Here is a 98,755-nt window from a genome sequence, read left to right on the forward strand (position 1 = left end):
AGCCCTGTGTGCCTAAAAGCCAGCCAGCCGCCAACGCGCCGCTAGCGTTTACACAAAGCGTACCCCAGGGGAATTGCTGTCCATACTTTTTGGCGAGCAGGTTTGCAATTGCAAAACGCCCCATGCCGCCAAGCGCGCCGCCTAACGCCACTAATAAAAAACTCATCATGCCAAGCCCCTGCTGACGTCATCGGGTGCGCCCAATGGCTGGGTTTTAAGCTAAAAGCGCCAAAGTGTATCACGCCATTCTATGGAGGTAGGAAGAGGCGCTAATGGCGATATGAGTAGACAGAATCCCCAGAAAGAACTAATACACAGGTAAGAGTCAATAAAAATTAGCGCCCCTTGCTAGTCGATCACTCCACCTAAACGAGGAATAGGTCATCAGCGCAGTGTCTGCACTCACTTGAAGAGGTCGCTTATGTCTGACTACGTTTTAGCCGCTATTGATCGCTCCCCGTTTGCAGAAGGTGTTTGCCAATATGCCGCATGGGCAGCAAAGGCGCTGGATGCTTCACTCACGTTTATCCATGTGGTCGAGCATGACGCTCAGACGGTGAGTCCTGACCTGACCGGTCATCTGGGTTTGGGGACCCGTGAGCATTTACTAGAAGAGCTAGCTAACGTTGATAAGCAGCGCGCTAAAATTGCTCGCGAACAGGGTCGCTTATTGCTTGAGGCAGCGACGACGTGTGCCGAAAAGGCGGGTATTGCAGAGTTTGAAAGCGTGCAGCGTCATGGAACGCTGATCGAAACCCTCACCGACCAGGAGCAAGCGTTACATTTGCTGGTTCTCGGGAAGCGTGGGGAAACAACCCATCTGGCAAACGGCCATGTAGGCGCCAACCTTGAACGCGTTGTCCGAGAAATGCAGCGTCCCATTCTGATGGTGCCCAGGGAGTTTATCCCGCCTCATAAAGTCATGATGGCTTTTGATGGCAGTGTGACGGCACGTAAGAGTATTAAGATGGTGGCGAAAAGCCCGCTGCTTAAGGGGCTTGAGTGCCATGTGGTGCTGGTGGGTACAGAAACCGCCGAAAACCGTCTACAGCTGGCCTGGGCATTAAAAGCGTTGCGCGATGAGCAGCATAGCGTTAAAGGCGCGATACATGCAGGCGATGTAGAAGAAACGCTGCGCCATTATCAGCAGGACCATAAGATCGATATGCTGGTGATGGGCGCCTATGGACACTCGCGCATTCGTCGTTTATTACTGGGCAGCACGACCACTACAATGCTGCGAAAAACCCAGGTGCCGGTACTGATTTTGCGCTAACGGTACTTCCGGCACGTCTGTCATACGCGAAAACAACCCTTGGCAAACGGCTACAGATGTAGCTTTTCATCGGCTTGCCAAGGGCGTAACTGCATAGACCTTAAATATTAGGCCTTAAACATTAGACCGTAAGCGCGCTTTCGGACGACTGCTGAGCGCTCTTATCGGCGTTTTGCGCCGCTAAATTGATCCCTGAAATCAGTGCTTTCAATGAAGCACTCACGGTATCGCTATCTTCAGCAAAGGCACAGATCCGCTGGCCGTCTATGTTGAGCTGCACAAAGGCAATGGCATTGGCTTCGCTGTCGCCGCCTAGTGAGTGTTCGCTGTAATCTATAATGCCGATACTGGTAGCGGAATGTTTCTGCCAGGCGTCGGTAAACGCGGACATAGCGCCATTACCTGAACCCGCTAAACGCAGCGTTTCACTGCCTTGCCAAAGGGTAACTTCAAGCCCTTCGCGCTGGCCCTTGGAGAGCTGGTAATCCGCCAGCGAAAGCGGTGTGTCCTGAGTGAAGTTGTCGCACATCACTTGGCGAACCATCTCGCTTGAAAGCTCGCTGGCGCGATCTTCACTCTCTTTTTGCACATAGGGGGCGAGTGCCAGCATCATCCAACGTGGCAGATTGATGCCGTAGTCACGCTCCAACAAGAAGGCCATGCCGCCCTTGCCGGATTGGCTGTTAACCCGAATCACCGCTTGATAATCGCGGCCAATATCGTGAGGGTCAATCGGCAAATAGGCCACTTGCCACGGCTCATCAGTCTTCTGGTGTTTCAATGATTTGCGAATCGCATCCTGGTGGCTGCCCGAGAATGCGGTATACACCATTTCGCCTACCCACGGGTGGCGTGGATGCATGGCAATCCCGGTGCACTCGTTGACCACCTGGATGATTTCATCGGGGTTGGAAAGATCAAGCTTGGGATCAATGCCCTGGCTATAAAGATTCATGGCCAGCGTCACGATATCCATGTTGCCGGTACGCTCGCCGTTGCCCAGCAAAGTGCCTTCTACCCGGTCGGCCCCTGCCAATAAAGCAAGCTCTGCTGAGGCCACGGCACCGCCCCGGTCGTTATGGGTATGTACCGAGATAATCACGCTGTCGCGACGGCTAATGTGCTGGCAGAAGTATTCGATCTGGTCGGCATGGTGATGGGGGCCGGCCACTTCGACGGTCGTCGGCAGGTTGAGAATACATTTGTTCTCAGGGGTTGGCTGCCAGACGTCCATGACTGCTTCGCAGATAGCCAGTGAGAAGTCGATTTCGGTGCTGGAAAAGCTTTCCGGGGAGTACTGGAAACGCCAGGCGACATCAGGATAGCGTTCGGCATGCTGCTTGACCCAGGTAGCGCCCTGTACGGCAATATCAGTAATACCGTCGCGGTCCATTTCAAAAACGCGCTCGCGCTGGATGGTCGAGGTCGAATTATACAGGTGGATAATGGCACGCTTTGCACCTACCAACGAATCAAAGGTCTTTTCAATCAGGTGCTCGCGACACTGCACCAGCACAGCAATGGTGACATCGTCCGGAATCTGGTTTTCTTCAATTAGCCAGCGGACAAAATCAAAATCGGGCTGGCTGGCGGAAGGAAACCCCACCATGACTTCTTTAATGCCCACCTTGACGATCTGATGCCAGAAGCGTTTTTTCTGCTCAACGGTCATCGGCTCCAGCAGCGCCTGGTTACCGTCACGTAGGTCTTCACTTACCCAGATCGGCGCGCGATCAAGATCTCGGTCAGGCCATTGGCGGTTAAACGCAGGAACGCGCGGTGCTGGGCGATATTTACGATGATCGAAAGCAGACATGGTGAAATTCCTAAGGGTTAATGACTTGGAAAACTGGCCGCTTGTGGTGTAGGCCTTGGTGCATTAAAACACGCTCATCGGTGCAGACTCATGATGCAGATTATTGATACAGAGCATGCACGCAACTGTTAACTGCTTTTGGCAGTGTGGATAGTGTAACGGGTTTGTGGCGCTAGGTTGTTGCTAAAAATAGATAAAAATGGCATTAATTGGCAGTATGTTTTAATAAATTGAAATTTATTAGCAGGAGCTGCTTATTATGTCGATAACGCCATTGACGCTGGATCGCTTTGATCGCCAGATTTTGGCTATCCTGCAGCAGGAAGGGCGGATCAGCAACCAGGAGCTTGCCGACCGAATTGGCCTTTCGGCGTCGCCCTGCTTACGCCGGGTCCGCGCGCTGGAAGAGCACGGCTTGATTATGCAATATCGCGCCGAGGTAGATGCCCGCCAGCTGGGTTATCAACTGATGGTGCTGCTGCACATTGCGATGGATCAACATACCTCTGAGCGATTTGAGAACTTTGAACACCATATCCGACAGATTCCCAACGTCATTGAGTGTTTGATTATTACCGGGCAGGCTGCCGATTTTCAGTTAAAAATTTTGGTGCGCGATATGGATGACTACCAGCATTTGCTGCTGCACGTGATCAACCGTATTGAAGGGGTCACCGGTGCACATACAAGCTTTGTGCTTCGCCGGGTTTTCGAGCACCGACCCGTGCCCAGCGAACGCTGAGCACGAAAGCATGGTCAGCGATTAGATAGCCGTTTACACTGCCTTTTTACCCATATGCAGTGGAGTCTTCTATGTCTATCAAGCGTCACGATACCAAAGCCCGTATGAGCCGCGCCGTTATTCATCAGGGCGTTGCCTATTTATGTGGCCAGGTGGCCGGGCCTGAAGCGCGCAATGGCGATATTACCGCGCAGACACAAAGCATGCTGGCCCGCGTCGATGCACTGTTAAAAGAGATTGGTTCCAGCCGCGAGGAGCTGCTCAGTGCCACGATTTATCTCAAGGATGGCAGCGATTTCGCCGCCATGAATGACGTTTGGGACGCCTGGGTACCCGAAGGCTATGCGCCGGCTCGTACCTGCGTGTGTGCTCCGATGCCTGCCGACGAATTAAAAGTAGAAGTTAGCGTAACGACGGCTGTTTCGGCCTAACGATTATTGGCTGGACGAATCAAGCGGAAAGCGGGTATCACGCAGGCTATCTTTGATTTTCTTAAGGTGCGGCAGGAAATCCTCGCCGCGCCGCAGCGTGACCCCGGTGGCTAGCGCGTCAATCAGTGTGAGCTGAATTACCCTGGAGGTCATCGGCATATAGTGGTCGGTATCTTCTGGTGTCGCCACATCCAGGGTGGCGCTGCACTCTGCACTCAGCGGTGAGTCTGGCGCAGTAATACCCAGCACCACCGCTCCGGCTTCACGCGCCACGCGCGCGATGTCGACCAGCTCACGGGTACGCCCGGTGTAGGAGATAATCACCACCACATCACCGGTATGGCAGGCTGCTGCCACCATGCGCTGCATCAGGACGTCGACGTACGCCATCACCGGCAGGTTGAAGCGGAAAAACTTATGCTGGGCATCCTGAGCGACAGCCCCTGACGCGCCCAAGCCAAAAAAATGGATCTGTTTCGCCTGGGTTAGATAATCAACCATGCGCTCGACGGCTGAGATATCGATGTCACGCTGTGCTTCATCCAGTGCGGCAATCGTTGCGCCAAAAATTTTGTGTGTGTATTGGGCGGCCGTATCACCAGGCTCTACCGCGCGAGTGACATACGGGGTTCCGCCTGCCAGGCTTTGGGCCAGTTTGATTTTAAAATCTGGATAGCCCTTGGCGCCAAAGTTGCGGCAAAACCGATTAACAGTAGGCTCACTGACGCTGGCCGCCTGGGCGAGGCTTGCGATGCTTAAGCTGGTTGCCGCGGCCGGATCTTCTAAAATCACATTAGCGACTTTGCGCTCGGAGCGATTTAAATCTTCTAAGCGTTCGCGTAAGCGATTAAGCAAATCATGCGCCATTAAACAAGCTCCGTGTCGTGAGTGGCATAGGCTGTGGAGCCCAATTATTACACCAGGCAACAAAGTCATCGGCAGGTAATGGGCGGGCATAATAAAAGCCTTGCGCAGCTTCACAACCGATAGAGCGCAGGTATGCCGCCTGTGAGGCGGTCTCAATACCTTCTGCTACTACATCGCAGCCCACCGCATGTGCCAACTGGGTAATCATAACGGCAAGCTGACGATCCACGGCATTTTTTTCAAGATCCATCACAAACGCACGGTCGATCTTTAGCGTAGAGAAGGGCAGCGTTTTTACATAAGCAAGCGATGAGTGGCCAGTGCCAAAGTCATCAATAGCCACGGCCACGTTCATTCTGGCGAGCTGAGCCAGCTGCACGCGGGCATTTTGCATATCGCTCATTAAGCCTGACTCGGTCACTTCCAGCGCTAGAAAACGTTCAGGAATGTCATACGCTGCCAGTCGATCCAGCAGTTTTTGGGCGAAGTCTTTACGCGTTAACTGGCGCGCAGCCACATTGACCGCGATATGAAAATGCTCGTTGAGCAGCCCCTGCTTTCGCCAAGTTACTATTTGCTGCATGGTTTCTTCGAGCACCCATTCGCCAATCGCCAGAATATCCCCGCTGGCTTCTGCCAAAGGAATAAAGTCTGCAGGCGAAATATGCCCAAGTTCTGGGTGGTGCCAGCGCAGCAAGGCTTCTGCACCAATAATCTGTTGAGTCGCCAAAGAGATTTTAGGCTGAAAGGCCAGCGACATCTCGCCACGCTGAGGGGCGCCGCGGATGGCTTGTTGAAGGTTGAGCCGGTGGCGCTGCTGTACTTCCAGCGTTTCCTGATAGCGTTGAATGCGCAGGTTGCCGCCCCTATGCGGCAGCGCCAGCGCCGCCATATGTACCAGCCGTTCGATTTCAAAGCGCCCACTTGCCCAGCTAATTCCAATGCGCGCATCCAGTGGCAAAAGCAAATCACCCAGCGCCTGATCCTGTTCAAAGGTGCTGAGCAACCGCGTGGCTAATTGTTCAAGCTCATATTGGTCGCTGACCGGGGTGATGACCAGGAGTTCGCTTCCGCCCCACAAGCCCAGCAGACCAATATTATCCAAATGTGCAGAGAGCTGCTGACTCGTATGTGCAATCAACTGATCAGCGATGCTATAGCCGTGCAGCCGAACCACATTATCCAAATCATCCAGAGCGATAAATAAAAGCCCTGTGCCTGAGGCTGACAATGCAGCTTCTCGAAGTGCCTGCATTAAGCCGCGTCGATTGGGTAATTGGGTTATGGAGTCGGTGCGCGATTGGCGATTCAGCTCTTGGGTACGCTTGGCCACCATGCGCTCAAGCGTTTCGGCTTGTTGGTCGCGTACCTGATAGCGATGCTCAAGGCTAAGCGCATTGCGAATGCGCTGAAGTACCTCATCATGATTGAAGGGTTTGGTAATAAAGTCGCGTGCGCCCATATTGAGTGCGCGGTAACGAGTTTCATCGTCAATTTGTGCGGTAAGCACAATAATTGGCGGCATTTGATGGGAAAATTGTTTTTGCAGCAGGGAAATCAGTGCATAGCCATCCAGGACAGGCATCCGAATATCCAGCAGTATTAAGTCTGGCTTTTGTAGCTGACAATGAGCAAGAACATGGCTTGGGTCGCTAATTCCATGTACCTGAGTAAAGCCGTTGTCGTCTAGCAGATCCAGTAGCAGCTCAACGTTGATAGGGTTGTCATCCACTACTAGCACATGTTTACTGGCTAGGTTCATGGCTCCTTCCCTGGGGCTAGGCTAATAAACTTGGTAAGCGTGGTGGCGAGTCTATCAATATCTAAAGGTTTGGTAAGATAGGCGTCAAAGCCTGCGGCAAGACCGTGCTTGATATCCCGTTCCATTGCGTTAGCCGATAACGCAATAATATGAATACCGCGTAACTGCTCATCTTTTTGGATTACATCCAACGCCTGAAAGCCGTTCATACCTGGTAGGTGTATGTCCATTAATACAATGTCCGGCGGCGATTGACGCATCAACTCTAAACCAATTTCGGCACTTGGCGCCATCACTAGCTGAAGTTCCTCAATATCCTCAATGATGTCTTCCATTAGCCGTTGGTTGGTCGGGTTATCTTCGATATAGAGCAGCTTATAAGCACGCAGGTTATTAATCGGGAAGCTAGTAATACCTGACGTATGGCGCGCAGGGTTGAGCGTCGATGGGTCGGCTATGGGTAAGGTAAACCAGAATGTGGCACCGTTGCCCAACTCGCTTTCCACGCCCACCTGTCCATTCATGCGCTCAATTAATTGGCGTGTGATCGCAAGGCCTATACCGGTACCCTCAATGGCCCCATATTCAGCATCCAGACGGTTAAAAGGTTCGAACAACTCATGATGGCGTTTCGGCGAAATTCCAAACCCAGTGTCGGTGATGTTAATACGTATGCTGTCGTCACATTGTTCGACAGCAATAGTAATTGTGCCTGCTTCACAGTTGTACTTAATGGCATTGGATAACAGATTTAAAAGGACCTGTTTGGCGCGTGTATAGTCTGCAACGACCTGGCAAGGAACCGAAAGAGGCGATCGTATCAAGGTGATATCAGCCGCTTCCATCGTCGCTTCTAAAGTAGAGCAGGCATCATCTATAACGTTTTCAATCAGAATTGGCTCAATCGAAAGGGCCATTTGGCCCGCTTCGATTCTTGCTAAGTCGAGTACTTCATTGATCAGGTTTAATAGGTGTTGACCACTTTTTTCGATCTGATTGATTTGGCGCTGTTGTTTACTGCTTAGCGGGTCGCGGCGGCCTTTGCCCAAAAGTTGGGAAAATCCGATAATAGCGTTGAGCGGGGTGCGTAACTCGTGGCTCATCGAAGATAGAAATTCGCTTTTACTTTTATTGGCTTTTTCAGCCTGATCACGGGCGGCGGCCAGGTCATGCATTACCTGTTCGCGCTCTGCCATTTGGCCATAAAGATTAATTAACAGGGCGCAGGTATCGGTAAACGGCTGTAGCCAGTCGAGCAGCCCCTGATTGAGTGGTTGCTTGCTGTTGGCAATCGCGTACATGCCAATAAGCTCTTCACCGTTAAAAATCGGCACACCCAGGTAGTTGGATAACGTCGGATGCCCAAGTGGAAAACCGCCGCGCTGGATGTGGGTATAAACGTCATTGGTCATGACGACTTCGCCAAAGGCAAATACACGACCCAGTAGCGAATTAGGGTTGGTCAGCATCATATCGCCACTGCGCAGGCTCTCCATCAACTGACGTGACTCAGCGTTCCAGGAAAGATCGGTAATGGCATGAATTTTAAGTGCATTGGTGGTATCGGTAGGTAACACCTCGCCAATCAGCGCATAGTCGCTGTCGGTTAGCTCGCGCAATGCTTCCATAAGAAACGTCCATAAGCGCTCGCCCGACATCAGCGCCTGGTAGTCGGTTATCCCTTGGTGAAGCACTTTTAGCAGGCTCTGCTCTTTATTAGTGCGCTGGTTGGCGGCGTGTATATCGCTTAAGTCGGTCAAAATACCCAAAAATTCAACGACTTCTCCCTGATCGTTGGGGATAGTGTTGACCGCTAGATGAACGGGTATGACATGGCCATCTTTGTGCTGGGCGTAGACTTCTCGGCCACGGCCAATAATTTTAGGCTCACCGCCAGAAAGGTAGCGGGCAATAAAACCGTCGTGGTGTGAGGCGATATCGGGCGGTGTTAGAATAGCTACGTTTTTGCCAATCAACTCGTCTTCGGTATAACCAAGTAACTGCACGGCAAAAGGGTTAACGGCAATCATATTGCCGGATCGATCAATGCGCACTTTGCCGGTAGCGCTTTTGGTAAAAAGTGCCTCAAATCGGCGCGCCGTACTGGTTAGTGCTTCGCTCAGTGTGCGCTGATTCAGTAGCTCTTCAACCTGTTGGGCAAGACCTTTCAAAATGTTTTGTTCACGCGCTGAAAAGCTTCTGGGCTTTCGGTCAATCAGGCAAAGAGTGCCCACGGGTAGGCCGCCGTTTGGGCGTAGGGGGTAGCCTGCATAAAAGCGGATAAACGGGGCATCACTGACCAGGTCATTATCATTAAAGCGTAGATCGTTGTATGCATCTTCCACCACCAGAAAGGCATCCTGGGCGATAGCGTGAGCGCAAAATGAAACGCGGCGCTCTGTCTCGCAGGCATCAATGCCTTGGCGTGATTTAAACCACTGACGATCTTTGTCAACCAGAGAAACCAGCGCAATAGGAACATCAAAGATTTCCCTGGCCAATTGAGTGATACGGTCAAAAGATGCTTCAAGGGGGGTGTCGAGAATATTCAGAGCCTGCAATGCCGCGAGGCGTTGTGCTTCGTTATGGGGCGTATCGGCGGCTTGCATAAGGTTCCTAAATGAAAAAAATATGTAAAGTAATGTATGTCTATTATCGGTCGCTGATTAATAAACTTTAACCAAGCCGAAGTAAGTTTATTAGCCAGCGCCGGTAGGGAGGATGTAAAAATCGGCTTGTAGCACGCTTTGCCTGATGAAATACACTACGTAAATGGCTAAAGCGATCGAATCCACTACGCCCGTGATACGCACCCATGCCGCTTTCGCCCACGCCGCCAAACGGCAGAGTGGGAACGGCGTGATGCAGCAGCGTTTCATTAAAGACCAGGGCGCCGGAACGCGTGGTCTTTAACAGCCGCGATTGTAGCGTTTTATCGTTGGTAAAGGCATAGAGGGCAAGTGCATGCGGGCGCGCGTTAATGAATGTAAGCGCGGCGTCGATGCTTTTGACGCTAATGACAGGCAAGCCGCGGCCAAAAATCTCCTCGCGCATAATGCGAAGATCCTGGGTCGGGTCTATGACCAGCGCGGGCGCGTAGTCACCATGATCAATGACACGGCAGCCATGGTTACGCGCTTGTGCCAACATTGCTTCAATGCGCTGTTGATGCGCTTCATTGATGGGCTGTGTTACCTCGCGGCTATCCGGGCGCTGATGCACAATGGCGCGGCTTAAGGCGCTTATCAGCGCATCTAAATGACGGCTTTCCACCAGTACATAGTCCGGCGCGAGGCACGTTTGGCCACCGTTAAACGCTTTGCCGAAGATAATCGCAGAGGCGGTTTTATCCATGTCAGCATCGCCTGCCACCAGCACAGGCGATTTGCCGCCCAGCTCCAGGGTGACCGGGGTAAGGTTTGCCGCCGCGGCACTGGCTACTTGGCGCCCAACGCTGGTCGAGCCGGTAAATACCAGATGATCAAAGGGCAGCGCACTAAATTCCTGCGCGATTAAGGCGTCGCCCTGGATTACCGAGAGTTCGTCCTGAGTAAAATATTGCGCGACCAGACGTGCAAGCAGAGCGCTGGTGTGCGGGGACAGCTCACTAGGCTTCAGCATCACCACGTTGCCTGCCGCAAAGGCGTCAATGACGGGCATTAATGCCAAACTCCACGGGTAGTTCCAAGGCGAGATAACCCCCACGATGCCTAACGGCTGGGGTGAGATGCGCGCTCGGGCGGGCAGTAAACGCCAAGGCATGCTAGCGCGCCAAGCTCGCATCCAGTGCCAAAGGTGGCGGCGCGTATAGCTAATAGCCTGTATCACGCTGTTAATTTCTGCCAGGCGGATTTCGACGGCACTACGCTGACCGAAGTCCGCCTGAATGGCGCGAACAATGTCGTGCTGATGCCGCTTGGTCATTTGCGCTAAACGCGCCAGGCGCTTGCGCCTCACACTTAACGTTGGGAAAGGGGTCTGATTAACAGCATGCCGCTGGGCGTTAAAAATGCCTTTTAAATCGTGCGTCATAGCCTCTCCTTATTTCTCGCCTGATTGTTCGTACCTGAATGTCATGGGCGAAATAGCTGTCGCGATAAGCGCCAGGTTAACTGAGTTAAGCGTCAACCGGGGTTAATGATAAAGTAACGCCAGATGACAAGAGGCGACCACCTCGCATTTCGGGAGATACCATGCCTACATGTCCGCTAAAGCTCTCTAGTTTATCTGCCATGAGCGATATTAAAGCAAGCCAGTGGGACGCCTTGGCTGGCGATCAGCCGTTTTTGCGCCATGCCTTTTTAAATGCACTGGAACTCAGCGGCTCGGTAAGCCGTGAGACAGGGTGGGAGCCATGCCATGCCTGCGTTTGGCAGGGCGACCAGCTGGTCGGCGCACTGCCAATGTACCGTAAGCATCATTCGTACGGTGAATACGTATTCGATTGGGGGTGGGCTGAAGCTTTTGAAAAAGCGGGTGGAGACTACTACCCCAAGATACTCAGCGCCATTCCATTTACTCCCGTTCCAGGCGTGCGCACGTTGCTGGCCAAAACGCTTGATGCAGGTGCGGTTCGCGCGCTGCTGGCCTCCGCTTGGCAGTCACTGTGTGAGCAACAGTCGCTCTCCAGCTGGCACTTACTGTTTGCCGATGAAAACGACGTGGCGGCCTGGCAGGCCCAGTTCCCTGAGCTGATCGCCCGTGAAGGCGTGCAGTTTCAGTGGCGGGATGCAGGCTTTGGCGACTTTGATGGCTTTTTGGCAAGCCTCACCTCCAAACGCCGCAAAATGATCAAGCGTGAGCGACGTCTGGTCGCCGAGCAGGGGCTCACGCTGGCTCGCCTGGAAGGCGAGAACATTTCGCCGGAGGCGATGACTCACTTCTATCGCTGTTATTCGATGACATACCTGGAGCGGGGCCGCTCCCCTTATCTGAACAAGGAATTTTTTGAGCAGTTGCGCCAAACCATGCCTGAAGCGCTGATGCTGGTGCAGGCGCGTCTGGATGGCCAGCCGGTCGCGTCGGCCCTTTACTTTCGTAGTGAACAAACGCTTTATGGCCGCTATTGGGGCAGTGAGGTGGTTGCCGACTGCCTGCATTTTGAAGCCTGTTACTATCAAGGCATTGAATACTGCTTACAGCGGGGGTTGACGCTTTTTGATCCCGGTACCCAAGGCGAGCATAAGTTAATACGCGGTTTTGCGCCCCAACGCATACGCTCGCTGCACTATTTGGCTCATCCTGGTCTGGCGGCCGGCGTTGCCCAGTTCTGTCAGCAGGAAGGTGCGCATATCAACGCGTACCGGGAAGCGGCTTATAAAGCCTTGCCATTCAAATAATGTGCGGCTCGCTGATGGTTCAGCATAATGGCATAATGCGCGCCGTTACCGTGGATGGCTGTAGCTTCTTTAATTCTTATATCATTTAGTCTTTATGTCAGGAGATCGGTGATGCACAAATGGCTGGTGGTTGCGCTACTTGCCGTGCTGGGCTTGCTCCAATATACGCTTTGGTTGGGCAATGGTGGCTTACGTGATCTGCAAGTAGTGGAACAGCGCGTTGCGATGCAAGAGGCCGATAACCTGCCCATGCGTGAACGTAACGCCCGTCTGGCGGCCGAGGTCACCGATCTCAAAAACGGCTTGGATGCTATCGAAGAGCGTGCCCGAAGCGATATGGGCATGGTGCGCAGCGATGAGCAATTTTTCTGGGTACCCGGGGTGGCGATCGCGACCGAGCTGATAGGCATTAACGCAGGCTTGGTGACCCAGCCTCGGCTGAACCGAGAGTAATCTGCACAGTGAATGCATTTGCGATGAGTCAGCACGGGATGAGTAAGCTCGGAGAGTGGCGGTGAGCAGGGCATTGTGGTTAGTGGTGCCCGCTGCGGGCCAAGGGCGGCGCATGGGCGCCGATAAGCCCAAACAGTATTTGATGCTGGATGAGCAACCCATCCTGGCGCGCACCCTGGCGCGGCTTTATCAGGCGTTTCCGCACGCCACGCTGGTGCTGTGCCTGGATGCCGACGACCGCTGGTTTCAGCCTGACTGGGTGCCCTTTGCCCACTGGCAGCGCGTGCCCGGCGGTACGGAGCGTATGGACAGCGTATTGAATGCGCTGCATGCCATGCAGGCACGCGACAATGACATTGTGATGGTGCACGACGTGGCGCGCCCGTGTATTACCCCGGGGGATCTGCGGGCGCTTTATCAGGCCGCATCAACTCACGCAGGCGGTGCGCTATTGGCGATGCCCGTGGCCGATACCATGAAGCGGGCCAATGCCGAGCAACTGAGCACCCATACCGAACCCCGCGATGGGCTTTGGCATGCTCTGACGCCTCAGGGGTTTTCCTACGTGCTGCTGCGTCAGGCGCTCGAGAGCGCCCGGCATCAAAAGCGTGTAGTGACCGATGAAGCCTCGGCGGTCGAAGCGCTGGGCCATCAGCCACGCTTAGTCAGCGGGCGGCGGGACAATTTAAAAGTCACCCATCCTGATGATCTTGCCCTTGCCGCCGCTATTTTAGCAGCACAAACAGACCCGCTTATTTAGGAGCGCCTAATGCGTATTGGCCATGGATTTGACGTTCACCGCTTCGGCCCCGGCGACCATTTAATGATCGGTGGCGTTAAACTGCCGTTTTCGCAGGGCTTTGTAGCCCACTCCGATGGTGATGTATTGCTGCATGCGATTAGCGACGCGCTTTTAGGCGCCTGCGCGCTAGGCGATATCGGTCACCACTTCCCTGATACGGACGCCGAATGGGAAGGCGCGGACAGCCGAGCGCTGCTGCGTCATGTCATGGTTCTGGTTCAGGCTGAAGGTTTTGGCATTGTTAACCTGGACGCCACGCTGATGGCTCAGGCGCCGAAAATGGCACCGCATATTGAAATAATGCGCCAAACCATCGCTGATACGCTGGGCGTTTCGCTTGGTCAGGTGAACGTTAAGGCGACTACGACTGAGCAGTTAGGATTTACCGGGCGTGGGGAAGGAATTGCCGCTGAAACCGTGGTATTGCTCGGCCGGCTTGAGGAACCCAATGAGTAAGCTTCCTAGCTGGCAGCGCCGTTTGGATGACACGTTTGGGCCGCCCAGGCCCGGCCAGTATCGTGCCCAGCCTGAAGATTTTCTGGTTGATGAACACTTGGACTTCACCCCGGAAGCGCACGGAGAACACCTTTGGCTGCGGCTTGAGAAACGCAATCAGACCACGCTGGATGTGGTGAAAAGCTTAAGCCGACTGTGTGGCGTTACCCAGCGGGATATTGGCTATTCGGGCATGAAGGATCGGATTGCCGTCACGCGCCAGTGGCTAAGCGTGCATTTGCCTGGGCGCGAAGCGCCTGACGATCTGGCTGCCTCGCTTGCGGCGCTAGGGATTAAGGTGTTGGAGCAGGCCCGCCACCCGCGCAAGTTAAAGCGCGGCGTTCATCGCACAAATGGTTTTACTCTGCGCTTAACGGGCGAGGCCATCCAGGCCGATGATTTTGAAAACCGTTGGCAGGCGCTATGCAGGCAGGGCGTACCCAACTATTTTGGTCCCCAGCGCTTTGGCCCTGAAGGGCGCAATTTACACCGCGCCGAGGCACTGCTGGCGCGCGGTTGGCGTAAGCGCGATGATCGACAAGGGATGCTGCTTTCCACCGCGCGAAGCTTTCTGTTTAACGAACTGTTAAGCACCCGGCTGTCGGACGGCACCTGGAACCAGCCTGTCGCGGGCGATACGCTGATGTTAGACGGCACGCAAAGCGTGTTTAACGTCGATTCAGTGGATGAAAGCCTGATATCCCGCGCCGCTGAGCTGGACGTGCATCCAACCGGCGTGCTGTGGGGCGTGGGTGACAAAGCCTCTGAAGATGCAGCGAGCTATGAAACGCAGCTATCCCAGCAGTACCCTGCGCTGTGTGCCGGTTTAGAACAAAGCGGTGTGAAGCGGTCGCGCAGAGCCTTGCGCATGCGATTAACCGCGCCCCAGCTCACCTGGGAATCCGATGCCGTGCTACTCTCGTTTGCGTTACCACGAGGCAGCTTTGCTACTGCCGTCATCGGTGAGTTGATTCACCACCCCGATATGGCGTGATAGACACGGCTACGCTTGATAAACAAGGAGACTTCCATGCGGCGACTGCTGCTTTCCAATGACGACGGCGTCCATGCCCCTGGGCTTAAAGCGCTGCATGACGCGCTGCAGGCGCATGCCAATCTGCGTGTTGTGGCACCGGATCGCGATCGTAGCGGGGCAAGTAACTCCTTGACGTTATCGCGGCCGCTCTCGTTGACGGCGCTAGATAATGGTTTTTATAGCGTTGACGGCACGCCCGCTGACTGCGTTTATTTAGGTGTTAACGGCGTATGGGACGAGCATCCCGATCTGGTGATATCCGGCATTAATCATGGCAGTAATCTAGGGGATGATGTGCTTTACTCAGGTACCGTCGCCGCTGCCATGGAAGGGCGTAATCTGGGCATGACCGCAATTGCCATGTCGCTATGCGGTGAGCGCTACTTTGATACCGCCGGTAAAGTGGCTGCCAGCCTGATCGGCGCGGCCGACAGGCTCTCCTTGCCCCCCAGAACGCTGTTGAACGTTAACGTACCGGATGTGCCCTGGTCGTCCATCAAGGGCGTCAAGGTGACGCGTCTTGGGTATAGAGGGCCTGCTGAAAAGCCGCTGCCCGTTGAAGACCCACGCGGACGTACGCGCTACTGGATTGCGCCGGTGGCTGCTAATGCCGACGATGGCGAAGATACCGACTTTGCGGCTATTGAAGCCGGTTTCGTGTCGATTACCCCGTTGCAAACCGATTTAACGCGCCATCCAGCGCGCCGTGATGTGCAGGACTGGTTGGATGCCTTTGCCTGAGCTTTCACTCATTGAGCGTCTGGGACGAGGGATGACCTCCCAGCGCACACGAGACCGTATGGTTGATCGCCTGATTGAGCAGGGGATCCGCCACCCAAAGGTGTTGGACGTGATGGCCAGCGAACCTCGCCATCTGTTTGTCGATGAGGCCCTGGCTCATCGCGCCTATGAGGACACTGCGCTACCAATCGGGTTTGGGCAGACGCTCTCCCAGCCGCTTACGGTTGCCCGTATGACCGAGCTGGTGGTGAAAGCCGAGCCGCGTCGCGTGCTGGAAGTCGGCACAGGCTCTGGCTATCAAACGCTGATTTTATCGCGCCTGGTGAAAGAGCTTTACTCGATTGAGCGTATTTATGCCCTGCACGAGCGGGCAAGCGAGCGTTTGTGGCGGCTGGGGGCCGAGGCCAGATTGACCGTGGCTGACGGCGGTGAAGGGTGGTCCGCGGCGGCACCCTTTGATGTTATTTTGTTGACCGCCTGTGCTCAGACGCTGCCAGAATTGTTGCTTGAGCAGCTCAGCCGTGATGGGGTATTAATTGCCCCGCTTGAGGAACCTGACGGCAGCCAATGGCTTACTCAAATAAAGCGCATTGGCGGTGCCTTTGAAAAGCGGCGGCTTGAGCCCGTTCGCTTTGTACCCCTATTGCAAGGAGTGGTGGATTGAAGCGTAAAGCCTTGGGAATCTTTTTAAAAGGCGCCGGAATGGGCGCCGCTGATGCCGTACCCGGGGTGTCTGGTGGCACAATTGCCTTTGTGACCGGTATTTATGAAGAACTGATCAATACCATCAAGCAGTTTAGCCCCCGTGCGTTGGGGGTGTGGCATCGCAACGGCTGGCGCGCTTTATTCCAGTATTTGAACCTGGCTTTCTTGATTCCTCTGCTGACGGGTGTCGGGATCAGTCTGGTGAGCGTGGCGCACCTGGCGTTATGGCTAATGGAGGCGCACCCGCTATTGCTCGACGGGTTTTTCTTTGGTTTGGTCGCCGCTTCCTCGCTTGTCGTGGGGCAAGCCGGGAGGCGCTGGCGGTTCTGGTTTGTGATTCCACTGTTAGCAGGCCTGGTGCTGGCCAGCATGTTGCCGAGTTTAATGCCGCTGGTACTATTGATCGGCAATGAAGCGCTCGTTGTCATGGTGGCCGGCTGTATCGCGATTAGCGCCATGCTGTTGCCTGGCGTGTCAGGCAGCTTTTTGTTGCTCACGATGGGACTCTACGGCACGATTATGGGGGCTATCCGCAGCTTCGATATCACGATCATTGTGCTGTTTGGTATGGGGTGTGTGATTGGCTTGGCATCGTTTTCACGCCTATTATCTTGGCTGTTAAAACGCCACCATGACTTTACCATGCAGCTACTTTTAGGGTTTATTATCGGCTCATTGCCGGTTCTCTGGCCGTGGCGTGAGCTGTTACGCTATCAAATAGGCCCTAGCGGGCAAATGATTCCATTGGATTATCGTTATTTGCTGCCGAGTGATTATGCGATGTTGACCGGCACTTCAGCGCAGGTCATTGGTGTGGTGGCGCTAATGGCTATTGGCGCACTGCTGGTCGTATTGTTAAATCGTCAGGCAGGACAGGCGGCCACGTCTGATTCAAAAATACCGCGCAGCGCTGAAAAGGAGTAGGGTTTGCATGCGTAAAATCTTCATGATGTCAGCGTTAGTATTGGCGATTAGCGGGTGTGCCAATCAGCAGCATGGCGCCCCGCAGGTGCGTGATTTAAGCGAAGCGCGCAGTGCCGTGGAAAATTCGCCTCAATATACTGTAAAGCCCGGCGATACCCTGTATGGCATTGCCTGGCAGCATAATCTGGATTATCGGCAGTTGGCCGCGATGAACAATATTGAGGCACCCTATCAGATTCGTCCTGGGCAGATGATTGCCTTGCGTGATGGGGGCTCACGCGCTAATAATTCACCGTCCAATAATGCTCAGCCTAATAACCAGCCGCAAAATGCCCGCAGTGAATCGCGTGGCGTAGTGGCGACGGGGTTAAATCCCCCGACGACGGCGGTAGCCAGTAACGACCAGGAACTCGATTGGCTGTTGCCTGACGAGTCGGCGATTGAGCGTAATCAACGTTTAAACGCTGAGGGTCAGGCACAAGAGCGTACTAATCGTCAGGCCGTTGAGAGCGCTGAACAGGTAGCCGCTAGCAGCAATACGCCGCGTGAAGAGCCGGCCAAGCCAGAGGTCGTGGCAGCGGCTGAAGTAGAAGAGCCAAAACCTGAACCAGAGCCGGCGGCAGCTCCTGCACGCGAACCGGCGGAACAGCCCGTTGCCCAATCCGCGGCACCTGCTGCCACGCCTCCGGCACGTACAGATCGTTCATCGCGCACTTTCACGCCTGCAGAGACGATAAACTGGCAGTGGCCGACCGATGGACAGGTCACCGGCAAGTTTGGTGAAGGGGACTCGATTACCGCCGGGATTGATATCGACGGACAAAAGGGGCAACCTGTCAAAGCGGCTGGTCCTGGAATTGTCGTTTATGCAGGCAGCGGCGTACGTGGATACGGCAATCTCATCCTTCTTAAACACAATGATCAGTTCTTGAGTGCCTACGCGCACAACGACAGTTTAAGCGTTAAAGAGAATGATGTAGTGGAAGCGGGCGAGGTAATTGCCACCATGGGTAATAGCGATGCAGGAAGTGTCAGGCTGCATTTTGAGGTGCGTCGCGATGGACAGCCTCAGGACCCATTGGACTTTCTCCCCTCACGTTAACCACGGCCTGCAGCTAGGCAGGTGGATAATGGCAAGCTCTATGAATCAGCGCTAAGCCGCTGATTCAGCATAATAACAATAACGGTATTGCGCACCGACAGTGCGACTACCCTTTAATTTTTGGAAAAGGCGGGCGGGCGATACTACGGGGGTAAGACCATGAGTATGCTGGAGAAGGATCTACAGGAGGTTGACCTGGATGCTGCCGAAGAAGCGTTGGATAACGCTGACGATGATGTCGCAGCGGAAGAGGATGCCTTTGAAAAAGCATTAGGGCGCGAGGATCGGCAGTCAACTCAAAGCTTAGATGCTACGCAAATCTACCTCAATGAAATAGGGTTTTCGCCGCTATTAACGCCAGAAGAAGAGGTCTATTACGGCCGCTTGGCGCGTAAGGGAGATGCACTGGGTCGTTCACGAATGATCGAGTCCAACCTGCGGCTGGTGGTTAAAATTGCCCGGCGCTACCTCAACCGGGGGCTAACGCTGCTTGACCTGATCGAAGAAGGTAATTTAGGCCTTATTCGTGCGGTTGAAAAATTTGACCCTGAACGTGGGTTTCGCTTTTCAACGTATGCAACGTGGTGGATTCGCCAGACTATCGAACGTGCGCTGATGAACCAGACGCGGACGATTCGTTTGCCGATTCACGTTGTTAAAGAGCTTAATATTTATCTGCGCGCAGCACGTGAACTGACCCAAAAGCTTGACCATGAAGCAACCGCAGAAGAGATTGCTGAACATCTCGATAAGCCGGTTGATACGGTTAAGAAAATGCTGGGCCTCAACGAGCGTGTCTCCTCGGTCGACTACCCCATGGGTGGCGAGAGCGATAAACCGCTGATCGATACCCTGGCTGATGACGATGTACAAGGCCCCGAAGGCAGTCTGGTCGATGGTGATGTGCGTGAACACGTGGATCACTGGCTGGATGAGCTAAGTGATAAACAGCGCGAGGTCGTTGTGCGCCGTTTCGGTTTACGCGGCCATGAAGCGGCCACTCTTGAGGAAGTGGGCGCGGAAATTGGCCTGACCCGTGAGCGTGTTCGACAAATTCAGGTGGAGGCGTTAAAGAAACTGCGCCGCTCACTTGAGAAGCAGGGCCTTTCATTAGAAGCTATTTTCGAAAGCTAGTTGATACGACCCATTCAGTAGGCACTGCCTTGACGCACCGAGTTTATGCTCGGTGCGTTGCCGTTAGGGCGATGGTTTATTGGGAACTTATTATGTATAAGCGAGATACGTGATGCGCCCGCTCGTGGCCCATATTGATCTAGACGCGCTGCGTCACAACTATCAGTTAGCATGCCGCTGTGCGCCGCAAAGCCGCTCTGTGGCGGTTATCAAGGCCGATGCTTATGGGCATGGTGCCGTGGCGTGCGCTCACGCACTCGAAAGCCTGGTGCCGGCGTTTGCGGTCGCGTGTATCGAAGAAGCCATTGCCTTGCGTCAAGGCGGTATCAATAAGCCCATCGTGTTATTGGAAGGCATTTTTAGTGCTGATGAGCTGCCGCTGGTAGACCGCTATGGGCTATGGACGGCTGTGCATAGCGCGTGGCAGGTTGAAGCGCTGACGGCATTTTCACCCAGCCAGCCGATTCCCGTTTGGTTAAAAGTTGACTCGGGTATGCATCGGCTAGGCTTTGATGTGCATGAAGCTCAGACTATCTGGCAGCGTCTGGTCGATGCGCCACAAGTGACCGCGCTGCACTTGATGAGTCATTTCGCGACGGCGGACGCGAGCGACGGGGGCTATTTCAATCAGCAGATACAGCGCGTACAGGCGCTGGCAAAAGCGCTTGATGCACCCCTGTGCCTGGCTAATTCACCCGCCACGCTTGCCTGGCCTGCCGCGCATGGCGACTGGAACCGCCCTGGCATTATGCTGTACGGCAGCGACCCGCTGGAAGTTGCCAACGACACTACCCGGCAGTTACGCCCGGTGATGAGTTTGCGTTCGGAAATTATTGCCCTGCGTGAGCTGGATGAAGGCGAACCGGTAGGTTATGCGGGACGCTGGCGCGCCAAGCGTCGTTCGCGTATTGCCGTGGTCGCGGCAGGCTATGGCGATGGCTATGACCGTCACGCGATGGATGGTACGCCGGTGCTGGTCAATGGCCAGCGCTGCGCTATCGCCGGTAAGGTGTCGATGGACATGCTGACCATTGACGTTACCGATTTGAAAGCGGCTGATATTGGCAGTGAGGTGGTGCTCTGGGGTGCCGCAAGCACAGGTGAAGTGCTGCCAGTCGATGAGGTCGCAGGCTACTGCGATACGATAAGTTATACCTTGCTGACCGGGGTGTTGCCACGCGTACCCAGACGTTATCAAGAGTCCTTAGTTTAGGTGGTACGTATGTCGAAAAAAGAATACCCACGCTCGTTTGCCCATCCGCGCTACTGGGGCACCTGGCTTGCTATCGGGGCAATGTACGTCGCCGCCTGGTTGCCCTGGGGCATAAAGCTTTGGGTGGGAAAGGTCATCGGGTTGCTCGCGTGGCGCTTTGCCAAGCGTCGGCGCGATATTACGGCCACCAATCTGGCGCTGTGCTTTCCAGAAAAAAGCGCCGATGAGCAGCGCAAGCTAGTCAAAGATACCTTTATTGCCAACGGTATTGGCCTGGTCGAAACGGCCACCGGCTGGTGTCGCGAAGCAGAAGGGTTTCGTCATCGGGTGGCCTATCATGGCCAGGAGCATCTGGCGCATGCCAAGGCTCAGGGAAAGGGTGTGCTGGTAGTCGGCATCCACTTCTCTACGCTGGATTTGGGTGGGGCACTACATTCGCTATTCTTCCCTGCGGATGTGGTTTATCGGCCGCACAATAATCCCCTTTTTGAGCGCTTCATGACCCGCGCGCGGTCACGCATTTTTGGTCAGGCGATTGACCGGCACGATTTGCGCGGCGTGGTGCGGCGTATTAAGGCCGGGCATATTGTCTGGTACTCACCGGATCAGGATTTCGGTCGCGATGTCAGCGTGTTTGCACCGCTATTTGGTCAGCAGGCGGCCACCATCCGCCTGACATCAAAAATCGCCCGGATGACCGGGGCGCCGGTAGTGCCACTGATGTTTCACCGCAATCCCGATAATCGCACCTATACCATCGAGTGCTTGCCGGCGTTCGAGAACTTCCCAAGTAGGGATGAAGTGCTGGACGCCACTCGGGTGAATCAGTTTATCGAGCGGGCGATTCGCAAGCATCCTGAGCAGTACCTGTGGCTGCACCGGCGTTTCAAGACCCGTCCTGAAGGGGAAGAGGGATTTTATTAACCCTTTGTATGAAGCCTCTCACTAATCGAGAGGCGGCCTTGAGCAACTCTACGCGGGGGCGCTATTAATACCTCCTTGTACGCTACTTTCGCCATCTGACCGCCATGGATGGCGGAAATGCCGGAAATGTCAGGAACTGTTTTCCGGCCTTGGCGAAAGACCCCCGCTACGGGTTACTCAGGACCACGCTACCTGTGGCAGGTACTATCAGCAAAAAGCCGACTCGCGTCGGCTTTTTTTCGTCTACTCGGCGATTAGTCGAGGTTGCGCGAGTAGAAGATTTCCAGCATCTCTTTACGCAGACGGCTCTCGATATCGCGGGCCTCTTCAAAGGTAATATCGCGACGCGAAGTGCCGAACAGGTAGTTATCGAGTTCGAAATCCTTGAGCAGCATCTTGGTATGGAACATGTTGTCTTGATACACGTTCACATCCATCATTTGATACGCTTGTTTGGTATCTTCTGCCAGGTAGTCCTGGATCGAAGCAATATCGTGATCGATAAACAGCTTCTTACCGTCTACATCGCGTGTGAAGCCACGAACACGGTAGTCCATGGTCACGATGTCGGAGTCAAAGCTGTGGATCAGATAGTTGAGCGCTTTCAGCGGGCTGATATGGCCACACGTTGAAACATCGATATCCAGACGGAACGTGCTGATGCCGTTATCGGGATGCGACTCCGGGTAGCTATGCACGGTGACATGGCTTTTATCCAGATGAGCAACCACGGTTTCAGGCAGAGGGCCTGGGCCTGGTTCTGTTTTCTCTGGATTGGCCTCATCAAGCTCATGCTCAGCAATGAGAATGGTGACGCTCGCTCCGTGAGGTTCATAATCCTGACGGGCGATATTTAGCACATGCGCGCCGATAATATTGGTGACATCCTTCAATATCTGCGTCAACCGTTCGGCATTGTAAAGCTCATCGATATAGTCGATATAAGCTGCACGCTGCTCTTCGGTTTTGGCATAACAGATGTCGTAAATATTAAAGCTCAGCGAGCTTGTCAGGTTATTAAACCCGTGGAGTCGGAGATTATCTGTCATGTCCGAACCTCCCTATGGCAGATGAAAATACCCCGACGAGCCAGCGCCGGAACCGAAAAGTACCTATTGCTACCCTCGCAACACCGCTTATATAAACGCGTAGGTAAGACAGTAGGGGGTAATACAAGCCGGCGTATTATGCCCGGCCCTGACGCGCTATGCATCCGACGGATGCATTTTTTTAACTTATCAGGCGTGACGGGCCGTAAGGGCAGGCGCTGGACGCTGCTCGCGTGCCTCAAGCTTCTTTGGTCTCAAACGAATGAGTGATCTCAACACCGCCTTTAACCAGCATGATGGAAGCGCTGCAGTATTTTTCTGCGGAAAGCTCTACCGCGCGTGCAACCTGCTTCTCTTTTAGCGCCCGACCAGTGACCACGAAATGCACATGAATTTTGGTAAATACCGCAGGCACTTCGTCAGCGCGCTCAGCGTCGAGTTCGGCAACGCAGTCGGTGACATCCGCGCGCGCTTTATCCAGAATATTCAGGATATCAAACGCGGTGCAGCTACCCATGCCCATCAGCAGCATTTCCATAGGGCGCGGGCCCGTATTGCGGCCGCCGTGATCGGGTGGGCCGTCAATAATAACGCTGTGTCCGCTACCTGACTCGGCGACAAACTGACGACCATCTGTCCATTTTACCTTTGCTTTCACGTAGCTCTCCTCATCTAGGCAACGACAGGTAAGTCGCGCAGCATAACATTTCTATGCCAGGGCGCACTGTTTGAATCCCCGCCCCGGCGTTCTTTGATCGGTGATGGTTATAGGCTTAAAAAGTGCTCCAGAGCGGCAAGGCGCTCTGGTGTGCCTATATCCACCCAGTGCCCGGTGAAATGCTCGCCGCTAACGCGCTGTTCGTTCATGGCGTGTTTAAACAGCGGTGCCAACGCAAATGCCCCGGGGGGGTGGCCTGCCAGTAAAGCAGGATGAATAATGCTCACTCCTGCGTATGTGTAGCGCGGCGTGCCGTGAGTTAACGCGCGGCCATGCTCAAGGGCAAAGTCGCCATCTACATGATGTGCAGGGTTATCTACCAGCACGAGGTGCGCCAGGTCGTCGCCTTTGAGCATGGCCTGGGCAGGCAGGTAGTCGCACCAGATATCACCGTTGACCAGTAAAAATGGTGCGTCGCCCAGCAGCGGTAGGGCGTTTTGAATACCCCCGCCTGTTTCAAGCGGCGTAGATTCCTGGCTCCAGTGAATGCGTAGGCCGTAAGTTTGCCCATCGCCCAGCGCTTGAATGATCTGCTCTGCGTGGTAGCTAACGTTGATCACTACCTCGTTAAAGCCTGCCTGCTGAAGCCGCTCAAGGTGGTGAACAATCAGCGGCTTACCTGCCACAGGCAGTAACGGTTTTGGGCAGTGATCGGTTAAAGGGCGCATCCGCTTGCCTAGCCCGGCCGCTAAAATCATGGCTTTCATTGTGTGCTTTCCGCCAGGCGTTGGGTAATCGCGGGGCGCAGGGTGTTATTAACCCACTCGGCAAACGCTGTGTGCTCGGGCAGCGCGGCTAGGCTGTCTTCCAGGTGATCTAGAAAGTGCGGCAGGCGTTCCAGGTAGCCCTGTTTATGATCGCGTATCGTAAGGCGGCAAAAGATCCCCAGTACCTTGAGCGAGCGCTGAGCCGCCATAGCGTGGCACTGGGTTATAAACGTAGCCGCTGTCAGCGAGCCGGGAAGGCGGCCGTCGCGGCGCGCCTGAGCATAAAAAGTGTTGGCTAACTGGGTAAATTGAGGCTTGGTAAATCGCCAGTAGCGGCCGCACAATAACGAAATGACGTCATAGCTGATCGGGCCCGCCACGGCGTCCTGAAAATCAATCATATACAGGCGGTCGTGACTGACCATAATGTTCATGGCGTCAAAGTCGCGGTGTACACTCACGAAGGGCTGCACAAGCGCTTGCTCAATAAGCGCCGAGCGCAGTGGCTCCCAGCTGGGCGGAGTGGGTAGCTTCAGCCAGCTGCCCAGGCACCATTCGGGAAAAAGATCGAGCTCGCGGGCGAGTAGCGGTGCATCATAGGCAGGCAGTGCGCTGGGGCCGGCCCGATTCTGCAGCTCGGCAATCAGTGCCAGCGCTTTTTCGTGGTAATTAAGCACGCTATTTTCATCGCTAAACAGGTCTTGCATGGGCGTGCTGCCCAAGTCGTCCAGCAGTAAAAAACCGTCATCTAGATTGGCGGCATGAATTTTGGGCACGGGCAGCCCTGCTGCATACCAGCGGTTGCCAATGGCTACAAAAGAGGAAGAATCCTCTTGAGCAGGGGGCGCATCCATCACAATCTGTGTGTCGCCACCAGGAAGCGTTAGACGAAAATAACGCCGGAAACTGGCGTCGCCACCCGCCGGTGATAGAGTAATAGTGGCCTGATTCAGGCTATTTTGTTCAGCGGCCCATCGGGTGAGGGCATTTATCCGGGAAGAGGACATGCAAGCTCCTTGCTGGTCGGGCATCATGCGGGCTGTATAATACCTATTCTGGATGCCAAGGATAACGAACATGGGCAAGCGATTTTCGCGCACTTTACCGGTTGCGCATACGCTGATGGGCAGTTTGCTCGCGGGCGCCTCGTTTTCGGCGGTGGCGCAGGATCAGACGCTGCCCGCCGAAGCGCTCGACTGGCAGGCCTGGGGGCAAGGTGAAGCGTCACAACAATTATGCCGTGGGCGCTATGTGATGCCCGGCTACCGGTTGCCCGCTGAGCAAGACCCGGCGACACTGTCGGTTGAAACACAAGAAGCGGATTACGCCTCTGACGGCGAAGCACTGCTACGCGGTGATGTCGTGTTACGGCGCGCTAACACCGAGCTTGAAGCCGACCGCATTTTTCTACCCGCCAACCGCGAGCAGGTAGATGCCGAGGGAAATCTGGCGCTGCGCGATGGTCAGGCCCTGCTGCGTGGCGATAGTGCGACCCTGATGCTCAACGAGGACCGGGGCACTATAAACAATAGCCACTATGTGCTGTATGAAGCGCATATGCGTGGTCAGGCAAGCCAGCTTGAGCAGACGGGCGAATCCCAGTATCGCCTGCATGATGCTTCCTTCACAGCGTGTGATCCCGGTGCTAATACCTGGCAGCTGGTGAGCAGTGATATCCGGCTGGATCAGGCCAAAGGGTTTGGCACCGCGCGACATGCACGCCTGGAAGTCAAAGATGTGCCTATCTTTTACTGGCCGTGGCTGCGCTTTCCAATTGATGACAAGCGCCATACAGGCCTGCTGTCACCGGCTATCGGGTTTTCCTCGGATGGCTTTGATTACGCCCAGCCGTTTTACTGGAACATTGCCCCTAACCACGATGCTACCATCACGCCGCGCTGGATGACCGATCGTGGTTTGCTGCTTAACGGTGAATACCGCTACCTGTTCTCCGAGAGTGCAGGCACCGTCGAGGGCGGTTACTTAAGTAGTGATGACGGCGGTACCAACGGCGATAATCGCTTTGACGGCCAGGATCGCTGGTATATCGATGCGCAGCATGCCGGGCGTATCAATAACCGCAGCAATTACCAGTTACGCTATGGTGCGGCCAGCGACGGTCGCTATTTTGACGATTTCGGTGGCCAGTTCGGTGATAGCGACCGGGTCAGTATGGAACGGCTTGCCCAAGTCGACTATCAAGGCGAACGCTGGCAACTGGATGCCCGTGCACAGGGTTTTCAGCGTCTTGAAGATCCGCTTAGCGATACCGATAAGCCGTTTTATCGTCTGCCCAGCTTAACCGCCAATTCCAATTGGCAGCTGGGTCACGGGCTCTATAGCGAATGGCGCTCCAATGTCACTTACTTCTGGCGGGATGTGGATGAGCGCCGCGTGCCCGAGCAGGAAGCCGCGACCGGTAGCCGTTTGCACCTGACGCCCGCCGTCGGTTGGCGCGCCGAGAACTCTTGGGGGTATGTGGAGCCACGCACCGAGCTATGGCATACGGCCTATGACCTGGATTATGGCGAGCGGGAAACCGATCGGGGGACAACCCCTAGTCGCAGCATAGCAATTACCTCGGTGGATAGCGGTTTGGTATTTGAGCGTGAACTCGAGCTGGGTAGCCGTGATTATCGGCAGACCCTGGAGCCGCGCCTCAACTACGCCTATGTGCCGCGTACCAACCAGACCCAGCTGCCTGATTTCGACAGCCGTGAGCGTGCGTTCTCCTGGGATCAGCTGTGGTCACCTCATCGGTTTTCCGGGGCCGACCGGGTAGGCGATCTGAATCGCGTATCATTGGGCGTGCAGTCACGTCTGATTGAAGACAGTAGTGGTCGGGACCGCTTGACGTTTGGGGTGGGGCAAAGCGTCTATTTTGCCGAGCGTCGCATCGATAGTGAAGGGGACCCGGATACACTGCCTGCGCGGCCGGAAGAGGATCCTAATGTCAATCCGCAGCGCTACTATCAAGCCACACGTGACCGTTCACCACTGGTAACCCGACTGGACTGGCAGATCAATGACCGCTGGAGTACGGGCTACGAGTGGCTTTACGATGACCATCGTGAGCAGACCGAGCGCTCAAGCGTTGATGTGAATTATCGTCATCCGGCAGGCCATGTAGTGAACCTTGGGTACCGTTGGGAGATCGAAGGCTTCGATCCAGATTCGGTGCCCGGCGATGATGGCTTTCGCAATTACAACCGCGAGGAGTGGGATCTGTCGTTCGCCTGGAAAGCCAACACCAGGATTGATTTGATTGGCCGCTACCTTCACGATCAAACCAACGACCGTGCGCTTGAACAAATGGCCGGCGTACAGTGGAACGACTGCTGCTATGGTGTGCAGCTTGTCTGGCGTGAGTGGGTAGATGATAACGATACGGCACGCGTTGAAGATGACTTTAACGATCGCGGGCTATTTTTACGCTTTGTATTCCGTGGCTTAGGTGGCGTTGGCCAGCAGGCCGATAGCTATTTTGAACGGACCATTCCGGGTTACCGTCCTACGCCTTTGTAATGACGTTCTTGAATGGCGACTGAAAGAGACCTTTTATGAAGACCAGAAATACGCTGCTAGCCCATGCAAAAATCGTATCGGCCACGGGTGTCATGGCCCTTTGCATTGGTGCCGGTGCGCTCGTTACGCCGCTTGTATCGCAGGCGCAAGATTTTGCGTCTACCCAGCGCCAGCCGATCGATAGCGTCGTCGCCGTGGTAAACGAGGGCGTTATCATGCGTAGCGAGCTTGATGGCCGGGTTGCCCAAATACAGCAGCAGGCCCAGGCGCAGGGCGGCTCGCTTCCGGCGCGCTCAGCGCTTGAAGCCCAAGTGCTTGAGCGGATGATCATGGATGAAATCCAGATGCAGCTAGCCCGCCGCAGCAACTTGAGCGTTGATGATACTGAGCTTAACCGTCAGCTACGCACGATTGCTGAATCCAACGATATGACCTTGGAGCAGTTTGCTGACGAAGTGGAATCTGAAGGCATGACGCTTGCCGACGTACGTGAAGATATCCGCCGTGAAATGCTGATGCGCCAAGTGCAGCAACGTCAGGTAGGTCAGCGCGTATCGGTAAGCGACCGCGATGTGCAGCGTGTGCTGGAACAGCAGGGCAGCCAGGCGAGCGATCAGGCATTTGTCGAAGAAATCCGTGCGCGCCACATTCTGATAGAGCTGACGCCGACGCGCAGCGAAGATCAGGCCCGCGCGCGTGCCCAAGAAGCTCGCCAGCGTCTACAGCAAGGCGCTGATTTTGCGTCAGTGGCGCGTGAGTTTAGCGATGATCGCGGCAGCGCCCTCAACGGCGGCGAACTTGGCTGGGTACGGCCTGGTCAAACCGTTCCAGCGTTTGAGCAGGCGATGCAGTCACTGAACGTTAACCAGATTTCTGAGCCCGTGCGTTCTCAGTTTGGTTATCACGTTATCGAAGTAGAAGAGCGTCGTCGTCAAAACGTCACCGAGGAGAGTCGTCGCGAGCAGATTCGCCAGGCGATTTTCCAGCGCCGTGCCAACGAAGAACTGCAAACCTGGCAGCAGGAAATTCGCTCGGAAGCCTTTGTGGATATTCGTCTCTAATGACTCAAAACGCTGGCCTGCCGCTGCTGATCACTACCGGCGAACCCGCGGGCGTCGGGCCTGAACTGGTGCTGATGTTAGCGTCGCAGGGCAACCTGCCTGAACAGACCGTGGCGATCGGCGATGTAGATATGCTGCGCCAGCGTGCGGCTGAGCTTGCGCTTGATGTAACGCTGGTGGAAGCCCGTCCCGGTGAGCCGGTCAAGGCATCGGCTGGCAAGCTTCCGGTATGGCCGGTCGCACTCAAGGAGCCTGCGATGCCGGGAGTACTTAATCCGGCTAACGCCGAGTACGTGCTGGCAACGCTCGAACTGGCTGTTAACGCATGTATGGCCGGTCAGGCGGCGGCTATCGTTACGGCGCCGCTGCATAAGGGTGTAATTATCGAGGGCGGCTATCCAGACTTTACCGGGCATACGGAGTGGCTGCGCGATGCCTGTGGCGTCGATGAGGTGGTCATGATGTTGGCAACCGATGCGGCACTTCATGCACAGGCACCTGATTGGCAGGGCAGCGGTGATTTGCGCGTTGCCTTGGTGACTACGCACCTGCCGCTGCGCCACGTCGCCGATGCGATTACCTTTGATCGGGTGACGCGTATTAGCCGTCTGCTGGCGGCCGACCTGAAACGCCAGTTTGGTATCGCATCGCCACGTATTGCAGTGTGCGGTTTAAACCCCCATGCGGGCGAGGACGGTCATCTTGGTCGTGAAGAGCTGGACACTATTATTCCAGCGCTTGAAGCCCTGCGTGCGGATGGACTTAAGATCGAAGGGCCACTGCCCGCTGATACCCTGTTTACCCCACGCCATTTGGCGGGTGTGGACGCCGTGCTTGCGATGTATCATGACCAGGGCTTGGCAGTACTTAAATACGCTGGTTTTGGCCAGGCGGCCAATATTACCCTGGGCTTGCCGTTAGTGCGCACTTCGGTAGATCATGGCACGGCGCTTGATCTGGCCGGTAAAGGTGTGGCCGACCCCGGTAGTCTGCGTATCGCGCTTTCGCTTGCACGACGCCTTGCCACTCAGCGGGCCAATGCTGCCTGCTAGTCTTATGCTTCACGTTTGAAAAACCTCCAAGGAACTCTGTTAGATGTCTCAAGTGCCCCAGCAGCACCGTGCTCGCAAACGCTTCGGTCAAAACTTTCTACGTGACCTGGGTATCATCTCGCGTATTGTGCGCTCTATTGGGCCGCGGGAAGGCGACCGGCTGGTTGAAATTGGGCCAGGGCAGGGCGCGTTAACCGCCCCTTTGCTTGAGGCCGCCGGGGGGCTTGAGGTGATTGAGCTGGACCGTGATTTGATTCCCGGTCTGCGGGTGCAGTTTTTCAACTATCCCGACTTTATTATTCATGAAGGCGACGCGCTGAAATTTGATTTTGCCGCGCTTAAAGGCGATGGCCCGGCCCTGCGCGTGGTCGGCAACCTGCCCTATAACATTTCAACGCCGTTGATTGTGCATTTGCTAACTGCCGGTAATGCCATCGCCGATATGCACTTCATGCTGCAAAAAGAAGTTGTCGAACGGCTCGCCGCTGAACCGGGCGGTACCGATTGGGGACGGCTTTCGGTGATGGCGCAGTACTACTGCCAGGTGGATCAGCTGTTTATCGTCCCGCCCGAGGCCTTTGTTCCGCGTCCGAAAGTCGACTCAGCCATTGTGCGCCTCACGCCCCACGCTGCCTTACCGCATGTTGCCGATGACCCGGCGCTACTTTTTGAGCTGGTAAAGCTTGCATTTGGTCAACGGCGCAAGACCCTGCGCAATAATTTCAAAGGCCGCGTTAGCCCGGAAACCCTGGAAGAACTAGGGATTGATCCGGTGCGTCGTCCGCAAACGCTAACCGTGGCCGAATATGTGGCCATTGCCAACCGCGTCGCGGCGGATGACGCGCTAAACGCTGGCGGGAGTGATATCGGGTGAGTGGTTTAGCCATTGAGGTCAGCGTGACGCCGGAATACTGTGCGGCGGAGTCTAGCGATGTTGAAACGCGCTACGTCTTCAGCTACACCGTTACCGTACATAATCAAAGCCCACACAGCGTACAGCTGATGGCCCGCTACTGGAAAATCACCCAAGGCGGTGGCGATAGCCAGGAAGTGCGCGGCAAAGGCGTGGTAGGCCAGCAGCCGCTTATCGGCCCCGGTCAGCGCTTTCGCTATACCAGCCGCGCCATTCTACAAACGCCGGTTGGGGTGATGGAAGGCGCCTACACGCTGCTCAATACCTATAGCCAGCGTGCGTTTGAAGTGTCGATCGCTCCCTTTCGTCTGGCCGTGCCGCGCCAGTTGCACTGAACGCGGCTTTAACGCTGAGTGTTATGCCTGAGTTAAGCGCTGGTCCAAGTGATCGCATAAGCGAAGGGCAAGCTGAACCAGCGTCAGGGTCGGGTTGGCGTGCCCGGCGCTGGCAAACACGCTGGAACCTGCCACGTACATATTATCCTGGGCAAACAATCGGCAATCGGCGTTGACGATGCCTTGCTCAGGGTGATGGCTCATGCGCGTACCGCCCATATGATGGCGACCCGCGAGCTCGCCATCGGTGGGCAGCGTGACAGGCAGTGCAGCAAGCCAGTCCGCCAGCTGTACCCGGCCAATATCCGTGTCCAGCAGGTACTCGCCCAGCAACAGCAAGCTTTCGCGAATAGTGTGCCGGTCAAGCGCGGACTGTTGCCATACCAGTCGGCTACGCGGAATACCCAGTGTATCAAGCTCATCGGAAAGCTCGATGCGGTTTTCAAAGCGTGGCTCCTGCTCCCAGGCGGCTCTTAACATCGCACCATGCAGTACACGGCCTTGGGCTTGCCACTCGACAATACGCTCCCCCAGTGAAGGCGCCTGCAGGCTAAGCTCATCGATTAGCGCCTGTGTCGCCTCAGGATTCATGCGGTGCAAACGCAGGCCGCAGTTGAGTATCTCCCGGTTTGCGAGTGCCTGCTCATTGGGGGATAGAAAAACGTTATAGGCCTCATCCAGCCCTAACGCCTCCGGCTCAAAGATAAGCGCCTGGCCGACCGTTGCGTGAGGATGCTCCATCCAGTAGCGCCCCAACGTCTGGGCCTGAGGAATCAACTGGCCGCTCGCCTGTTGATTGCACCAGAGCAGTAAGCGGGCATTATCAATGCCCCCACAGGCCAGAATGAAGTAGCGGGCGCGCACCTGATGCTGCTCGCCCTGGTAGTTAGCAAACGTCGCGCTGGCAACTCGGCCGTCGGTCGTTTCCAGTGCGACGAGATTGGCGTTTAAGCAGCACAGCAGATTTTCTGACTCACTCAGCGTATCGGCGTACTTCAGCTGTACGCGAGTGGGGCCTCCCAGCGAGAAGTAGATACGGCTAAGCGCGGACGACTCAATGGGCTCATCCGCTGGGATAGGGTCTAAATCAAGCAGATCAGCCGCGGCGCTAAAGTAGGGCGTAAGCTCCGTATGGCTAATCGGCCAGGCGGTCTCGGGAGCGGCGGTTTTGGCGGTGAAATCATACGGATCAAGCGGGCGACAAACGCCACCCCAATGATTCGTCGAGCCACCCAGCTGACGCAGTCGGCTGGCTTCAAGCGGAAGATACGCATCACCGACGACCTCGCCACGGTAGCTATCCTGGGAGCGTTCGCTAAATACTTCATCGCCCCCTTCGCACATCAGAATGCGGTGCCCCTGGCGGGCAAGCGTCACGCCAATCGATACGCCGGCGGCCCCGCTACAATAATGCACACATCCACTGTATCGCCCAGCTCAGCGAGCTTTTCGAAAGGCAGGTACATTAGCGGTCACTCGCGCGTAGCAGCCAGCCGTTAACCATTATGCTGTCTGGGGTATGGCGTGAGGTTGGAGCGGGCGGTTGGCTCTGTGCGCTGGCAGCCGGGAGCAGAGCGCTAACCGGCACGAGCACTACACTCATGCCGGCAAGCGTTGCAGCTTTTAATAGCCGACGCCGTGTATAAGTAGGCAGCATAATCGTTATATTGTCCCTGGCCTTGGATGGTTTACTTTGCAAGGTGTTATAAGCGTTATGAAAAGCAGTATTCTGAAAAGTAACCGCGCCTACATTACCGACGCTTAATTTATATTGATGCAAATTTGCCCATCCCACCAGAGCAAATTTGCGAATAAAGCTAACGTACAATAAGCAGTACGTTTGGATGAGCAGTACGTTTGGATGAGTAGTAGGTTTTGATGAGTAGCACGTTTGGGTTAGTGCGATATCGGTTATTTTCATGCTCGTTATTTTTCAACACTCTTTATTTTCAATAGTGTTTTGCAGCACTCTTTTTTTATTCAACATAAGGCCCCGCGCATGAGTACCTACGCGATTGGCGATCTGCATGGCTGCTACGCCGAGTTTGTGGCGTTGCTTGAGAAGCTCAATTTTAATTCCACCCAAGATACCCTGTGGCTGGTGGGGGATGTGATTAACCGTGGCCCCGGCTCGCTTGAGTGCCTGCGTGAAGCACAGGCGCTAGGCGGCGCAGTACGCTGCGTGCTGGGTAATCACGATTTTCACCTGTTAGTGGTGGCGCGTGGCGGAGGCAAGCAGAAAAGACACGATACGTTAAGCGAGATTTTAGCCGCGCCCGATCGCGAGCCAATGCTTGACTGGCTGCAAGGCCAGCCACTCGCCGTATCTCAGGGCAATACCTTGATGACCCACGCCGGATTATTGCCCCAGTGGAGTGTCGAACAGGCGGTGGCGTATAGCCGTGAAGTCGAGCAGGCTTTGGCCGGTGAGCAGTCAGGGCGTTTTTTAACCGAGCTGTTTGGTAATCAGCCTGATCGTTGGCGTGAAGACCTTGAAGGGATGGACCGGCTGCGCTTTATCGTTAATGTCATGGCACGCATGCGCTTTATTGACGCGCAGGGGCAACTGGATTTTGCAGCGAAAGAAGGCTTGGAAAGCGCCCCGGCAGGGTTTGCACCATGGTTTCAGTACCCACGTGACGATGACCCGCATCTACTGTTTGGCCATTGGGCGGCTCTTGAGGGCAAAACGCCTGGCGCCAAGGTGCGTGTAGAAGCGTTGGATACCGGCTGCGTATGGGGAGGGTCGCTAACCGCGCTTAACCTGGATACCGGCGAGCGGGTCAGCGTACCCAGTCAGCAGCAAGGAGAGCGCTAGTGGCTGCGAATCCCAACGATCCGTGTATTGCCGGGCTGGATGTGTACCGCGTGGGTGGCGCCGTGCGTGACGCGCTTTTAGGCTGGCCTGTCTATGATAATGACTGGGTCGTGGTCGGCGCGACGCCAGAGGCCATGCGCCAGCGGGGCTTCAAGCCGGTGGGCCGCGATTTCCCGGTATTTCTGCATCCTGAAACCGCCGAGGAGTATGCTCTGGCGCGTACCGAGCGCAAGTCCGGCTACGGGTATTCAGGCTTTGAAGTGCACGCAAGCCCTGATGTCACCCTGGAAGAGGACTTGCTGCGTCGCGATCTTACCGTTAATGCGATTGCTCAGCGGGTAGATGGGCCGCTCATTGATCCCTTTAACGGTCAGCGCGATATCGAAAAGCGCGTGCTGCGGCATGTTTCCCCGGCATTTAGCGAGGACCCGCTGCGTGTACTGCGCACGGCGCGCTTTTTAGCCCGCTATAAGCCGCTGGGGTTTTGTATCGCCGATGAAACGCTGGCGCTGATGACGCAGGTGAGCCGTAGCGGTGAACTTGAACATCTGGCGGCTGAGCGAGTGTGGGTGGAAACCGAGAAGGCGCTTGGCGAGCCGGACCCACAGGCCTACTTTACGACGCTAGCACAGTGCGAAGCGCTGTCGGTATGGTGGCCGGCATTGGCTGACGGCAGGCTTGAACAGGGGCTGGCAGCAATGCAGAGCGCTCCAGACGATAGCCAGACGTCGCGCGCCCACTGGCGCTACGCGTTACTCGTCAGCGTGCTGGAGGATACTGAGCGCGAGGCTGTGGCCAAGCGGTTACGTTTACCCAACGCCGTGGCTCAGCTGGCACGCTATGTAGCCTTGAGTCTGCATCTGCTAAAAGCGCCTTTGGAACCAGCCGCCGTACTTCACTGGCTGGAGCGCCTGGACGGTTGGCGCAAGCCTGAGCAGGTCGAAACCCAGCTTCAGCTAGTGGGGGGCGTTGCCAAGGCAAGCGTGGCGCCATTAAGCGCTGCCTGGGAAGCTGCGCGTAACGTAAGCCCGCAGGCATTGATAGCTCAGGGTTTCAAAGGGGCGGCGTTGGGCGAGGCGTTGCGTGAACAGCGCCAGCAGGCGGTGATGAATGCACTGGGATAGGCTGTCAATTGGTCTGGCTTATCTTCCCAACGCCTTTTGCGGCATGGTGTCTGCATGGGATATCCAGGCACCGCCCCAGGTGAAGTCAATCGGCCAAAGGCGTTGGCTGCCCAGTGTGAAGTTATGCCAAAGCGCCGCGTAAGGCGTATCGCAAGCGGGGTGTCGTTCATCGGGGAGTAGCTCAGCCAGGGGCTGTAGCACAAAGGCGTTATAGGTGATTTCGTCGCGGGGCAGGGAAATGCCATTCACAACGCCACACAGGCTGCCGACGGTTAACAGGTCGATATCCAGCACCTTGGCGCTATATTTGGTCATGCCGGGCTTGCGGCCGTGAAGGATCTCGACGCTTTTAGCCCACGCCTGTAGCTGGCGCGGTGACCAGTCGCTTTCAAACGCAACGACCAGGTTATAAAAGTTGTGTTTATCGCTAAACCCCACGGGCTCACTTTCAAACACGCGCGAGACCTGTAAAGGGCCAAAAGTGTCAAACAGGGCGTCAAGGCACGAGCGTATATGGCGCACGGGGTTAACATTACTGCCTAAACTAACGGTAACCAGGCTCATAGGGTAACGTCCTTGGTGACCTCCGGTAGCTCACCGCGGGTAATCTCAAGGCCTACGCTGGTGGCCTGAGGGACTGCGCCGGGTTTGCGCACTCTTAAGCGTAACCATGAAATTGAAAACTCGCTGCGCAAACATTCCGCCAGACGCTCTGCAAAGGTTTCGACCAAGGCAAACTGGTGGGCGTCGGCAAAGCGCTGGATCCGCTGGCAAATGGCGGCATAATCCAACGTCAGGCTTAGATCATCGGTGGCAGCAGCCGGGCGAATGTCAGTCGCCAGCGTTAAATCCAGGCTCAGCGACTGTTGAATGGTGCGCTCCCAATCGTACACACCGATCACGGTGTCTACTTTTAACGCTTCGATCAAAATGCGATCCACGAGCTTTTCCTCAGCGGCAACAAGCCGGCGATTGTACGTTAGGATGAGACGAAACGACAGTAAGACGGGAACGGCGCCATGACATGGATAGTAATCGGCTATTTAAGCGGTAGCTGGCTGGCAGCGATCAGCGTTTGCCGGCTGGCTGGCGTGCGTGACCCGCGTCGCTGTGGTTCTGGTAATCCTGGGTTTTCAAACGTCCTGCGCCTTTACGGGCCGCGGTTGGCTGGCGCTACGCTGTTTCTTGATGCGCTGAAAGGCATGCCTGTGGTGCTGGCAAGTAAAATGCTGGCATTGCCGGTCAGTTGGCAGGGGTTTATCGGGTTGTCCGTGCTCGTCGGGCATAGCTATCCCGTGTGGTACGGTTTTCGCGGCGGTAAGGCCGTGGCCTGTGCGTTTGGCGTTCTGCTGGTGCTAGTGCCGGGTGTGGCCCTGCTGAGTGCCATGACGTGGGGTTTGCTGGCCTGGCGGTTAAAAACCGCCGCAATAGCTTCATTAGCCAGTGCTCTAGTGGCGCCCCTTGCGTGTGTCTGGCTGGCGCCTGCCTATATAAGCGTGGTGGGTGGCTTAAGCCTGTTAGTGATTTTACGCCACGGGCTTAATATTCGCAGGCTAAGGCGCGGCGAGGAGCCGCGCCTGCGAAAGCCTTAATCGTTAAGAGGTGCCTTGGGTGGCGCTAGGCGATCCAGGGGCCAGCGCGGCGTGGCCTGCATGATGCCATCGCTATCCTGTTCGTCGGCGGCCAGTCGTTGTGCGCCGACATAGGCAATCATGGCGCCATTGTCCGTACAGAATCGGCCACGCGGATAATAGGCTTTTGCCTGACGTTTTTGGCATTCAAGCGCCAGGCGTTCGCGCAGCCGATGATTGGCGCTGACGCCACCCGCCACCACCAGACGCTTAAGCCCCGTTTGATCCAGCGCGCGGCGGCACTTAATGACCAGCGTATCGACCACGGCTTCTTCAAAAGCGCGGGCCACGTCAGCGCGCGCCTGTTCATCAAGCTCATCGGCGTTTTCCAACTGGCGGATCGCGGTTAACGTATGCGTCTTTAGGCCTGAAAAGCTGAAGTCCAGCCCGGGGCGGTCGGTCATTGGGCGCGGGAAGCGAAACCGTTTGGGATCTCCCTGCTCGGCAAGTTTGGCGACCAGGGGGCCGCCGGGGTAAGCAAGCCTCAGCATCTTGGCGGCTTTATCAAACGCTTCGCCCGCGGCATCGTCCACGGATTCGCCCAAAAGCTCATAGAGGCCAAGCCCCTGAACTTCCACCAGCTGGGTATGGCCGCCGGATACCAGTAGCGCCACAAAGGGAAACTCAGGTGCGTCATCTTCAAGCATCGGCGCGAGCAGATGGCCTTCCATATGATGGACACCCAGCACGGGGATATCTAACGCCCGCGCCATGCCGTGAGCTGTGCTTGCGCCCACCATCAGGGCGCCGACCAAGCCAGGACCTGCGGTGTAGGCGATGCCATCCAGGTCACGTCGGGTCAGCTGGGCATCTTTTAATACCTGCTCAATGAGCGGTAGCAGCTTGCGCGTATGGTCTCTTGACGCCAGTTCGGGTACTACGCCGCCGTACTCTGCATGCATGGCAATTTGGCTATACAGCGCGTCGGCCAACAGGCCATCGCCGCCTGAACGGGAAGTGTCATACACAGCGACGCCGGTCTCATCGCAAGACGTTTCAATGCCCAATACGCGCATAACAGGAAAACTCTTTGGGAAAAAATGGTAGAGCGCCCAAGTCTAACACTGTCCCTCTTGGAGGGCGTAAGCATTTGCAAAGATAGCTATTCACGACTAAACTATCGTGCGCTGTAAAACTGGGTCGTACACTGTAGCCGCAATAATGCGTTTATGCTGTACGTACTTTCGAACTCAAGACTCCTTAAGGTAGGTGAGTGCTTAATGCCTTCTGTAAAAGTACGTGATAACGAGCCGTTTGACGTCGCCCTGCGTCGCTTCAAGCGTTCTTGCGAAAAAGCCGGTGTTCTTTCCGAAGTACGCCGCCGCGAGCACTATGAGAAGCCGACTGCTGAGCGTAAACGCAAAGCGGCAGCTGCCGTAAAACGCCACGCCAAGAAAGTTCAGCGTGAGCAAAAGCGTTTCGAACGGCTCTATTGATCCGTACCTGGGGAGAACCAGAGTAGTTAGCTGGTTGTCTCAAGAGGGATGCCAAACGGCCGCCACTAGGTGGCCGTTTGTTTTTCAGGTTTTTGCGCTGTTTAAGGTGATTAGGTAAAGCGCCTGATGACGTTAAACACGCGCTTAGCGCACTGCGCGAGGATGCTCGTCTTTCATGGCAGGCCAGATTCCACAGCGTTTTATTGACGATCTTCTGGGCCGCGTTGACGTGGTGGAAGTGGTTGGTGAGCGCGTGCAGCTTAAAAAAGCTGGCCGGAATTACTCGGGTCTTTGTCCTTTTCATCAGGAGAAAACGCCGTCTTTCACCGTGAGTGCCGACAAGCAGTTCTATCACTGCTTTGGCTGTGGAGTACACGGGAATGCGCTACGCTTTCTGATGGAGTATGACAAGCTGCCTTTTCCTGAGGCAGTCGAGCAGTTGGCGGGGCGTTTAGGGCTTGATGTACCGCGTGAAGGCGCCGATGACCCGCGTGCCCAGCAGCGAGAAAAAAAGCGCAAAGAGGGCGTTAACCTGCTCGAACTTGCCGCTAGTTTTTATCGCGAGCGGCTAAAGATGCGTGACGGGCAGAATGCCCAGCGCTATCTGGAGAATCGCGGGCTTTCTGCTGAGGTGATTCAAACTTACGGCATAGGCTATGCGCCGGGCGGTTGGGAGGCGCTTAAACAGCATCTGAGCGAGCGTGAAATTTCAGAGCCTGTTCAGGTGGAGTATGGCCTGCTGATCCATCGCGAAGATACCGGGCGTACCTACGACCGCTTTCGTGACCGGGTGATGTTCCCGATTCGTGATTTACGTGGGCGGACTATCGCGTTTGGCGGTCGAGTGATGGGCGATGAGCAGCCTAAGTACCTCAATTCGCCGGAAACGCCGGTGTTCCATAAAGGGCGTGAACTTTATGGCCTTTATGAAGCGCGCCAAGCGTCAAGCAAGCTTGAGCAATTGGTTATGGTCGAAGGCTATATGGATGTCGTTGCGCTAGCGCAGTACGGCATCCATAACGCCGTTGCTACCTTGGGGACCGCGACGACCGAGGATCATCTGAGCCGCCTGTTTCGCCTGGTTAGTCGGGTGGTGTTCTGTTTCGACGGTGACCGGGCTGGCCGTCAGGCTGCGAGCCGGGCGCTTGAAACCGCGCTGCCGTTGATGATTGATGGCCGCGAGGCGCGTTTTCTGTTTCTGCCGGAAGGCGATGACCCCGATACACTGGTACGCCGTGAGGGAAGCGAGGCTTTTAAAGACCGCGTAACCTGTGCGATGCCGCTTTCGGAGTTTTTGTTTGAGCAGGCCGCGCAAGGGCGTGACCTGAATACGGTGGAAGGGCGCGAACGTTTTGCGAGCCAGGTACTCGAAGCATTGAATAAAGTGCCCGACGGGATGCTCAAATCATTGCTGCTTGAAGCCTTGGCTAAGCGCAGTGGTTTGGCGCAACAACAGCTTCAAGTGTTGTTGGAAAAGCGCGCAGCGCCACCCAAAGAGCAGGCATATTGGGAGCCCGTCGCGGAACCCGAGGTTGAAGAGGATATAGGTCAAGCAACTCCTCAGCCGCCGAAGCCGCGGACGCGTAGCCAAGTGCTTACTCCGGTGGGGCGCATTGTACAGCTGCTGCTTCATGAACCGAGCGTTGTGTCAGCCGTGCCCGAGAGCTTGGATTGGCTGCCTGAAGATGACGACGCGCCGCTATGTCGTGATTTAATTACGCTCTTGCAAGCTGGGCGTTATCGCAGTCCGCAGGTGGTATTGGCGCATTTTCAGGGCAGCTCGCAAGGCCAGGTATTAGCAGCGTTTGCCAAGCGCGAGTTGTTGATTCCCAAGGTAGCACGGGAAGCAGAGTTAACGGGGTTGATTGAGCATTTACAGCAGAAGCAGCGTAAGCGTTCGCCCCAGGAAGAGTACGAAGCGCTGTTGGCTCAGGAGCGTGCCGGACAGAAGCTTGATAAGCAGCAGCGTCAGCGCTTGGCCAGTTTGGTAGTTGAATTGGCTCAGCGATTTTAACCGGTGTTGGAAGAGGGGTTGAATTTTGCCCTTACCAGCACCAGATATAGGGTCAGTCACCAAGTGCTGGCCTAACCGAACAACCTAACACACCTGAATGACCGCGCAAATACGTTTCGCTGGAAAAAATACAGCAATTTACGCTATACTGTTCGGCTTGTTGAGTTTAATCGATTCAGCGCTCTAGGTGTTTCATTCTTCTTCGTCGAGATAGGGTTTCTATGGCTGGAAATGCGCAGCAGCAGTCACGTCTGAAGGAGTTGATCGCGCGCGGCAAAGAGCAGGGTTACCTGACTTATGCCGAGGTCAACGACCATCTACCCGAGGATATCGCCGACCCGGATCAAGTGGAAGACATCATTGGCATGATCAACGACATGGGTATCCGTGTTGCTGAAGAAGCGCCTGATGAAGACACTTTGATGATGTCGGATCACTCCACGGATGAGTCCGCTGCGGAAGAGGCCGTTGCGGCACTCGCCGCCGTGGAAAGCGACGTGGGTCGCACCACAGACCCTGTACGCATGTATATGCGTGAAATGGGTACAGTAGAACTCTTGACCCGTGAAGGCGAAATCGAAATTGCCAAGCGGATCGAAGAGGGCACCCGTGAAGTGATGTCGGCGCTGGCCTACCTGCCAGGTGCCGTCGCCTCAATTCTGGATGCTTACGACGCCACTCAGGATGAGGAAGCTCCTGGTCGTTTGTCGGATCTCTTCTCAGGGTTTATCGACCCGGATGAAGGTATTCCCGGCGTTGCCGAAGCGGATGTGCCTGAACCTGAGGTAGACACCGACTTAAGCGACGACGAAGACGGTGACGACGATGGCGATGAGGATGACGAAGACTCCAACGCCAGCGAAGGTGGCCCGGACCCGGAAGAGGCGCGGGCACGCTTTGAGCAAATTCGTGAGCAAAACGCGTTAGCCCAGGCGGCGCTTGCTAAGCATGGGCGTGGTAGCGCTGAGCTAAAAGCCGAGCAGACACGTCTTGCTGAGCTTTTCTCGCCGATCAAGCTGGTGCCGAAACACTTTGAGCGCCTGGTAGGTCAGGTACGTATTAGTGTTGAGCAAGTGCGTGCCCAGGAAAAAGCGGTCATGCAGCTTTGCGTTAAAAAAGCCAAAGTGCCGCGCAAGACGTTTATCAAGTCGTTCCCGGGTAGCGAATCTAACCCCAAATGGTTGGATGCTTTTCAGGAAGCGCAGCCCAAGTACGCTGATCGTCTTGAGCCACTACGTTCTGATATCGCCCGTTCGCAGCGTAAAATTGCTTTCGAAGAAGACATGGTGCAGCTCACCGTGGCGGATTTGAAAGAGGTGAATCGCAAACTGTCGATTGGTGAGGCGAAAGCACGTCGCGCCAAGAAAGAGATGGTTGAGGCTAACCTGCGTCTGGTTATCTCGATTGCCAAGAAGTACACCAACCGTGGCCTGCAGTTCCTGGATCTGATTCAGGAAGGCAATATCGGGTTGATGAAGGCCGTGGATAAGTTCGAATACCGTCGGGGTTATAAGTTCTCTACTTATGCTACCTGGTGGATTCGTCAGGCGATCACCCGCTCGATTGCGGATCAGGCGCGGACTATTCGTATTCCGGTGCATATGATCGAGACGATCAACAAGCTTAACCGCGTGTCGCGCCAGATGCTGCAAGAAATGGGCCGCGAGCCGACACCGGAAGAGCTGGGCGAACGTCTGGAAATGCCGGAAGACAAAGTACGCAAGGTGCTTAAAATTGCCAAAGAGCCGATCTCCATGGAGACGCCGATTGGTGATGATGACGACTCGCATCTGGGAGACTTTATCGAGGACGGCACGATGCTGCTGCCCATTGATATGGCCACCGGCGAAGGTCTTATCGAAGCGACTCGCAACGTACTTGGCGGCTTGACAGCGCGTGAAGCTAAAGTACTGCGCATGCGGTTCGGTATTGATATGAATACCGATCATACGCTGGAAGAAGTTGGCAAGCAGTTTGATGTAACCCGTGAACGGATTCGTCAGATTGAGGCCAAAGCCCTGCGTAAGCTTCGCCATCCGTCGCGTTCTGAGCCGCTGCGCTCGTTCCTGGATGAGTAGTGACGCGTGAGTGGTAAATAGTAAGTAGTGAGTCGTGGAAAGCAAAAGCCCGCCGTTCTTTGAACGGCGGGCTTTTTCGTGCAGTTGGCTTTTTATAGCGTGTAGTAGGTGGCGGCCCCCGGGCCGACCGGTAGCCCAAACACGAACACCCAGATGAAAAACAAAATGCTCCAGCCCACCAGCATGAACAAGGTATAGGGCAGCATCAGCGCGACCAGGGTGCCGATGCCCATGTCGTTGCGGTAGCGAGTGGCAACGGCCAGAATCAAGCCAAAGTAGCTCATCATCGGAGTGATCAGGTTGGTGACCGAGTCACCGATACGATAAGCGGCCTGGATAACTTCCGGGGCGTAGCCCATCAGCATCAGCATGGGTACAAAGATGGGCGCTGTCACTGCCCACTGGGCCGACGCGCTTCCGAGCGAAAGGTTAACGAAGGCGCACATAAGAATAAACAGGGCAAACAAGCCGGGGCCGCGTAAGCCAAGAGACTCAAGCAAGTCGGCGCCCGCAACGGCGGTGACGGTACCAAAGTTGCTCCAGTTAAACAGCGCCACAAACTGAGCGGCAAAGAAAACCAGCACGATATACAGTCCAAGGCTGCTCATGCTTTTGGCCATGGCGTTTACCACGTCACGATCATTATGCATCGTGCCTGCTAAGCGCCCGTAGGTGAAGCCCAGCAACGTGAAGGCAACCGCTACGATAACCACGATACCGCGTAAAAAAGGTGATCCACTCACTAAGCCGGTTTCTGGGTTACGCAGAATACCGCCTTCGGGAACCACCATAACGGCGATGATGGAAGCCAGAACAAGGGCTGCTAAACCAGTGCCTTTTAAGGCACGCTTTTCGCCATCAGTTAGGCCTTCCATACGCTGCTGGTCAATGCTGCTATCGGCATAAGAGGCGTCAAATTTACCTAGCTTGGGTTCCACGATGCGCTCGGTGACCAAGCCACCGATTAAGGTCACAAAGAACGTGCTGGCAAACATGAAGAACCAGTTTGCTTCAGCGCCCACTATGTAGGTTGGGTCCAATAACCGCGCGGCCTCTTGGGTAATACCTGAAAGCAGAGGATCGACGGTGCCAATCAAAAGATTCGCGCTGTAGCCCCCGGATACCCCACAAAAAGCCGCAGCAAGACCCGCTAATGGATGGCGGCCCAGCGAATGAAAGATCATCGCCGCGAGAGGAATGAGCACAACGTAACCAAGCTCGGCCGCCATATTGGACATGATGCCCGCAAACACGACGGCGTAGGTAACGATGCGCGGCGAGCGGTTAAGCACTAGAGCGCGCATGCTGGCAGACAGTAGCCCTGAGTGTTCGGCCACGCCAACGCCCAGCATGGCGACCAACACGGTACCTAGTGGCGCAAAGCCTGTGAAGTTCGTCACCATCTCGGTCACTAAGCGACGTAAGCCTTCCGCGTTTAGCAGCGAGTTAACCGCGATCCATTCGCCCTCGTTGGCGGGGCGCGGATCAGCCACCGATACACCTAAAGCCCCGGCGATACCGCTGGCAACCACCACAAGCACACATAAAATGGCAAACAGAGTAACGGGATGCGGAAGCAGGTTGCCTAGCCATTCCACACTATCAAGAAAGCGGGTAAAGGCACCGCGCTTTAGATGTTCTTCGCTATTTTTGGAGTTTGTCATAAGTTTTATGTCGTCAGTGAGTGGTTTTTTAGTAAAAAACGCCCAAAGGGGCCTAGTGGCCGACACTACGTTGAAGCATCAGGCGGCGCAAACGGCTTTGCGTATAGCGGGATTTAAAAAATGAAACGCCGCCTGAATAGGCTTCAGGCGGCGTTTATCCACAGACGGGATGAATTAGCGGGTTTTGCTAGACGCTATGCGCTTTGCGGATACGTAAGGCGAGAAGTAGAAGCTCGATAATGGCAAATAGAATCAGACTATAGCCTAAAAGCTCTATCACCTCTTCAGCGACATCTTTAAAAATGCGCACGTAGTTGTCTTCAAGCACGGCACGCCAAAAAATCTGGCGTCCATAAAGGCGCGAGAAGATGTAGGTCGTCAGCACGCCGCCCGCAAACAGTCCGAACGAAAAGGTGTTGCTGTAGTGGGCAAACTCAGCGATAAAGCGTCGACGTTGATATACCACCCAGCCAATAGAGGGCAAAATGATTAATGCAACAAGGACCTTCCAGCTATTATCCGCCACAAACTCATCGAAAAAGTAATCCTGCTCGCGGATTAGCGAGGCTGCAACAAAGGCCAGCATAAGCAGAGTGACATTGGGCCATACCTTGAGCACCTGACGAATATAGATCAATAGCCCGCAGCAGCTGGCAAGCGTGAGCGTTTGGGAAAATTCAGTAAAACCCAGCTCGGTAAAGCGTACCGAAGGTAAATACACAGCTTCCAAATAAGCGCCTTGAGCGATGCCGCCAATAAACAGCACATAAAGAGTGGCCCGCAGTAGCGTAATGCGAAAATCAATAGGCCAGTTAGGTGGGGGAAGTTGCATACCTTATCCTTAAGGGTCGAGGGTCACGGTTTTACTGACAGAAACATTCAATTCTGCATGTTCATTATATCGTCACCTTTGTGTGCTAGCACACTACCCTTGTTAATAATCTTTCGACGAATGGACTATAGCGCTGCGCCATCAGCGATAAATGAGAAGTCAGCGCTAAAACCGTTAATTCGTTTGAGTGTTTGGCAACACCTGGGCAATATTAGCCACCAGGTAATCGACCAGCTGGCGAATTTTGGGGGAAAGATGCCGGTGTCGGGGGTAAACCGCCCAAACCGCCGTATCATAATGTTGAAAAGGTTCCAGCACTGCCACCAGCTCACCGCTTGCCAGATGGGGCGCCACGTAATAATCGGGCAGTTGGGCCAAACCTAATCCTTTAAGCGCTGCATCCAGCAGGGCGGGCCCAGAGTTACCGGTCCAGCAGCCTTCTACCCGTACTTCACGGCGCTGGCCGTTTACATCAAACAGCCAGCTTGGCCGTGAACCTACCAGACAGCGATGCTGGCTAAGCTCGGCCAGCGTATGCGGTGGCGGTGTTTGGCGAAAGTAGGCCTGCGAACCCACGACATATTCGCGCCGCTCGCACAGGCGTCGGGCAATTAAGCTAGAGTCCTTTAAAACCCCCATTCTAATAGCGATATCAAAGCCTTCCTCAATTAACTCAACCGGTCGATTAGTAAAATGCATATGCACGTCAAGCTCCGGGTGCAGGCATTGAAAGTTATTAACCAGCGGCGCTATGTAGCGTTCGCCAAACGTTGTTGCAGAAGTGAGCCTTAGCATGCCGCGCGGTTTGGCCTGTAGCTCACTAATGGCTTGTTCTGCATCTTTCAAGCCATCAAACAGGTGTTGGCAGTGCTCAATATATAATGCTCCAGCATCCGTTAAGCGGATCTGGCGCGTGGTACGGTATAAAAGTTGAATGCCCAGCTGGTTCTCAAGCTGGCTTACTAAACGGCTAATATGTGAAGTGGATACTTTAAGATGGCTGGCTGCGGCTGAGAATGTGCCCAGGCGAACCACTTCAATAAAAGCTTCGACGCGATCCCAACGCTGCATGGTTACCCTGTTGTCGGTAAATTGTTGCTCAGTGGCAATAATATTATGAGTATATCCCGCTTTTTCCCTAGCCCCTAGCTGTCTTACACTGGCAGTACCACGGCTATTTAGCTATTCGTTTAGGCGGCTTGACGCCGTTGCTGTATTGAGGAGTCAACTGATGAAATCACGTGCTGCCGTTGCATTAGAAGCGGGTAAACCTCTAGAGCTGGTTGAAATTGATGTAGAGGGTCCGAAAGCGGGTGAAGTGCTGGTTAAAATGGCGGCTACCAGCGTTTGTCACACCGATGCGTACACGCTTTCAGGCGCTGACCCCGAAGGGCTCTTCCCCTCGGTGCTGGGTCACGAAGGCGCCGGTGTGGTTCAAGAAGTTGGCGAAGGAGTGACCAGTCTTAAGCCCGGTGACCACGTTATTCCGCTGTATACCGCTGAGTGTGGCAAATGTAAGTTCTGTCTTTCCGGCAAAACCAACTTGTGTGGCAGCGTACGCGCGACCCAGGGGAAAGGCGTCATGCCTGACGGCACCTCGCGCTTCTCGCTCGACGGAAAAATGCTCCATCATTATATGGGCACGTCGACATTCAGCGAATACACCGTTCTGCCGGAAGTCTCCCTGGCCGTGGTTTCCAAAGAAGCTCCGATGGATAAAATCTGCCTACTGGGTTGCGGCGTCACCACCGGTATCGGTGCGGTACTCAACACAGCGAAAGTAGAGCCAGGCGCCACCGTCGCTGTATTCGGTTTAGGTGCGATTGGTTTGGCGGTTATCCAGGGCGCAGTGATGGCTAAAGCTGGCCGTATTATTGCGATTGATGTCAACGCGGATAAATTTGAGTTGGCCAAGCAGTTTGGCGCGACCGACTTTGTAAACCCCAAGGATTACAGCGACTCAATTCAGCAAGTCATTGTCGATTTGACCGACGGCGGCGTGGATTACTCGTTTGAATGTATCGGTAACGTTAATGTCATGCGCTCAGCGCTCGAGTGCTGTCATAAAGGCTGGGGCGAATCGATCGTTATCGGCGTTGCCGGTGCGGGCGAAGAAATTTCCACACGTCCCTTCCAGTTAGTGACCGGACGCGTCTGGAAAGGCTCTGCATTTGGCGGCGTTAAGGGACGTAGCGAGCTCCCAGGTTATGTTGAACGTTATATGAACGGTGAAATCAATATTGATGATTTTATTACTCACGATATGCCGTTTGAGAAAATCAACGAAGCGTTTGAGCTGCTGCATGCCGGTAAGAGTATTCGTACCGTCCTGCATTTCTGAGTACTATCTTTTTATAGATCAGCGTTTATAGATTTGCGTTTATAAATTAGTACTTACAGATCAGCGCTGATTGAACATCGCGAATAGTACGTTATTGCTAATCGTATGTTTGTGCTAATCGTATGTTAAAGCGCGGCAGGCAGCTCTGCCGCGCTTCTCTTTTCGCAAGGAGCCTGCCCCATGAGCATGAGTGAAACCTTAGAACTGGTGTCTGCCAACCGTAGTTTTGGTGGCTGGCACAAGCGCTACCGCCACTACTCCCGGGCGCTGGATTGCGATATGGAGTTTGCGGTTTATCTACCGCCTCAAGCCGAGAGCGAACGGGTACCGCTTTTATGGTGGCTGTCCGGGCTTACCTGTAACGACGAAAACTTTATGCAGAAAGCCGGCGCGCAGCGGGTAGCCGCAGAGCTGGGTATTGCCATTGTTTGCCCTGATACCAGCCCGCGTGGCACGGATTTACCGGGTGAACACGATAGCTACGACTTGGGATCGGGGGCAGGGTTTTACGTTAATGCGACCCAGGCTCCCTGGAAGTCGAACTACCGGATGTACGATTATATTATCGAAGAGCTGCCGTCGGTGGTGCGCCAGCATTTTCCGGTTAACGGCCGCGAGTCGATTAGCGGCCATTCGATGGGCGGCCATGGCGCATTGATTCTTGCCTTGCGCCATCCGGGGCGTTTTAGCTCGGTCTCGGCTTTTTCACCGATCGTGAATCCGATGAACTGCCCCTGGGGGCAGAAAGCCTTTACCAGCTATCTGGGGGATGACCCGTCAAGCTGGCGCCAGTATGACGCCTGCGAACTGGTCGCCAACGGCGCATCGCGTCAGCGGCTATTTATCGACCAGGGCGAAGCGGATCAGTTTTTGGAAGAGCAGCTCAAGCCCGAGCGGTTAGAGGCGGTATGTGAAGAACATGATCATCCGCTAACGCTGCGCCGTCAGCCGGGTTACGACCATAGTTACTTCTTTATTGCCTCGTTCATTGAGGACCATCTGCGTTATCATGCGGAACATCTCATGAAGCGTTAAGGATACCGAAATGCTCAATCGCGCGCTGCGCCGCTTTCTTCGTCAGGTATGGCGTCTTGTGTGGCGCGGCGCGCTATTGTTTGCGCTTCTTTCTGTAGCGCTGGTTTTGCTATTTCGTGTTGTTCCACCGCCCGGGTCAATGGTAATGGTGGAGCGCAAAATACAAAGCTGGATCACTAGCGAACCGATTACGATACAACGCCAATGGCGTAGCTGGGACAACCTCTCCAGCAGTGCCAAACTTGCCGTTATTGCTGCGGAAGATCAGCGTTTTCCAGTACACCGTGGCTTTGATCTTGTTGAGCTGCGGCGTGCCTGGCAGGCAAGCCAAGACGGCGGTCGCCTACGTGGGGCGAGTACGCTGAGTCAGCAAACCGCCAAAAACGTTTTCCTATGGAGTGGGCGCAGTTGGACACGAAAAGGCCTAGAGGCCTGGTTTACCCTGCTGGTTGAAACGCTCTGGAGCAAGCAGCGCATTCTTGAGGTCTACCTTAACGTGGCTGAGTGGGATCGCGGGGTGTTTGGCTTGGAAGCCGCCTCACAACACTACTTCGGAGTGTCGGCAAGTGCGCTGTCTGAGCGTCAGGCCAGCCTTTTAGCCGCTATTTTGCCCAGTCCGCGAACCCGTAGCGCCTCGCGTCCAGATGCCCAGGTAGAGCGGCGCAGCCAGTGGATTCGTCAGCAAATGCGTAACCTGGGCGGCGTCGACTATTTAGAACGGATTTAGGTTAATCTGCCGGGGCGGTTTTTTTGGTGCTGCGCACCACTATCAACACGCCCGCCAGTGCAATCACCATACCCGCTATGCCTATCAGAGGAAGTCGCTCATCAAACAGCCACCAGGCTTGAAGAGCGGTAACTGGAGGCACTAGGTAGAAAAGACTGGCGACGCGCGATGCTTCGCCTTTTTTGATTAATGCCATGAGCAGTAAAATGGCCGCAATTGATAACACCAGCACCAGCCAGCCCAGGGTAATAATAAACGTGCTGCTCCACTCAATCTGGCGCGTTTCAAATAACATTGCGCCTCCGCCCAGCAGCACGCTTGCTCCAATATATTGAATAATTGTCCCTGAAAGTAACGGCATATGGGTGCAGTAACGCTTTTGATAAAGTGTTCCCAGCGAGATACCCAGTAGGGCCGCGAAGACACAAAGCAGCGCTTGACCGCCAAATCCCGCAAACAGGGCGTCGCCTATCTCAAGCTTGCTGCCCAGCACCAGGCAGATACCGACCAAGCCAAGCACTAAGCCAAGCCATTGGCGTTTGGATAAATGCTCGCCCAATAAGGGCCCCGCACAGGCTGCCGTTAATAGCGGTTGCAGGCCAACAAGCAACGCGGCGAGCCCTGCGGGCATGCCCAGGTAAATGCCGTAAAACACGCCGCCTAAATAGATCCCATGTACCAATATGCCTGAAAGCGCGATATGGCCCCATAACGCAAGCGGCGATGGCCACGGGATTCGCATAACAAGTACCAAGGGCACTAATAGCAATAGAGTGAGCGTAAAACGAATGGATAAAAAGCTAAAAGGTTCGGCGTAGGGTAGACCAAATTTTGCGCCGATAAACCCAGTACTCCATAAAAGTACAAAAATTCCTGGCATTGCTGCTCGGCCTGCCGAAAATCCATCCATTTTTTTATCTCACTGATATTTATTAATAATTATAGTTCTTAGACAGCTAGTGTAAGTCGTAAAAATTAGCGTTATTGAATTTTTTACATTCTTTTACTTAAAAAATTTGAACCTGTTTTGAATCATCGCGTCACACTTCACACATTCACAACGCGTCAATGAGGTTTCTTTATATGCAACGTTTAACTGCTTTGTTCTCAGCTGCCCTGCTCGCCACTGGTTTAATGGCAACTACTGCCAATGCCCAGCAAACGCAGGATCCGGCTCAAGATCCAATGGCCACCCAGCAAGCTGCACCGGCCCAGGATTTTTCTGACGAACAGCTGCAGCAGTTTGCCGATGCTTCCCAAGAAATCGCCGTGATCTCGCAAGAGTTCACACAGCGTCTGCAGGAAGCAGAAGATGAAGCTGCACAACAGGAAGTTCGTGAAGAGGCTAACGACCGCATGATTCAAGTGGTTGAAGACAGCGGCCTTGATGTCGATACCTTTAATGCTATCGGCCAGTCCATTCAGCAAGATCCGGAAATGATGCAACGTGTTCAAGAAATGGCAAGCGAGTCCTAATTTATTAGGTGCGCGGTTATCAAAACTTGGCTTATCAAGTCCAGGCTCATCAACAGGACTGCTAGACCCGCCTATCGATACTGTCAGTTATCTTAGACCTGCATAGTGGTTGAAAGATATCATGCAAATGGCGGATAACCGCTCGAAGCCCGGCACATTATGTGTCGGGCTTTTTATCGTCTGCAGGGTTTACGGTGGCAATGAACCCATCCAAACTCTACTAACTTGCTTACCGAGTTCATCTTAGGAGATCGCATGGACGTTGAGCTACTTGAAATACGCCAATTTATGGGCCAGTTTCCTCCCTTTGATGGGCTCTCTGACGAGCTGCTTGATGCTATTGCCGAGCGGGTAGAGGTCAGCTACTTTAAAACCGGCAGCTATATTCTGGTGGTCAACGATGCCATTAATGAATTGTGCTTTATAAGAAGCGGCGCCGTTGAAGTTTATCGTCGCAAGGGCGAGCTTTATAACCGGCTGGGGGAGGGCGATATTTTTGGTCACTTCAGCTTGCTGCGTAACCATAAAGTGCGCTTCCCGGCGCAGGCGATTGAAGACACGCTCATCTACTTTATTCCTAAGGATGTGTTTCAACGGCTATGCGAAGAGGACGATGACTTTGCGGATTTTGTAGAGTTAGAACGCCCACGTCTCGAAACGGCTGCCGAACAGCAAAAAAAATCCAATGACATGATGGTCACGCGAATTCGCAAGTTGGTGACCCGCTATCCGGTCATGGTCGAGGCGACCACCAGCCTTCAGCAGGCAGCCCAGCAGGTCAGCGACGCTCAGGCGTCAGCGGCGATTGTAATTAAGCAGTATGCCGGTAATCCACGTTACAGTTTTCAGGATAGCGAAGGCAAAACGTGGCATATGGTGGGGATTTTTACCGATAGCGACTTTAGAACGCGTGTCGTGGCGGAAGGGCTCTCTCCGCAAACGCCGATTGGCGATGTGGCTTCGCCACACCTGATTACTGTCCAGTCGGATGCCTCGGTATATGAGGCGATGCTCACCATGCTACGCAATAACGTGCACCATTTACCGGTGCTTTATCGCCAACGCCCTGTCGGGGTTGTGCACCTTTCCGATATTATCCGTTATGAAACGCATAGTGGACTTTACCTGGTCAGCAATATTTTTAACCAATCCAGCGTTCAAGGGCTCGCTCGCCTGGCACCAGACGTACGTGCGTCGTTTGTCAGGATGGTGCAGGAAGACGCTAATTCGCAAATGGTGGGTAGTGCGCTTTCAACCATAGGGCGCAGCTTTACCCGGCGCTTATTGGAACTTGCCGAGGCAGAGCTTGGCCCTCCGCCCGTGCCTTACAGCTTTATGGTCAATGGCTCCATGGCGCGCAATGAGCAGAGCATTGTAACTGACCAGGATAATGCGCTCATTTTATCGGATGACTTTGTACCCGAAGAGCATGACGCTTATTTTTATGCGCTCGCCAAGTTTGTCAGTGATGGGTTAAATGCCTGTGGCTATACCTACTGCAAGGGCGACATTATGGCTACCAATATACAGTGGCGTCAGCCGCTGAGCGTATGGAAAGACTATTTTGAAGACTGGATTTCCAATCCCACGCCTAAAAAGCTGCTGCAAAGTTCGATCTTTTTTGATTTAGACAGTACCTATGGAGAGGATCATTTTGTCGAAACCTTGCAGGATTTAATTGCGAGTCGCGCGGCAGAATCTCCGCTGTTTTTGGCGGCAATGGCGCGTAATGCGCTGGGCCGTACGCCACCGCTCGGGTTTTTTCGCACCTTTGTGATGGAAAAAGATGGCAAGCATAATAACTCGATTAACTTGAAGCGGCGGGGCACCGCGCCGATGGTGGACTTGGTTCGCATTCATGCCTTGGCCAGCGGTTCGAAAGCTCAAAATACGTTTCAGCGCTTAAATGACATCAATCATACGCAACTGTTGGCAACCGGGGTCAGCGATAAGTTGAGCTATGCGTTTGAATTTATGTGCATGTCACGTTTACGTCATCAAATGATTGATATTCAGGAAGATCGCACACCGGATAATAATATCGAGCCTGAAAACGTAGATGATAGCGAACGGCATACGCTAAAAGACGCTTTTCAGGTGCTAAGCAACGCTCAGAAGTTTTTGAAATTCCGCTATCCTATGCCTGCACAGCGGCAGAGGACGTAATATGCGAGGTATTCGTCCACGTCAAAAAGTGACCCAGGCCGACTGGACCGGTTATATGGCGCAGCGCGCGGGCAGTGCAAAAGACGCTGACATCAAGCGATTTTTCTCAACGCCTCTGCCTGAGCCCGATACGCCCATCGCCGACGTGCCCATGGTGGCGCTGGATGTAGAAACCACCGGTTTGGATGAGCGCCGCCATGCGATTGTAAGTATTGGAGTGGTGCCGTTTACGCTTAATCGTATAAAGCTTGCGGAGCGGCGTTACTGGGTGGTTAATCCATCTCGTCCGCTGGCAGAAACCTCCATTACCTTTCACCATATTACCCACTCTGAAGTCGCTGAAGCGCCCGACCTGGATGCCGTTCTCAATGAGTTACTGGAAATGCTGGCAGGCCATTTGGTCGTCGTCCACTTTCGCAATATCGAGCGACCTTTTCTAGACGCCGCTATAAAAGCTCGGCGTGGGGAGGGGGTGATGTTTCCGATGATTGATACGATGTCACTTGAAGCAAGAATGCATCGTCAAACACTATGGGCGCGATTTCGACGCTGGGTGGGGCGACCGCCTGTTTCAATACGCTTAAACGCGAGCCGTGAGCGCTATGGTTTACCCAGCTATCAGGGTCATCATGCCCTGACTGATGCGCTAGCGACGGCAGAGCTACTGCAGGCGCAGATTGCAACCCATTACCGGCCAGATACGCCCCTGAAGGATATATGGTGTTAATACCTCACTAGCCAACGCAAAACGGGCAGCCTAAAGGCTGCCCGTTTTAGTCGTACGCGTAGATATATCACACCGCTTTGGGTTCGCTCATCAACCCTTTGATGATCGCGTAGCACGCCACCAGCAAGATAATGGTGAACGGGAACCCGGTGGAAACCGCCATGGTTTGCAGGGCCGTGAGTCCGCCACCCAGCAGCAATGCAATGGCAATGGCGCCTTCGATAATTGCCCAGAACACGCGCTGTGGCGTTGGCGCATCCACTTTGCCGCCCGCCGTGATCGAGTCAATAACGAGAGAGCCTGAGTCGGATGAGGTCACAAAGAACACAATGACCAACAGGATTGCGATGAAGGAAGTGATTTGTGACAGCGGTAACTGCTCCAGCATGATAAACAGCTGAAGGTCAACGCCCGCGTCACGTACTGCGCTAATACCCTGGCTCACATATTGATCAATTGCCGTGCCGCCAAACGTGGTCATCCAAAGTACCGATACCACTGACGGTATGATAAGTACGGAAATCAAAAACTCTCGAACCGTGCGACCACGTGATACGCGAGCGATAAACATACCAACGTACGGTGACCAGGAAATCCACCAGGCCCAGTAGAAGGCTGTCCAACCTTGGCTAAAGTTAGCATCTTCACGGCCAAAAGGATTTGAGAGCGCAGTGAAATTAGCCGCATAGCTCCATAGATTTTCAAAGAAGCCCGTTGCAATGAACAGGGTCGGGCCTACAGCAATCACAAAGAACAGCAGCAGCGCCGCCATGGCGATGTTGATTTTGGAGAGCAGCTGCACGCCCTTATCGACGCCGGCCACGATGGAGGCGATAGCCACTAACGTAATACCGACAATCAACAGGATCATTGTGATGTCGCCTTCCGGCGCACCAAACAGATAGGTTAGACCCGCGGCCGCTTGGCTAGCACCAAGACCCAAGGAGGTGGCCAAGCCAAAGAGTGAAGCAAATACCGCTAGAATATCAATTACGTGGCCTGGCCATCCCCAAACGCGCTCGCCCAAAATGGGGTAGAACACCGAGCGCATGGAAAGTGGCAAACCCTTATTAAACGAGAACAGAGCCAGCGAAAGCGCCACGATTGCGTAAATAGCCCAAGGATGAAGGCCCCAGTGGTAAATCGTTGCTGCCATGGCAAGCGACGTCGCAGCTGCAGCATCACCCTCAGCGCCTCCTAACGGTGCCCAGTTGCCACCGTCGAGCGAGGTCCCGAAGTGAGTTAGTGGCTCATTCACACCAAAGAACATCAAGCCAATGCCCATACCCGCAGCAAACAGCATTGAGAACCAACCCATATAGGTATAGTCGGGTTTTGCGTCGGCTCCCCCCAGACGTATTTTACCCAATGGGGAGAAAATCAAACCAATACATAGAATAACGAATATGTTAGCCGCCGCGATAAAGAACCACGATAGGTTGCCGGTCAAGAAGCTGAAAATGGCATCATATATCGGCGAGATAGTGTCTTGCAGCGCCAGAGTTAACACCACGAAGAGCAGCACTATCGCCGCTGAGATACTGAACACCTTGCCATGTAGGTCAAGGTCAAAGCCCATTTTATTGGTCGTGATATTATCCTGACCAATCACGTAATCGGTATCGATCAGGTTTGCCGCCCCTTCGGGGGCAGGTATGCCCTCTGAGACTTGTGGCTCCTCTGGGGAGCGATTGGGCTCTTTTTTATCCACGAGTGCCTCTCCGTTTTGATTAGAAAACACGCGCGTATGCGTCGTGTAGCTTTGCTTAACTATATATTAACAAACGTTGTATTGCTGTTTTACTGGGCTTGTTTTTCGTAGCACTTTTCCTAGAACAAGCGTGCCGGTCACAGCACCTGCTGGGACCGGCACACGCTAGAGGAGCGGTTAGCTATCTAGCCATTGCTCCACGACATTCTGATTATCTTCAACCCATTGCTTGGCATTTTCGTATGGGTCGCTGCCATCTTCCTGATTCATAAGCATGACTTCGCCCATTTGTTCCGGGGTCCATTCAAAGGCATCAAGAATTGCGTAAGCTTCCGGCATATCCTCTGCTAGGCCATTGCGCACAATAGTGTGGATCTGTTCCGCACCGCCAAACACGTTTTCAGGATCTTCAAGGTACTTAAGATCCCAACGCGCGAACATCCAGTGCGGTGTCCAACTGGTGATTACAATGTCTTCTTCGTTATTAATGGCATTGCTAAGTGCGGCCACCATGGTGGCGTCACTGCCGCTACGTAAACGAAGATCAAGATCATAGGTATTTACGACTTCTTCAGTCAGCCCCATCAAGCCTGCACCGGGATCGATACCGATAATCTCGCTGTTAAATATATCTGCATTGTCATTTAGCTCAGCGATCGAATCGACCTCTGTATAGGAGGGGACGACAAGGCCAAGCTTTGTGCCGTCAAGGTTGGCGCCTAAATCCTCAACCTTATCGCCAATACGCTCCATGTATTCAGCATGGGTCGTGGGCAGCCAAGCCGCCACAATGGCATCGGCATCGCTGGTGGAAAGTGCTTGGAACATGGCTGCCGCTGAGAGCGAGGTTAGCTCCACGTTATAGCCTGCCTGTTCAAGCACGGCGGCTATTACGTTAGTGGAGGCTACTTCTGACGACCACTCTACATAGGCAAGATTAATCGTTTCCTGATCTTGCGCCTGGGCAACGCCACCGATGGTCAGTCCAGTACCGGCAATCAGCATTGCCGAGGCTAGGCGGATACGACGATTCAACATTTGGGTTTTCATTCACTTGCTCCCTTTTATAGTAAGTGCCTTTGCAAAAGGCGGTTTCAGCATGGTCGTGAAAATCTAGCTAATCAAGTTATCTGTGTTAACGCATCCTTCAGCCAATCTGCATCGCGGACTATGGGTTGTCTAGATTACTTAGACGATCTGCGTAGTGACTGAGTTAAACGATCCAACAGCATGGCCAGAATAACGACGGCAATACCTGCTTCAAAACCATCGCCTGGGCGCAGTCGCTGAATGGCGCGCCATACTTCGCTACCCAAGCCGTCCGCCCCGATCATCGCTGCAATAACCACCATGGAAAGCGCCAGCATAATCGTCTGGTTGATGCCTGCCATCACGGTGGGTAGCGAGAGCGGCAGCTGCACTTTAAAGAGCTTTTGGCTGCGGGTGGCGCCATACGCATCGGCGGCTTCAATAAGCTCGACAGGCACCTGGCGGATCCCGAGAGTTGTAAAGCGGATGGCCGGCGGCATGGAAAATATGACCGTGGCAAAAATCGCCGAGACAGAACCGATTCCGAAAAAGGGAATCGCCGGGATCAGGTAAACAAACGCAGGCATTGTCTGCATAAAATCAAGCAGCGGCATGATCACCCGATAAAGCCGCTCTGACAAGGCCGCCGCAATACCGACCGGCATCGCAATGACGACGGCAACGAGGGTTGCGATCACCACCAGCGTCAGGGTTTCGATCATGGGGTTCCAGAGGCCCAGGTTCCAGATCAGCGCGAGACCTGCGGCGGCACCAATAGCTAAACGAGGGCCGGCGAGCTTCCAGCAAATCAGGGCGATAATCGCCAGTAACGCCCACTCGGGCAGCCACATTAAACCGTCGTTAAGACTGTTGATGCCGGTTTGTGTAAAGCGTGAAATACCGCGGGTAACCACGGAGTATTCGCTTGTCAGCCAGGTCAGGCCGCCTTCAATCCAACTGCCCAGCGGGATACGAGGAATGTCCATTACTGCTCTCCTGCTCGTGCCAATTCATCCAATACCGCACCTTTCACCACAACGCCTAGCAAGCGTTGTTCTTCATCTACCACGGCGATCGGGAAGCTTTTTTCACTAAACATGGCAAACAGATTCTGCAGCGGCTCCTCGGGGGAGACTTTGCGGAAGTCTTGAGTCAGGTGGCCGGTGATTTTCTCAGCCCCTTCTTTAATCGCGACATTGGCGGCGTCGGCTTCAAGCAAGCCAAGCAAACGACGGTCTCGATCAGCGACATAGATAGAGTCGATGGCGTGTTCGCGCATGCGGTGTAGCGCTGTGCGTGGGCCGTCGCTCTCGCGGGCAGTGGTGCGCAGTGGGCGCATGGCACTTGCAGCGGTTAAAATCCGTGCGCGGTCGACTCCTTCAATAAAGCGGCGCACATAGTCGTTGGCAGGTTGTGTCAGGATTTCTTCAGGGGTTCCTATTTGAACCACTTCACCGTCTTTAAGCAGTACGATCCGGTCGCCAATATTGAGCGCTTCATCTAAATCATGGGTGATAAAGACCGTCGTTTTCTGCATTTTGGTTTGGAGCTGCAAAAGCTCTTGCTGCATATCTTTGCGGATCAATGGGTCAAGGGCTGAAAACGCCTCATCCATCAACAGCACGCTGGCATCATTCGCTAGTGCACGTGCCAGGCCGACACGCTGCTGCATACCGCCCGATAATTGGTTGGGGTAGGCATTTTTCCAGCCTTCCAGGCCCACTTGTTTAAGCGCACTATGGGCGATTTTTTGGCGTTCAGTCTTATCAATACCGCGGATTTCCAGTCCAAACTCCGCATTCTGGCGAACGGTCCGGTGAGGAAAAAGCGCAAAATTCTGAAAGACCATGGAAAAATGACGACGACGGCACTCTAGTAAGGCCTTTTCTCCCAATGTTGGGATGTTTTCGCCATCAATAACTATTTCACCTTCCGTCGTATCAATCAGGCGGTTAAGGCAGCGAATCAAGGTCGATTTTCCAGACCCTGACAGGCCCATGATGACGAGTAGCTCGCCCTCATAAACATCAAAAGATATGTTGGAAAGGCCTAATGTCTGGCCGGTTTTTTCCAAAATGTCAGAGCGTTTAAGGCCTTGATCGCGTAGCTCTAAGGCTTTATTAGGTTGTTTACCAAATACCTTGCTTAGACCGCGTACTTTAATTTTGACAGGACGTTGTTCATCCATCGTGATCCCTTTTATTGGTATGAGGCGCTTTGTCTTGGTGCTCTCGTTCAAGGCAGCTTGTTCCTCAGATAAAGCAGCTACACAAAGCAGTTATAAGAAAAAAAGAGAATATATTTAGTTATTTATTAAAAATTATTATACATAAATGGGGTGATTGTGTCACAACGCCCCTTTCAACGCGGCTATAAATTGCCACATGTGCCATTTTGTACCCAGTCACACTCTTGCTTCAAGAGGCGAATTTTTTTATAAGTTACTGATATTTTGTGTTTTTTTTATTTAATTATATAGTTGGCCTGCTAGATGCAATACTTAGGTAGAAGCAAAGCAGAGCAAAATAGAAGGCGATGTTTTGCACAAGTATTAATGGAGGCAGATTCTATGGATAGCCCAGTCAAAGTAAAAATGAAACGTCCGCACATTATGACATTGTGCATGGCAGCCACGGCGGCAAGTGTTCTACTCCTGGCTGGTTGTGGTGACAATGAAGAAGAGATGCCTCCGGCTCAGCAGCCTGAATCTATGGAGCAAGGCGCTCTTGCCCCTGAGCAGGATGCAGCCGTTACTCAAGAGCCTACCGAGTCTTCTCCTATTGAGCAGTCATCAGACGAGGCAAGTTCAGATTCAGCAATGTCTGGCACAGCTACATCAGGTTCGGCAATGGATGAGGAGCCGGTTGTGCCTCAGGAATCCATGCAACCAGAAGATGAAGCGCGTACACAAGACATGCAAGAGGATCCTGGTTTTGGTGAAGGTACTGACCCCATGCCCGGTGCTAATGAAGAAAACGACGATGAGTTAACCAATAGTCAGTAAGTAGTAAGTGTAATGAGTTAGTAAGTAGTTACCGTTCCCTACGATGATAAGCCGCTTCAGCTGTTCGTTCCCTGCGGCTGCTCCACACGGTTTATCATCCTTCCCCCCGCGCCCGCGGGGGTTTTTTTATCTTTGATTTAATGCTCGTTTAATATCGTCGATAGGCTTGCATCGTCGATAGGCTTGGCTATGTTGATAGGGCGAGTATGGGTTTTGGTTTATATCCTCAGGACTTATATCCACTGTGATATGCAAAGGAGAGCGACATGGTGACAATGAATAAACGTAGTAGGGATAAACACCGCATAAAAGCGCTGCTATTAGCGGCTATTGTTGCGTTAAGCACGCTGGGATTGGCTGGTTGTGGCGCTGATGATCCCCCTAATGAAAATGCCCAGCCCGAGCCTGAAGAGCCGCTAAACCAGGGGCCAATGGCCAACGATGATGCAAACGGTTTACCACCTACTGAAGATGGCACCTGATCCATTAACCTGGTCCATTAAGATAAAGGCCAAATTAGCGGTAGCTAATTTGGCCTCCTAGATAAAAAAGTTCTTACTCTTCCGTATCTTCAAGACGGCGATACAGCGTTCGTCGCGCAATCCCCAGAAGCTCTGCTGTGCGGCGTTTATTGCCGCCAGTTGCTTCCAATACTTTGCGTATATAGCGCTTTTCTACTTCCTCAAGGCTTGGCCAGCGGGTAGGTGAGGGGGCCGGTAGTTGTGTGCCTGGGAGTATTTCACCGCTCAACGTAGGGGTGATTTCCACACTGGTTTCTTGGGATGCGTGTTCGCGCAGTCTTTCAGGTAGGTCTTGATGCTGCAGAATGCCGTCTTCGCTAAGTGTGACAGCGCGCATTACCGCGTTTTCCAACTCGCGCACGTTACCTGGGTAGGTGTAGTTCAGAAGGCTATTTAAAGCATCGGGTTCAATCTGTTCAATCTGCTTGTTCTGCGCTTCTGAATGCTTATCAATAAGCGCAAAAATCAGATGTTCAATATCGGTGCCCCGCTCACGCAGGGGCGGAATCCGCAGCGAAAAGGTTTCCAGTCGATAAAATAAATCGCTACGAAAGCTCTCCTGCTCGATTTCTTTATCCAGGTTACGGTGTGTGGCGGCAATGATGCGCACATCCACCGGCTCTTCGCGCTCGCCGCCCACCGGGCGTACGGTTTTTTCCTGAAGCGCACGGAGCAGTTTAGCCTGTAGGTTAATCGGCATTTCACCGATCTCATCCAAAAACAAGCTGCCGCCCTGAGCGGTATGAAACAGTCCTTTCCGTGCTTCATTGGCACCGGTGAAGGCACCTTTTACATGACCAAAAAACTCGCTTTCCATTAGATCAGCAGGAATGCTGGCACAGTTGACGGCTATAAAGGGGGCATCATGGCGTGGACTTTCTTGATGGATCGCACGCGCCAGCAGCTCCTTGCCGGTGCCGCTTTCGCCCAGAATCAGAATAGGGGCATTGCTTTTAGCCAAGCGTGAGGCGTCATGGAAAAGCGACTGCATCACATGGCTTTTACCCACAATGCCATGAAAATGGCTGAGCTCCGTATCATGGGAGAGCGACAGGCGCTGACGCTCCAGCACCCGAAAGACGGCTTCACGAATAGCGTCCAGATCAAGCGGCTTGGTTAAAAAATCATCCGCTCCCAGCTTGAGTGCTTCTACCGCCTGGTCAATCGTGCCAAAGGCGGTAATCACAATAATCCCCAGCTCACTGCCACTTTGGCGAAGCTGCTGAAGAAGCTGAATGCCGGTCATTCCGGGCAGACGTACATCGGTAATCATCATGGCCACTGGCGTATGGCTTAATAGGGCGATTGCCTCTTCAGCGCTAGGCACGCCAAGCGTCTGATAGCCCGCATCGTTCAACTCTTCCTCTAACAGCTCTCGTATCGCGGGGTCATCTTCCACTACCAACAACGGTAAAGGGTGTTCCTGATGGGTCACAAATGTTGTCCTCAAGCGGATGCGGTTTCACTAAGGGGTAGCGTGATTTCAAACCCAGCACCGCCAAGAGTACTGTTAAATACGCCAATCGTACCGCCGTGATCATTAATAATACGGTGCACCATAGAAAGTCCTAAGCCGCTGCCTTGGCCCACCGGCTTGGTGGTAAAAAAGGGATCAAAAACGTGCTGATGATTTGCGACGGGGATCCCGGGCCCGTTGTCTTCCACCCAGAGCGTTAGTTCATGTTCATTCTTGCGCGCTCGAACGCGAACATGAGAAACCCCAGGCGCCTGCGCGGCATTGCGCAATAAGTTGGTAAGCACCTGAACGATTTGCTGACCATTTGCTAATAAATGGGGGGTGGGCAACGGAAGATCAACGTCCAGCCGTATATTTCTTGGCTCCAGCTCCTCTTCCACTAACTCGCTGGCATTTTGGATAAGTTGATCTAATGCCAGTTCGCCTTTTTCGACATTATGCTGGCGACCTAATTCCATCAGCTGGCGCACGATTTCAACAATGCGCTCTACTTCATTACGAATACGCCCTAATTTTGCGCGTTCATCATCACCAATTACGTCACGGCGCGCTAAACGCTGGGCCTGGCCATTAATAACCGTCAGCGGCGCCCCGATTTCGTGGGCAACCCCTGCGGCTAAAACGCCTAGTTCGGCTAATTTTTTAGATTTGCGCAGGCGTTTTTCAAGCTCGATCTCCCTGTGCTGACGCACTTCAATATCGCGATCTTTTTCTGCCATAGCGTCGAGCATACCGTTTAAGCCCGAGGCCAGCCGACGATACTCAGTGGGGCCGTCTACGGTAGCACGCTGGCTCCGATCGCCATCTTCCACCAAAAGCATAACGTGCAATAAGCGGTTTAGCGGGCGCTCTATATAGCGCCTGAACCCCCACCAGATGCTGAACACGATGCCGGCCGCGCCAATCACAAATACAAGGACCGCCACGATACTGATGAACCCGGTGTAGTTCTCGATACCGGTATTCAAACGGTTTACCTGAAGTACGCCGTGTACCGTGCCGTCCTGGGTGCGCAACGGTGTGATGGCTGAATAGTAAGTCCAGCCCTCTTGCTGGCGGTAATTGCTGTAAAGGTCGTCACGTTCGATAACCTGGCGGATCTCCTCGGGTGTGAAGAGATCTTTGCCTAACCCCAGCCCGTAAACTTCACGCCCCTGCAGATCAAAAACATAGGCCCCATAGATACGGTGAAAAGAGAACGCTGACTGTAGCGCCTCTTCCAAAGGGGCCGGGCTTTCTCGTGTAACGGCATAGCTTAAAGAGGTGCTCAGCGCCCGAGTAATAATTTCAACTTCGGTTTGCAGTTTGGAGCGAACATTGTCTTCCAGCGATTTGATGGCGACGATGCTAAATACCACCAATACAACAAACAGCGGTACGATAACGGTTAAGATAATTAAATTACGAAGTCGCATGCTGCTTCCGTATGGGTATCAAGCCTTTCATCAATGAAAAGCACAGTGTTTTAAGGTTGCTCTGTGGGCAGAAGACGGTAAAGGCTGCCTTGGGTCTCGTCAGTTAGCAAGTAAATTGCGCCATCGGGGCCTTGGCGAACATCGCGAATACGCCCGATCTGGCCATCCAGAAGGCGCTCGTTTTCCGTCACTTCCTCGCCGTCAAGGCGCAGGCGCAGCAGTTGCTCGCTACTCAAACCGCCAGCGAGTAAATCACCTTCCCAGTCGCTAAAGCGCTCGCCACTGACTTCTGCCAAACCTGAAGGCGCAAAGCGGCCTTCAAAAGCATAGTGAGGATCGACCATGCCGGGGAGTGAGTCTGCCCCTAGCGGCTCATTGGTAGCGTAATCGTTGCCCAGCGTGACTTCCGGCCAGCCATAGTTAAGGCCTGCCTGAATATGATTCAGCTCATCGCCGGTAAGCGGGCCATGTTCTGTTACCCATGCCTCACCGTTGCTGCGTACGATCATGCCTTGAATATTGCGATTCCCCATGGAGTAAATCTCATCCAGGGTATTGGTATTGTCCACAAACGGGTTATCGTCTGGCACATCGCCGTTTTCCGTCAGGCGCAGCGTAGAGCCCGCATGATCGTCGCTTGCCTGGGCTCTAGATGGGTCGGAGCCACGATCGCCAACGCTCATTAAAAGCGTGCCATCGGTTAACCAGGCAATACGTGAACCGTAATGGCGGCCGGGGCCGGATGCGCGATCCTGTTCAAACAGGTGTTCCACATCGCCCAGCGCATCACCCTGCCATTTTACCCGGGAGAGCGCACTGCGGCTGCCATTGTCATCTGGCTTGCTCCAGGTAAAGTAAATCCAGTCATGCTCGCCGCTGGCATCACCAAACTCAGGGTGGAGTACAACATCCAGCAGCCCGCCCTGACCGTGATGGTTGACGCGCGGCATGCCCTCAAGCGCTCTTGAGTGGCCTTCTTCATCAACCAGATTCAACTGGCCGTTACGCTCACTGACCAGAAAACGGCCATCCGGTAAAAACGCCACCGCCCAGGGATGTTCAAAATCTCCGGCTATCCGCTCAATCGTAAAATCAAGATACTCGGTCTGGACCACCTCACCCACGGTTTCTGCATGAGCGCTACTTAAGCTTGCGGCCAGACAGAGTGTGGTAAACCCAGGCGCTAGCCAGCGCGGCAACGCATAAGCCTTGTTTGCATCGTGCATAAAGAGCTCTCCGATGGTGAAGTGACCGTACTGTAACCGTTATTGAAATCATCGTTGTAACTGGCATTGTAGCGGTAGCTGCCAAGCTTCCAGTTTAGCAGTGACGCTTTGCCTTTGGGCAGGGCTCTACCAAGCTACATCAATAGGGCTAATAGAACAGGAAGATAAAATAGTGCTAATAGCGTAGAGCAAAATACCAAACTCGCTACATACGCAGGTTCACGCTGGGCGCGCTGGGCAAACAAGTAGTTGAATACAGCCACTGGCATGCACATTTGCACCACCAAAATACTTTGCGCGAGCGGCGGAAGCCCCAGCCAACCGGCAATCAGCCAAGCGGCACCAGCCGCCAAGGGGATACGCACCAGGCTAAACCCAAGCCCTGAACGTAGATTTTTGACCTGAATACTTGCCAGAGAAACACCTAGGGTAATCAGCATCAACGGTACGGTAAAACCAGACATGAGACCCACCGTGTTGGCGAGCCAAGGCGGTAATGAGGTATTGGTCAGCAGCAGCACCATAGAAATTAATATGGCATACACCGTGGGCGTTTTGATGAGGGTTTTAAGCGGATTGCCTCGGCTGTTGAGGGCTGCTCCCAACGTGAACTGAAACAGCGATACGGTAATCATCGCCGTGATGCCATAAGCAAAGCCAGCGCTACCAAACGCATAGAGCACCACGGGGAGGCCCATGTTGCCGGTATTGGGATACATCATGGGCGCCAAGAGTACCCGCCAATCACGGCGCAGCAGCTTGGCAACACCGAAGGTTGCTATTCCCATCGTAATGATCACCAGTGCTGTGGCAAGCATGGTGCGGCCAAAGGTATTGGCATCGATATCGGCACCCGCTAATGAAGCGAGCACGAGCGAAGGGGTGCCGATGTTAAAAACCAGGCGGGTCACGAAATCGACAGGGTATGGATGCCCTAAGCGGATCCATAAAAAACCCAGCCCCGCGCCAGCAAGTACGGGGGCCATAACGGCAAAAAGTTCGGCAAGCATTGATGATCCCTGACAGTCATTCGTTGCCCATTGTCGTTAATGAGCAGACTAACTGGCAAGGCAAATAGGTAAATTGATTAAGTGGCGCTTACCGGAATACGCCATTGCTTTGGTGCGCACTCACGCAGAAACTCAAGCAGCGCGTTGGTGCGTCGAGACTGATAACCATAGGCGTAAAGTAGCGTGATAGGCAGTGGCGCCGGCTCCCAGCCAGGTAAACAGTTGATTAAATCACCGGGGTGATGTTGCTCCCGCTTTTCTACCAGCCAGTGGGGTAACAGCCCTATGCCCTGGCCACTCGCAATCGCATCAATATGCAATGCGGTTAAATCCACCCGCAGGCGCGAACGTGGGGGAGTGAAAAGGTACTCGCCCTGTTCAGGATGATCCAGCAACAGCCCATTGGGCGAGCTATCCAGTAAATCAACCCAAGCATGGTGTTCAAGCTCATCCGGGTGAGTTAGCGCGCAGGCCGCGGCCAAATAGCGGGGGCTGGCATACAGGCCGCGGGTTAAATGGCCGAGGCGCTCCTGATTAAGACCGCATTCGTGCGTATGACCAAGCCACACGTGCACGCTATTGCTGTGCATCTTGGAAGGCGGGGTTTCGCGTGTATGAAGGGCCAGCTCTACCTTTGGGTAGCGGTTTAAAAATGCGTTGACGGTTTCTGACATCCAGCTGCGAGCCAAGGCGCCATGGGCCTCAAGCGTCACGAGGCCGCTGATCTCTTCGCGCAGCTCCGCCAGGGCTTCCTGGCTATGATTCGCCATTGCCAGCAGTTCAGTACAGTAAGTATGAAACAACAGGCCAGCCTCGGTAGGAATCAACCGATTAGCCTGACGCCTTAATAGCGGTTGATTGAGCCGCGCTTCCAGTTGGCTGATACGGCGGCTCAGGGTCGATTTGGCTAACCCCAGCTTTTGGGCACTGCGTGTTAAACTACCTGTTGCCATTACATCAGCGAAAGCAGCGAGTTCGTCAAAGTCGTACATCGTCAGGCCACACAGCAATTAAGAATGGTCTATTGTGCCACTTAACAACGGGGATGCAAATAATATGCATTTCAGTACTTGCTGTTAGTTAATACTTGCAATTTAAGTTAAATAAAAACGAAAAAGCCCCACGTTAAGCGGGGCAAAAAGATCGAGGCAGTATCGAAAAAGGATCGCCAGTTAAGCAGCCATTAGAAGTCGAACGTTAGGCCCAGGTTGTACTGACGGCCATCGAGTACGACGCCATACTCATCGTTAGTCACTTCCTTGTTGGCAATGTTATAGATACCAGCTTTAACCTGCGCGCGGTCAGTCAGGCTATAAACCAAGCCGGCATCAACAAAACTATACCCTGGCGTGCCGTCGTCCATGCTGGTGCGTGATAGGTAATCGCTAGTGGAGCCGCGATAATTACCTTGCGTCCACAGATTCAGCTCAGGGGTGGCCTGCCAATCAACCGCGAGGTTGAACATATGCTCGGGGATCTTGTTCAGCGGCTCGCCAGCAAATTCACCCGATTTCTGCTCGGAGTCGGTATAGGTATAGCTGGAGCTTAGGCGTACATCCTGAGTAACGTCGTAGTCTAATGTGAACTCTACGCCCTGCATTTGCGCTTCATCGATATTCCGGTAGGTGCTGATAAACACATACTCGTTACCGGCGTATGAGCACCCCCAGGTGGAGGGATCGTTGCGATCGGCATTTGCCGTGTTGCAGTAGCGGTCTTCCGCGATCTTGTCCTCAAACTGGGTATGGAACAGCATCATGCTTGAGGTAAGGCGGCGATCGTCGCTCGTAAAGACAAACCCGGCTTCATAGTTGGTGCTGGTTTCAGGATCGAGATTTTCATTACCAATAATCAGCGCGCGTGCATGAGGTGCCGGGGAGCCACCGCCGCCAGTGCCGCGGCCAAAGCCTTCAGTGGCAGCGGCAAGGCCAGGCTGGGAGTAACCGGTAGACACACCGCCCTTGAACGTCCACTCCGGCGTCAGGTGGTAGTTGGCATAAACACGCGGAGAAAGGTGGCCGCCGAATAGTTCATCGTCGTCGTAACGCATGCCGGTTGTTACGCTGAAGGCATCCGTAAGACTCCACTCCATCTCGACGAACAGCGCGGCAATCCAGCGATCAACGCTGCGCATTGCATTGGGTGAGTTGCCGATGAGTCCATTGGTGTCATCGACAAGATCTTCTACCCGGTACTGACCGCCAAAGGTCAGCATATGGTCGCCCCAGAAGTAGGTCGATTGATTATTAAACGTCGTGACTTCCTCACGCTTCTCATCGGGCGTCGTATTTACCCGCTCTGAAATATCATGCTGCAGGTAGGTATCTGTCATAAAGGCGCCGTACGTGCCTTTATGACCCAACGTGAATACATCTTTATCGTAGCGGTAGGTAGATGAATCTTGGTCGATGGGTACACTGATGCCCGAGTTATGTGTGAATTCTTTGATGGAAGAAGTATAGCCGAAGCTGTATTCGTTCAGCTCGTCCGGGGTCAAGGTGAGCTCGGCACCGATCTGGCGCGTATCGCTGTCAGGCGTACTCTCAGCGTTGTCGCCACCGCCTTCATAATCACTCTCTTCCGTACCGCGCCAGCTACCATGTACGCTTAAGCCGAGCAGCCCTTCGATTAGAGCGCCCCCGGTATAGAAGCTGATCTGTTGCGAGTCGTTGTTGATATCGTTAAGAGAGTGGGTGTACTCGGTCGTAACCTGGCCCGACCATTCATCCGGCACGCGTTTGGTAATGATGTTGATAACGCCGCCCATTGCCTGCGAGCCGTAGAGCGAGGACATGGGGCCGCGGATGACTTCAACACGCTCGATTATTGAAATGGGTGGAAGGCCGATCTGTTTGCCTTCGTCCTGCCCATTGGTATTAACGGCTCGTCCGGCTGAAATGGGGCGACCATCGATCAGATACAGCGTGTAGCTATTGTCCATTCCACGGATGCTGATGTCCTGCGCTTCTCCACCACCGGTAACATAGACGCCCGGAATGTTTTTAACCGCGTCGGTAATATCGCTATAGGATTGGCGGTTCAGCTCTTCACCACTGATCACTGAAATACTGGCGGGCGCATCCGCAATGGACTGCTCAAAGCCTGAGGCAGTTACCACAACCGGATCGAGCGAGGTGTTTTCCTGGGCGGTAGCAGCGGCAGCGATGGCCATCGAAGACAGGCTGACAGCCTTAGCCAAAGCGCGACGTGAAAAATAAGCCATGTTTTTCCCTTGAGATGATATTACGTTCTACTTTTATGAATTCGTTAGCATCTGATATTTATTCTCATATGAGATTTGTATTCTATTGTTAAGAATTCCATAAATCGAGGGGAAAACCATGAACATGTCGTTGTGATGTACGCAACTGTAATAAATTCGTAAGCTTATAGTGGGGGGGGTGTAATGGTGTCCCTTGTTCTGTGACAGAGTCGATTATCAATAGGGCAGGCGGCTAGATCAGATAGGGCGCTGGTAGCAGGGTCGGTTGGTTAAAAAGCCCATAAAAAAGCCCCGGCGCGAGGCCAGGGCATCAAATCAGCATTGAAACAGTATCAGGAACGTTGCGAGCGTTCTTCGACGGATAAGCTATCGACGATTAGAAATCATAGGTTGCCGAGACCCATAGGCTGCGGCCATCTAGCGCCACGCCGTCGGTCGAGCGGCCTGTCTGGGTGTAGTCATAAGCAATATAAGTATCGCCGTCATATTGATAAGTGTTGTAGGCGGAGAAATCCTTATCAAAGAGATTATAAATAGTGCCAGACAAACGAACGTTGTCGGAAACCTGATAGGAGCTGCGCAGATTAAACAGCGTGTAGCCTTTCAGGTTATTACCCAGCTCTTCGACAAGAGCTGCCGATGAGCCGGTAACACCGCTGCTGAAGCGCTCACGCGAAGAGTAGTACTCGCCTTCCAGAGCGGTAGACCAGCGATCATTGATCGACCAATTAAGATCGGCAGTCAGCTTGTGCTTAGGCGCGTTGGTGAGCGCCTGACCTTCATTTTCACCGGAAGTGATCTCGGTGTCGGTGTAGGTATAACCGCCGCTGATCGTCCAGGCAGGCGCAATTTGGTAGCTGCTGTTTAACTCAACACCACGGGTTTCCGCACGATCAACGTTGACCGACTGACCGAAAGTATCCTGCTGGGTGAAGTTACCCACGCTCAAACAGTTGGCAGCATTGGCAAACGGCTGATTGCCATTAGAGTCGATGAACTGGCAGTTGGGCAGGTCGTCACCAGCGGCAATGCGGTCACGGAACTGGGTGAAGAAGGCCGTGGCGCCGACAGAGAAACCGTCAAGGTTGTCGTAAATAGCGCCCAACTCATAGTTGGTGCTTTTTTCAGGTTTCAGGTTGGGAGAGCCGAGGCTGATCGACTGGCCTTGGTTGCCGAAACCATTAACACCGTCATGCAGCTGGTTAAGCGTGGGCGTTTTGTAACCCTGGCTAATACCGCCTTTGAGCGTCCAGTTATCCGTGGTTTCCCAAACCAGATAGCCACGCGGGCTGAAGTGGCTGCCAAAGGCATTATGGTGCTCATAGCGCCCGCCGAGTGTCAGCGCCAGGTCGTTACGCAGGAACCACTCATCCTCAAGGAACATTGCCCAGCTGGTTTGAGAGAACTTCTCGTTGCCTGCCGTGCCGTCCTTGAGTTCGGCATCGATGTACTGACCGCCGATAGTCACCATGTGGTTATCCAGGGGCGCAACAAATTTGCTGTCGACCACGATATCGCGGTTTTCCAGAAGACGCGGTTCGCCTCCCTGAGCGACATAACCGTAGTCGGGCGCGTTGCCCGCAGGCAGTGTGCGGCCAAGCGACTCGGTAAAGTTGTGGGTAACGCTACTCTCCAGGGTACCGGCGGCGTAATGGCCGGTGTGGCCTACGGCAATCTGGTCACGGTTAAAGCGCAGTTCATCCTCGTAGCCGAAGGTGGCGCTCGGGTCGGGTGTTGAGCAGTCGTTACGTCTCAGGCCATCCAGGCTGCCCAGGCGGCAGTCTGAATTGTCGTAAACCTGGCGGGAGCGCTCGGCATCCAGCCACAGTTCGTTGGTGTCATCCGGCGTGAGGTTCAAACGCCCGCCAATCGAGTAGATGCGTGCTTCAGAGGGACGCGGGTCGCGCCCCACGCTATTTTCTACCATGCGCTCAGAGCTGTCGCGATCATATACCCGACCACGCAGCTGCAGGCCCAAGGTATCTTCGACAAGCGGGCCGGAAACATACAGGTTGATCGCTGAGTCGTTGCCCGCATCGCGATCTTCTTGGAACGTGTTCTCAACCGAGACAGAGCCTGCCCAGTCGTTACCCACGCGGCGGGTGATAATGTTGATAACGCCGCCCATGGCGTCCGAACCGTAAAGCGTCGACATCGGGCCGCGAATAACTTCAATACGCTCAATGGCCGAGAGCGGAGGCATAAAGCTGGTTGAGGTTTCACCAAAACCGTTGGGCGTAACATCGCCGGAGGTATTCTGGCGACGCCCATCAATCAAAATCAGCGTGTAAGCACTCGGCATGCCGCGAATGGAGATATTGTAGCCACCGGTTTTACCCGTGCCGGAACGTACATCGACACCTGGTACATCGGCAATTGCCTCGGCGATATTGGAAAACTGCTTCTGCTCCAATTCTTCTCGCGTTACCACAGAAATACTCGCAGGGGCGCTATTCAGCGACTGCTCATACCCAGCGGCGGTAACAACCATGTTATTAAGCTGAGTATTTTCCTGAGCATTGGCTGCTCCAGCAGCAAGCCCAAGAGCAACAGCGCTGGTTAAAGCGTTGCGAGTAAAGCGTGACATAGAGATCCCCTTGTTTATGATTTACTTGCTAATGATATTTATTATCAAATGAGTTGGGAATTCTAAAAAGAAAGGTTCCCATGCACGAGTGGATATCAAGGAACAGTCTGTTGCAATAAAAGCAACACGATCGGGAAGGGTTTGGTGTTGCTGTAAATGGAACAAGATATTCTATGAAATAGTACTGCATTTGCTTTTGAGAATCGTTACTATTAAAGAAATAAATTAACAGTAAGGGTTCACAATGCTGCGTACAGTACTGCGCCTTAGCCTGACCGGTGTGTTGTTAAGTAGTTTGGCTGCCACTGCGCAAGCGCGGGAGCTTAATACCGCGTTTGGCGAAGTGGAAGTGCCTGACTCGCCAGAGCGTATCGTGACGCTCTACGAAGGCGCACTGGATGCATCGGTCGCGGCGGGCGTTACGCCGATTGGGGCGATTGCGACACGTGGCGGCAGCGAAGTGGCGACTTACATGGGTGAGCACATCGATACCAGCCAGTTGGAAATGGTAGGCGTTGCCCGTGAAACCAATATTGAAGCCATCCTTCGTCTGCAGCCAGACCTGATTCTTGCTGCTCCCCAGCTCCCTGAAGAGCAGTATCGTCTGCTTTCACGTATTGCTCCTACCGTAGTGCCCCCTAGTACAGGCCTTTCAAAGGAAGGCTGGAAAGATGAATCACGCCTTTTCGGCCAGGCTTTGGGTAAGGACGCTGAGATTAATGAGACGCTTGAATCCGTTGAGCAGCGCGCTGCTGAACTTAATCAGCGCCTTAGTGAAGCCGAGGTTGGCGGCAGCGCTTACATCGTACGCTGGATGCCGGCAGGCCCGATGGTCATGTCATCAGAACTGTTCTCGACCGGTGTTCTTGCCTCTACCGGATTAACGGTTGATGACCAGGGGCTGGTGAAAGAAGGCAGTGCGCACAGCGATATTTTGAGCCTTGAAAACCTTTCGCTAATTGATGGTGACTGGCTGTTCCTTGCCACGCTCAACGAAGAAGGGCAGCAGGCTTTAGACGCCGCCAAGCAAAGCAGCGCCTTTACTCGCCTGAACGTGGTGGAGCAGGGTCACGTGGTGCCCGTCAATGGTCAGGTCTGGAGCAGCGCATCGGGCCCCTTGGCCGCGCAGGCACTTCTTGACGATATCGAAGAAGCCTTATTGCCGTGAAGGTTGCGCTGATAACGCGGCGTCTTGAACAACGAACGCTGCTCGCATTACTGCTCACCGCCCTTGTGGCGGTGAGTGTCGTTAGCCTACTCGTTGGCGCCGGCACCGTTTCGCCTTCGCAGGCGCTTTCGATGCTGTTGGGCAATGAGAACAGCGAGGCGTACTTCGTGGTCTGGGAGCTGCGTGCGCCGCGTACTTTGATTGGCATTGCCGTGGGTATGGCACTGGGTGTATCCGGAGCGCTGCTTCAGGCGGTGGCGCGCAACCCGCTTGCCGAACCCGGCTTGCTGGGAGTAAGCGCAGGCGCCGCCTTTGCCGTAGCGCTGGCATTGGTGCTGGGCGCAAGCGCTGCCTCATTGCGTATTTCCGTTGCCCAAGTAGGCGCGTTGGTGGGGTGCCTGTGCGTCCTGGGCGTTGCCCGATGGCGCGGAGTGGGTAACGACCCCATACGCTTGGTGCTCGCTGGGGCGGCCTTTTCTGCACTCTTGGGCGCAATGACATCCATGATACTGCTGTTCGACCAGCGCTCGGCCGATGAAGTGCGCTTCTGGGTCATTGGAAGTCTGGCCGGGCGTCGCCTGGAGGATCTATGGGCAGTCTTGCCTTCCATGGCGTTTTGTACGGTGCTTATTGCTCTTATTGCGCGGCCGCTTTCGGCGCTGGCGCTGGGTGAGCGCATGGCCTCTGGGCTTGGCCATCATCCTCAGCTTATCCGTGCGATGGTGGTTCTTTGTGTTGCCCTGCTGGTGGGAGCGGCAACGGCGATTGCCGGGCCGATCATTTTCGTGGGCCTGGTCGTGCCGTTTATCGCTCGCGCCTTTGCCGGGCCGGATATCCGGCGTACCCTGTGGTTTTGCCTGCCGATAGGGCCCTTGATTATTTTGGCGGCCGATATCATTTCGCGTGTGGTGGTGTCGCCTTCTGAGCTGCCGCTCGGCGTGCTGACTGCATTATGCGGAGCGCCTGTGTTGATTGCCGCCGTACGTGCCCGCCGGTTACCCATGTTATGAGCCTGTCTATGACCCCTCGCTGCTTAAAAACTGAATTCCGAAAACAGGATACTGCCGCACTGCTCTTCAGCGCTCCCTCGATAAAAGCAGCGGATGAGGTGTCGGTAATCTCGCCCACCGGCTATTGGCGGTGGAGTGGACGTGGCACCAGCATTCTGATTGAGCGGCGTGCCGTCTGGGTGAATGCCGGGCTACTGCTGGCGCTGCTGCTTTCAGGCATTGCGTACCTCTGCCTGGGCAGCCTGACGCTTGGCCCGCGCGAGGTAATCAGTGCGCTGGCCGGGCAGGGCGATGCGATGACCGGGTTCATGGTGCAGGAGCTGCGCCTGCCGCGGCTCGTGGCGGCATGTCTCACCGGCGGGGCATTCGCGCTGGCGGGTATTCTCATGCAAACTCTGGCCCGCAACCGCCTGGCGACACCGGGCATTATCGGAATCGATAACGGCGCCACCGCGTTTGCGGTGGCTTCTGTGGTAGGCATGAGTGTTTCATTAGCACCGTCTGCCATGGCCTTGACCGGTGCGGTTACTGCCGCCGTACTGACCTTTGGGTTGGCGGCAGGCAGTGGCACCCAGGGCTACCGTTTTATTGTCGCGGGTATCGGCGTGGGGGCCGTTTTTGGAGCGATCACTCAGCTTTTGTTGGCGCGGGTCGCGATTGATACCGCCAACGCCGCTTATCCCTGGACGGTCGGCTCGCTGAATGCTCGCTCCGGTGGTTCGGTTCAACTGCTGGGCATCGGGCTGATGCTGGGCTTTGTGGCGGCATTGGCGCTGGCCCGTTCGCTGACCATCCTGCGGTTTTCCGAAGCCACGGCCAACGGCCTGGGCGTGAACGCCAAGGCCCGACGAGTTCAAATACTCCTGCTTTCGGTGGTCCTCACGGCACTGGCTGTAGCCGTGGCCGGGCCTGTCGGTATGGTAGGGCTAATCGGCCCTGAAATTGCTCGCGCGCTGTCTACTCCGCGGCATGTGCCGGTGGTCGCCGCGACGCTTGCCGGCGCGTTAGTGATGGTACTGGCGGATCTGGCAGGGCGCACGCTACTGGCGCCTATTGAACTTCCAGTAGGGATTGTGACCGCGATTATTGGTGGCCCCTGGCTTTTATGGATTTTGATGCGCCCGCAACGGAGTCACGCATGAACAATTTTCGAACCCCGCCGACCCTTGCCACCGAAGCGTTGGATATGGGCTATGGCACACGGCGAGTTATCGACGGCCTGGATGTGGCGCTGCCCAGCGCCAAAGTGACGGCGATTGTCGGGCCTAACGGATGTGGAAAATCGACCCTGCTGGCAGGGCTTGCGCGCCTACATAAACCTGATGGCGGCAACGTATTGCTTAACGGTGAGGATATTCAGCGCCTGCCGTCGCGCCAACTCGCTACGCAGTTGGCGCTATTGCCCCAGGAAGCCATTGCCCCTGAGGGGCTGACGGTCACTGAGCTGATTCGTTTTGGACGCCAGCCGCACCAAGGCTGGCTACGCCAATGGTCGGCGGAAGACCAGCGCGTTGTACAGCATGCGCTGACCGCAGCGGGGCTTGAAAATTTGGCTGACCGGCCCATCGATGCGCTTTCCGGCGGCCAACGCCAGCGCGCCTGGATCGCCATGACCATCGCCCAGCAAACCCCGCTTTTGCTGCTGGATGAACCTACCTCGGCGCTGGATCTGGGCCATCAGATTGAAGTGTTCGAGCTGGTGCGACACCTGGCAGGGCACGGGCGCACCGTCGTGATGGTACTACACGATTTAGCTAGCGCCTGCCGTTATGCCGATCATTTAATCGCCATGTGCGATGGCAAGATTATCGACCAGGGGGCACCCGCCACAGTGGTCACCCCTCAGCTGGTGCGCAAGCTGTATCAGGTGGATTGCACGCTGCTGTCTGACCCTGATACCGGTAGCCCGTTACTCGCAAACGTGCGCCGGGCTACCGAACCTGCCTGAAGGAGCGGCGCCCAGAAAACTAGCGGTTGATTAGCAGGGCGTCCAGCGTAATGGGAACGTGGTCATCAATTTGCTGATAACCCAGCATGGTAAGAAGTGTGCGAACCGTACTGTTGGCCATTAACGCCTTGCCATCCAGCGCCATCGGTTCCGCGTGAGTCACCCGCACCTGATTCAAACCTTCGCGGGTAAAGCGTAAGGGCACCGACTCCTCCTGGTTCACCATATCGCTCTGCACGCGAAAGGTAATGGTCTCGACTAACGACTCATTGATATCCAGCGCATCTAGCCGCTCCGGCGACATCTGACCAATCAGAGTGACCAGGGTCGTATTGGAAAGCAAAGCGACCCACGGCGGCAGATCACTAAAACGCGAAAGCAGGTCGGTCTGGCTGAGTTTCAGCGGCAAGCGCAGTGTGCCATCCGGCGAAATATCCCCCTGTAGATCGCGCACCTGGTGATGATGCGTTTGGGGTGTCGCCCCGTTTAACTGGGTAATCGCCGCCTCTACGCGAGACTGACCAGGATCGAGCTGCCAATCTGCCTGAACAGGCACCGTTAGCAGCAGCGGGAAAAGAGCAATCAAAGCTTTCAAGGCGCGTCTCCGCATAAAGGACTTCCTTCAAGACCCGCAAACCTGCAAAAAGTGCCATTAGTGCGCCAAGATACGCGCGTAGGGGTAGCCTCGCCCCTTTACATTCGCTATTATATGCACGCTTTTCGGGCCTATAGCTCAGTTGGTTAGAGCAGGGGACTCATAATCCCTTGGTCGTAGGTTCAAGTCCTACTGGGCCCACCACTTTTCAATGACTTATCCTCGTGTTTCCCCTTCCTTGCTGTACTTTTCCTCAAAATGTCAACCGAAGATTTTCGGGCCGTACGTGATTGCTTCCTTTAAATGATCCGGTGTTAGCTTCCTAATACAATCTAAATATCTGATAGCACCAACAGCTCAAGTATGCTTTGGTGTGTAAAAGAATATTAATAACGGTCAGAGGGCGGCGTATGGAAGGGATATGGCTCATCATCCTAGCTATTGGAGGAGTCTGGTTTTTAAGCCGTTTGCTCGGAAAACAGTCACGCAAAGGACATCGTAAACGGCCTGTTACTCATGCATCGTCCCCCCCAGAGCATTTAGATGTAAAGCCACGCTTAAGCATTGAGGTGCGCTATGGCCGGGGTGAGGAGAGTGACGATCAGTTGCCAAACCCGAATGTTACCGCGCAAAACTGCTGGGTGCCAGCCAACATAAACAGGGCTGTGTGCGGCGTTACGATTTCGCATGGTCGCATCTTTGTGGGTAACGGGCTTGCTGCGGGGAACGGCTTTAGTATCGAGCCGGCCTTGGTGAACCCTGATCTGAAGGTGGACCTGCGCAGGGCCGACCTCCAGGGGGTAGAGCTTGGCTACTGGCCTCAATACCATCAGATCGATGCTCAGGCGAGGGCAGGCTACCTGCAGTACTTGACCACCGACCGTGACGATCCCGAAGCCCCTATGGGCTTTGTGTTCCTGTATTTCTACGGGTTGGAGAGGCGTCTGCTCGTTGATGCCATAGACCCAGGGGTCGATGAGGTGGAATATCGAGATCTGATTGCCGAGATCGAGCGATTGCTTACTGTCTACGACCACAGTCGTAGCTTCCGAGGATATGCGAACGGTCTGCTCGATTTTTTTCGGATCAGAGGAGCGCCCCTGGAGCAGCCAGCCAAGCCTCCAATAGTAGATGAGTATGCTCACCACGTGCCTTTCTCTCTGCAAGTTGATCTGGGAATTTTCTCGATTAAGCAGCGGCCTATACCTGCTGAGTGGGCTTACGCATGGATTATGCAAGATCCGCAGTTCCAGTTTCGGCAGCGTAAGGTCGCCGAACGCTGTACTGGTGAGCTCAGAGAACTATTCAAAGCTCTCTATCTAGAGCGCCATGGCGAGGGGATCGTCGTGAAGCCGAACAAGACAATGATCAAGGCTGAATACCGCCCCGCGAGTCCCGGGCTGAGGCATGTTTCTGAGCCTTTAGAGCTGCCAAACATCTCTATCCTGAAAGGCCCTACCAGAAAGCTGGCCGCGCTGATCGACACCTGTTGTGAGCAGCTGGCCGCCTACAGCCGCCTCATTGGCCGTCACCCTGAACGCAAGGAGAGTTTGGAGGCCTTTTCACTTCTGCCGGGAGCGCTTGCTGCCGAGAGAAAATCCGCTGACATGGTAAGCCTGGAGGAAGCGTTGAGACAGCGACTGGATAGTCAGGCTTTTTGTCGAGTACCTTTCTCTGAGCTGGCTCTAGGCGAAAATTTTGCCAGTGGCAGCAAACCAAGCGTGAAAAGCATGCAGGGGCTAGCTAGCTTGTTGGAACATTCCGGCATTGGCATAGAGCCTGATGTACGCTATACCGATTCGGTGCCCGAATTAGAAGGCGATTGCATTATTTTTGCGGTTCGAGGAGCGAGCGGATTTCCCCTTAGTGAGGATTTCGAGCACGCTGCCGTGGTCATGCGGCTTGCAGGCTTTGTGCTGTATGGGCAGGCTGACAGCCTGACTGATCGCCATATCGCCGTCATTGATGGCTTCTTAGGTGGATTCAGATCGCTGACGCCTTTGGAGACCCAGCACCTCAAGGCTTATTTCTTCTGGGAGATGGGAAGGAAGTCGACCCTCGCTGGTATGCGTAAACGCGTGGATGGCATGAGTCACGAGGATAGGACAGAGCTTGAACTGGTACTTGTGAGGTTAGCCAGTGCAGATGGTGTCGTCGATACCCATGAACTTAAGAAGCTCAGGCGCACTGCGAGCCTGCTGGGTCGGGATCCTGAGGCCTTGTATTCGCAAATCCACTCAGCGATGGCAGAACCTACCTTAGTTCGGGCAGCCAGCGCCAACGACAAGGGATTTCGTATTCCGGAGCCTGCGGCTGATCGAGTCCAGGTGTCATCGAAGCGAAAGCCTTTGGATGTGGATGCCATTCAGAACAAGCGCCATGAAACTGAGCATATTTCCGGTGTTTTGCATGGCATTTTTGATGAGGGCACCTCGCTAGTTGAGGGCGCCAGGTGCGCTCCTGACCAGGGAGAGGAACTTCAAGCAACTGAGAAAGGAGCACCGGAGGCGCTGGCAAACGATGATGACGCGTCGGCTGGACTATTGGGAGGGCTCGATGCTGTACATCTTTCTCTCCTAGAATCGATTGCCCAATCGAAGGAAGGCCTGCTTCGTAATGAAGCCGAAATCAAGGCTGCGGAGCTAAAGCTGATGTTGGCAGGTGCCCTAGACCGGATCAACGAGGCCGCTTTTGAAATGACCGATGCTCCTGTTATTGAGGAAGTCGGTGAGGTATTGGTGGTGGACAAAGAGATACTGGAGGAGATGAGAGGGTGAGTCGATTACGTGAGCGTGACAGGCAAGCGATTTTGAATTCACTGCGGACAGGAGTCGTGCCCCGTGTTGGGCAGCAACATATCCAGGTTGGCAGAGCGGCTGAACTCAAGGCCTTAATTTCAGACATCGTGACTCTTGCCGATGGGGGATCGGCGGTTCGCTTCATCATTGGGGAGTATGGCTCGGGTAAGACCTTCTTTCTCAACTTGGTGGGGTCGATTGCCCGAGAGAAGAAGCTAGTAACTGTGTCGGCAGATCTTTCACCCGACAGGCGCCTGCATGCTACCGGAGGGCAGGGAAGGGCACTGTACGCCATGTTGATGCGCAATATGGCAACTCGGGCCAAGCCTGACGGTGGAGCTTTGGCGAGTGTCACCGAGCGTTTTGTCACCCAGGCCCTGCAGCAGGCCGACCAGACGGGCATTAGCCCCGAGGCAGCAATCAAGGAAGGCCTCAACAGTCTCATGGAGATGCATGGCGGCTATGCCTTCGCCGAGGTGGTACAAGCCTATTGGAAGGGCCATGACACTGGAAATGTTGAGCTTCAGCAGGCGGCGATCCAGTGGTTGCGTGGGGAGTTCAGTACCAAGACTGAGGCACGTCATGCGCTGGGGGTCAGGACCATCATCGATGATGCCAACGTCTATCAGAGCCTGAAGTTGATGGCTCGTTTTGTTCGCTTGGCGGGCTTCGAGGGGCTGCTCGTCACTCTTGATGAGATGGTTAACCTTTATAAGCTCTCCAATAGCCAAGCCCGCAACGCCAATTACGAGCAGATTCTCGGCATCGTCAATGATGCTCTGCAGGGGAGTACCGAAGGGCTAGGTGTCATGTTCGGCGGGACGCCTGAGTTTCTGATGGATCCACGTCGAGGGCTCTACAGTTACGAGGCGCTCCAGTCGCGTTTGGCGGAAAACCGCTTCGCCCGCGACGGTTTGGTGGATCTATCTGGGCCAGTAATCCGTCTCACTAACCTCACCCAGGAAGATCTCTACCTGCTGCTGCTAAACATTCGCCAAGTGTTCGCTCGTGGCGAGTCCGGCACGGATCTGTTGCCTGATGAGGGGCTTGAGGCTTTTCTTGACCATTGCCATAACCAGATCGGTGATGCCTATTTTAAGACGCCCCGCAACTCAGTTAAGGAATTCACTCAGTTTCTCTCTCTACTTGAGCAGAATCCTGACGTGAACTGGGACAGCCTGATCAAGAAGATTGAGATTGCGCCGGAGTCGACCGACCAGATTCCTGAGGCGCCTTCATCACAGAGTGTCTCACCCACATCTGAATTGACTCCAGCCGCGGCAGCCGCCAGCGCGGATGTTAGTCAGGAGGATGAAGATGGGGAAGATGATAACTTTGCGACATTCAAATTGTAGGTAACGCAGGGTATGAGCGAACCCTCCTCCAGCAGTTTCACTAGCCTGGATCCTCGTATCCAGCGCTGGATATGGCGTCAACAGTGGAATCAGTTGCGCGACGTGCAGGAACAGGCTATTCCGGTCGTGCTTGCGGGTGAGCAAGACGTGCTGATTGGTGCAGCCACGGCATCCGGCAAGACGGAGGCTGCCTTCTTCCCTGCGCTGACCCGATTGCTCCAAGACCGGGATGCGGGTCATGCACCGGCACCTTTGCTGCTCTATGTGGCGCCCCTCAAGGCTCTAATTAATGATCAATTTAGCAGGTTGGAGCTACTGACTGAGGGCACTGAGTTGACGCTCACATCCTGGCACGGCGATGCCTCTACGAGCGGCAAGAGCCGTTTTGTCAAGAATCCTGGGGGCGTGTTGCTCATTACCCCTGAATCTCTTGAAGCGATGTTCGTGAGGCGAGGAACAGAGATGGCACGGCTGTTCGGCGGGCTACGACAGATTATTATCGATGAGTGGCATGCCTTCATCGGCACCGAACGTGGGATTCAGTTGCAGTCCCAAATGAATCGTTTGGAGGTCGTCCAGCAGCGACGTATCTCCCGTGTCGGTCTCAGCGCCACCTTGGGGGGCATGTCCCTCGCAGCGAACGAATTGCGACCGGGGGAAGGTGATTCCGTCATCCCAATCGTCTCGACCCATGGTGAGCAGGCCTTACACGTCCAGTTACGGGGCTACGAGCGATTACCTCCCAAGACAGCCCCCAAGGAAGCTGAGACGCTTAGTCGACAAGGTAAGGATGTCCCGATTGAGGATGTCACCCATGGCGATGAGTTGGACATCCGTGATCATTTGTTTAGGCACTTGCGTGGGAAATCGAACCTGATCTTTGCTAATCGCAAGCGAGACGTCGAGTTGTATGCCGAGTTACTCAGGCGAAAGAGTGAGGAGCAACGTCTCCCAGAGGAGTTCTTCGTTCATCATGGCTCGTTATCGAAGGATCTACGTCTCCATGTCGAGCAGTCGCTGAAAGCCGGGAAACCTCTAAGTGTGGTCTGTACCTCTACGCTCGAGATGGGCGTGGATATCGGCAGTGTTGCTAGCATCGCGCAGATTGGCCCTCCCCACCAAGTGGCAAGCCTGCGTCAGCGGCTAGGGCGTTCGGGGCGACGAGGTGATCCGTCAATACTACGGCTCTACGTCACCGAGTCGAGCTTGTCCCCGCATACCCCCTTTCTTGATCGACTCCGTCCGGGGTTATATCAGGCCGCGGCGATGGTCGAGCTCTTAGTTGAGGGGTGGTGTGAACCACCCCCCAGCGGTTATCTGCACCTCTCAACATTGATTCAACAGGTTATGTCTCTCATAGCTCAGTATGGTGGGGCTTCCGCCAACGACTTGTGGCGCGCACTGATCAAGTCCGGTCCTTTTCGCCAGGTTAGTCAAGGACAGTTCACGGCCCTGCTGCGTGCCATGGGGGCAGCCGAGCTGCTGGTACAGTCCAAGGGCGGGCTCCTGCTACATGGCCCGGTTGGTGAGCGCCTTGTTAACCATTATGACTTCTACGCAGCCTTCTCCGCCCCGGAAGAATACACGCTCTATCATGGAGCCAAGGTAATTGGAAAGCTTCCGATTGACTCTCCCATTGAGACAGGCGGATTGCTGGTGTTTGCAGGCAGGCGTTGGTTAGTTCAGGACATCGATGCTGACCGCAAGGCCATTTCCTTGATGCCCTCTGCAGGTGGCGTCCTGCCGCTCTTCGGCGGCAACGCTGGCTTGATTCGGCGTGAGATTCGGGAGCGGATGCGTAGGCTCTATATTAAGGAGGAGGTGCCCAGGTTCCTCAATCGTGGGGCTGCGCGGTTGTTTGCGCAGGGTGGCACTTTCTTTCGCGAAGCACAGCTTGAGAAAATCTCTATTGTTCAGGAAGCGGATCAGACACTGCTTCTGCCTTGGCAGAGCGATCAGGTTCTAAATACCTTGGCTCTACTATTGCGACGAGTGGGGTTGGCGGCTGAACGAGAGGGGATAGCCGTCACGATACAGAAATGCAGTATCGACATAGTACGACAGGGGTTAGAACATTCCTTAGCCCATCCGCCAACATCTGCGAATGAATTGGCTGCGGTGGCGGAGAACAAGATCAACGAGAAATATGATCAGTATCTTTCCGAAGAACTGCAGTGCAGTGAGTTTGCCTCACGGTTTCTGGATCTGGAAGGTGCCCTGAAAACTGCAAAGAAACTGCTTGATATCTGAAGGTAGCAGCCAGTCTTATATACTTGGGCTATCCCCCCTTTACATATTGGCTAGCCGTACTATCGGCTGCGGGTATTTTCCTGAAATAAGCCCCCCGACTACAATTTTATGCCCATGCAATATGGAAAGTAGATTCACAATATCCTCCTTTATCTTTATTCAAGTATCTATTTATATTGATATTCTCATTAATTATTAATATTCAGAATAATGAATATTGGTTCGCTAGATTATCGCCTACGCCTACGCCTACCTGAGGCATATTTTCTTGTGGTTTGATTATTCAAAGAGCTAAGGCTAGCTATGTATTTTTTGCGTGAGCGTTTGGTTATGTGCGCCGAAATCTTAGAGTCGCGTATACGTACTAGGATTCGCACAAGTCGGCGTATGGTATTTATACGTGACGATTTCGCTGCTCTGAGGGGTATGATCAAGTTGGCTGGGTGCTTCGAAAATTAGAAGCGCAGGGGAGGCTTGTGCGTATTGGTAAGGGGCTTTACGCCAAGGCACGCCAGAACCATATCATGGGAAAGCCAATGATTGCGGCACCCGGTGGCTTTGACCAAGTCGCTAAAGAGGCATTAAGCCGACTAGGAGTACAGTGGGAGCCATCCAGTACAGAAAAGGCTTCCACACATATTCCGGCGCGGGCAGTGGTCAGCGTAAAAGGCTCGTTTAATCGGCGCATTTCCTACGGGAAATATTTTTTAGATATTGAGCAGGCTTCTGTATGAAAATCGATTCAATGTTGATACTGCATTTGCACTGAAAAAGAAGTGCTAATGTGCGGCAAGCTCATTGAAAAAAGCAGGATTATCCTGAATCGTCGCCAGTACCTTAGCGGCTAGTCCCGTAGGGTTGCGACGCTTGGCTTCCCAGCTTTTGATCGTATCAACGCTGGTTCCCATGGCGCTGGCAAATTCTGCCTGAGAAACATGAAGCTTGGCGCGAATAGCTCGTACATCGGCTACTTCATGGCGTGTGATACGGCTAGCCTCAGTTTTGCCCTGTTTGATCTCAACGGCTTCCTGCAGTGATGATTGCAGTTCGTCAAAAATGCTCATTTGGAAATTTCCCCCCTTCAGTTGTTGAATCAGTGTTTTCAGTGCGGCCTTTTCAGCGGGCGTTAAGCTGTCTTTCACGCTTTTGAGGTAGGCCAGTATCAGGTAGATTCTCTCTGCCGTTGCCAAAAAGTAGATAACCCTGGCACCGCTGCTCTTGCCTTGGTTGCTCAGCGCCATACGTATTTTGCGCAGCCCGCCCGTGCCCTGAATCAGGTCACCTTTGTCGGGTTGAGCAATCAGGGGGCGTTGCAGTTCCTTTAATTCGTCGTCTGTTGCAGTGGCCTGGATCTGGCGTGTGAACGTCGGGGTTTCGATAAATTCAATCGCATGACTCACGTTGGGGCACTTCCTTTAGCCAGAGCGTCTCGCTAACTACCGCGACAAACGTTTAAACAGTTTGGGACGCCGAGGGATAATCGTCGCTGGTCGATGATCCTCTCACGCTCAGCTACCCAAATATCAGTGTCCTAGATATTTCATACGAAGTGATTCAAGTGATGTTCATAAGGCCATTTATTTCAAAGGAGGGTAAGAGAACTTGCCATCTCGTCCAATTTATTGGAAAGCGCTTGGTAGGACAGCTTGGGTCGATACTGGGCATCGTAAATCAACCCGTTACCATGCCCGCAATAGTTGTACCACTCGTTAAGCGATGACCAGCGATCAGTGAAGCCCCACATGGTAAATGAGTGCGCCCCCGCTTCGATGCACGCTTCCAGGTAGGTCGCGTACCACGCCGCTACCGCTTTCGGAGTGGTGGCGAAGATCTGGTGCTGGTTGATATCCAACTCAGATACCCGTACCTCAATGCCAATGGCATGGAAGCGAGCGATCGCTGAGGTCAAGTGCGTCTTGCTGACCGACGTACTATCCGCATCCCAGGAGGCCTGGTACTCAGCATTCACGTCTTCGTGCATCTGCAAGCCAATGCCATGAATGGGCACGCCGGCGGTTTGCAACTCGACCACGAGATTGAACAGGAAGTCCTGTTTATCACCCGCTTCTTCACAGCCCCACTCGTTAATGAACAGCAATACGTCCGGATCCACTTCATGAGCTTTACGTAATGCCCGTTCAATGTAGCCACGTCCTAATGCCTGGAACCAGACGGAATCACGGAGCTGGTCTGTCCAATCCTGGAACGGCTCGTTGATCAAATCAAAAGAGACCATGCGGCCTTTATAGCGACCGAACAACATCTCGATATGCTCGTCGAGGATCTCACCTACTTCGGTAGCGGTGATGGTCCCATCGAGCCAGCCATCCCACAGCCACTGTGGGGTCGCTTCGTTCCACGCCACTGTGTGACCATGCACGTCCATGCCATTACGTTCGGCGTAGTCGATCAGCTTATCCGACTCATAGAAGTCGTAGACCCCACGGGCAGGCTGGATGAACTGGAATTTCATGCAGTTCTCAGGGGTGATCTGGTTAAACTCATTGCCCAGAATCGTGCGGTACTGCTCATCGAACACCATCGGATAGGTGGACACCGCGGTACCCATGCGGAACTTACCGGCCTTATCACGCAAGGTGCCCACTGTCTTAGGCACTCTACGCACAGGAGTCTCTTCCACGGTACCGGTAGTGGTGATCTCGGTGACAAGAAACGTCGCACCCACGTTCGCTTCATCCAGGCTTAGGTAAACCACCCCATCGTCAAACAGGCCCAGATCCGACTGACGGGTAACTTCCACACCGTTAGTCAGAAACACAAGCTCGGTGCCCTCACGCTTGAAGGTGTAAATCACATTGCTACCCACACTGGCAGCAGCATTCCCCCCCTCGGTATTGTCAGGGTGGTACAGCGACCAGTAGCACCAGTCACCATTGACGATCTGGGCCTTGAAGGTACTCAGCGCGTAGTACCACTCATCCTGCACCATCGGGATAACTCCGTGGAACATGAAGTAAGTAGAGTTGGCGGCGGACAGCGTAGCGGTGATATTGATCTCAAAGTCCCCCGCCATCTGAAAGCGCATCGCCAGATTAAGGGGTGGGTTGTGTACCGGTGCATCCTCAGAGTCAGGCAACGGCGATAGCTTACGGTCGAGGCCTTCAAACAGCACACCATTAGATTGCACGGTGGCCCCAGAAAAGCCTTCCCACAAAGTTAATGGAGAAGAAGTCATGAGAATACCTCCAAAGAAATGAACCAGTGCGTAGTAGGTCGTATAACATTGAGACGCTAGGTGGCCTTGTGGCTCAATTCCGCTATCCTCCTTCCGCCATTACGATATTTCTTATCGTGATGCCCCTCTGCTTGACCTTAATCTCGCCACATAAGCCGCCTGTATTGTTTAACAACAAACTTACAAATGCGTCTTCGGCCGGGTCTTCGCTAATAGCACTGCTTGATTCGCCCATTGCTTTATACCACCGCGCAGTATCCTCGACACTCGCTATGTCTTTACCCTTGCAATGGCGGATAGCAAGGGCGACCAACAGTTCTAGACGTAGGCACTATGTTTGATGGTTCGGTAGAGTGAGCAAACCTTAAGTTTCTTCCTAAACGGCATTCAGCTCCCTACGAACGAATTCTCGAAAGACACGCACTCGCGCCGGTGCCTTCTGACCATTCAGACTGATCGCATAGAGTTGGCCTTCCGATAGACTCCAATCCGCCAGCACCGGTACCAGAGCTCTGGAGGCAACATGGGCCGCTGCCACCAAGTCGGGAATGGGGCCAATCCCGGCACCCGCTATCGCCAAGCGCAACACGCTGGCATAGTCACTGGTACGAATACTCGGGCGGATAACCACCTCGTGTGTGCGGCCTCGGCGATCGGTCAGCACCAATTGTGCGGCCCCCGTAAACTCACGTGAGATGACAAAATGATGCTCTGCAAGCGCGGCGGGTGTATCACCTGACCATCTGTTCGCCTCGAGATAGTTGGGGGCGGCATAAAGTCCCACACGCAATTGAGCTACCGATGAGGCGCGGTAGACCATGTCGGGCAAGTTTCCGTCTTGCGCTCTCAGTGCCAGGTCGATGCGATTGGCTGCAAGATCCAGCGGCGTATCTGTCAACAGAAGCTCAACGGTAATCTGGGGATGAAGTGCCCGGAATTTTGCCACTATGGGGGGCATCAACTCTATTCCGATATCCACCGGGGCTGTCACACGTAGATGTCCTTGGGGCACGTCTTGAGATTGACGTGCGCCTTCTGCAGCATCGTCCAGCCACGCCAGGGCTTCTCTCGCCTTGATATAAAAGGCGGTGCCTTCCTCGGTTGGAGAGACTGCCCGAGGAGCACGTGCCAACAAGGCCACGCCAAGCCGATGTTCCAGCCGTGATAGTCGACGACTGATACTTCCCTTGGTCTCGCCCAGCTGTCTTGCTGCGGCCGAGACCGTTCCAAACTCGGCGACCGCGCAGAACGCGCGAATGTCTTCTAATGCTCCGCCGATGGTTTCTGAATCATCAACCATGAGATGCAACTCCTGAAGTATTACGTGCACGCGGAAACTAATGCATGTTGTGCGTTTTCGCTAGTGCGAATGCTTGAGGACCAATTGGCTGACATTGGCCGTCGAGTAATCTGTCGTGGTAACCAAAAAATCAACAAAAACGCGAACGATTAACATTTGTGTTGAAGATGAAAAAGCGATAGTGCTAATATCTACCATCCGTCCGGTAGGTCGGGTTCTGTTCTTTTAAATCCAATCCTAAAGAACAGCATCCGCTAACACTTCCTCCCAGCTTTCTTAAAGGCATTGGCATGAACGCACACTCTTCTCGTTTCAAACTGCATAGGATTGCATCAGCAATTGCTCTGGCAATGCTCACCATGGCGGCTTATGCACAATCTTCCGATGGGGTGGTCACCGAACTGCCCGCAGTGACCGTGACGGCAACGGCCAACGAGTTGGATGTTCGGGATGCCCCCGCCAGCGTGTCGATCATCACGGCCGAAGACATCAAAAAAATTCCCACGAACGACCTCAATGAAGTGCTGCGCCGCGTCCCTGGCCTATCCCAGGGCACAACGCCCGACGGCGGCACTAGCATCCAGATCCGTGGTCTGCCGCAGCGCTACACCTTGGTCCTGATCGATGGTCAGCGCACTGGAAGTTCAAGCGAGACATTCGATCGCTACACGCGCAATGAACTCAACTGGGTTCCAGTAGAGTCCATCGAGCGCATCGAGGTGGTGCGCGGGCCGATGTCCTCACTCTACGGTTCGGATGCAATGGGCGGTGTCATCAACATCATTACCAAAAAGACGGAAGACACGTGGGGAGGAAGCTTTGCTACGGGTGTGGTGGTCGATGAGGATTCGATTCGCGGTAATGACTACAACGGCAGCTTCTCTATTGGTGGTCCACTAGCCGACGGGCTGGCGTTACGCCTCAACGGCCAGCAGACATACCAGCAGGCCGACAGCGGCCTGCCGGATAGCGCCGATGGCGCCTTCCGCTGGGGAGGCGGCCGTGAAGGCAGCAAGCGACGCTCATTTGGAGGGCGCTTGGACTGGGACATTAACCCCGACCACCAGCTCTCCTTCGACTACCAGCATGGCGAGTGGCGTACGCTGCCAGCGCCGGAAGGCGACGCTAGCAATCCAGGTGGATTTTCAACATCCACCTTTACACGCGGGCCAGCAAAGATGGAGCGCGAAAACGTTGGCCTGAGCTATGCTGGCCGACACGATTTCGGTACGTCCAAACTTTCCGTCAACCAGGTCGAATACAGGAATGACACCACTGCACCGATTATCCGTGACGGTCAGTTGGTTGAAAAGGATCCGCCCGATCAGCGCGACCCCTATGTGGCCTATGACACGCAGGCAGTGGCGAAAGATCTGGTCGTGGATGGAAGTCTATCCATGCCCGTTACGTTCGGGATGGACCAGTTTCTAACGGTCGGTGGACAATGGAAGCGCTCCGAACTGGATAACCCTAACTCCGTGGGGGCGCTACCTAACGCCGATGGCGTCGTCGGCCTGTCGCACAAACAGGTCGACGCCTCCGCGCTTTTCGCTGAAGACGAGATCTTCCTGAGCGACAGCTTGAGCCTGACCTTGGGTCTGCGGGTGGACCAACACGACGAACATGGAACTCACGTCAGTCCGCGTAGTTACCTGGTCTATCACCCGACCAGCGAATGGACAATTCGAGGCGGTTATTCTGAGGGCTTTCGTGCGCCTACGCTGCGGGAATCGAATCCGAACTTCGTCAGCGAGTCGCGGGGAGCCGGCTGCGCGGATGGCTATCAGGGTGGTGGTTGCTATACACGCGGCAACGCCAATCTAAATCCAGAGACTACGCAAAGCTGGGAGTTAGGCACTAGCTGGGAGCGCAATACTTGGCAGGGCGGGCTGACTTTCTTCAACACCGACTTCGATGACAAGATCCATGTGCGTGGCCTGGGCTATCTGGGCGGGGCGGGCTACTGGCAAGAGTATGTGAACATCGCCGAAGCCGAAACCCGTGGCTTTGAGGCCAACTTCACCGTGCCACTGGTTGAGCATTCCTCCATCCCCGGGCTCCAGAGTGTGATGTGGAATACCAATATCACTCATATGTTGAAGGCCGAGAATAAGGCGACAGGTGAACCACTGAGTGCGGTGCCAAAATGGGCCGCCAGCTCCGGACTCGACTGGCAGATCACGGATGCACTGGGCGCAACACTGCAAGCTGAGTTTGTAGGCAAGCAGGTACATCTCGACTGGCGCAATGCTAACAACGCGGATCGCTTCGGTGATCAACGTATCCAGAACAGCTATACCATCTATGACCTAGGTCTGAACTACCAGATCAACCAGCGGGTGCGCGTTAATGCCGGTGTTCGCAACCTGTTCGATCACAACCCCAATGGTGACGTGGACAGTGGGAATAATTTTTACACACCAGGGCGTCGTTACTTCACAACACTGACTGCCAGTTTCTGACGGCCCTAAACCATGATGGAAGATTCTCTGCACCTTTCCATGCGTATGGTGCGGGTTTTTTCCTACTACTTTTTTGATCGGAGACTTCATGATCCAGACCCGAACAACGCTTGAAACACCGAACGCCAGTCGCTACATCACCCGGCTATGTAAGCACTGGGGGCACAAATTTTCTGTGGATTTCGATGCACAGCGCGGACACATCGACTTCGGCGGCTCATCGTGCGAATTACAGGCGGGGGACATGGTGTTGCACGTCTCGGTGTTCGCGCCTGAGGCCGAACTGAATGAGATGGAGAACGTAGTCGCGGAGCATATCCAGCGCTTCGCGCCACGCGGCGAAGAGCTGCAATTCGCATGGGAGCGTATCTAGTACCGATATCGAACCCAATGAAGAGGAAGCAGGACCGTGAGTGCGCGTAGGGTAGGTTCTGATCGTGGCAGCGATACTGGTGGAGAAACGCGGGTCCTTTGAACAGCGCAGCGTCGTCCATGCGCAATGACCGAATGGCAGTACAAGGGACGCCTGACGAAGTCATCCACTCGGATGCTCTACGATCTATCCATGATATGGCGATTGACGTATCTAACCGCGATGATCGGCGCGTCGCCCATTACTACTGATCCAATCAGTAGTAATAAGTCGGCTGACTCACAGATTAGTTATCTGCGTTGCCATCAGAGGGCGACGCGATAGCCGCTTCAAAGACTGCCCAAGTGGATTCGAGGCGTCTTTGATACTTCTTCGCACCGCCAAAAAGCAGTTCACTTTGCAGGCTGTCGATCATGCTCATGCAGGTCATCGCTAATACATCGGCACTCAGCTGGCTGGCATTTGGGACGAGCGGCGACGCTTGCAGCGCATTCTTGAGGATGCGCTCAAGATCATCCATGAAAATGTGCATCGGATCCATGACCATATCGTACAAATGCACCGGAGGTGCGAGAAGAATCCGTACCCAGAACTGAACCCTATAAGAGCTATTGAATCGCTCTTCAATACCTTGTAGATACGCCAGGAGTTGCTGTTTCATATCGTCCCCACCGCGCAGAGTGCTTTTGGCGTATTCCTGCTCGGCCTCGATGACCAAAGGAATAAGACTAAGAAACAGTTCCTCTTTATTACGAAAATGCGCGTATACGGAAGGTTTCTTGATGCCAACGTCCGCCGCAATCTCGTTCATTGAGGTCGCATCGAACCCCTGTTTGGCAAATCGCGCAAGCGCGGCATCTTGTAATCGTGATGCGGTCAGCGTCGTCAAATCCAATCCAACTCGTATCCGTTATGGGGGGCCACACTCACCTCCTTATTCAAGGGGCCAAAGCGATGATGTGGGACAGCTAGCCTAGTATATTGTAAAACCTCTCGCCAAGGCGAGGTGGCACGGCTTCTCTCGCTGCGCCCGCATCTTGCTGCATTCAGCGTCCGAACAAGAATACACGAATGCCTGCAAGCGCTCCGTCAATGGTTTTCATTTCATCAACCATCAGTTCCATTTCTGGCGTCTTACATCCATATGGAAACTACTTCACACTATTCACATGGCCTAGTCAACGTGCTTGGGTGATGGTCGGTATGGCCCAGCCGCTATCTAGTTTTTGGGAGAGCGTTATGCCAGGTCTTATCAACGGATAATGGCGCCTTCAAGTGCAATATTCGCCGCATCGAAGACTACCCGCACTTGGCGAGCTATCTGCGCGAACTCTATCAGTGGGCGGGGATGAGCGAGACGGTTAATCTCGAACATATCAAAATCGGTTACTACATTAATACTGCCCTTAACCCGGCGCTTGTCGTGCCGCTGGGCCCTGAACTGGACCTTGAGCGAGCGTATGATCGAGATAATCTGTCCGGAAAAGGGATATATAAACGCACAGGAGCGGCTGGATGAATACCTTACTTCCCCCGATTGGCTTTGGTCTTGATGAGCTAGACGATCAACAAGTCGCACACCTGATTCCTGCCGCCTGGCAGGCAGGTTTTCGTGCCTTCGATACGGCCCAGCTTTACGGCAACGAGGCCGCGCTCGGCCGTACCCTGCGCGACATCGGCATGGATCGCGATGCGGTGTTCGTCACCACCAAGGTGATGAATAGCAATTTCTCTGAAGCGCGTTTTCTGCCTTCGATTCAGGAAAGCCTCGCAAGGCTCGAACTGGATACGGTCGATCTGCTGTTGGTACATTGGCCCGGTCATGGCATGCCGATCGAGCGCCAAATTGAGCTATTGAATGAAGCCCGCGCACGCGGTTGGACGCGCCATATCGGCGTCAGCAACTATAATGCCACTCAGCTTGCTCGCGCAGCCGAGATAAGCGAAGCACCGATTGCCACAAACCAGGTCGAGATCCACCCCTATCTTGATCAATCTACGCTTCGCCAGCAGGCACATAAGCTTGGCGTGCCGCTGACTGGGTTCTTCGTGATGGCGATGGGGGCGGTGCCGCGTGATCCGATACTGGCCCGGATTGGCGCGGCACATGGCAAAAACGCGGCACAAGTGGTCCTGAGGTGGGCGCATCAAAAGGGTGATGTGCCCCTTACCCGTACCACCAAGCCCACGCGCATCGCGGAGAATATCGCCATCTTCGATTTTTCCCTGTCACCCGATGAGATGGCGATGATTGATGGCTTAGCGCACACGGAAGGCCGCATCCTTAGTCCGGGCAATCTTGCCCCTACGTGGGACCAGTAACATCAGCCTCATATAAAGACGAAATAAGGAAAGCGTTCATGCAGATCGACTTGAAAGGAAAGCGCGCCATTGTCACCGGATCGACCGCCGGAATCGGCTTTGCCATTGCCGAGGGGCTAGCGCGTGCCGGCGCCAAGGTGGTAGTCACGGGGCGTAAGCAGAATACCGTGGATAGGGCCGTCGAGAGCATCGGCAAGGCAGTGCCCGGGGCGCGCCTATCGGGCGTTGCCGCCGATTTTGCTAATGCCGAGGGTTCGCAGACGCTGATTGCTGCCGTACCCGATGCGGACATCCTGATCAACAATTTAGGCATCTACGGTGGCTGCTCCTTTTTTGACATTGACGACGCTGCCTGGGAGGAAATCTTTCAGGTGAACGTCATGAGCGGCGTGCGTCTGGCGCGCCACTATGCCAGAGGAATGCAAGAACGTGGCTGGGGTCGTATCCAGTTCATTTCCAGCGAGTCGGCACTCAATATCCCCGCAGAGATGGTGCATTACGGCGTCAGCAAGGCAGCTATGCAAGGCGTCTCCCGCGGGCTGGCCAAGGTGCTGGCCGGAAGCGGTGTGACCGTCAACACCATCTTACCCGGACCGACTCGCACGGAAGGGGCCCAGGCGATGTTGGCGAAGCTTGCTGAAGAGCGTGGTGTCTCGACCGATGAGGCGGAGATTCTGTTTCTTAACGAGAACCGCCCCTCGACGCTGCTTAAGCGCTTTGCGACGCCGGAGGAGGTGGCTAACCTCTGCGTCTACACAGCCTCGCCCCAGGCCAGCGCCACAACCGGAGCGGCGCTTCGTGTCGAGGGCGGCATCGTCGAAAGCATTGCCTGATTAGCTGACCGGCGCCGAATAGCAAGCGGGGGACCACTGGATTGGACAAGACGACATTCAGGCCGGGACCATCTCCGTGCGGCGCCGCCTGTCCAGCTCCCCCTTCAATCAATGACCTAGCTGGTTGTGGCTCAAAGGATGAACGACCTGCCTCTAGAGTTCATGATCGTAGGTTCAAATCCTACTGGGCATACCATTTTCTCAAGTCTTCTGCGACATCACCCTGCTAGCGCTACCCCTATTAGTACTAATCCAAACACTGCTACACCCGCTGCCACAGGCAGGCCCATTGTGCGTACGCGCAGCCATACAAGCAGCGTCACGAATAGTCCGATGGCCGTTGCTGCCCATGAAATAACGCCAGGATTAACGGGAACGAGCGAGACGCCGAGCACCGCCGCGATCATCAGCGGGCCTAAAATGCTGATCCATTGAGGAATGCTGTTTAGGCCGGTTTCACTTCCCAGGCGGCGCTGCATCCATAGAAACGGCACAACGCGTATGAGTAGCGTACCCAATGCTGAAGCGATTACGGCTAACCACAGTCCTGTGCTCATAATGTGCTCTTCCTAGGATAAAATCTCACCATATAAAAACAGATGGCACCGCAGGCAGCCGCCAGCGGGATGGCAACATTGCTCCAGCCGTAAAGGGTAAAGAAGAGGGCGGATGCAATCGTGCAGCCCAAGGCTAATGCCCAGCGTTTATCCGTGACGCGTGGCGCTACCATGGTTAAAAAAAGCGCGGGTAGGGCAAAGGGCATAATCTCGCCCAAAAGCGGCCAGTAGGCCGTTAACGTTTCTCCGGCTGTGGCGCCTACCACGGTACCCACGATCCACACGCCCCAGGCCAGCAGCGCTACTCCCAAAAACCAGCCGAAGCGTTCAGATTCGGGAAGCTGAGGTAAGCGCGTATGCGCCAGAGCAAAGACCTGATCGGTAAGGCCGTGCATAAGCCAGGGCCAGTGGCGGCTGCGGGGTAGCCAGGCCGCGATGTTCGGGCCGTAAACCACATGGCGCACGTTAATCAGTAGCGTCAACACGACCACCAGCCACAGCGGCGAGCCCGCGGCGACCATGCCGACGAATAGAAACTGTGAGGCACCCGCATAAATTAACAGCGATATGACCGCCGCTTCCCAGGTGCTAAACCCAGCCTGTGTCGCCACCAAGCCAAACGAGAGCGAAACGGGTATATAGCCGCCCAGCAAAGGAATCGCTTCGCGCACGCCACGCAGTGTCGAACGACCAGAAGTAGGGTTGGTAAGCTGGTTCATGGCGTACCGCCTTTTTCAGCGTAAGTAATGGTTAAAATCAGTGTCGCCTCTGCTGCCTGGGTGCGGTAAAGGTGTGGCTGGTCGGCCGGGAAGGTGAGGGTCTCTCCAGGCACAAGTGATGTGGTATCGCCATCCGGCCCAGCTTCCAGCCTGCCGCTGATCAGCGTGAGTGATTCCTGCGCACCCGGCGTATGCGCCTCGGCATGGCGCAGCGTGTTCGGCGCGCAGCGCATCCAGTAAGCGTCCACTTGGGGCGAGTCTTTGCCCTGATCAATAAGCCGGACCTGCACGCCATCTTCACCCAGCGGCACGGTAATCGGTGCCACTAACGTACCAAATGGCACGTTGAGCTGAACGGCCAGCCGCCAGATAGTATCCAAGGTGGGGTTGCCATTGCCCTGTTCAAGTCGGCAAAGATTGGATTTGGCGATGCCCGCTTCATTGGCCAACTGCGACAGCGAAAGGCCTCGCTCCGTACGAAGCGTTTGAAGGTGCTGGCCCAATGTACTCAGTGAAAGCTTATCCATGACGTACTCTAGTGTTCTTTATATAGAACGTTCTATATAAGGGACGAGTGTGTGTCAATGATTACTGTTAATGGATGGAAAGAAGCTCAGCTGGAAAGACGACAGGGGGCTGGGAGCGCCAGCCAATTAAGGCGAGAGCGCTCCCATTTTGGCGTGCAGCTAGGAGGAAGTGAGAGGGTTGCTACGTGCGCGGCATGCAGCGGCAGTAAACAGCACGTCAGTTGAGGAGTTAAGCGCGGTTTCTGTGGAGTCCTGCACTACGCTAATCACAAAGCCGATCGCGACTGCCTGCATGGCCACTTCAGTTGGAATACCAAACAGGTTGGCGGCCATCGGAATCAGCATCAGAGAGCCACCGGCTACGCCGGAAACGCCGCAAGCTGCCAGCGCAGAGACGATGCACAGCAGTAAGGCAGTGGGGAAGTCGACGTTAATGCCCAGCGTATGGGTGGTCGCCAGCGTGATCACGGTGATAGTGATTGCCGCACCGCACATGTTGATCGTCGCGCCTAACGGAATGGAAATCGAGTAAGTATCAGCGTCCAACTTCAGTCGGCGGCAGAGCTCAAGGTTGACCGGAATATTGGCCGCTGAGCTGCGTGTGAAGAAGGCGGTAATCGCGCTGCCGCGCAGGCAGGCAAACACCAGCGGGTAGGGGTTCTGACGGGTGGCGATGTATACCAGCAGCGGATTGCTCACCAGAGCAACAAACATCATGCACCCAACGATAACCGCGAGCAGCTGGGCATAGTTAACCAGCGACTCAATGCCTGACTCTGCCAGCGTCCCGGCCACTAGGCCTAAAATACCCAGCGGGGCCAGACGAATTACCAGCGCAACAATACGTGAGATGGCGTCAGAAAGATCGCTAAGGGCAAGGCGGGTAGTGTCACTTGCCTGGCGCAGCATCAGACCAAGGCCAACGGCCCAGGCAAGAATGGCGATAAAATTACCTTCCATTAGCGCACTGACGGGGTTGGCTACCGCGTTTAGCAGCAGGTGGCGCAGGATCTGGAAGATATCGCCAGGCGGGTTGCCCTCCGCTTGGGGGGCATTAAGCGCAAGCTCCGTTGGAAATGCAAAGCTTGCTGCAACGGCAATCAGCGCTGCTACCAGCGTGCCAACAATATAAAGCACCAGTACCGAGCGAATATGAGTAGGCTGCCCTTGCCGATGCGCAGAAATCGCGGCCGCCACCAGAACAAACACCAGAATAGGCGCGACGGCCTGCAGTGCAGCAATAAATAGCTGACCCAATAGCGCTATGTCGCTAGCAAGAGAAGGCGCGAATACCCCAAGTAGGGCACCTATCACGATACCGATAAAAATCTGAGAAATAAGGCCCAGCTGTAAAAGGGGGCGGAACAAGCCTGTGGCGGTTGCAATCATCGCGCGTCACTCAGGTAGTAGAATGTGATTGGCGCCGTGGACGCCTCCTGAAAGGGGCAGCATTCTATCACTTGCGGTTATCGCGCGGGCTTTTTGGCGGGTAAGTTTCTCTACATGGGCGAAAAGAAAATAAATTTTATATGCAGCTGGCCGTATTCGCATTTTGATATTTTATAATCGAATCGTCAGACCGGTACGGTTTACATAAAAATTGATATTGACTACATGACACTCAAAAAACTAGAAGGGAACGAACGAATGCGTATCACATTAAGGTTGGTGGCATTGATAATGCTTTGTTTATCGACGGTGGCTAACGCCTCTGACTACTACGTCGATGTTACCAATCGCACTGGCTATACCATCTTTTATATGTATGTTAGCCCAGCGAGTTCAAAGAGTTGGGAAGAAGATGTATTGGGAGAAACAGTGCTAGAGAACGGTGAAACTCAGCGGGTAACCTTAACGGGTTACACAAATCCATACTTTGATATTCGCTTGGTCGATCAAGATAACGACAGCTACACCTTCTGGACGATTGATGTGTCAACGCAGGATATCGTGGTAACGCTTGACCATCTCGATTGATGCTTGCTTCCCTTGCCGTCGTATTGCAACGGCAAGGGAAGCATCAGGAAAGGTTAAGACCTAATTAAGCAGCGACCATCGTTTGACGTGCCGCTTGTCGTGTAGTGCTGTGCGGGGCCGGTGTTGCAACGGTAGCGCTCATGGTAGCTACCATGGCATACCCTTTTTCAGTCAGTTCCACGACGTCTGGTGAAGAGCCCCATTTCAGCAGCATATCGTCAAGCTGACGTTCTGCGGCTTCAAACTGGCTGCAATGACACAGCAGTTTAGCGATGGTGTAATCGCATTCTGGGGTGTCGAACATTTCATCCTTGATTTCCTGGATAGCAAGTTGAAGACCGGCTTGGGAAATCTCTGCTAAATGGATATGTTGCATGCCACTACTCCTTGTGAATGCTGGTTTATTTGTACGCAAATTGTACTCTTGGAGAGTAATATAGCTTTTTTTCAGATGCAAACCCGAATTGGTCGAATGGCTTAAATGGACACTATAAAAAAATCCCTCCACTTAACGTAGAGGGATTTCGCTGCACTTTTTCATGCCGCTACTATAGGGTTCATACGGCTACAGGGGGAGCATCGCGAGTACGGTAACCACACAGCCTGCCAAAAAAGCGAGAGAAGCAAGCTTGATAATGTCTGCTTCTTGGTTTTTTGAGCGCCTATGCCGCTGTTCCATAAGATATTTTTCAAGGTGTTCGCGGCTGCCTGGTTTTGCTCCATTGAAAAGATGTTGGCGTATCATCTTGACTCCTTGAGCGTTGCGGTTAGTGATTTCCTCGTTCCCGCCTATAAAATCCTTGCACTCGAGCGTTTTACTGTCTGTTTTAACTAGCGTTGTAAATATCGTTCGAAGCCTAAGCATAGACCAAAACCAGAAAAACTAGGCATAAAAAGCTATACAAAAACTTAACAATATTGTCATGCGTGTGTCACTAATGCTCGGTTAGTGTTTTATAGAGCGGCGATGATAACGGTTAGCGTTTGGATTTTTTCAGCTCTTTCAAGCAGTAACTACTGCAATATAAAAAATCACAAAATGGCGATCATCAGCATAAAGTATGCTGAGCTATTACAACCAAAGTTGTTAGACTTTGGTCGTAATTTTAGGTGATTTACTGGACTAATGTTCTATTGCAGTGAATAAAGGGCGCCAAGAAACAGTTGGGCTCTTGCTGAGTAGAAGAGTGAGTTGCCAGCTATCCTTCTAAGCTATTTCGTTTACCTGACAAGAGCGGTACCTTTCCAATGCGCAGAACTGCCACGATGACGCTCTGGGATCAGCTTTGGCATTCCCACGATCAAGTCAAAAACCTACTCATGTGCGCGCTGCCAATATCCGGCACACCGCGTGCCCCTACGTCCACGAACGACACAAAAGGGGGGAGTGGTTCGGAGCCGCCGCGACCACCGGCCTATACCACCCCGCAAAAGATTGGCTTGATTCTAGGCCCGTTACTGTTTGCGTTCGTATTGATGTTTTTCCACCCGGCTGACTTAAGCATCGAAGGTCGTATGGTACTGGCTACCACGCTGTGGGTTGCCGTATGGTGGATTACCGAAGCGATACCTATTCCCGTTACTTCGCTATTACCCATTGTGCTGTTGCCAATTACCGGCGCGTTGGAAAGTAATGCGGTCACGGCGGCTTATGGCAATCCGATTATCTTTCTTTTCCTGGGCGGTTTTATGATCGCACTGGCCATGGAAAAGTGGGACCTGCATAAGCGCATTGCCCTGACGATTATTTCCATACTGGGCACGAGCATTAATAGCATCGTGTTTGGTTTTATGGCGGCTACTGGCTTTTTATCAATGTGGGTGTCAAACACTGCCTCAGTGATGATGATGCTGCCCATTGGTACGGCGATTGTTTACCAAGTGACTCAGGAGCTTAATAAAAGCGAAGGCGACCATAGCACCGAGATCGACAAGTTCAGCAAAGCGCTCATTTTCGGCATCGGCTATGGCGGCACTATTGGTGGTTTGGGTACGCTGATCGGTACACCCCCCAATATTATTCTTGCGGCTGTCGTCACGCAGCTGTTTGACGTAGAGATTTCCTTTGCCAGTTGGATGATGTTTGCCTTCCCGGTTGTCGTGATATTGCTATTAATAAGCTGGTTGTTGCTGACCCGGGTTATTTACCCGATCAACTTCAACAAGCTGCCGGGCGGCAAGGAGATGATCCAAAAAGAGAAGGCTGCCCTCGGTAATATCACCTTTGAAGAGAAGGCTGTGCTGGGCGTTTTTCTTTTCGCGGCGTTCATGTGGATCACCCGTTCGTTTTTATGGCAGGGCCAAATTCTCAATATTCCTGGCATTAACGACACCATGATTGCGATTGTTGCGGCAATTCTGCTGTTTTTGATACCTTCACCCAATAAAGGCGGTTGCCTGTTGGGTTGGGATGTCGCTAAAGACGTTCCCTGGGGCATCCTGCTGCTGTTCGGGGGTGGCCTGGCGATTGCAGCGGGCTTTGGCTCTTCAGGCTTGGCAACGTGGATCGGCGAACAAATGAGCGTACTGGAAGGGGTTAACTTCCTGCTCGTGATTCTGCTTGCCACTGGCATGGTGCTTTTCCTTACCGAAATCACCTCAAACACTGCTACCGCAACGATGATTTTGCCCGTGCTGGCCTCGCTGGCGCTGGCGCTAAATATCCATCCTTTCGTACTGATGGTGCCTGCAGCGATGGCAGCTAACTGTGCTTTCATGCTGCCGGTCGGCACGCCGCCCAACGCGATTATTTTTGCCACAGGCAAAATCAAGATCATCGAAATGGTGCGCAATGGTTTCTGGCTTAACATTGCCGCCATGTTGCTGATCGTGGCCGCCGTTTACTTCCTGCTGCCCATGCTGTGGGGCGTTGATCTAACGGTTTACCCCGATGCCTTCCGCAACTAACCCGTTCACTTAATCGCGTTTCATCGAAGTTCTTATCAACAGCCCTTATCAACGATAAGGGCTT

General features: G+C 54.2%; 91 protein-coding genes, 1 tRNA gene and 1 pseudogene (1 of these 93 only partly in view). 51 read left to right on the forward strand and 42 right to left on the reverse strand.

The window, feature by feature from the left end; genetic code table 11:
• A protein-coding gene (gene crcB, locus ACT3XD_RS01765) for a fluoride efflux transporter CrcB (RefSeq protein WP_192536954.1) crosses the window boundary here: on the reverse strand, positions 1–169 show its 5' end (the start). Its footprint begins 209 nt before the window's first position; 169 of the gene's 378 nt are visible here — the first part of the coding sequence; its start codon is at positions 167–169; the stop codon falls past the left edge of the window.
• Positions 170–421: 252 nt separating this feature from the next.
• Here crcB and ACT3XD_RS01770 point away from each other — a divergent pair, with 252 nt between their 5' ends.
• Positions 422–1,276: a universal stress protein gene (locus ACT3XD_RS01770; RefSeq protein WP_192536955.1), complete on the forward strand. Its 855-nt coding sequence runs from the start codon at positions 422–424 to the stop codon at positions 1,274–1,276.
• Between the two features lie 121 nt (positions 1,277–1,397).
• Here ACT3XD_RS01770 and ACT3XD_RS01775 read toward each other — a convergent pair whose 3' ends face one another.
• Complete coding sequence (locus ACT3XD_RS01775; RefSeq protein ID WP_192536956.1) at positions 1,398–3,092, reverse strand: 2-isopropylmalate synthase; 1,695 nt, start codon at positions 3,090–3,092, stop codon at positions 1,398–1,400.
• Between the two features lie 259 nt (positions 3,093–3,351).
• Between ACT3XD_RS01775 and ACT3XD_RS01780 the strand changes: the two genes are divergently transcribed.
• Both ACT3XD_RS01780 and ACT3XD_RS01785 read left to right on the forward strand, forming a co-directional pair.
• On the forward strand, positions 3,352–3,834 hold the full coding sequence (locus ACT3XD_RS01780; RefSeq protein ID WP_192536957.1) for an Lrp/AsnC family transcriptional regulator: 483 nt from the start codon (positions 3,352–3,354) through the stop codon (positions 3,832–3,834).
• A 71-nt stretch (positions 3,835–3,905) separates the two neighbouring features.
• On the forward strand, positions 3,906–4,265 hold the full coding sequence (locus tag ACT3XD_RS01785; protein WP_192536958.1) for a RidA family protein: 360 nt from the start codon (positions 3,906–3,908) through the stop codon (positions 4,263–4,265).
• A gap of 3 nt (positions 4,266–4,268) precedes the next feature.
• On the opposite strand, the gene ACT3XD_RS01790 is transcribed toward ACT3XD_RS01785, so the two are convergent.
• From ACT3XD_RS01790 to ACT3XD_RS01805, 4 genes are all read right to left on the reverse strand, one after another.
• Positions 4,269–5,132 (reverse strand): MurR/RpiR family transcriptional regulator, encoded by an 864-nt coding sequence (locus tag ACT3XD_RS01790; RefSeq protein ID WP_192536959.1) that lies wholly within the window; start codon positions 5,130–5,132, stop codon positions 4,269–4,271.
• Complete coding sequence (locus ACT3XD_RS01795; protein ID WP_192536960.1) at positions 5,122–6,894, reverse strand: EAL domain-containing response regulator; 1,773 nt, start codon at positions 6,892–6,894, stop codon at positions 5,122–5,124. The genes ACT3XD_RS01790 and ACT3XD_RS01795 overlap by 11 nt, the downstream gene beginning before the upstream one ends.
• Positions 6,891–9,503 (reverse strand): hybrid sensor histidine kinase/response regulator, encoded by a 2,613-nt coding sequence (locus tag ACT3XD_RS01800; RefSeq protein ID WP_192536961.1) that lies wholly within the window; start codon positions 9,501–9,503, stop codon positions 6,891–6,893. The genes ACT3XD_RS01795 and ACT3XD_RS01800 overlap by 4 nt, the downstream gene beginning before the upstream one ends.
• Before the next feature lie 67 nt (positions 9,504–9,570).
• Positions 9,571–10,926 carry an aldehyde dehydrogenase family protein gene (locus ACT3XD_RS01805; protein ID WP_192536962.1) on the reverse strand — a complete coding sequence of 452 codons (1,356 nt, stop codon included), beginning with the start codon at positions 10,924–10,926 and terminating at the stop codon, positions 9,571–9,573.
• A 161-nt stretch (positions 10,927–11,087) separates the two neighbouring features.
• Between ACT3XD_RS01805 and ACT3XD_RS01810 the strand changes: the two genes are divergently transcribed.
• From ACT3XD_RS01810 to lpxL, 12 genes are all read left to right on the forward strand, one after another.
• Positions 11,088–12,233, forward strand: coding sequence for a GNAT family N-acetyltransferase (locus ACT3XD_RS01810; RefSeq protein ID WP_192536963.1), 1,146 nt, complete (start codon positions 11,088–11,090; stop codon positions 12,231–12,233).
• A gap of 111 nt (positions 12,234–12,344) precedes the next feature.
• Positions 12,345–12,686: a cell division protein FtsB gene (gene ftsB / locus ACT3XD_RS01815; protein ID WP_018916423.1), complete on the forward strand. Its 342-nt coding sequence runs from the start codon at positions 12,345–12,347 to the stop codon at positions 12,684–12,686.
• A gap of 61 nt (positions 12,687–12,747) precedes the next feature.
• Positions 12,748–13,446, forward strand: a complete 699-nt coding sequence (ispD, locus tag ACT3XD_RS01820; RefSeq protein WP_192536964.1) for a 2-C-methyl-D-erythritol 4-phosphate cytidylyltransferase — start codon at positions 12,748–12,750, stop codon at positions 13,444–13,446.
• 9 nt (positions 13,447–13,455) lie between these two features.
• The gene (gene ispF, locus ACT3XD_RS01825; RefSeq protein ID WP_192536965.1) at positions 13,456–13,944 is read left to right on the forward strand and encodes a 2-C-methyl-D-erythritol 2,4-cyclodiphosphate synthase; all 489 of its coding nucleotides are present in this window, start codon (positions 13,456–13,458) and stop codon (positions 13,942–13,944) included.
• The gene (gene truD, locus ACT3XD_RS01830) at positions 13,937–14,977 is read left to right on the forward strand and encodes a tRNA pseudouridine(13) synthase TruD (protein ID WP_192536966.1); all 1,041 of its coding nucleotides are present in this window, start codon (positions 13,937–13,939) and stop codon (positions 14,975–14,977) included. Before ispF ends, truD begins: the two co-directional genes overlap by 8 nt.
• Positions 14,978–15,013: 36 nt before the next feature.
• Positions 15,014–15,760, forward strand: a complete 747-nt coding sequence (gene surE / locus ACT3XD_RS01835; RefSeq protein WP_192536967.1) for a 5'/3'-nucleotidase SurE — start codon at positions 15,014–15,016, stop codon at positions 15,758–15,760.
• Positions 15,747–16,424: a protein-L-isoaspartate(D-aspartate) O-methyltransferase gene (locus ACT3XD_RS01840; RefSeq protein ID WP_192536968.1), complete on the forward strand. Its 678-nt coding sequence runs from the start codon at positions 15,747–15,749 to the stop codon at positions 16,422–16,424. Before surE ends, ACT3XD_RS01840 begins: the two co-directional genes overlap by 14 nt.
• The gene (locus tag ACT3XD_RS01845) at positions 16,421–17,389 is read left to right on the forward strand and encodes a DUF368 domain-containing protein (RefSeq protein WP_192536969.1); all 969 of its coding nucleotides are present in this window, start codon (positions 16,421–16,423) and stop codon (positions 17,387–17,389) included. The genes ACT3XD_RS01840 and ACT3XD_RS01845 overlap by 4 nt, the downstream gene beginning before the upstream one ends.
• A 7-nt stretch (positions 17,390–17,396) precedes the next feature.
• Complete coding sequence (locus tag ACT3XD_RS01850; RefSeq protein WP_192536970.1) at positions 17,397–18,491, forward strand: peptidoglycan DD-metalloendopeptidase family protein; 1,095 nt, start codon at positions 17,397–17,399, stop codon at positions 18,489–18,491.
• A gap of 159 nt (positions 18,492–18,650) precedes the next feature.
• A complete protein-coding gene (gene rpoS / locus ACT3XD_RS01855) occupies positions 18,651–19,625 on the forward strand; it encodes an RNA polymerase sigma factor RpoS (protein WP_192536971.1) in 975 nt (324 codons plus the stop codon).
• A gap of 112 nt (positions 19,626–19,737) precedes the next feature.
• A complete protein-coding gene (gene alr, locus ACT3XD_RS01860; RefSeq protein WP_192536972.1) occupies positions 19,738–20,838 on the forward strand; it encodes an alanine racemase in 1,101 nt (366 codons plus the stop codon).
• A gap of 9 nt (positions 20,839–20,847) precedes the next feature.
• Positions 20,848–21,762 carry an LpxL/LpxP family Kdo(2)-lipid IV(A) lauroyl/palmitoleoyl acyltransferase gene (gene lpxL / locus ACT3XD_RS01865; RefSeq protein ID WP_192536973.1) on the forward strand — a complete coding sequence of 305 codons (915 nt, stop codon included), beginning with the start codon at positions 20,848–20,850 and terminating at the stop codon, positions 21,760–21,762.
• Positions 21,763–22,016: 254 nt separating this feature from the next.
• Here the strand turns inward: lpxL and speD are convergent, their stop codons facing one another.
• The 4 genes from speD to ACT3XD_RS01885 form a co-directional block, all read right to left on the reverse strand.
• Positions 22,017–22,811 carry an adenosylmethionine decarboxylase gene (gene speD / locus ACT3XD_RS01870; protein WP_192536974.1) on the reverse strand — a complete coding sequence of 265 codons (795 nt, stop codon included), beginning with the start codon at positions 22,809–22,811 and terminating at the stop codon, positions 22,017–22,019.
• Positions 22,812–23,049: 238 nt separating this feature from the next.
• A complete protein-coding gene (locus tag ACT3XD_RS01875; RefSeq protein WP_192536975.1) occupies positions 23,050–23,469 on the reverse strand; it encodes an OsmC family protein in 420 nt (139 codons plus the stop codon).
• Positions 23,470–23,576: 107 nt separating this feature from the next.
• Positions 23,577–24,236 (reverse strand): N-acetylmuramate alpha-1-phosphate uridylyltransferase MurU, encoded by a 660-nt coding sequence (gene murU, locus ACT3XD_RS01880; protein WP_192536976.1) that lies wholly within the window; start codon positions 24,234–24,236, stop codon positions 23,577–23,579.
• On the reverse strand, positions 24,233–25,243 hold the full coding sequence (locus ACT3XD_RS01885; protein ID WP_192536977.1) for an aminoglycoside phosphotransferase family protein: 1,011 nt from the start codon (positions 25,241–25,243) through the stop codon (positions 24,233–24,235). The genes murU and ACT3XD_RS01885 overlap by 4 nt, the downstream gene beginning before the upstream one ends.
• A gap of 70 nt (positions 25,244–25,313) precedes the next feature.
• On the opposite strand from ACT3XD_RS01885, the gene ACT3XD_RS01890 reads away from it, so the two are divergent.
• The 5 genes from ACT3XD_RS01890 to apaG are packed head-to-tail and all read left to right on the forward strand — an operon-like array spanning position 25,314 to position 31,122.
• Positions 25,314–27,761, forward strand: coding sequence for an LPS-assembly protein LptD (locus tag ACT3XD_RS01890; protein ID WP_192536978.1), 2,448 nt, complete (start codon positions 25,314–25,316; stop codon positions 27,759–27,761).
• Positions 27,762–27,796: 35 nt separating this feature from the next.
• Positions 27,797–28,822 carry a peptidylprolyl isomerase gene (locus ACT3XD_RS01895; protein WP_018916439.1) on the forward strand — a complete coding sequence of 342 codons (1,026 nt, stop codon included), beginning with the start codon at positions 27,797–27,799 and terminating at the stop codon, positions 28,820–28,822.
• Complete coding sequence (pdxA, locus tag ACT3XD_RS01900) at positions 28,822–29,874, forward strand: 4-hydroxythreonine-4-phosphate dehydrogenase PdxA (RefSeq protein WP_225736041.1); 1,053 nt, start codon at positions 28,822–28,824, stop codon at positions 29,872–29,874. The genes ACT3XD_RS01895 and pdxA overlap by 1 nt, the downstream gene beginning before the upstream one ends.
• 43 nt (positions 29,875–29,917) lie before the next feature.
• A complete protein-coding gene (gene rsmA, locus ACT3XD_RS01905; protein ID WP_018916441.1) occupies positions 29,918–30,748 on the forward strand; it encodes a 16S rRNA (adenine(1518)-N(6)/adenine(1519)-N(6))-dimethyltransferase RsmA in 831 nt (276 codons plus the stop codon).
• On the forward strand, positions 30,745–31,122 hold the full coding sequence (gene apaG / locus ACT3XD_RS01910; RefSeq protein WP_018916442.1) for a Co2+/Mg2+ efflux protein ApaG: 378 nt from the start codon (positions 30,745–30,747) through the stop codon (positions 31,120–31,122). The genes rsmA and apaG overlap by 4 nt, the downstream gene beginning before the upstream one ends.
• A 21-nt stretch (positions 31,123–31,143) precedes the next feature.
• Here apaG and ACT3XD_RS01915 read toward each other — a convergent pair whose 3' ends face one another.
• Together ACT3XD_RS01915 and ACT3XD_RS01920 are read right to left on the reverse strand one after the other, a co-directional pair.
• Positions 31,144–32,538: a GMC oxidoreductase gene (locus ACT3XD_RS01915; RefSeq protein WP_318782732.1), complete on the reverse strand. Its 1,395-nt coding sequence runs from the start codon at positions 32,536–32,538 to the stop codon at positions 31,144–31,146.
• A 49-nt stretch (positions 32,539–32,587) separates the two neighbouring features.
• Positions 32,588–32,779 (reverse strand): twin-arginine translocation signal domain-containing protein, encoded by a 192-nt coding sequence (locus tag ACT3XD_RS01920; protein WP_192536980.1) that lies wholly within the window; start codon positions 32,777–32,779, stop codon positions 32,588–32,590.
• A gap of 342 nt (positions 32,780–33,121) precedes the next feature.
• Between ACT3XD_RS01920 and ACT3XD_RS01925 the strand changes: the two genes are divergently transcribed.
• Together ACT3XD_RS01925 and ACT3XD_RS01930 are read left to right on the forward strand one after the other, a co-directional pair.
• The gene (locus ACT3XD_RS01925; RefSeq protein ID WP_192536981.1) at positions 33,122–33,940 is read left to right on the forward strand and encodes a symmetrical bis(5'-nucleosyl)-tetraphosphatase; all 819 of its coding nucleotides are present in this window, start codon (positions 33,122–33,124) and stop codon (positions 33,938–33,940) included.
• A complete protein-coding gene (locus tag ACT3XD_RS01930) occupies positions 33,940–35,064 on the forward strand; it encodes a polynucleotide adenylyltransferase (protein ID WP_192536982.1) in 1,125 nt (374 codons plus the stop codon). Before ACT3XD_RS01925 ends, ACT3XD_RS01930 begins: the two co-directional genes overlap by 1 nt.
• Before the next feature lie 18 nt (positions 35,065–35,082).
• Here ACT3XD_RS01930 and folK read toward each other — a convergent pair whose 3' ends face one another.
• Positions 35,083–35,628, reverse strand: coding sequence for a 2-amino-4-hydroxy-6-hydroxymethyldihydropteridine diphosphokinase (gene folK / locus ACT3XD_RS01935; protein WP_018916447.1), 546 nt, complete (start codon positions 35,626–35,628; stop codon positions 35,083–35,085).
• The gene (gene folB, locus ACT3XD_RS01940; protein ID WP_192536983.1) at positions 35,625–36,005 is read right to left on the reverse strand and encodes a dihydroneopterin aldolase; all 381 of its coding nucleotides are present in this window, start codon (positions 36,003–36,005) and stop codon (positions 35,625–35,627) included. Before folB ends, folK begins: the two co-directional genes overlap by 4 nt.
• A 78-nt stretch (positions 36,006–36,083) precedes the next feature.
• Between folB and plsY the strand changes: the two genes are divergently transcribed.
• On the forward strand, positions 36,084–36,656 hold the full coding sequence (plsY, locus tag ACT3XD_RS01945) for a glycerol-3-phosphate 1-O-acyltransferase PlsY (protein ID WP_192536984.1): 573 nt from the start codon (positions 36,084–36,086) through the stop codon (positions 36,654–36,656).
• Here the strand turns inward: plsY and tsaD are convergent.
• Positions 36,653–37,711: a tRNA (adenosine(37)-N6)-threonylcarbamoyltransferase complex transferase subunit TsaD gene (gene tsaD, locus ACT3XD_RS01950; RefSeq protein ID WP_192536985.1), complete on the reverse strand. Its 1,059-nt coding sequence runs from the start codon at positions 37,709–37,711 to the stop codon at positions 36,653–36,655. The genes plsY and tsaD overlap by 4 nt on opposite strands.
• A gap of 204 nt (positions 37,712–37,915) precedes the next feature.
• Between tsaD and rpsU the strand changes: the two genes are divergently transcribed.
• The 3 genes from rpsU (at position 37,916) to rpoD (ending at position 42,223) form a co-directional block, all read left to right on the forward strand.
• Positions 37,916–38,131, forward strand: coding sequence for a 30S ribosomal protein S21 (rpsU, locus tag ACT3XD_RS01955; protein WP_008956349.1), 216 nt, complete (start codon positions 37,916–37,918; stop codon positions 38,129–38,131).
• A gap of 175 nt (positions 38,132–38,306) precedes the next feature.
• Positions 38,307–40,145 (forward strand): DNA primase, encoded by a 1,839-nt coding sequence (gene dnaG / locus ACT3XD_RS01960; RefSeq protein WP_192536986.1) that lies wholly within the window; start codon positions 38,307–38,309, stop codon positions 40,143–40,145.
• Positions 40,146–40,366: 221 nt separating this feature from the next.
• Complete coding sequence (rpoD, locus tag ACT3XD_RS01965) at positions 40,367–42,223, forward strand: RNA polymerase sigma factor RpoD (protein WP_192536987.1); 1,857 nt, start codon at positions 40,367–40,369, stop codon at positions 42,221–42,223.
• Between the two features lie 92 nt (positions 42,224–42,315).
• Here rpoD and ACT3XD_RS01970 read toward each other — a convergent pair whose 3' ends face one another.
• The 3 genes from ACT3XD_RS01970 to ACT3XD_RS01980 form a co-directional block, all read right to left on the reverse strand.
• On the reverse strand, positions 42,316–43,887 hold the full coding sequence (locus tag ACT3XD_RS01970; protein WP_192536988.1) for an AbgT family transporter: 1,572 nt from the start codon (positions 43,885–43,887) through the stop codon (positions 42,316–42,318).
• A 187-nt stretch (positions 43,888–44,074) separates the two neighbouring features.
• Positions 44,075–44,719, reverse strand: coding sequence for a hypothetical protein (locus ACT3XD_RS01975; RefSeq protein WP_192536989.1), 645 nt, complete (start codon positions 44,717–44,719; stop codon positions 44,075–44,077).
• Positions 44,720–44,893: 174 nt separating this feature from the next.
• Positions 44,894–45,790, reverse strand: coding sequence for a LysR substrate-binding domain-containing protein (locus ACT3XD_RS01980; protein ID WP_192536990.1), 897 nt, complete (start codon positions 45,788–45,790; stop codon positions 44,894–44,896).
• 160 nt (positions 45,791–45,950) lie between these two features.
• On the opposite strand from ACT3XD_RS01980, the gene ACT3XD_RS01985 reads away from it, so the two are divergent.
• The 3 genes from ACT3XD_RS01985 (at position 45,951) to mtgA (ending at position 48,822) form a co-directional block, all read left to right on the forward strand.
• Positions 45,951–47,060, forward strand: coding sequence for an S-(hydroxymethyl)glutathione dehydrogenase/class III alcohol dehydrogenase (locus tag ACT3XD_RS01985; protein WP_192536991.1), 1,110 nt, complete (start codon positions 45,951–45,953; stop codon positions 47,058–47,060).
• A gap of 180 nt (positions 47,061–47,240) precedes the next feature.
• Complete coding sequence (gene fghA, locus ACT3XD_RS01990) at positions 47,241–48,095, forward strand: S-formylglutathione hydrolase (RefSeq protein ID WP_192536992.1); 855 nt, start codon at positions 47,241–47,243, stop codon at positions 48,093–48,095.
• A 10-nt stretch (positions 48,096–48,105) separates the two neighbouring features.
• Complete coding sequence (mtgA, locus tag ACT3XD_RS01995; RefSeq protein WP_192536993.1) at positions 48,106–48,822, forward strand: monofunctional biosynthetic peptidoglycan transglycosylase; 717 nt, start codon at positions 48,106–48,108, stop codon at positions 48,820–48,822.
• Between the two features lies 1 nt (position 48,823).
• On the opposite strand, the gene ACT3XD_RS02000 is transcribed toward mtgA, so the two are convergent.
• Positions 48,824–49,732, reverse strand: coding sequence for a DMT family transporter (locus tag ACT3XD_RS02000; RefSeq protein ID WP_192536994.1), 909 nt, complete (start codon positions 49,730–49,732; stop codon positions 48,824–48,826).
• A 173-nt stretch (positions 49,733–49,905) separates the two neighbouring features.
• On the opposite strand from ACT3XD_RS02000, the gene ACT3XD_RS02005 reads away from it, so the two are divergent.
• The 3 genes from ACT3XD_RS02005 to ACT3XD_RS02015 all read left to right on the forward strand — a co-directional run bounded on the left by ACT3XD_RS02005 (position 49,906) and on the right by ACT3XD_RS02015 (position 53,191).
• The gene (locus ACT3XD_RS02005) at positions 49,906–50,298 is read left to right on the forward strand and encodes a DUF4168 domain-containing protein (protein WP_192536995.1); all 393 of its coding nucleotides are present in this window, start codon (positions 49,906–49,908) and stop codon (positions 50,296–50,298) included.
• A gap of 255 nt (positions 50,299–50,553) precedes the next feature.
• Entirely contained in the window at positions 50,554–52,464 is a 1,911-nt protein-coding gene (locus tag ACT3XD_RS02010) for a putative nucleotidyltransferase substrate binding domain-containing protein (protein ID WP_192536996.1), read from the forward strand.
• A gap of 1 nt (position 52,465) precedes the next feature.
• A complete protein-coding gene (locus ACT3XD_RS02015; RefSeq protein WP_192536997.1) occupies positions 52,466–53,191 on the forward strand; it encodes a 3'-5' exonuclease in 726 nt (241 codons plus the stop codon).
• A gap of 67 nt (positions 53,192–53,258) precedes the next feature.
• Here the strand turns inward: ACT3XD_RS02015 and ACT3XD_RS02020 are convergent, their stop codons facing one another.
• From ACT3XD_RS02020 to ACT3XD_RS02035, 4 genes are all read right to left on the reverse strand, one after another.
• Positions 53,259–54,902, reverse strand: a complete 1,644-nt coding sequence (locus ACT3XD_RS02020) for a BCCT family transporter (protein ID WP_192536998.1) — start codon at positions 54,900–54,902, stop codon at positions 53,259–53,261.
• A 177-nt stretch (positions 54,903–55,079) separates the two neighbouring features.
• Entirely contained in the window at positions 55,080–55,952 is an 873-nt protein-coding gene (locus ACT3XD_RS02025) for a glycine betaine ABC transporter substrate-binding protein (RefSeq protein WP_192536999.1), read from the reverse strand.
• A 134-nt stretch (positions 55,953–56,086) separates the two neighbouring features.
• Entirely contained in the window at positions 56,087–56,917 is an 831-nt protein-coding gene (locus tag ACT3XD_RS02030; RefSeq protein ID WP_192537000.1) for an ABC transporter permease, read from the reverse strand.
• Positions 56,917–58,119 carry a quaternary amine ABC transporter ATP-binding protein gene (locus ACT3XD_RS02035; protein WP_192537001.1) on the reverse strand — a complete coding sequence of 401 codons (1,203 nt, stop codon included), beginning with the start codon at positions 58,117–58,119 and terminating at the stop codon, positions 56,917–56,919. Before ACT3XD_RS02035 ends, ACT3XD_RS02030 begins: the two co-directional genes overlap by 1 nt.
• A 381-nt stretch (positions 58,120–58,500) precedes the next feature.
• Here ACT3XD_RS02035 and ACT3XD_RS02040 point away from each other — a divergent pair, with 381 nt between their 5' ends.
• The gene (locus ACT3XD_RS02040; protein ID WP_192537002.1) at positions 58,501–58,935 is read left to right on the forward strand and encodes a hypothetical protein; all 435 of its coding nucleotides are present in this window, start codon (positions 58,501–58,503) and stop codon (positions 58,933–58,935) included.
• 266 nt (positions 58,936–59,201) lie between these two features.
• Positions 59,202–59,417, forward strand: coding sequence for a hypothetical protein (locus ACT3XD_RS02045; protein WP_192537003.1), 216 nt, complete (start codon positions 59,202–59,204; stop codon positions 59,415–59,417).
• A gap of 73 nt (positions 59,418–59,490) precedes the next feature.
• Here ACT3XD_RS02045 and ACT3XD_RS02050 read toward each other — a convergent pair whose 3' ends face one another.
• From ACT3XD_RS02050 to ACT3XD_RS02080, 7 genes are all read right to left on the reverse strand, one after another.
• Positions 59,491–60,891, reverse strand: coding sequence for a sigma-54-dependent transcriptional regulator (locus ACT3XD_RS02050; protein WP_192537004.1), 1,401 nt, complete (start codon positions 60,889–60,891; stop codon positions 59,491–59,493).
• An 11-nt stretch (positions 60,892–60,902) separates the two neighbouring features.
• Positions 60,903–62,348: a sensor histidine kinase gene (locus tag ACT3XD_RS02055; protein WP_192537005.1), complete on the reverse strand. Its 1,446-nt coding sequence runs from the start codon at positions 62,346–62,348 to the stop codon at positions 60,903–60,905.
• A gap of 50 nt (positions 62,349–62,398) precedes the next feature.
• Positions 62,399–63,574: a PQQ-dependent sugar dehydrogenase gene (locus tag ACT3XD_RS02060; RefSeq protein WP_192537006.1), complete on the reverse strand. Its 1,176-nt coding sequence runs from the start codon at positions 63,572–63,574 to the stop codon at positions 62,399–62,401.
• Positions 63,575–63,708: 134 nt separating this feature from the next.
• Entirely contained in the window at positions 63,709–64,584 is an 876-nt protein-coding gene (locus ACT3XD_RS02065) for an AEC family transporter (RefSeq protein ID WP_192537007.1), read from the reverse strand.
• Between the two features lie 77 nt (positions 64,585–64,661).
• Positions 64,662–65,576: a LysR family transcriptional regulator gene (locus ACT3XD_RS02070; protein WP_192537008.1), complete on the reverse strand. Its 915-nt coding sequence runs from the start codon at positions 65,574–65,576 to the stop codon at positions 64,662–64,664.
• Positions 65,577–65,767: 191 nt separating this feature from the next.
• On the reverse strand, positions 65,768–67,807 hold the full coding sequence (locus tag ACT3XD_RS02075) for a TonB-dependent receptor domain-containing protein (RefSeq protein ID WP_192537009.1): 2,040 nt from the start codon (positions 67,805–67,807) through the stop codon (positions 65,768–65,770).
• A gap of 376 nt (positions 67,808–68,183) precedes the next feature.
• Positions 68,184–70,394 carry a TonB-dependent receptor domain-containing protein gene (locus ACT3XD_RS02080; RefSeq protein ID WP_192537010.1) on the reverse strand — a complete coding sequence of 737 codons (2,211 nt, stop codon included), beginning with the start codon at positions 70,392–70,394 and terminating at the stop codon, positions 68,184–68,186.
• 244 nt (positions 70,395–70,638) lie between these two features.
• Between ACT3XD_RS02080 and ACT3XD_RS02085 the strand changes: the two genes are divergently transcribed.
• From ACT3XD_RS02085 to ACT3XD_RS02100, 4 genes are read left to right on the forward strand one after another with little or no spacing between them, the layout of a single operon-like run.
• Complete coding sequence (locus ACT3XD_RS02085; RefSeq protein WP_192537011.1) at positions 70,639–71,562, forward strand: ABC transporter substrate-binding protein; 924 nt, start codon at positions 70,639–70,641, stop codon at positions 71,560–71,562.
• Entirely contained in the window at positions 71,559–72,572 is a 1,014-nt protein-coding gene (locus ACT3XD_RS02090) for a FecCD family ABC transporter permease (RefSeq protein ID WP_192537012.1), read from the forward strand. Before ACT3XD_RS02085 ends, ACT3XD_RS02090 begins: the two co-directional genes overlap by 4 nt.
• Positions 72,573–72,580: 8 nt before the next feature.
• On the forward strand, positions 72,581–73,714 hold the full coding sequence (locus ACT3XD_RS02095) for a FecCD family ABC transporter permease (protein WP_192537013.1): 1,134 nt from the start codon (positions 72,581–72,583) through the stop codon (positions 73,712–73,714).
• The gene (locus ACT3XD_RS02100; RefSeq protein WP_192537014.1) at positions 73,711–74,520 is read left to right on the forward strand and encodes an ABC transporter ATP-binding protein; all 810 of its coding nucleotides are present in this window, start codon (positions 73,711–73,713) and stop codon (positions 74,518–74,520) included. Before ACT3XD_RS02095 ends, ACT3XD_RS02100 begins: the two co-directional genes overlap by 4 nt.
• A 19-nt stretch (positions 74,521–74,539) precedes the next feature.
• On the opposite strand, the gene ACT3XD_RS02105 is transcribed toward ACT3XD_RS02100, so the two are convergent.
• A complete protein-coding gene (locus tag ACT3XD_RS02105) occupies positions 74,540–75,130 on the reverse strand; it encodes a hypothetical protein (RefSeq protein ID WP_192537015.1) in 591 nt (196 codons plus the stop codon).
• A gap of 112 nt (positions 75,131–75,242) precedes the next feature.
• Between ACT3XD_RS02105 and ACT3XD_RS02110 the strand changes: the two genes are divergently transcribed.
• The 5 genes from ACT3XD_RS02110 (at position 75,243) to ACT3XD_RS02130 (ending at position 82,252) form a co-directional block, all read left to right on the forward strand.
• Positions 75,243–75,319 (forward strand) — tRNA-Ile (locus ACT3XD_RS02110).
• A gap of 206 nt (positions 75,320–75,525) precedes the next feature.
• A complete protein-coding gene (locus ACT3XD_RS02115) occupies positions 75,526–77,892 on the forward strand; it encodes a tellurite resistance TerB family protein (protein WP_192537016.1) in 2,367 nt (788 codons plus the stop codon).
• A complete protein-coding gene (locus ACT3XD_RS02120) occupies positions 77,889–79,268 on the forward strand; it encodes an ATP-binding protein (RefSeq protein WP_192537017.1) in 1,380 nt (459 codons plus the stop codon). Before ACT3XD_RS02115 ends, ACT3XD_RS02120 begins: the two co-directional genes overlap by 4 nt.
• A 12-nt stretch (positions 79,269–79,280) precedes the next feature.
• A complete protein-coding gene (locus tag ACT3XD_RS02125) occupies positions 79,281–81,518 on the forward strand; it encodes a DEAD/DEAH box helicase (protein WP_192537018.1) in 2,238 nt (745 codons plus the stop codon).
• 476 nt (positions 81,519–81,994) lie between these two features.
• Positions 81,995–82,252, forward strand: a complete 258-nt coding sequence (locus tag ACT3XD_RS02130) for a hypothetical protein (protein WP_192537019.1) — start codon at positions 81,995–81,997, stop codon at positions 82,250–82,252.
• Between the two features lie 45 nt (positions 82,253–82,297).
• Here the strand turns inward: ACT3XD_RS02130 and nadS are convergent, their stop codons facing one another.
• From nadS to ACT3XD_RS02150, 4 genes are all read right to left on the reverse strand, one after another.
• Positions 82,298–82,918, reverse strand: coding sequence for a NadS family protein (gene nadS / locus ACT3XD_RS02135; protein WP_318782733.1), 621 nt, complete (start codon positions 82,916–82,918; stop codon positions 82,298–82,300).
• 182 nt (positions 82,919–83,100) lie between these two features.
• Complete coding sequence (locus tag ACT3XD_RS02140; RefSeq protein WP_192537020.1) at positions 83,101–84,714, reverse strand: endo-1,4-beta-xylanase; 1,614 nt, start codon at positions 84,712–84,714, stop codon at positions 83,101–83,103.
• 376 nt (positions 84,715–85,090) lie between these two features.
• Positions 85,091–86,014: a LysR family transcriptional regulator gene (locus tag ACT3XD_RS02145; protein ID WP_192537021.1), complete on the reverse strand. Its 924-nt coding sequence runs from the start codon at positions 86,012–86,014 to the stop codon at positions 85,091–85,093.
• A gap of 367 nt (positions 86,015–86,381) precedes the next feature.
• Positions 86,382–86,504, reverse strand: coding sequence for a hypothetical protein (locus ACT3XD_RS02150; RefSeq protein WP_263974090.1), 123 nt, complete (start codon positions 86,502–86,504; stop codon positions 86,382–86,384).
• Here ACT3XD_RS02150 and ACT3XD_RS02155 point away from each other — a divergent pair.
• The 4 genes and pseudogenes from ACT3XD_RS02155 to ACT3XD_RS02170 form a co-directional block, all read left to right on the forward strand.
• Positions 86,479–86,727 (forward strand): annotated as a pseudogene (locus ACT3XD_RS02155) (TonB-dependent receptor plug domain-containing protein); the annotation flags it as partial. The gene ACT3XD_RS02150 and the pseudogene ACT3XD_RS02155 sit on opposite strands and share 26 nt — an antisense overlap.
• A gap of 21 nt (positions 86,728–86,748) precedes the next feature.
• The gene (locus ACT3XD_RS02160; RefSeq protein WP_263974091.1) at positions 86,749–88,476 is read left to right on the forward strand and encodes a TonB-dependent receptor domain-containing protein; all 1,728 of its coding nucleotides are present in this window, start codon (positions 86,749–86,751) and stop codon (positions 88,474–88,476) included.
• Between the two features lie 88 nt (positions 88,477–88,564).
• Positions 88,565–88,849: a DUF2218 domain-containing protein gene (locus ACT3XD_RS02165; RefSeq protein ID WP_192537023.1), complete on the forward strand. Its 285-nt coding sequence runs from the start codon at positions 88,565–88,567 to the stop codon at positions 88,847–88,849.
• Between the two features lie 119 nt (positions 88,850–88,968).
• Positions 88,969–89,100, forward strand: a complete 132-nt coding sequence (locus ACT3XD_RS02170) for a hypothetical protein (protein ID WP_264298929.1) — start codon at positions 88,969–88,971, stop codon at positions 89,098–89,100.
• 35 nt (positions 89,101–89,135) lie between these two features.
• Here the strand turns inward: ACT3XD_RS02170 and ACT3XD_RS02175 are convergent, their stop codons facing one another.
• Complete coding sequence (locus ACT3XD_RS02175; RefSeq protein ID WP_225736037.1) at positions 89,136–89,738, reverse strand: TetR/AcrR family transcriptional regulator; 603 nt, start codon at positions 89,736–89,738, stop codon at positions 89,136–89,138.
• A 363-nt stretch (positions 89,739–90,101) separates the two neighbouring features.
• Complete coding sequence (locus ACT3XD_RS02180) at positions 90,102–90,224, reverse strand: hypothetical protein (protein WP_263974092.1); 123 nt, start codon at positions 90,222–90,224, stop codon at positions 90,102–90,104.
• A 140-nt stretch (positions 90,225–90,364) separates the two neighbouring features.
• Between ACT3XD_RS02180 and ACT3XD_RS02185 the strand changes: the two genes are divergently transcribed.
• Complete coding sequence (locus ACT3XD_RS02185) at positions 90,365–91,171, forward strand: aldo/keto reductase (RefSeq protein WP_192537025.1); 807 nt, start codon at positions 90,365–90,367, stop codon at positions 91,169–91,171.
• Positions 91,159–92,004, forward strand: coding sequence for an SDR family NAD(P)-dependent oxidoreductase (locus ACT3XD_RS02190; protein ID WP_444280538.1), 846 nt, complete (start codon positions 91,159–91,161; stop codon positions 92,002–92,004). The genes ACT3XD_RS02185 and ACT3XD_RS02190 overlap by 13 nt, the downstream gene beginning before the upstream one ends.
• 218 nt (positions 92,005–92,222) lie before the next feature.
• On the opposite strand, the gene ACT3XD_RS02195 is transcribed toward ACT3XD_RS02190, so the two are convergent.
• The 4 genes from ACT3XD_RS02195 to sstT form a co-directional block, all read right to left on the reverse strand.
• Positions 92,223–92,561 carry an AzlD domain-containing protein gene (locus ACT3XD_RS02195; RefSeq protein WP_192537026.1) on the reverse strand — a complete coding sequence of 113 codons (339 nt, stop codon included), beginning with the start codon at positions 92,559–92,561 and terminating at the stop codon, positions 92,223–92,225.
• Positions 92,558–93,280, reverse strand: a complete 723-nt coding sequence (locus ACT3XD_RS02200; RefSeq protein ID WP_192537027.1) for an AzlC family ABC transporter permease — start codon at positions 93,278–93,280, stop codon at positions 92,558–92,560. Before ACT3XD_RS02200 ends, ACT3XD_RS02195 begins: the two co-directional genes overlap by 4 nt.
• Entirely contained in the window at positions 93,277–93,807 is a 531-nt protein-coding gene (locus ACT3XD_RS02205) for a helix-turn-helix domain-containing protein (RefSeq protein WP_192537028.1), read from the reverse strand. Before ACT3XD_RS02205 ends, ACT3XD_RS02200 begins: the two co-directional genes overlap by 4 nt.
• A gap of 159 nt (positions 93,808–93,966) precedes the next feature.
• On the reverse strand, positions 93,967–95,196 hold the full coding sequence (sstT, locus tag ACT3XD_RS02210; RefSeq protein WP_192537029.1) for a serine/threonine transporter SstT: 1,230 nt from the start codon (positions 95,194–95,196) through the stop codon (positions 93,967–93,969).
• A 258-nt stretch (positions 95,197–95,454) separates the two neighbouring features.
• Here sstT and ACT3XD_RS02215 point away from each other — a divergent pair, with 258 nt between their 5' ends.
• Positions 95,455–95,784: a hypothetical protein gene (locus ACT3XD_RS02215; protein WP_192537030.1), complete on the forward strand. Its 330-nt coding sequence runs from the start codon at positions 95,455–95,457 to the stop codon at positions 95,782–95,784.
• A 64-nt stretch (positions 95,785–95,848) separates the two neighbouring features.
• Here the strand turns inward: ACT3XD_RS02215 and ACT3XD_RS02220 are convergent, their stop codons facing one another.
• Positions 95,849–96,160: a hypothetical protein gene (locus tag ACT3XD_RS02220; protein WP_192537031.1), complete on the reverse strand. Its 312-nt coding sequence runs from the start codon at positions 96,158–96,160 to the stop codon at positions 95,849–95,851.
• Between the two features lie 890 nt (positions 96,161–97,050).
• Here ACT3XD_RS02220 and ACT3XD_RS02225 point away from each other — a divergent pair.
• Positions 97,051–98,691 carry a DASS family sodium-coupled anion symporter gene (locus tag ACT3XD_RS02225; protein ID WP_192537035.1) on the forward strand — a complete coding sequence of 547 codons (1,641 nt, stop codon included), beginning with the start codon at positions 97,051–97,053 and terminating at the stop codon, positions 98,689–98,691.
• Positions 98,692–98,755 lie beyond the last annotated feature (64 nt).

The organism is Halomonas sp. AOP7-B1-5 (assembly GCF_052353045.1).
Classification (GTDB): Bacteria; Pseudomonadota; Gammaproteobacteria; order Pseudomonadales; family Halomonadaceae; genus Vreelandella; species Vreelandella colorata.

What these genes read in the sequence shown, in the direction of transcription:
- ACT3XD_RS01770 (WP_192536955.1), top strand. Translation starts at nt 422, where the DNA reads ATGTCTGACTACGTTTTAGCCGCTATTGATCGCTCCCCGTTTGCAGAA.
- ACT3XD_RS01775 (WP_192536956.1), bottom strand. Translation starts at nt 3,092, where the DNA reads ATGTCTGCTTTCGATCATCGTAAATATCGCCCAGCACCGCGCGTTCCT.
- ACT3XD_RS01780 (WP_192536957.1), top strand. Translation starts at nt 3,352, where the DNA reads ATGTCGATAACGCCATTGACGCTGGATCGCTTTGATCGCCAGATTTTG.
- ACT3XD_RS01785 (WP_192536958.1), top strand. Translation starts at nt 3,906, where the DNA reads ATGTCTATCAAGCGTCACGATACCAAAGCCCGTATGAGCCGCGCCGTT.
- ACT3XD_RS01790 (WP_192536959.1), bottom strand. Translation starts at nt 5,132, where the DNA reads ATGGCGCATGATTTGCTTAATCGCTTACGCGAACGCTTAGAAGATTTA.
- ACT3XD_RS01795 (WP_192536960.1), bottom strand. Translation starts at nt 6,894, where the DNA reads ATGAACCTAGCCAGTAAACATGTGCTAGTAGTGGATGACAACCCTATC.
- ACT3XD_RS01800 (WP_192536961.1), bottom strand. Translation starts at nt 9,503, where the DNA reads ATGCAAGCCGCCGATACGCCCCATAACGAAGCACAACGCCTCGCGGCA.
- ACT3XD_RS01805 (WP_192536962.1), bottom strand. Translation starts at nt 10,926, where the DNA reads ATGACGCACGATTTAAAAGGCATTTTTAACGCCCAGCGGCATGCTGTT.
- ACT3XD_RS01810 (WP_192536963.1), top strand. Translation starts at nt 11,088, where the DNA reads ATGCCTACATGTCCGCTAAAGCTCTCTAGTTTATCTGCCATGAGCGAT.
- ftsB (WP_018916423.1), top strand. Translation starts at nt 12,345, where the DNA reads ATGCACAAATGGCTGGTGGTTGCGCTACTTGCCGTGCTGGGCTTGCTC.
- ispF (WP_192536965.1), top strand. Translation starts at nt 13,456, where the DNA reads ATGCGTATTGGCCATGGATTTGACGTTCACCGCTTCGGCCCCGGCGAC.
- truD (WP_192536966.1), top strand. Translation starts at nt 13,937, where the DNA reads ATGAGTAAGCTTCCTAGCTGGCAGCGCCGTTTGGATGACACGTTTGGG.
- surE (WP_192536967.1), top strand. Translation starts at nt 15,014, where the DNA reads ATGCGGCGACTGCTGCTTTCCAATGACGACGGCGTCCATGCCCCTGGG.
- ACT3XD_RS01840 (WP_192536968.1), top strand. Translation starts at nt 15,747, where the DNA reads ATGCCTTTGCCTGAGCTTTCACTCATTGAGCGTCTGGGACGAGGGATG.
- ACT3XD_RS01850 (WP_192536970.1), top strand. Translation starts at nt 17,397, where the DNA reads ATGCGTAAAATCTTCATGATGTCAGCGTTAGTATTGGCGATTAGCGGG.
- rpoS (WP_192536971.1), top strand. Translation starts at nt 18,651, where the DNA reads ATGAGTATGCTGGAGAAGGATCTACAGGAGGTTGACCTGGATGCTGCC.
- alr (WP_192536972.1), top strand. Translation starts at nt 19,738, where the DNA reads ATGCGCCCGCTCGTGGCCCATATTGATCTAGACGCGCTGCGTCACAAC.
- lpxL (WP_192536973.1), top strand. Translation starts at nt 20,848, where the DNA reads ATGTCGAAAAAAGAATACCCACGCTCGTTTGCCCATCCGCGCTACTGG.
- speD (WP_192536974.1), bottom strand. Translation starts at nt 22,811, where the DNA reads ATGACAGATAATCTCCGACTCCACGGGTTTAATAACCTGACAAGCTCG.
- murU (WP_192536976.1), bottom strand. Translation starts at nt 24,236, where the DNA reads ATGAAAGCCATGATTTTAGCGGCCGGGCTAGGCAAGCGGATGCGCCCT.
- ACT3XD_RS01885 (WP_192536977.1), bottom strand. Translation starts at nt 25,243, where the DNA reads ATGTCCTCTTCCCGGATAAATGCCCTCACCCGATGGGCCGCTGAACAA.
- ACT3XD_RS01890 (WP_192536978.1), top strand. Translation starts at nt 25,314, where the DNA reads ATGGGCAAGCGATTTTCGCGCACTTTACCGGTTGCGCATACGCTGATG.
- ACT3XD_RS01895 (WP_018916439.1), top strand. Translation starts at nt 27,797, where the DNA reads ATGAAGACCAGAAATACGCTGCTAGCCCATGCAAAAATCGTATCGGCC.
- pdxA (WP_225736041.1), top strand. Translation starts at nt 28,822, where the DNA reads ATGACTCAAAACGCTGGCCTGCCGCTGCTGATCACTACCGGCGAACCC.
- rsmA (WP_018916441.1), top strand. Translation starts at nt 29,918, where the DNA reads ATGTCTCAAGTGCCCCAGCAGCACCGTGCTCGCAAACGCTTCGGTCAA.
- ACT3XD_RS01920 (WP_192536980.1), bottom strand. Translation starts at nt 32,779, where the DNA reads ATGCTGCCTACTTATACACGGCGTCGGCTATTAAAAGCTGCAACGCTT.
- ACT3XD_RS01925 (WP_192536981.1), top strand. Translation starts at nt 33,122, where the DNA reads ATGAGTACCTACGCGATTGGCGATCTGCATGGCTGCTACGCCGAGTTT.
- folK (WP_018916447.1), bottom strand. Translation starts at nt 35,628, where the DNA reads ATGAGCCTGGTTACCGTTAGTTTAGGCAGTAATGTTAACCCCGTGCGC.
- plsY (WP_192536984.1), top strand. Translation starts at nt 36,084, where the DNA reads ATGACATGGATAGTAATCGGCTATTTAAGCGGTAGCTGGCTGGCAGCG.
- tsaD (WP_192536985.1), bottom strand. Translation starts at nt 37,711, where the DNA reads ATGCGCGTATTGGGCATTGAAACGTCTTGCGATGAGACCGGCGTCGCT.
- rpsU (WP_008956349.1), top strand. Translation starts at nt 37,916, where the DNA reads ATGCCTTCTGTAAAAGTACGTGATAACGAGCCGTTTGACGTCGCCCTG.
- dnaG (WP_192536986.1), top strand. Translation starts at nt 38,307, where the DNA reads ATGGCAGGCCAGATTCCACAGCGTTTTATTGACGATCTTCTGGGCCGC.
- rpoD (WP_192536987.1), top strand. Translation starts at nt 40,367, where the DNA reads ATGGCTGGAAATGCGCAGCAGCAGTCACGTCTGAAGGAGTTGATCGCG.
- ACT3XD_RS01970 (WP_192536988.1), bottom strand. Translation starts at nt 43,887, where the DNA reads ATGACAAACTCCAAAAATAGCGAAGAACATCTAAAGCGCGGTGCCTTT.
- ACT3XD_RS01975 (WP_192536989.1), bottom strand. Translation starts at nt 44,719, where the DNA reads ATGCAACTTCCCCCACCTAACTGGCCTATTGATTTTCGCATTACGCTA.
- ACT3XD_RS01980 (WP_192536990.1), bottom strand. Translation starts at nt 45,790, where the DNA reads ATGCAGCGTTGGGATCGCGTCGAAGCTTTTATTGAAGTGGTTCGCCTG.
- ACT3XD_RS01985 (WP_192536991.1), top strand. Translation starts at nt 45,951, where the DNA reads ATGAAATCACGTGCTGCCGTTGCATTAGAAGCGGGTAAACCTCTAGAG.
- fghA (WP_192536992.1), top strand. Translation starts at nt 47,241, where the DNA reads ATGAGCATGAGTGAAACCTTAGAACTGGTGTCTGCCAACCGTAGTTTT.
- mtgA (WP_192536993.1), top strand. Translation starts at nt 48,106, where the DNA reads ATGCTCAATCGCGCGCTGCGCCGCTTTCTTCGTCAGGTATGGCGTCTT.
- ACT3XD_RS02000 (WP_192536994.1), bottom strand. Translation starts at nt 49,732, where the DNA reads ATGGATGGATTTTCGGCAGGCCGAGCAGCAATGCCAGGAATTTTTGTA.
- ACT3XD_RS02005 (WP_192536995.1), top strand. Translation starts at nt 49,906, where the DNA reads ATGCAACGTTTAACTGCTTTGTTCTCAGCTGCCCTGCTCGCCACTGGT.
- ACT3XD_RS02010 (WP_192536996.1), top strand. Translation starts at nt 50,554, where the DNA reads ATGGACGTTGAGCTACTTGAAATACGCCAATTTATGGGCCAGTTTCCT.
- ACT3XD_RS02015 (WP_192536997.1), top strand. Translation starts at nt 52,466, where the DNA reads ATGCGAGGTATTCGTCCACGTCAAAAAGTGACCCAGGCCGACTGGACC.
- ACT3XD_RS02025 (WP_192536999.1), bottom strand. Translation starts at nt 55,952, where the DNA reads ATGAAAACCCAAATGTTGAATCGTCGTATCCGCCTAGCCTCGGCAATG.
- ACT3XD_RS02030 (WP_192537000.1), bottom strand. Translation starts at nt 56,917, where the DNA reads ATGGACATTCCTCGTATCCCGCTGGGCAGTTGGATTGAAGGCGGCCTG.
- ACT3XD_RS02035 (WP_192537001.1), bottom strand. Translation starts at nt 58,119, where the DNA reads ATGGATGAACAACGTCCTGTCAAAATTAAAGTACGCGGTCTAAGCAAG.
- ACT3XD_RS02040 (WP_192537002.1), top strand. Translation starts at nt 58,501, where the DNA reads ATGGATAGCCCAGTCAAAGTAAAAATGAAACGTCCGCACATTATGACA.
- ACT3XD_RS02045 (WP_192537003.1), top strand. Translation starts at nt 59,202, where the DNA reads ATGGTGACAATGAATAAACGTAGTAGGGATAAACACCGCATAAAAGCG.
- ACT3XD_RS02055 (WP_192537005.1), bottom strand. Translation starts at nt 62,348, where the DNA reads ATGCGACTTCGTAATTTAATTATCTTAACCGTTATCGTACCGCTGTTT.
- ACT3XD_RS02060 (WP_192537006.1), bottom strand. Translation starts at nt 63,574, where the DNA reads ATGCACGATGCAAACAAGGCTTATGCGTTGCCGCGCTGGCTAGCGCCT.
- ACT3XD_RS02065 (WP_192537007.1), bottom strand. Translation starts at nt 64,584, where the DNA reads ATGCTTGCCGAACTTTTTGCCGTTATGGCCCCCGTACTTGCTGGCGCG.
- ACT3XD_RS02070 (WP_192537008.1), bottom strand. Translation starts at nt 65,576, where the DNA reads ATGTACGACTTTGACGAACTCGCTGCTTTCGCTGATGTAATGGCAACA.
- ACT3XD_RS02075 (WP_192537009.1), bottom strand. Translation starts at nt 67,807, where the DNA reads ATGGCTTATTTTTCACGTCGCGCTTTGGCTAAGGCTGTCAGCCTGTCT.
- ACT3XD_RS02080 (WP_192537010.1), bottom strand. Translation starts at nt 70,394, where the DNA reads ATGTCACGCTTTACTCGCAACGCTTTAACCAGCGCTGTTGCTCTTGGG.
- ACT3XD_RS02085 (WP_192537011.1), top strand. Translation starts at nt 70,639, where the DNA reads ATGCTGCGTACAGTACTGCGCCTTAGCCTGACCGGTGTGTTGTTAAGT.
- ACT3XD_RS02095 (WP_192537013.1), top strand. Translation starts at nt 72,581, where the DNA reads ATGACCCCTCGCTGCTTAAAAACTGAATTCCGAAAACAGGATACTGCC.
- ACT3XD_RS02100 (WP_192537014.1), top strand. Translation starts at nt 73,711, where the DNA reads ATGAACAATTTTCGAACCCCGCCGACCCTTGCCACCGAAGCGTTGGAT.
- ACT3XD_RS02105 (WP_192537015.1), bottom strand. Translation starts at nt 75,130, where the DNA reads ATGCGGAGACGCGCCTTGAAAGCTTTGATTGCTCTTTTCCCGCTGCTG.
- ACT3XD_RS02115 (WP_192537016.1), top strand. Translation starts at nt 75,526, where the DNA reads ATGGAAGGGATATGGCTCATCATCCTAGCTATTGGAGGAGTCTGGTTT.
- ACT3XD_RS02125 (WP_192537018.1), top strand. Translation starts at nt 79,281, where the DNA reads ATGAGCGAACCCTCCTCCAGCAGTTTCACTAGCCTGGATCCTCGTATC.
- ACT3XD_RS02140 (WP_192537020.1), bottom strand. Translation starts at nt 84,714, where the DNA reads ATGACTTCTTCTCCATTAACTTTGTGGGAAGGCTTTTCTGGGGCCACC.
- ACT3XD_RS02145 (WP_192537021.1), bottom strand. Translation starts at nt 86,014, where the DNA reads ATGGTTGATGATTCAGAAACCATCGGCGGAGCATTAGAAGACATTCGC.
- ACT3XD_RS02150 (WP_263974090.1), bottom strand. Translation starts at nt 86,504, where the DNA reads ATGTCTTCGGCCGTGATGATCGACACGCTGGCGGGGGCATCCCGAACA.
- ACT3XD_RS02160 (WP_263974091.1), top strand. Translation starts at nt 86,749, where the DNA reads ATGTCCTCACTCTACGGTTCGGATGCAATGGGCGGTGTCATCAACATC.
- ACT3XD_RS02165 (WP_192537023.1), top strand. Translation starts at nt 88,565, where the DNA reads ATGATCCAGACCCGAACAACGCTTGAAACACCGAACGCCAGTCGCTAC.
- ACT3XD_RS02170 (WP_264298929.1), top strand. Translation starts at nt 88,969, where the DNA reads ATGCGCAATGACCGAATGGCAGTACAAGGGACGCCTGACGAAGTCATC.
- ACT3XD_RS02180 (WP_263974092.1), bottom strand. Translation starts at nt 90,224, where the DNA reads ATGTTCGAGATTAACCGTCTCGCTCATCCCCGCCCACTGATAGAGTTC.
- ACT3XD_RS02185 (WP_192537025.1), top strand. Translation starts at nt 90,365, where the DNA reads ATGAATACCTTACTTCCCCCGATTGGCTTTGGTCTTGATGAGCTAGAC.
- ACT3XD_RS02195 (WP_192537026.1), bottom strand. Translation starts at nt 92,561, where the DNA reads ATGAGCACAGGACTGTGGTTAGCCGTAATCGCTTCAGCATTGGGTACG.
- ACT3XD_RS02200 (WP_192537027.1), bottom strand. Translation starts at nt 93,280, where the DNA reads ATGAACCAGCTTACCAACCCTACTTCTGGTCGTTCGACACTGCGTGGC.
- ACT3XD_RS02205 (WP_192537028.1), bottom strand. Translation starts at nt 93,807, where the DNA reads ATGGATAAGCTTTCACTGAGTACATTGGGCCAGCACCTTCAAACGCTT.
- sstT (WP_192537029.1), bottom strand. Translation starts at nt 95,196, where the DNA reads ATGATTGCAACCGCCACAGGCTTGTTCCGCCCCCTTTTACAGCTGGGC.
- ACT3XD_RS02215 (WP_192537030.1), top strand. Translation starts at nt 95,455, where the DNA reads ATGCGTATCACATTAAGGTTGGTGGCATTGATAATGCTTTGTTTATCG.
- ACT3XD_RS02220 (WP_192537031.1), bottom strand. Translation starts at nt 96,160, where the DNA reads ATGCAACATATCCATTTAGCAGAGATTTCCCAAGCCGGTCTTCAACTT.
- ACT3XD_RS02225 (WP_192537035.1), top strand. Translation starts at nt 97,051, where the DNA reads ATGACGCTCTGGGATCAGCTTTGGCATTCCCACGATCAAGTCAAAAAC.